General features: G+C 64.5%; 90 protein-coding genes and 1 riboswitch. Of the genes, 48 read left to right on the forward strand and 42 right to left on the reverse strand.

Features of this window, described 5'->3' with window-relative positions; translation table 11 throughout:
- The 21 genes from BLU17_RS33930 to tssA all read left to right on the forward strand — a co-directional run.
- Positions 1-685, forward strand: a 685-nt coding sequence (locus BLU17_RS33930) for an RHS repeat-associated core domain-containing protein (protein WP_245747000.1), incomplete at its 5' end; no start/stop codon positions are given.
- Positions 682-1,077: a hypothetical protein gene (locus tag BLU17_RS23875; RefSeq protein ID WP_092002279.1), complete on the forward strand. Its 396-nt coding sequence runs from the start codon at positions 682-684 to the stop codon at positions 1,075-1,077. The genes BLU17_RS33930 and BLU17_RS23875, both read left to right, overlap by 4 nt.
- A gap of 212 nt (positions 1,078-1,289) precedes the next feature.
- Entirely contained in the window at positions 1,290-1,700 is a 411-nt protein-coding gene (locus tag BLU17_RS23880) for a hypothetical protein (RefSeq protein WP_092002282.1), read from the forward strand.
- A 434-nt stretch (positions 1,701-2,134) separates the two neighbouring features.
- Positions 2,135-2,683 carry a type VI secretion system contractile sheath small subunit gene (gene tssB, locus BLU17_RS23885; protein WP_092002285.1) on the forward strand — a complete coding sequence of 183 codons (549 nt, stop codon included), beginning with the start codon at positions 2,135-2,137 and terminating at the stop codon, positions 2,681-2,683.
- Positions 2,683-4,182, forward strand: a complete 1,500-nt coding sequence (tssC, locus tag BLU17_RS23890) for a type VI secretion system contractile sheath large subunit (protein WP_092002288.1) — start codon at positions 2,683-2,685, stop codon at positions 4,180-4,182. The genes tssB and tssC overlap by 1 nt, the downstream gene beginning before the upstream one ends.
- A gap of 124 nt (positions 4,183-4,306) precedes the next feature.
- Entirely contained in the window at positions 4,307-4,789 is a 483-nt protein-coding gene (locus BLU17_RS23895) for an Hcp family type VI secretion system effector (protein WP_092002291.1), read from the forward strand.
- Positions 4,790-5,199: 410 nt separating this feature from the next.
- Positions 5,200-7,140, forward strand: a complete 1,941-nt coding sequence (locus BLU17_RS23905) for a type VI secretion system-associated FHA domain protein (RefSeq protein WP_143189328.1) — start codon at positions 5,200-5,202, stop codon at positions 7,138-7,140.
- Positions 7,140-7,718, forward strand: a complete 579-nt coding sequence (tssE, locus tag BLU17_RS23910; protein WP_245747001.1) for a type VI secretion system baseplate subunit TssE — start codon at positions 7,140-7,142, stop codon at positions 7,716-7,718. Before BLU17_RS23905 ends, tssE begins: the two co-directional genes overlap by 1 nt.
- Before the next feature lie 4 nt (positions 7,719-7,722).
- A complete protein-coding gene (gene tssF / locus BLU17_RS23915) occupies positions 7,723-9,600 on the forward strand; it encodes a type VI secretion system baseplate subunit TssF (protein ID WP_092002300.1) in 1,878 nt (625 codons plus the stop codon).
- Positions 9,597-10,688, forward strand: coding sequence for a type VI secretion system baseplate subunit TssG (gene tssG, locus BLU17_RS23920; protein ID WP_092002303.1), 1,092 nt, complete (start codon positions 9,597-9,599; stop codon positions 10,686-10,688). The genes tssF and tssG overlap by 4 nt, the downstream gene beginning before the upstream one ends.
- A gap of 3 nt (positions 10,689-10,691) precedes the next feature.
- The gene (gene tssH / locus BLU17_RS23925) at positions 10,692-13,475 is read left to right on the forward strand and encodes a type VI secretion system ATPase TssH (protein ID WP_092002306.1); all 2,784 of its coding nucleotides are present in this window, start codon (positions 10,692-10,694) and stop codon (positions 13,473-13,475) included.
- 65 nt (positions 13,476-13,540) lie between these two features.
- Entirely contained in the window at positions 13,541-15,472 is a 1,932-nt protein-coding gene (locus BLU17_RS23930; RefSeq protein WP_092002309.1) for a type VI secretion system Vgr family protein, read from the forward strand.
- Between the two features lie 124 nt (positions 15,473-15,596).
- Positions 15,597-18,173 (forward strand): DUF2169 family type VI secretion system accessory protein, encoded by a 2,577-nt coding sequence (locus BLU17_RS23935; RefSeq protein WP_176929182.1) that lies wholly within the window; start codon positions 15,597-15,599, stop codon positions 18,171-18,173.
- Entirely contained in the window at positions 18,170-19,234 is a 1,065-nt protein-coding gene (locus BLU17_RS34610; protein ID WP_092002315.1) for a pentapeptide repeat-containing protein, read from the forward strand. Before BLU17_RS23935 ends, BLU17_RS34610 begins: the two co-directional genes overlap by 4 nt.
- A 39-nt stretch (positions 19,235-19,273) precedes the next feature.
- Positions 19,274-19,882, forward strand: a complete 609-nt coding sequence (locus BLU17_RS23945; protein WP_245747003.1) for a DUF3540 domain-containing protein — start codon at positions 19,274-19,276, stop codon at positions 19,880-19,882.
- A gap of 21 nt (positions 19,883-19,903) precedes the next feature.
- Positions 19,904-20,293: a DUF4150 domain-containing protein gene (locus BLU17_RS23950; RefSeq protein ID WP_092002321.1), complete on the forward strand. Its 390-nt coding sequence runs from the start codon at positions 19,904-19,906 to the stop codon at positions 20,291-20,293.
- 75 nt (positions 20,294-20,368) lie between these two features.
- Positions 20,369-20,920, forward strand: a complete 552-nt coding sequence (gene tssJ / locus BLU17_RS23955) for a type VI secretion system lipoprotein TssJ (protein ID WP_176929183.1) — start codon at positions 20,369-20,371, stop codon at positions 20,918-20,920.
- Between the two features lie 18 nt (positions 20,921-20,938).
- Entirely contained in the window at positions 20,939-22,276 is a 1,338-nt protein-coding gene (gene tssK, locus BLU17_RS23960) for a type VI secretion system baseplate subunit TssK (protein WP_092002328.1), read from the forward strand.
- A gap of 64 nt (positions 22,277-22,340) precedes the next feature.
- The gene (gene tssL, locus BLU17_RS23965; RefSeq protein WP_092002331.1) at positions 22,341-23,609 is read left to right on the forward strand and encodes a type VI secretion system protein TssL, long form; all 1,269 of its coding nucleotides are present in this window, start codon (positions 22,341-22,343) and stop codon (positions 23,607-23,609) included.
- Positions 23,609-27,166 (forward strand): type VI secretion system membrane subunit TssM, encoded by a 3,558-nt coding sequence (gene tssM, locus BLU17_RS23970; RefSeq protein WP_176929184.1) that lies wholly within the window; start codon positions 23,609-23,611, stop codon positions 27,164-27,166. Before tssL ends, tssM begins: the two co-directional genes overlap by 1 nt.
- A gap of 11 nt (positions 27,167-27,177) precedes the next feature.
- Positions 27,178-28,194 carry a type VI secretion system protein TssA gene (gene tssA / locus BLU17_RS23975; protein WP_092002337.1) on the forward strand — a complete coding sequence of 339 codons (1,017 nt, stop codon included), beginning with the start codon at positions 27,178-27,180 and terminating at the stop codon, positions 28,192-28,194.
- Positions 28,195-28,317: 123 nt separating this feature from the next.
- Here the strand turns inward: tssA and BLU17_RS23980 are convergent, their stop codons facing one another.
- Positions 28,318-28,995: a FadR/GntR family transcriptional regulator gene (locus tag BLU17_RS23980; protein WP_092002340.1), complete on the reverse strand. Its 678-nt coding sequence runs from the start codon at positions 28,993-28,995 to the stop codon at positions 28,318-28,320.
- A 207-nt stretch (positions 28,996-29,202) separates the two neighbouring features.
- Here BLU17_RS23980 and dgoD point away from each other — a divergent pair, with 207 nt between their 5' ends.
- Together dgoD and BLU17_RS23990 are read left to right on the forward strand one after the other, a co-directional pair.
- A complete protein-coding gene (gene dgoD, locus BLU17_RS23985; protein ID WP_092002343.1) occupies positions 29,203-30,351 on the forward strand; it encodes a galactonate dehydratase in 1,149 nt (382 codons plus the stop codon).
- A gap of 262 nt (positions 30,352-30,613) precedes the next feature.
- Entirely contained in the window at positions 30,614-30,913 is a 300-nt protein-coding gene (locus tag BLU17_RS23990; RefSeq protein ID WP_092002345.1) for a hypothetical protein, read from the forward strand.
- A 34-nt stretch (positions 30,914-30,947) separates the two neighbouring features.
- On the opposite strand, the gene BLU17_RS23995 is transcribed toward BLU17_RS23990, so the two are convergent.
- Complete coding sequence (locus BLU17_RS23995; RefSeq protein WP_092002348.1) at positions 30,948-31,874, reverse strand: CopD family protein; 927 nt, start codon at positions 31,872-31,874, stop codon at positions 30,948-30,950.
- 547 nt (positions 31,875-32,421) lie between these two features.
- Between BLU17_RS23995 and BLU17_RS24000 the strand changes: the two genes are divergently transcribed.
- The 4 genes from BLU17_RS24000 to BLU17_RS24015 all read left to right on the forward strand — a co-directional run bounded on the left by BLU17_RS24000 (position 32,422) and on the right by BLU17_RS24015 (position 37,379).
- Positions 32,422-33,189, forward strand: a complete 768-nt coding sequence (locus tag BLU17_RS24000) for a c-type cytochrome (RefSeq protein WP_092002351.1) — start codon at positions 32,422-32,424, stop codon at positions 33,187-33,189.
- A gap of 22 nt (positions 33,190-33,211) precedes the next feature.
- A complete protein-coding gene (locus BLU17_RS24005; protein ID WP_092002354.1) occupies positions 33,212-34,507 on the forward strand; it encodes a cytochrome c in 1,296 nt (431 codons plus the stop codon).
- A gap of 382 nt (positions 34,508-34,889) precedes the next feature.
- Positions 34,890-35,510, forward strand: a complete 621-nt coding sequence (trhA, locus tag BLU17_RS24010) for a PAQR family membrane homeostasis protein TrhA (protein WP_092002357.1) — start codon at positions 34,890-34,892, stop codon at positions 35,508-35,510.
- A gap of 255 nt (positions 35,511-35,765) precedes the next feature.
- A complete protein-coding gene (locus tag BLU17_RS24015; protein ID WP_092002360.1) occupies positions 35,766-37,379 on the forward strand; it encodes a DEAD/DEAH box helicase in 1,614 nt (537 codons plus the stop codon).
- A gap of 101 nt (positions 37,380-37,480) precedes the next feature.
- Here the strand turns inward: BLU17_RS24015 and BLU17_RS24020 are convergent, their stop codons facing one another.
- Entirely contained in the window at positions 37,481-38,314 is an 834-nt protein-coding gene (locus BLU17_RS24020) for a ferritin-like domain-containing protein (protein ID WP_342713858.1), read from the reverse strand.
- A gap of 653 nt (positions 38,315-38,967) precedes the next feature.
- Here BLU17_RS24020 and BLU17_RS24025 point away from each other — a divergent pair.
- The gene (locus tag BLU17_RS24025; protein WP_028211787.1) at positions 38,968-39,165 is read left to right on the forward strand and encodes a hypothetical protein; all 198 of its coding nucleotides are present in this window, start codon (positions 38,968-38,970) and stop codon (positions 39,163-39,165) included.
- A 311-nt stretch (positions 39,166-39,476) separates the two neighbouring features.
- Here BLU17_RS24025 and BLU17_RS24030 read toward each other — a convergent pair whose 3' ends face one another.
- Entirely contained in the window at positions 39,477-39,854 is a 378-nt protein-coding gene (locus BLU17_RS24030) for a hypothetical protein (RefSeq protein ID WP_176929185.1), read from the reverse strand.
- A 216-nt stretch (positions 39,855-40,070) separates the two neighbouring features.
- Here BLU17_RS24030 and glpK point away from each other — a divergent pair, with 216 nt between their 5' ends.
- Positions 40,071-41,606, forward strand: coding sequence for a glycerol kinase GlpK (glpK, locus tag BLU17_RS24035; protein ID WP_092002366.1), 1,536 nt, complete (start codon positions 40,071-40,073; stop codon positions 41,604-41,606).
- A gap of 134 nt (positions 41,607-41,740) precedes the next feature.
- Complete coding sequence (locus tag BLU17_RS24040) at positions 41,741-42,427, forward strand: HAD family hydrolase (protein ID WP_092002369.1); 687 nt, start codon at positions 41,741-41,743, stop codon at positions 42,425-42,427.
- Positions 42,428-42,574: 147 nt separating this feature from the next.
- On the opposite strand, the gene ribB is transcribed toward BLU17_RS24040, so the two are convergent.
- The 4 genes from ribB to BLU17_RS24060 form a co-directional block, all read right to left on the reverse strand.
- The gene (ribB, locus tag BLU17_RS24045; RefSeq protein WP_092002372.1) at positions 42,575-43,303 is read right to left on the reverse strand and encodes a 3,4-dihydroxy-2-butanone-4-phosphate synthase; all 729 of its coding nucleotides are present in this window, start codon (positions 43,301-43,303) and stop codon (positions 42,575-42,577) included.
- Between the two features lie 164 nt (positions 43,304-43,467).
- Positions 43,468-43,642, reverse strand: a riboswitch (FMN riboswitch).
- A gap of 140 nt (positions 43,643-43,782) precedes the next feature.
- Positions 43,783-44,487 (reverse strand): helix-turn-helix domain-containing protein, encoded by a 705-nt coding sequence (locus tag BLU17_RS24050; protein WP_092002375.1) that lies wholly within the window; start codon positions 44,485-44,487, stop codon positions 43,783-43,785.
- 200 nt (positions 44,488-44,687) lie between these two features.
- A complete protein-coding gene (locus tag BLU17_RS24055) occupies positions 44,688-45,875 on the reverse strand; it encodes an MFS transporter (protein ID WP_092002378.1) in 1,188 nt (395 codons plus the stop codon).
- Between the two features lie 38 nt (positions 45,876-45,913).
- Positions 45,914-46,306, reverse strand: coding sequence for a VOC family protein (locus BLU17_RS24060; protein ID WP_092002381.1), 393 nt, complete (start codon positions 46,304-46,306; stop codon positions 45,914-45,916).
- Positions 46,307-46,431: 125 nt separating this feature from the next.
- Between BLU17_RS24060 and BLU17_RS24065 the strand changes: the two genes are divergently transcribed.
- The 12 genes from BLU17_RS24065 to BLU17_RS24120 all read left to right on the forward strand — a co-directional run bounded on the left by BLU17_RS24065 (position 46,432) and on the right by BLU17_RS24120 (position 60,274).
- Positions 46,432-47,403, forward strand: a complete 972-nt coding sequence (locus BLU17_RS24065; protein WP_092002384.1) for a LysR family transcriptional regulator — start codon at positions 46,432-46,434, stop codon at positions 47,401-47,403.
- Positions 47,404-47,666: 263 nt separating this feature from the next.
- Positions 47,667-49,052: a tRNA (N6-isopentenyl adenosine(37)-C2)-methylthiotransferase MiaB gene (gene miaB, locus BLU17_RS24070; RefSeq protein ID WP_092002387.1), complete on the forward strand. Its 1,386-nt coding sequence runs from the start codon at positions 47,667-47,669 to the stop codon at positions 49,050-49,052.
- Positions 49,053-49,086: 34 nt separating this feature from the next.
- Positions 49,087-50,208 carry a PhoH family protein gene (locus tag BLU17_RS24075; RefSeq protein ID WP_092002390.1) on the forward strand — a complete coding sequence of 374 codons (1,122 nt, stop codon included), beginning with the start codon at positions 49,087-49,089 and terminating at the stop codon, positions 50,206-50,208.
- 33 nt (positions 50,209-50,241) lie between these two features.
- Positions 50,242-50,703 carry an rRNA maturation RNase YbeY gene (ybeY, locus tag BLU17_RS24080; protein ID WP_092002393.1) on the forward strand — a complete coding sequence of 154 codons (462 nt, stop codon included), beginning with the start codon at positions 50,242-50,244 and terminating at the stop codon, positions 50,701-50,703.
- Between the two features lie 9 nt (positions 50,704-50,712).
- Positions 50,713-51,396, forward strand: coding sequence for a gamma-glutamylcyclotransferase (locus BLU17_RS24085; protein WP_092002396.1), 684 nt, complete (start codon positions 50,713-50,715; stop codon positions 51,394-51,396).
- 163 nt (positions 51,397-51,559) lie between these two features.
- Positions 51,560-52,453, forward strand: coding sequence for a CorC family transporter (locus BLU17_RS24090; protein WP_092002398.1), 894 nt, complete (start codon positions 51,560-51,562; stop codon positions 52,451-52,453).
- A 177-nt stretch (positions 52,454-52,630) separates the two neighbouring features.
- Entirely contained in the window at positions 52,631-54,349 is a 1,719-nt protein-coding gene (lnt, locus tag BLU17_RS24095) for an apolipoprotein N-acyltransferase (protein WP_092002528.1), read from the forward strand.
- 223 nt (positions 54,350-54,572) lie between these two features.
- On the forward strand, positions 54,573-55,580 hold the full coding sequence (gene glyQ / locus BLU17_RS24100) for a glycine--tRNA ligase subunit alpha (RefSeq protein ID WP_092002530.1): 1,008 nt from the start codon (positions 54,573-54,575) through the stop codon (positions 55,578-55,580).
- Positions 55,581-55,596: 16 nt separating this feature from the next.
- Positions 55,597-57,705 (forward strand): glycine--tRNA ligase subunit beta, encoded by a 2,109-nt coding sequence (glyS, locus tag BLU17_RS24105; RefSeq protein WP_092002401.1) that lies wholly within the window; start codon positions 55,597-55,599, stop codon positions 57,703-57,705.
- A gap of 27 nt (positions 57,706-57,732) precedes the next feature.
- Positions 57,733-58,296, forward strand: coding sequence for a D-glycero-beta-D-manno-heptose 1,7-bisphosphate 7-phosphatase (gene gmhB, locus BLU17_RS24110; protein WP_092002404.1), 564 nt, complete (start codon positions 57,733-57,735; stop codon positions 58,294-58,296).
- Between the two features lie 156 nt (positions 58,297-58,452).
- Entirely contained in the window at positions 58,453-59,214 is a 762-nt protein-coding gene (locus tag BLU17_RS24115) for a lysophospholipid acyltransferase family protein (RefSeq protein ID WP_092002408.1), read from the forward strand.
- Between the two features lie 166 nt (positions 59,215-59,380).
- The gene (locus tag BLU17_RS24120) at positions 59,381-60,274 is read left to right on the forward strand and encodes a M48 family metallopeptidase (protein WP_092002411.1); all 894 of its coding nucleotides are present in this window, start codon (positions 59,381-59,383) and stop codon (positions 60,272-60,274) included.
- Between the two features lie 52 nt (positions 60,275-60,326).
- Here BLU17_RS24120 and BLU17_RS24125 read toward each other — a convergent pair whose 3' ends face one another.
- From BLU17_RS24125 to gloA, 9 genes are all read right to left on the reverse strand, one after another.
- Positions 60,327-61,526 carry a polysaccharide pyruvyl transferase family protein gene (locus tag BLU17_RS24125; RefSeq protein WP_092002414.1) on the reverse strand — a complete coding sequence of 400 codons (1,200 nt, stop codon included), beginning with the start codon at positions 61,524-61,526 and terminating at the stop codon, positions 60,327-60,329.
- Complete coding sequence (locus BLU17_RS24130) at positions 61,523-62,701, reverse strand: glycosyltransferase (protein WP_092002418.1); 1,179 nt, start codon at positions 62,699-62,701, stop codon at positions 61,523-61,525. Before BLU17_RS24130 ends, BLU17_RS24125 begins: the two co-directional genes overlap by 4 nt.
- A gap of 7 nt (positions 62,702-62,708) precedes the next feature.
- Complete coding sequence (locus BLU17_RS24135) at positions 62,709-63,749, reverse strand: EpsG family protein (protein ID WP_092002421.1); 1,041 nt, start codon at positions 63,747-63,749, stop codon at positions 62,709-62,711.
- A 46-nt stretch (positions 63,750-63,795) separates the two neighbouring features.
- Positions 63,796-65,985, reverse strand: coding sequence for a glycosyltransferase (locus BLU17_RS24140; protein WP_092002424.1), 2,190 nt, complete (start codon positions 65,983-65,985; stop codon positions 63,796-63,798).
- Entirely contained in the window at positions 65,982-68,228 is a 2,247-nt protein-coding gene (locus BLU17_RS24145; protein WP_092002427.1) for a polysaccharide biosynthesis tyrosine autokinase, read from the reverse strand. The genes BLU17_RS24140 and BLU17_RS24145 overlap by 4 nt, the downstream gene beginning before the upstream one ends.
- A complete protein-coding gene (locus BLU17_RS24150) occupies positions 68,225-68,773 on the reverse strand; it encodes an arsenate reductase/protein-tyrosine-phosphatase family protein (protein ID WP_092002430.1) in 549 nt (182 codons plus the stop codon). Before BLU17_RS24150 ends, BLU17_RS24145 begins: the two co-directional genes overlap by 4 nt.
- Positions 68,774-68,940: 167 nt before the next feature.
- On the reverse strand, positions 68,941-70,158 hold the full coding sequence (locus BLU17_RS24155; RefSeq protein ID WP_245747004.1) for a polysaccharide biosynthesis/export family protein: 1,218 nt from the start codon (positions 70,156-70,158) through the stop codon (positions 68,941-68,943).
- Positions 70,159-70,186: 28 nt separating this feature from the next.
- The gene (locus BLU17_RS24160) at positions 70,187-71,596 is read right to left on the reverse strand and encodes an undecaprenyl-phosphate glucose phosphotransferase (protein WP_092002433.1); all 1,410 of its coding nucleotides are present in this window, start codon (positions 71,594-71,596) and stop codon (positions 70,187-70,189) included.
- 625 nt (positions 71,597-72,221) lie between these two features.
- Positions 72,222-72,608 (reverse strand): lactoylglutathione lyase, encoded by a 387-nt coding sequence (gene gloA, locus BLU17_RS24165; protein ID WP_092002436.1) that lies wholly within the window; start codon positions 72,606-72,608, stop codon positions 72,222-72,224.
- Positions 72,609-72,791: 183 nt separating this feature from the next.
- On the opposite strand from gloA, the gene panE reads away from it, so the two are divergent.
- Both panE and BLU17_RS24175 read left to right on the forward strand, forming a co-directional pair.
- Entirely contained in the window at positions 72,792-73,745 is a 954-nt protein-coding gene (gene panE, locus BLU17_RS24170; RefSeq protein WP_092002438.1) for a 2-dehydropantoate 2-reductase, read from the forward strand.
- Between the two features lie 104 nt (positions 73,746-73,849).
- Positions 73,850-74,812 (forward strand): DMT family transporter, encoded by a 963-nt coding sequence (locus tag BLU17_RS24175; RefSeq protein ID WP_092002441.1) that lies wholly within the window; start codon positions 73,850-73,852, stop codon positions 74,810-74,812.
- A gap of 15 nt (positions 74,813-74,827) precedes the next feature.
- On the opposite strand, the gene rsmA is transcribed toward BLU17_RS24175, so the two are convergent.
- The 4 genes from rsmA to BLU17_RS24195 all read right to left on the reverse strand — a co-directional run bounded on the left by rsmA (position 74,828) and on the right by BLU17_RS24195 (position 80,569).
- The gene (rsmA, locus tag BLU17_RS24180) at positions 74,828-75,655 is read right to left on the reverse strand and encodes a 16S rRNA (adenine(1518)-N(6)/adenine(1519)-N(6))-dimethyltransferase RsmA (RefSeq protein ID WP_092002444.1); all 828 of its coding nucleotides are present in this window, start codon (positions 75,653-75,655) and stop codon (positions 74,828-74,830) included.
- Between the two features lie 15 nt (positions 75,656-75,670).
- Positions 75,671-76,693 (reverse strand): 4-hydroxythreonine-4-phosphate dehydrogenase PdxA, encoded by a 1,023-nt coding sequence (gene pdxA / locus BLU17_RS24185; RefSeq protein ID WP_092002448.1) that lies wholly within the window; start codon positions 76,691-76,693, stop codon positions 75,671-75,673.
- Positions 76,694-76,716: 23 nt separating this feature from the next.
- Positions 76,717-78,075 carry a peptidylprolyl isomerase gene (locus tag BLU17_RS24190; RefSeq protein ID WP_483874362.1) on the reverse strand — a complete coding sequence of 453 codons (1,359 nt, stop codon included), beginning with the start codon at positions 78,073-78,075 and terminating at the stop codon, positions 76,717-76,719.
- A 109-nt stretch (positions 78,076-78,184) separates the two neighbouring features.
- On the reverse strand, positions 78,185-80,569 hold the full coding sequence (locus tag BLU17_RS24195; protein WP_092002454.1) for an LPS-assembly protein LptD: 2,385 nt from the start codon (positions 80,567-80,569) through the stop codon (positions 78,185-78,187).
- A gap of 244 nt (positions 80,570-80,813) precedes the next feature.
- On the opposite strand from BLU17_RS24195, the gene BLU17_RS24200 reads away from it, so the two are divergent.
- Together BLU17_RS24200 and murU are read left to right on the forward strand one after the other, a co-directional pair.
- Positions 80,814-81,863: an aminoglycoside phosphotransferase family protein gene (locus BLU17_RS24200; RefSeq protein ID WP_092002457.1), complete on the forward strand. Its 1,050-nt coding sequence runs from the start codon at positions 80,814-80,816 to the stop codon at positions 81,861-81,863.
- A gap of 62 nt (positions 81,864-81,925) precedes the next feature.
- Positions 81,926-82,630: an N-acetylmuramate alpha-1-phosphate uridylyltransferase MurU gene (gene murU, locus BLU17_RS24205; RefSeq protein WP_092002534.1), complete on the forward strand. Its 705-nt coding sequence runs from the start codon at positions 81,926-81,928 to the stop codon at positions 82,628-82,630.
- A gap of 28 nt (positions 82,631-82,658) precedes the next feature.
- Here the strand turns inward: murU and BLU17_RS24210 are convergent, their stop codons facing one another.
- Positions 82,659-84,542 carry an ABCB family ABC transporter ATP-binding protein/permease gene (locus BLU17_RS24210; RefSeq protein ID WP_092002460.1) on the reverse strand — a complete coding sequence of 628 codons (1,884 nt, stop codon included), beginning with the start codon at positions 84,540-84,542 and terminating at the stop codon, positions 82,659-82,661.
- A 236-nt stretch (positions 84,543-84,778) separates the two neighbouring features.
- Between BLU17_RS24210 and BLU17_RS24215 the strand changes: the two genes are divergently transcribed.
- Positions 84,779-85,174 carry an acyl-CoA thioesterase gene (locus BLU17_RS24215; RefSeq protein ID WP_092002463.1) on the forward strand — a complete coding sequence of 132 codons (396 nt, stop codon included), beginning with the start codon at positions 84,779-84,781 and terminating at the stop codon, positions 85,172-85,174.
- A gap of 16 nt (positions 85,175-85,190) precedes the next feature.
- On the opposite strand, the gene BLU17_RS24220 is transcribed toward BLU17_RS24215, so the two are convergent.
- Entirely contained in the window at positions 85,191-88,748 is a 3,558-nt protein-coding gene (locus tag BLU17_RS24220) for an EAL domain-containing protein (protein ID WP_245747006.1), read from the reverse strand.
- 261 nt (positions 88,749-89,009) lie between these two features.
- Positions 89,010-89,492: a nitrate reductase associated protein gene (locus BLU17_RS24225; RefSeq protein ID WP_092002468.1), complete on the reverse strand. Its 483-nt coding sequence runs from the start codon at positions 89,490-89,492 to the stop codon at positions 89,010-89,012.
- A 203-nt stretch (positions 89,493-89,695) separates the two neighbouring features.
- Between BLU17_RS24225 and fdhD the strand changes: the two genes are divergently transcribed.
- The gene (fdhD, locus tag BLU17_RS24230; protein WP_425434137.1) at positions 89,696-90,511 is read left to right on the forward strand and encodes a formate dehydrogenase accessory sulfurtransferase FdhD; all 816 of its coding nucleotides are present in this window, start codon (positions 89,696-89,698) and stop codon (positions 90,509-90,511) included.
- A gap of 15 nt (positions 90,512-90,526) precedes the next feature.
- On the opposite strand, the gene BLU17_RS24235 is transcribed toward fdhD, so the two are convergent.
- The 18 genes from BLU17_RS24235 to BLU17_RS24320 all read right to left on the reverse strand — a co-directional run bounded on the left by BLU17_RS24235 (position 90,527) and on the right by BLU17_RS24320 (position 113,094).
- Positions 90,527-91,297, reverse strand: a complete 771-nt coding sequence (locus tag BLU17_RS24235; protein WP_092002474.1) for an enoyl-CoA hydratase — start codon at positions 91,295-91,297, stop codon at positions 90,527-90,529.
- 99 nt (positions 91,298-91,396) lie between these two features.
- Positions 91,397-92,596: an acetyl-CoA C-acyltransferase gene (locus BLU17_RS24240; protein ID WP_092002477.1), complete on the reverse strand. Its 1,200-nt coding sequence runs from the start codon at positions 92,594-92,596 to the stop codon at positions 91,397-91,399.
- A gap of 34 nt (positions 92,597-92,630) precedes the next feature.
- Positions 92,631-95,072 (reverse strand): 3-hydroxyacyl-CoA dehydrogenase/enoyl-CoA hydratase family protein, encoded by a 2,442-nt coding sequence (locus BLU17_RS24245; protein ID WP_092002480.1) that lies wholly within the window; start codon positions 95,070-95,072, stop codon positions 92,631-92,633.
- 152 nt (positions 95,073-95,224) lie between these two features.
- The gene (locus tag BLU17_RS24250) at positions 95,225-97,012 is read right to left on the reverse strand and encodes an acyl-CoA dehydrogenase C-terminal domain-containing protein (RefSeq protein ID WP_092002482.1); all 1,788 of its coding nucleotides are present in this window, start codon (positions 97,010-97,012) and stop codon (positions 95,225-95,227) included.
- 66 nt (positions 97,013-97,078) lie between these two features.
- Entirely contained in the window at positions 97,079-97,678 is a 600-nt protein-coding gene (locus tag BLU17_RS24255; RefSeq protein WP_092002484.1) for a TetR/AcrR family transcriptional regulator, read from the reverse strand.
- A gap of 289 nt (positions 97,679-97,967) precedes the next feature.
- Positions 97,968-99,356, reverse strand: coding sequence for a cardiolipin synthase ClsB (clsB, locus tag BLU17_RS24260; protein ID WP_092002487.1), 1,389 nt, complete (start codon positions 99,354-99,356; stop codon positions 97,968-97,970).
- A gap of 7 nt (positions 99,357-99,363) precedes the next feature.
- Entirely contained in the window at positions 99,364-99,840 is a 477-nt protein-coding gene (gene nudB, locus BLU17_RS24265; protein WP_092002538.1) for a dihydroneopterin triphosphate diphosphatase, read from the reverse strand.
- 172 nt (positions 99,841-100,012) lie between these two features.
- The gene (gene aspS, locus BLU17_RS24270) at positions 100,013-101,818 is read right to left on the reverse strand and encodes an aspartate--tRNA ligase (protein WP_092002496.1); all 1,806 of its coding nucleotides are present in this window, start codon (positions 101,816-101,818) and stop codon (positions 100,013-100,015) included.
- Between the two features lie 62 nt (positions 101,819-101,880).
- Complete coding sequence (locus BLU17_RS24275; protein ID WP_092002541.1) at positions 101,881-102,522, reverse strand: DUF502 domain-containing protein; 642 nt, start codon at positions 102,520-102,522, stop codon at positions 101,881-101,883.
- A gap of 83 nt (positions 102,523-102,605) precedes the next feature.
- The gene (locus tag BLU17_RS24280; protein WP_092002499.1) at positions 102,606-102,959 is read right to left on the reverse strand and encodes an FmdB family zinc ribbon protein; all 354 of its coding nucleotides are present in this window, start codon (positions 102,957-102,959) and stop codon (positions 102,606-102,608) included.
- A 207-nt stretch (positions 102,960-103,166) separates the two neighbouring features.
- Positions 103,167-103,817 carry a methyltransferase domain-containing protein gene (locus BLU17_RS24285; RefSeq protein WP_092002502.1) on the reverse strand — a complete coding sequence of 217 codons (651 nt, stop codon included), beginning with the start codon at positions 103,815-103,817 and terminating at the stop codon, positions 103,167-103,169.
- A 19-nt stretch (positions 103,818-103,836) separates the two neighbouring features.
- Positions 103,837-105,414: a ubiquinone biosynthesis regulatory protein kinase UbiB gene (gene ubiB / locus BLU17_RS24290; RefSeq protein WP_092002505.1), complete on the reverse strand. Its 1,578-nt coding sequence runs from the start codon at positions 105,412-105,414 to the stop codon at positions 103,837-103,839.
- 18 nt (positions 105,415-105,432) lie between these two features.
- Positions 105,433-106,068, reverse strand: coding sequence for a ubiquinone biosynthesis accessory factor UbiJ (locus tag BLU17_RS24295; protein ID WP_092002544.1), 636 nt, complete (start codon positions 106,066-106,068; stop codon positions 105,433-105,435).
- Positions 106,069-106,232: 164 nt separating this feature from the next.
- Positions 106,233-107,246: a Tim44 domain-containing protein gene (locus BLU17_RS24300; RefSeq protein WP_092002508.1), complete on the reverse strand. Its 1,014-nt coding sequence runs from the start codon at positions 107,244-107,246 to the stop codon at positions 106,233-106,235.
- Positions 107,247-107,282: 36 nt separating this feature from the next.
- Positions 107,283-108,014, reverse strand: a complete 732-nt coding sequence (gene ubiE / locus BLU17_RS24305) for a bifunctional demethylmenaquinone methyltransferase/2-methoxy-6-polyprenyl-1,4-benzoquinol methylase UbiE (RefSeq protein ID WP_092002516.1) — start codon at positions 108,012-108,014, stop codon at positions 107,283-107,285.
- A gap of 88 nt (positions 108,015-108,102) precedes the next feature.
- Positions 108,103-108,525 carry a gamma-butyrobetaine hydroxylase family protein gene (locus BLU17_RS24310; RefSeq protein WP_092002518.1) on the reverse strand — a complete coding sequence of 141 codons (423 nt, stop codon included), beginning with the start codon at positions 108,523-108,525 and terminating at the stop codon, positions 108,103-108,105.
- Positions 108,526-108,565: 40 nt separating this feature from the next.
- Complete coding sequence (locus tag BLU17_RS24315; RefSeq protein ID WP_092002520.1) at positions 108,566-108,997, reverse strand: HIT family protein; 432 nt, start codon at positions 108,995-108,997, stop codon at positions 108,566-108,568.
- A 41-nt stretch (positions 108,998-109,038) separates the two neighbouring features.
- The gene (locus BLU17_RS24320; RefSeq protein WP_092002522.1) at positions 109,039-113,094 is read right to left on the reverse strand and encodes a DUF3683 domain-containing protein; all 4,056 of its coding nucleotides are present in this window, start codon (positions 113,092-113,094) and stop codon (positions 109,039-109,041) included.
- Positions 113,095-113,730 lie beyond the last annotated feature (636 nt).

Consider the following 113,730-nt stretch of genomic DNA (forward strand, 5'->3'; position numbering starts at 1 on the left):
GCAACCGTTCAGGGCGCTGGCGTACTATCATTGTGACCAGATCGGCACGCCACGCGAGTTGACGGATGCGGCGGGCGAAGTAGCGTGGAACGCGTATTACCAGGCGTGGGGCAAGGCTCACGAAGTCATCAGCGATGCGGCGAGGAAGGCCGGGATCAGGAATCCGTTGCGCTTTGCGGGCCAGTACTTCGACCGCGAGACGGGTCTGCACTACAATCGGCACAGGTACTACGATCCCAGCTCGGGACGGTTCATCAGCAAAGACCCCATCGGGCTTGCGGGTGGGATCAACGTCTATGCATACGCGCCGAACCCGGTTGAATGGGTCGATCCTTTCGGATTATCCAAAACGCCGGTAGGCGCCGGAAGAAAACAAGCGTCGTCAAAAGCGAATCAGAACGCTAAATGTCCATGCAGAGGCGAGTGGGAAATGAATCGTTTCGACAGAATATGCTCAGGCAACGTGCCGGGCGTGGGCTACGCTAAGTATGTGCGAGATCCGGGCACGGGGATGTGGTGGTCTGAAGACCAAACAGGGCATGGGAACAGTGCTTGGAAGGTATATGACAAAAATGGTGCATGGGTAGCAGACGCTGACGTCTATGGCGATTACATGAGTAAGCACAAGAGTGATACGGGTAAAAATATTGACTTTGATTCGTTGAAGTGCAAGGACTCGAAATGATTCACTCTGCTGAAGAATTTGTCGCGCTGAGGGATAGCTCTCTCAAGGACGAATATGATCGCGCTGCGACTGACGAGGCTTCTGTTTCAGTCTGGAAAGATGTTATCGATAGATTCCCGGATTATAGGAGATGGGTCGCTCATAACAAGACGGTCCCAATCGAAATCTTGAGGTTGCTTTACCAATTTGGGCCTGATGTTCGCCGCTTCATTGCTGTGAAGAGAAAACTGTCTGATGAGTTATTTGAGCTTCTATCAACGGATCTCGACGCAACTGTTCGGCAAGGTATCGCCTCAAATAAAAAGGCGCCTATTCCGATAATCATGAGGCTTATGCAAGATGAGGATGAAGATGTTTCTAGAATTGCCAAATACAACTTTGAGAGCCGATAGATGTTGAATGAAGGGCCGCGTTTGCGGCCCTTCATTCGGCGGTAATGGTCAACCGCCCGTTTTCAACGTTGATCCTTACACGCTGCCTAGGTGTAAAGCCAGCGTCTTAATCCATTGGCCCGCAAACTTCATCCACGGATAAAGCGGTGGCGTGGTGCGGCTTCGCCAGTTGCGCTGCGACTGCTGGATGGTCACGAATCGTTCCTTGACAGGTGGACGCGCCGCTCGAACGCATACCGCTCAAGACACTCGCCGCACTAACGCGCGAGCACCAAATCGGTCGGCGCTGGCTTGAGCATGTGGCCAACAACCAGAGCGTGCAGCGCAAGACACGGGGAAAGTACCGCAGCGCCATGTCAACGCTGTTCTCGGTCGCCATCGCCAATGGCATGACGGACGTGAATCCGTTCTCTTTCAAGCTCACCAGCCTGCGGTTGCGTGGCACCACAACGGAGAAAAGCAAGGGCAACAAGGAAGCACGCAGCCCTCTGCCCCCGTGCGTCATGGACTCCTTCTTCTCCGAACCACTCTATAACGGACCCGGCTTCGACCGGCGACTGCTGCCAGCGTTTCATCGTCGGACCAGCATAACTCTGGTCCGGTTTGAGCAGGAATTACCTTAACTTAAACCAACCGGCCTCCACGACGCCCGTACGGCTCATACATCCAGCGTTAGTAAGCGCTGCCAGTCGGTGAGTAGAACCATCGACAAATCTCTCAAGTAAATCCGACTATCAACGCTCCAGCCATCTGCTATGGGCGGCGCATTCCGTTCCACCAGGAAGAATCTTTTTCATCCTCTCGCTGTTTCGTCCCGCTTTCTTTGGGATTTTTTCAGACATCTCAACGGTCAGCTACCTGATACTCAAGAATGCGTCTGGATGTCAGAACATCTTTAAATATCCAAAAAGCCGCATTGAAAACAAAGAAACGCAGAAATCATTTTATCTCTAAAAATAGAACAGTTTCACGTTGAGGAGGATCAATTTCATCAATTGATTTTTGCTCAAGAATAAACAGGTCAACTTGGACCTAAAACAGTTACCCGAGATAATCAATGAGCACGAAAAGCAGGAGTGGACAGAAATTAATCTCCAGAAATCGCGCCCCGCGTGTTCAGATCGAATATGACATCGAGGTTTATGGTTCGGAAAAAAAAGTCGAGCTTCCGTTTGTTATGGGTGTCATGGCCGATCTTGCGGGAAAACCCACTGAGCCCCTGCCTGACGTGGGCGAGCGAAACTTCATGGAAATCGACGTCGACAATTTCGACGCGCGCATGAAGTCGCTCAAGCCACGTGTCGCCATGCGCGTGGAAAACACACTAACGGGCGAGGGCGAACTAAACGTCGATCTCACATTTCAAAACATGGCGGATTTCTCGCCGGCCGCCATTGCGAGAAATGTCGAGCCGCTAAAAATCCTTCTTGAGGCACGAACACAGCTTTCCAATCTGCTTTCATATATGGACGGAAAAAGCGGGGCCGAGGAGCTGGTCTCGCAGATCCTCAGCAATCCAGCACTCCTCCAGTCGCTATCGCAGTTACCTGACAAACCACCCGCGAAATTAGCTGCCGGCGAAGATGCCACGTCGGAGGATAAATAATGGATAAGCTGATTCAGCACGAAATCGCCGCGCGGGATAATGTGCTCGACGATAGCGGATTGAGTGCACTGCTGCAGAAGGAATTCCGCCCAAAATCGGATGAAGCAAGAGAAGCGGTTGAAAGCGCTGTCAAAACGCTCGCGCAGCAAGCGCTCGAAAATACCCTGACGATCTCGCCCGACTCGTATCGAACCATCCAGTTGCTGATTGGGGAAATCGACAGAAAACTGTCCCAGCAGATCAACAAGATTATTCACCACGAAGATTTCCAGAATCTGGAAGGCGCGTGGCACGGGCTACATCATCTCGTCAAGAATACCGAGACCGACGAGAAACTCAAGATCCGCTTCATGCCGGTCACCAAACGCGAACTCGCCAGAACCCTCAAACGCTACAAGGGCACCGGCTGGGATCAGAGCCCGATCTTCAAGCGCATCTACGAACAGGAATACGGCCAGTTCGGCGGTGAGCCCTTTGGCTGCATGATTGGCGACTACTACTTCGATCACAGTCCGCAGGATGTCGAAATACTCGGCGAGATGGCACGAATCGGTGCGGCTGCCCACTGTCCGTTCATTGCGGGCGCGGCGCCAGGCGTCATGCAGATGGAGTCGTGGCAGGAACTCGCGAATCCGCGCGACCTCACGAAGATCTTCCAGAACTCCGAATATGCCGCCTGGCGAAGCCTGCGCGAATCCGAAGACGCGCGTTATATCGGGCTCGCGATGCCGAGGTTCCTGTCCCGCCTGCCATACGGCGTGCGCACGAATCCCATCGACGAATTCGACTTCGAAGAAGAAACCTGCGGCGCAACGCACTCCAACTATACGTGGACAAACGCTGCCTACGCGATGGCCACCAACATCAACCGCGCTTTCAAGGAATACGGCTGGTGCACCGCAATTCGTGGCGTCGAATCGGGCGGCGTGGTAGAGGACCTTCCCTGCCATACGTTCCCGGACGATGACGGCGGCGTAGATATGAAGTGTCCCACCGAAATCGCCATCAGCGACCGGCGCGAGGCCGAACTTGCGCGTAACGGCTTCGTGCCTCTCGTCCATCGCAAGAATTCGGACCTTGCAGCGTTTGTCGGTGCACAGTCGCTGCAAAAGCCCGCCGAATTCTACGACGCCGATGCATCGGCCAATGCGCAACTTGCGGCGCGCCTGCCCTATCTGTTCGCCTGCTGCCGGTTCGCGCACTACCTGAAGTGCATCGTGCGCGACAAGATCGGCTCGTTCCGCGGGCGCGAGGACATGCAGCAGTGGCTTAACGGCTGGATCATGAACTATGTGGACGGCAATCCGGCCATCTCGTCGCAGGACACGAAGGCGCGCAAGCCGCTCGCCGCCGCTGAAGTGACGCTCGACGAACTGCCCGGCAATCCAGGCTATTACACCGCGAAGTTCTTCCTGCGTCCACACTACCAGTTAGAAGGACTGACGGTTTCGCTGAGGCTTGTCTCAAAGCTTCCGTCCGCAAAAGCAATCGAAGCGTGATCAATGAATAACGATAAGAAGTCGACAAGGAGATGGCGTACTTAAAAGTCGAACTCTGACATGGATCGCCGATGTCCAGACTCAAGGGCTCGGTTTTATTTTCTCTTACTGTGGAATATTCACGATGGCAACAAACATATTCATGAAGGTGGACGGTGCGGACGGCGAATCCAAGGACAGCGGCCATGCTGGCTGGACCGACATCACGTCATTCACGTGGGGTGCGACGCAGCCCGGCAATATGGGAGTGGGGGGCGGCGGTGGCACGGGCAAGGTTTCCTTCTCGGATCTGACCGTCAATGCCCTCATCGACAAATCGACGCCCGCGCTGCTCAAGTATTGCTCCAAGGGCTCGCATCTCTCCTCGGTCGAGATCTCCGTCTGCAAGGCAGGGGGAACGCAGATCGAATACGCCAAGATCGTACTGACCGACGTTCTGGTCACCGGCGTCAATTATGCCGGCGCGAATACCGGCGATGTCGTCGGCGTGGTCTATTCGTTCCAGGCCGCCAAGGTCAAGCAGCAATACTGGGAGCAGACGACCCAGGGCGGCAAGGGCGCGGAGATCAGCGCGGCATGGGATATCAAGCAGAACTGCGAGGCCTGATTGACCGCTGCGTTGCAGCGCAGAGGCCGATTCGGATCATTTCGTCTCCCCTTTGCGACGTTCGCTGCGCTTCACCAGGTGTGTGAAGTACTGCGGCCCGGCCAACATATCGGACAACCAACGCCTTGAACGCGGTGGTTGCCGATACTTGGCCACATTGCGGCATCGTCAGCACGCTGTCGTAATGAAAACTGCTTCCCGCAAGCCTCGCCGGGAAGAGACATGAAGACTGCAAAGACCTAGCCGAACCGACATTTTTCGACCATCCGCATGTTGCCCCGATCCAGCCAGCGTGAACAGCACGCCCGCCGTCAGCCGTTCGTCGCCGCAGTCGTCGCGCCGCCGGCCTGTGGCGAACGGCGCGATCGCTCGGCCTTACCGGGGAGTCAGTCTGTCCAGAGAAGAGCGCAATGAGTCATATCGTCGATCACGTGCCGGGATTGCGCTGCGAAATCATGAAAGGCATGTCTGCCGGCGGCGATAGGGAAGCCGGTCCTGCGCGCCATTGTGATTTTACGTTTCCGGGCGGTACGCTAGGCCGAGGCAAGGACAACGATCTCGTTCTGCCTGATGAGCGGCAGCAAATCGCAAGCCTCCAGGCCATCGTCCTCATCAATGGTTCCGGACAGTGCGAAATCAGCAACCGGGGAGGGATGCCCATCCGCCTGAACGGTGCGTCCATCGAGCGAGGTCAGCAACGTCCGATAGGTCCGGGCGATCACCTCGAAATTGGTACCTATCTGTTGCGCTTCGACGAACTGGCCAAACCTGATGCACCTCATGCCGATACCGCTGCCACAACGGATTCGGCAAGCGAAAATGAGCATAACGAAGTACCTGGAGAAATCTGGGCAGCGCTCGATGCGGAATTCTCAGCCGTTGAGGCGCAACCGGCTGCGCAGCCCGCGTCTGGCCAGCCACATCCGCTGCTTCAGGCGAATATCGCCGGCAACCGGCCCGACAACCCGTTGATACTTGGCGGCGGAGAAACTGCACTGCTTCAGGAAGACGACGATTTAAGCCTGTCCTGGCTGTTCGCCGATGACGACCCTCTCATGCAGATGCCAATCATGGCCGACATGACCCCGACGGTTCTCACCGATGTCTCCCATCGCACATCTTCGGCGACGATGTCGCGCCGCGCGCCGCTGGTGCTGGACAAGCGGGACTGCGCTGGTCATCGCGGCGGATTCGCGCTCTTCGAAGAAGCGGTCCCGCTGGAGACCGATTTCAACGATGCCGGCGATACAACCCTGTGCGTTTCGCCCGGTGCGGCGGCACCGCTTGCAAGCGCGATTGACGACTTGCTTGCCCCAAAGGGCAACGCCGCAGCCGCACAGACATCGGTCCGAGCCGAACTGCCAGCTTCGAGCATCGACAATGCGCGAGTCACTGAGCTCCCTCCCCTGTCCGGCCTCGTCGATAAGCCGCTGCACCGCCACACCGACGCAGCCATGCTCACGTTCCCCGATCCGCCGGAGCGGCGCGAGCCCACAATCGGCAGATTGTCGCGGCCGGCACCGCAAACGTTCTCCTATGCTCATGCCACGCCGGACGGGCGCCCATTACCGGATGCATCCGCAACCCACCAGACTAACGATCGGGAAACAGATACGTCTTTAGCCCCGGTACTTACCCGTGCGCTGCTTGATGGCATGGGCCTGGACCATGTGCAGGCCGCATCTGTCGGATGTGACGAGCTCCAGCGGGTCGGGCGTTTGCTCCGCATGTTTACCGACCACACAATGCGTCTGTCCACAACGGACGCAACGGCTACAGGCAACATGCCTCAGCGGAACGCGCCGGATCGCGCGTGCGCACACAACCCGTTCTACGCCTTGCCGTCCGGTGGGCATGTCCTGACGATGCTTTTCGCACAGCCTGACCCGGATCTCATGCATATCGAGACCGCCGCCGCGCAGGCACTTACCGACCTCAAGTCGGGCAGGAATGCTGCGGAGGACCGTTTACGCCCCGACGATCGCGCCAACGTCGATACGGTCCTCCACCAACTTGCTCCCGAAAAGCTGGAACGGGAACTCGCGGAATCGGGCATGCGCCTCCTGTCGCTCAGGACCGGAAAGGCTGCGCTCTGGGATCACTTCGTCTGCGCGTACCTGCGTGTCGCCGCACAGGTGGGCTCTGGGATATCTCATGAGACAGCCCCCTGCCCCCCCACGCCACCCACCCCGCAAATCACGGCGCACACGGGCAAAAACGAAGACGCGGTCGACCTTGAGGCCCTCGATGCCCTTGAGGCACGCGAGGGTGCGATTGCCCACGCGACCGGCCACGGCAGCACGAGCGTAGGCCAGGGGCCGGCCTACGGACAACACTGGGGCTACTGGTAATGAGCACGAACCCGCGTACCCTGCCGTCAGCGACCGGCACCGATCGCTCCGCCACGATGCGTTCACCGCGGGAGAGCGGCGCGATCAGCTTGCGTCACCGTGCCCAGCCATCGCTGCTGGACCGCCTCACCGACGAAGCCCCCGAACAACGCGAGGAGCCGCAAGGACAGCATCTGCTCTCGGCCGGTGCGCTGCGCAAGACGGTGTTGCGCGATCTGGGCTGGCTCTTCAACAGCGTCAACGCCAACAGCACATTTGATCTTGCGCCCTACCCGCACGTCGCACGCTCGACGCTGAACTACGGTCTCGATGCGCTCTCCGGCAAGCACCTGTCCGAAATCGACTGGAAGCACGTCGAGAAGATGCTGACGGTTGCAATCAGAAACTACGAGCCGAGAATCGCACCCGGCGATCTGGTGGTGCGCTGCTTGCCCAGAAACGATGGCCAGGACCGCCACCATGTCCTGTCCATCGAAATCAGGGGAGAACTCCGTCACAGTCCGTCTCCGTTGCCGTTCCTCTTTCGCACGGACATCGATCTGGAAAGCGGGCATTTCGACTGCGTGGACATGGGGTAACGCGTTGAACAACCAGCTGCTCGAACACTACAACCGCGAACTGGCCTACCTCCGCGAACTGGGCGCCGAGTTTGCCGCCCTTCATCCGAAAATTGCCGGACGGCTCGGTATGCGCGACATGGATGCCGCCGACCCTTACGTCGAACGGCTGCTCGAAGGCTTCGCGTTTCTTACGGCACGCATCCACCTGAAGATGGATGCGGAATTTCCGGACTTCTCGCAACGTCTGCTCGATATCCTCTACCCGAACTATCTCGCGCCGACGCCGTCGATGGCCATTGCCGAGCTGGTGCCCGACAGCCACAAGGGCGATATCAATAACGGCTATCTCGTGCCGCGCGGCACGCCGATGGAAAGCATGAGCCTGAAACGGCAAGGCATGACGTGCACCTACGTCACCGCCCACGACGTGGTGCTGCAGCCAATCGAACTCACGCATGTGGAGCTGGGCGGCCTGCCCGCGGGCCTGTCGCTCGCCGCGCTCGGGGCCGAGGCCGGTTTGTGCCAGAGCGCGCTGCGCATACGTTTTGCGGTGTCGCCCCAGGCCATGCTGCGCAACCTCCGGATGGACCGGCTCGCCCTGCATCTGAGCGGGCCCGCCATGCAGGCCCAGCAACTGCTCGAATTGCTGATGCAGCATACGGTCGGCGTGGCCGGCCAGATCCGCGGGGCCTCGCCGCAACAGATCGTGCTGCCCGCGAGCGCGTTGCGTCACGACGGCTTCACGCCCGACGAAGCCCTGCTGCCCAACGATCTGCGCGGTTTCGACGCCTACCGCCTGCTGCAGGAATACTTCGCCTTTGCCGCGCGCTTTCTGTTCTGCAGCATTCACGGTCTCGGCCCGCTGTTCGAACGGTGCCCCGAACCCGGGAGTGGACAATCTGAAACGTTCGACGTCGTGGTGCTGCTCGACCACTACGATGCGAACCTCGCCAGTCTCGTCGATGTGCGACATCTCGCGCTGCACTGCACGCCGATCATCAACCTCTATCCGAAAACAGCGGACCGCATCGCGCTCGATGAAAGGACTACCGAATATCACGTCGTCGTCGATCGCGTCAAACCGCTCGATCACGAAGTCTTTTCCGTACGGCGTCTGAGCGCGAGTTCGAACGAGCAGCGAGAAACGCAAACGTTCAGGCCGTTCTATCACACGCAGCACACGGACCACACCGATTTCGGCGCCTACTTCTCGGTGCGGCGCGAGCCGCGCCTGTCGTCGGCACACGGCAGGCGCACCACGTACGCGGGATCGGAAACGTTCGTGTCGCTCGTCGATCAGCAGCAGGCGCCCTGGCGCAGCAATCTGAAGTACATGACGGCCGATGTGCTATGCACGAACCGCGATCTGCCGCTGCTGCTGCAAGGCCGGGAAATCGACGACTTTGCTCTCGTCAGCTCGTTCCCGGTGCGGGAGACGCGGTTGCGCCGCAGCCCGACGCCGCCGCTCCCGGCCCTCTCCAGGGACCTCGTCACGTGGGGCTTGATCAGCCAGTTGCAGATCAACTATCTAGGCCTCATGGAGCGAGACCCCGTGGAAGGCGCAAGCGCGCTGAGGCAACTGCTCTCGCTCCATGCAAGCCTGAGCGAGCCTGCCGTCGCCCGGCAGATCGAAGGCATCCGCCATTGCCGCCTGCGGCCCGTCCACCGCAGGGCCGCGCACGCCGGCCCCGCCATGTTCGCACGCGGCGTCGCGATTGATCTCACTGTCGACGAACAGGCGTTCTCGGGCACCACGCCCTATCTGTTCGGTGCCGTGCTCGAACATCTGTTCTCGCGCCTCGTCACGATCAACTCATTCGTCGAAACCACCCTGCACAGCCAGCAACGGGGGGAAATCGCGTTCTGGGCGCCGCGTACCGGCGGCAAGGCCTTGCTATGAACGTGCATGGTCCGCTCCAACCCGATCAGGCGGCACTTCCCGGCGACTTCTGGCAGGCACGGGTCGAAGCGCCGTTCGCATACGATCTGTTCCAGTTACTGCGTCGCCTCGATGCCCGGAATTATCGGCACCATCTGCTCGGTCGCGCACCCAGTCCGCGCGAGGAACCGCTGCGCATCGGGCAGGAGCCGTCGCTGTCGTTCGCGCCGTCCGCCGTGGCGAAGATCGCACCGCGCGCCGGCTCGCCGCTTTACGACGTGAGCATCCGCAGCCTCGGCCTGTTCGGGCCGAACGGCCCGCTGCCGCTGCACCTGACCGAATATGTTCACGAGCGTGTCCTGCATCATCACGACCAGGCCCTGCTGAATTTCTGCAACCTGTTTCACCACCGGCTAACGCTCCTGTTTTACCGCGCCTGGGCAGATACGCAGCCTGCGGTATCGCTCGACCGCCCCGACAACCCGCGCTTCGATCGCTATCTATCGAGCCTGATCGGCCTCGGCTGCGACCTCGCGGCGCCGCGCGACAGCCTCGCGCCACACGCCCGGTATTACGTGACGGGGCATCTGACGCGGCAAATTCGCAACGTGGAAGGCCTGAAGAATATCCTGACCGGTTACTTCGGGATTCCTGTTCATATCGTGCAGAACGTGCCGGTATGGCTACCCGTCGATACCTCGCAGCAAGCCCGCCTCAAGGCCGGTCGCCGCGAAGCGCGGCTCGGTCTGTCCTCGACGCTGGGCATCGCGGTGCGCGACATCCAGCACAAGTTCCGGATCGAACTCGGCCCGATGCCGCTCGATCTCTATAACCGCTTCCTGCCCGACGGCGATCTGCTCGTGCAATTGCGCGACTGGGTCCGTCAATACGTCGGCATCGAATTCATCTGGGATCTGAGACTCATTCTCGACCGCGGCCACGCCGGTCCGACGATCGTCGGCTCGCGGCAGCGACTGGGGCTGAACACGTGGCTGCGCGCGCCGTCCTCCTCCGCGCAGCACGGCGAGCTGAACCAGTTGATATTCACGCCCGAGCCGCAGGACGCGCCTCTCACGCAACAGACAACCGCCGCCAGCCCACTTCATTGAGTCATGGTCATGATCAGCCGTTCCATTCTCTTCAGCAAACTCAACAGCTGGCTCTTGAAGTCACTGGAAAACTCGACCGCACTGTGCAAGCTGCGCGGCAATCCGCAGGTGGAGCTGGTTCACTGGCTGCATCAACTGATGCAGGGCAGCGATACCGACCTGCAGGTCATCGTGCGTCATTTCGGACTTGACGAAAAAGCGCTGCGCGAGGACATCGTCCGCGAACTGGATCGCCTGCCTCGCAGCGACAGCGCGGCCTCCGACCTCTCCCCCGAGATCGACGGAGCGGTCGAGCGTGGCTGGTTCCACGCATCGCTTAGGTCGGGCAAGGCCTGGATGAGAAGCGCCGATCTGCTGCTCGGCATTCTCAACACGACCAACCTGCGCAACCATCTGCACCGGATTTCGCCGCAGTTCGCGCACATCGAGGCGAAAGCGCTGGAAGCGCAATACGGCCTGCTGCTGGCCAGTTCAAGCGAGGGCAACGTCGCGCAAAGCGGTGGGGCGGCGCGCGGGGCCGGCACGGAAGCGAGCGGAAACGCGCCTGCCGGCGGGCCGCAAGGCAACGGCAGCCTGCAACGCTATGCCGTCGATCTGACCGAAAAGGCGAAGCTCGACGAGATCGATCCGGTGGTCGGGCGCGACGAGGAAATCCGCCAGATCGTCGATATCCTGATGCGGCGGCGGCAGAACAACCCGCTGCTCACGGGCGAGGCCGGCGTGGGCAAGACGGCCATAGTCGAAGGTCTCGCGCTGCGCATCGCGCGCGGCGACGTGCCGCCGGCGCTGCGCGACGTCCGGCTCTGGCAGCTCGACATGGGCTTGATGCAGGCAGGTGCCGGCATGAAGGGCGAATTCGAGACGCGTCTGCAGGGCGTCATCCATGAGGTTCAGTCGAGTCCGGCGCCCATTGTGCTGTTCATCGACGAAATCCACACCCTCGTCGGCGCGGGCGGCGCAGCGGGCACGGGCGACGCCGCCAATCTGATGAAGCCGGCGCTCTCGCGCGGACAGTTACGCACGATCGGCGCAACGACGTGGTCCGAATACAAGAAGTACATCGAGAAGGACCCCGCGCTCACACGCCGCTTCCAGGCCGTGCAGATCATGGAGCCCAGCGAAAAGCAGGCCATGACGATGCTTCGGCATACCGTCAGCACGCTCGAACGGCATCACCAGGTCCTGTTGCTCGACGAAGCCATCGAAGCGGCAGTGCGGCTCTCGCACCGCTACATTCCGGCGCGGCAATTGCCCGACAAGGCCGTCAGCCTGCTCGACACCGCCTGCGCCAGAGTCGCCGTCAGTCAGCACGCGGAGCCGGCGCAGGTCGAGGACTGCCGCCGGCTGATCGAAGCACTGGAGCTGGAACTCGGCATCGTGGCCCGGGAGCAGCACATCGGCATCGAACACGAGGAACGGGTACGCCAGGTGCGGCAGAAGCTCGACGACGAGCGTGCCGCGCTCGCGGCATTGCAGGTGCGTTGGGAACGGGAGCGCGACCTCGCGCGGCAGATCATCGAACTGCGCCGGCAGTTGCGCGATCGGCCCGCACCGGACGACACGGCCATGCAGGCCGCCGTTTCGCCGGACACGGCGAAACAGGCGATCCCCGAGGCCGTTCCGGCTGGCGGCAGCGATACGGCTGACGAAATCGCCCTGCCCGACATCAAGGATGACGAACCTGTCCCGGTTCCGCTCGACGCACAGCGCGCGAAGCTTGCCGTACTCCAGGCCGAACTGGGCGCCTGCCAGCTCGATGCGCCGCTGATCTTTCCCGCCGTCGATGCAAACACCGTGGCCACCGTCGTCGCCGACTGGACCGGCATCCCGCTCGGCCGCATGATGAAGGACGAAATCGACGCAGTCCTGAACCTCACGGAAACGTTGAGCCGGCGCGTGATCGGACAGACACGGGGACTCGATCTGATGGCGCGGCGCGTGCTCAGTTCCCGCGCGAAGCTCGACGATCCGGACAAGCCGGTGGGAGTCTTCCTGCTGTGCGGTCCGTCAGGCGTGGGCAAGACCGAAACGGCGTTCGCGCTGGCCGAGGCGCTCTACGGCGGCGAACAGAACGTCGTCTCGATCAACATGAGCGAGTTCCAGGAGGCCCATACCGTTTCCACGCTGAAAGGCGCGCCGCCCGGTTATGTCGGCTACGGCGAAGGAGGCGTGCTGACCGAGGCCGTGCGACGGCGTCCCTATAGCGTCGTGCTGCTCGACGAAATCGAAAAAGCGCACCCCGACGTGCACGAAATATTCTTCCAGGTCTTCGACAAGGGCTGGATGGAGGACGGCGAAGGGCGGCACATCGATTTCCGCAACACGATCATCATCCTGACCTCGAACGTCGGAGCCGAGGTTTTTTTGCAGCATTGCTCGCCGGGAGCAGCATGGCCCGACGCCGACGCGCTCACGGAGGCGTTGCGCGAACCGCTGCTCGAAGCCTTCCCTGCCGCCTTGCTGGGCCGTCTGCGGGTCGTGCCGTACTACCCGCTCAATGACGGCACGCTCGCGCAGATCGTGCGCCTGCAACTCGCCCGCATCCAGCAGCGCCTGCTGGACAACCACCAGATCCGCAGCCGCTACGACGACGCACTCGTGCAGCAGGTCGTGGCCCGCTGCAACGAGCCGGAGTCGGGTGGACGCATGGTGGACGCGATCCTCGTCAACCAGTTGCTGCCACGCATCAGCCATGCGCTGCTGACCGCCACGCAGCAAGGCCAGCGCTACCGGACGTTGTGCATAGGCATGGACGACGACACGTTCACCTGTGAATTCGAGATCTGACCCACGCATCCGGCCTTCATTTCTTCATCACCGGGATTCACTGACTTCACGGAAAACAGACTGCCATGAGCGCCCTCAACCGTATCTTCGTCGCCGATATCCCGTCATACGACGGCGACCCGCTGCTGTTCCGCTCGCTGACCGGAGAGGAAAGCCTGTCCACGCTCTACGATTTCGACGTCACGCTGCTCAGCGCGAGCCAGTCGGTCGACCTGAATGCCCTGCTCGGCAAGTCGCTCACGGTGGAGATCAACGACATTCCCGCCGCCCCGCGCTACCTCAACGGCATCGTCACGAGCATGGCGCTCTCGGGCCGCGAAGCGAGCGGCAACCGTTACTACCTCTATCGGGCAACCGTGCGCCCGGGGCTCTGGTACGCGACCCAGAACCACGACTTCCGGATTTTTCAGGAAAAGACGGTCCCCGAAATCCTCTCGAAAGTGCTCGACGGCTACCAGATCAAGGTCGAAAGCCGCCTGAGCTACACGTATCGCACATGGGGCTATTGCGTCCAGTATCAGGAAAGCGACTTCGCTTTCATCAGCCGGCTCATGGAACATGAAGGGATCTACTATTACTTCACGCACCAGCGGGGCGGCCATACGCTCGTACTGACCGATTCGCCGCAGGGGCACGACGCCCTGGCGGGTTACGAGGTCATCGATTACCGGCTCTCCGAAGGCGGTCTGGCCGAGAATGCGTCCAACATCCAGCAATGGCGTGTTTCGGACTCCATCACGCCAGGTCGTCTGAGCGCCGACGACTACGACTTCCGCAAACCGCGCGCACGGCTGCTGGAAGCACGCGAAAACCCCGCCTCCCATGCCGGCGACAAGGCGCAACGCTTCGAATGGCCCGGCGGCTACACCACCGCGAACGAAGGCAGTTTTTACACCCAGGTCCGGCAGCAGGAGCAGGAGTCGCGGCACGAACAGGCATCGGGCATGGCCACGTCTCCCGGTATCGCGCCCGGCTACCGATTTACGCTCGCCAATGCGCCGCGCGACGAAGACAACCGCGCCTATCTGATTACCGGAGCGCGCTACGTCTTTCAGGAAAGCAGCTACGCCAGCCAGAACGACGACCCGGCCAGGCACCGCATCGAATTCAGCGCCGTGCCCGCGGCGATCAACTGGCGTCCGGCGCGCGTCACGCCCAGGCCGAAAACCCACGGGCCGCAGACCGCTGAAGTCGTCGGACCGGCCGGCGAATCGATCTGGACCGACCGGTACGGGCGCGTCAAGCTCAAGTTCCGCTGGGACCGCTACGCGAGTGGCGACGATTCGAGTTCGTGCTGGGTGCGCGTATCGAGCATCTGGGCCGGCTGGAAATTCGGCGCGATCCAGGTGCCGCGCGTCGGCGAGGAGGTGGTCGTCGATTTCATCAACGGCGACCCGGACCGGCCCCTGATCATCGGGCGCGTCTACAACGAGGACAACATGCCGCCGTGGGATCTGCCCGCCGATGCGACGAAGATGGGCATCACGAGCCGCACCAAGGACGGCAATGCCGCCAAGGCAAACTTCCTGAGCCTCGATGACGCCCCCGGCCGGGAATCGTTTGCGATGCACGCCGAGCGCGACATGGGCGTGACCGTCGAGAACGACCAGGCGATCACCGTAGGGGTGAACCAGCTCGTCGCGGTAGGCGCGAACCAGGTCACGACCGTCGGAGCCAATCTGATGGAGGCCGTTGGCGGCAACGCCCTGCAGACCTACGCCGTCGATCTGACCACGATCGTCACGGGCACCTCGCTCTCGGCAGCCGATGTCTCCATCGACGCCTCCCGCAACAAGATCATTGCGGCCGGGCTACGCGCCGCGGTGGTTGGCGCGGATTTCAACGTCGCCGGCATTCGTGCCGAAATCAATCCGGTCTATCTCGGCGTCAGCTCCGCCAAGATACTTGCAGACAACACGGTGCTGGACCTCTACAGCCAGAAGATCGCGATGGGCCAACTCGCGCTGTACGCCCACGGCCTGACACTGTTCATCTGAGCACCATGTCCATTCGAATTCCTGACCTGTCACTTGCCGCCGCCGGCATACCGCCTGCCGGGACATGCCAAACGGCGCGGCACGATGCCGGCCATCGTGCCGCATCCCTGCCCGGGAGCCCGGCATGAGAGTCATCAAGCCGCTGCGCCTCGGCGTGCTGAGCCGCCCCTACCGCTGGCAGGGCGAGTACCGTCTCGGCGTATCCATTCTCGCCCTGTCGAGCATGGGCGCCCATCCGCAACTGCGTCCCGAGCCCGAACTCTGGGAGCTTGCCGGTGCGGAGCTTGCCGCGTCCGATCGCATCGTCGATCTCGCCTATTCCAAGCACTATCCGGAATTTCTGGCTACGGGCTATGCCTATACGCTCTCGCAAAAGGATGCGACCCAGTGCGAGGTGTCGGTTCAGGTCGAGGCGTTGCGCAAGACGCTGATCGTCTCCGGCGAACGTCACTGGCTCGAACCGGGCGATGCCGGAGCACAGGAGCGACGCCACTCGCCGGCGCAACCGTTCGAGCGCATCCGGCTCGACTGGAGCACCGCCTACGGCGGCCCGGCCTGCCCCGACAATCCGCATGGCATCGGCGCCCCGGCGGAAGGCAAGCCCGCCGCGCTGCTGCCCCACGTCGAAATGCCTCACGACCGGATCACGGCGCCCGATCAAACCATCGCGGCCGCGGGTTTCGGTCCGCTGGGATTGCAGTGGCCGCGTCGAATGCGGCTGGCCGGCGAATGCCATGACGCCGCCTGGCTACAGCAGCATTTTCCGGGCTTCGCCACGGATTTCGATCCGCGTTTCTTCAACATGGCCGCGGAGGGGCAGGTCTGGCTCGACCGCACCGCCATCCCGCCGGGCGCCTCGTACGCGATTCAGAACATGCACCCCGCGCATCGTCGCCTCGAAGGCCGGCTGCCCGCGTGGCAGGCGCGCTGCTTCATCAACCGGCAGTCGGGCCCGGACGAGGTATTCGAAGAAATCGCGATGCGACACACCACGGTGTGGTTCTTTCCGCATCTGGAGCAGATGATCCTCGTCTACCACGGCACCGCCGCGATCACCGAGGACGACGCCCACGACGTGCGCTCGCTGATGCCGGCGCTCGAACCAGCAGCGGCGGCACGGCCGCCGGCCCACTACCGCAAGGTCTGGCTGCAACGCGAAGACCGGCAGACGGGCGCTCTCCATGCGTTCGAGGAACACGACCTGCTGCCCGGCGACGCAATCGGTCCCTGGATCGACACGGAAAGCCCGGCCGCGCAGGCAAGCGCGCTGCAAACGCACATGGCGGGCCGCCGGCAACGCATCGAGGAAGAAAACCGCAGACATCTCGCGGGACACGGTGCAAACGTGATCGACCTGAACACCACCGCCGACGACGCCCTCCCGATCGAGCCCGTCCGCCTCGCCGATCTCCCCGCCTACGCGAAGACGCTTGAAGCACGGGCGGCACAGGCGAAGCACGACGCCGAAACGCAATTGCGAGACCGCGGCCACGACCCGGAATGCTTCGCCGCCACGGCGGCGCGCGCCAGTGGCCCCGAGAACCTGCACCGGATGCGCGAGCAGTTGCGGCATCAAGCCGGGGCACACCCGGATCAGGTCACGCCCGAGCAACTGGAAGCATCAGAACAAGCCTTGCACGACATGTATCTCCATGCGCTGGAAAGCCAGGCAATCCCGCCGCGCCTCGACGCGGAAACCATGAACGGACTGCGCCGCGAGATCGAGGCGCGCCTCGCCGGCGAGCGCAACTTCGACGGCATGGACCTGACGGGCGCCGACCTGAGCGGGCTCGACCTGCGCCGCGCGAGCTTTCGCCGCACGCTGTTCGAGAACGCCAACCTGCGGAACTGCCGGTTCGACGGTTCCGATCTGCGCGAAGCCGTGCTCGCGCGAACGGAGCTTGTCGACGCCTCGTTGCGCGACACGCGGCTCGATCAGGCCACCCTGTTCCGCAGCGACTGCTCGCGGGCCGACTTCAGCCGCGCGACGCTCATCGGCACGCGGCTTGGGGAAGCCTTGCTCGACAACAGCCGCTTCGCCGGCAGCCGGCTCGAAAACCTGACGCTCAACAAGACATTTCTGCTGCAGTGCGACTTCAGCCACGCGAAGCTCGGCCAGCTCGTGTTCGACGAAACGCTGCTCCGGCGCTGCACGTTCAACGAAAGCTGGCTGCACAAGACCCTGTTCAATCATTGCGTGCTCGACAAGATCGACTTCACGTCCGCGCAGATCAGCCGTTGCAGCTGGGTTCAATGCCGGATCGGCGCGGACTTTGCGCAAAGCCGGATTCAACTCTCGGCGTTCACGTCGAATACCGTCTTCGAGGGCGCGAGCTTCGGGAACGCCGATCTGCACAAGTGCAACTTCCGCGCCTCGACGCTGGACGGTTGCTCGTTTGCCCGCGCCCGGCTCGATGGCTGCGACTTCTCCGAGGCTTCGCTGCGGGAAGCCGATCTCTCCGTCGCCAACGCCAGCCAGAGCAACTTCACGCGCAGCGATCTGAGCGCGGCTTCGCTACAGCACGCAAAGCTGATCGGCGCGACGCTGAAGCAGGCAAAACTCAACGCCAGCGATTTTCGCGGCGCCAATCTCTTTCGCGCCGACATCGCCCAGACGGAAACAGACGACGCAACCTGCTGGGAAGGCGCCTATACGACGCAGATGAAGACGGTGCCGACGCTGCGGAGGATGGCTTCATGATCGACGTCCATACGCTCAAGCAGAAAATCGAGTCCGGCGAGCCGCTCGAAAACCTCGACCTTTCCGGCCTCGACTTCGATGGCATTGATCTCTCGGGTGCGCTGTTCCTGAAATGCACGATCGTCGATGTCCGGTTCGGCACCGGCCACCTGAGCGAGGTCATTTTTCACGAATGCAGGATACAACGCGCGACGTTGACCGGAACGCAGATCAGGCAGGTCCAGTTCAATCATTGCGATTTGCAGGATTGCCGGTTTTCCTCGTCCGCTCAACGTGATTGCAGCTTCAGCCAGTGCGAACTCGGCAACTGCGAATTTCGGGCATGTAGCCTGAATTCGGTCCATTTTTTCGATTGCCTCTTCAAAGGCAGTTCGTTCGCAGATTGCGAAATCGACCGGGGCGTGCTCGCGACCTCCACACTCGACGATTTCCGTCTTTCCAACTGCGCCGTTGCGCTGACATCCCTGTTCAAGCTCGACCTGCGCAACAGCACCATTACGGCGTGCCGTTTCGAAAAAACGGTGTTTCAACAATGCGACCTGCGTGGATGGCACTACACGGGGCAACGTCTCGTCCACTGCCAGTTCACCGAGTCGAAACTCGACGAAGCCGATCTCTCCGGCTGCACGCTGATCCAGAGCCACTTTCGCGACGCCTCGATGCGCGGCGTCCGGCTGGTCTCGGTTCAGGCCACATTGGCGCAGTTCGTCGGCGCGGATCTGAGCGATGCGGATTGCCGCCACGGCACCTTCGACCAGACCGTCTGGAACGACGCCCGCGTCGAGCGCGCCGCGTTCGGCGGCAGCCGTTTCCGGTACAGCACGTTGCAAAACATCACGGCGCATGGGGCCGATTTCCGCGACGCCGATCTTGCCTGCTGCGATTTTTCCCGCGCCCGGCTCGACGGCGCAGACTTTCGCGACGCCCGTTTTGCGCGTACCTGCTTTCACCGCGCCACGCTCGACGACGCCTCGTGGAGCAGCAAGGATGGTCTCATCGAAGCCGACACCGAGCTGTACGCGGCAGAAAGCTGGAGCGAGCCGTACCACCCCGTAGCCTGAGGCGACATCATGCATTCAGTCCATCCTTCGTTTATTCCCTTGACCCGGACGCCCTTCCAGCAGGACGGAAGGCTCATCAACCGCCTGCCGGACGGCAGCTTCATGGTGGAAAGCCGCGGGCAGCGCTGGCATTGCCGCAGGGCGGCCAGTTGCCTGCTCGACCCGCAATGCGACGACACCGTGCTGATCGCCGGCAACGACGACGGCCAGGTCTGGCTGCTCGCGGTGCTGGAGCGGGTGCGGCCCGATGCCATCGCCGAAGTGACCTTGCCCGACGGGCTGCGCATCTCGACACCGCGCGGCTCGCTGCATCTGGCCAGCCGCGACCAGGTCCATATCGGCTCGAAGGACTTTTCACTAGAGGCCGAAGACGCGCAGTGCCGGTTGCGCAAGCTGGATTTCGACGCCGCGGAAGTTTCGTCGTGGATCGGTATCGGCCGCTGGATAGGCTGCCGCAGCGAATCGCTCTGGGACAGCGTGACCCAGATCAGCCGGCACCTGTTCCGCCACGTTCGCCAGACCGAACACGTGCGGGCCGCGCAGATGGACTACCAGGCCGAAGGCCTGCTGCGCCTCCATGCGCGCAACACGATTGCGACGTCCGATGCGATCACCAAGATCGATTCCGAACAGATTCACGTGGGATAAGCACCGAAGGATTGACGCACCATGTTTGCCAATTGCCAGCTAGCCGGACTCGATCTGGGCTTTCCCGACGTGTGCATGACGCCGCCGCTCCCTGTGCCCGTCGCCTATGCGAACCTGTCCTTCGGTTGCATGGCGATTCCCAATGCGCCGCACATCCTGTTTGCCGGCACGCCGGCTCACAACACCGCGACGCTCACGCCCATCAGCTTCGGCGACGAGGCGGGCGCCTACGGCGGCGTCGTGTCCGGCACCATCATGGGTTCCTCGCTCAACATCACGGGCGCACTCACGGTCCTGACGGGCGCCTTTCCCACCACGCGCTTCGGCAGCCTCACCCGGCAAAACGTGTCCAACGTCATCGGCTTGCGGGCCTTGCCGAGCCAGTTGACCGTCATCCTGCTCGCGCCCTGAGCGCGCCGCCGCGCAACCGATCGGGCGGCCACGCCCGTTGTGAAATTCGTCAGCATGAGTACTCCAAAACGTGTCGTGAGCCGATTGATCCGCTTTCTGCTGGTGCTGGCCATTCTGCCGTTGTCCGGCGGATGCCGGATGATCGGCCAGAAACCACCCGCGCCGCCCCCGCTCCAGGTCTTCGACGTCAGCCTCTCCATGGAGAAGGACGGCAATCTCAGCGCAGGCGGAGTCGCCCTTCCGCTGAAGATCACGATGTACAAGCTGAAAAACACCGTCGCATTCACCAGCGCCAATTTCTTCGAATTGCAAGGCAATGGAGCGCTCGCCTCGAACGGCGAATTCATCAGCGAGGAACCGTTCTTTCTTCGCCCGCAGCAGAAGCCCGTTTCGATCCGGATTGAAAAGACCGGCGACCTGCGGTTCGTCGGATTCGTTGCCGAGTATCAGCAACTCAACGGCCGGATCTGGCGGCAAATCGTCCCGCTCACCGATGCGCCGCCCGTCAGACGATCGTTTTTCAGCTGGCTCTTCAAGCCGCCCCCCAACACGCAAACCACCGATATCGAAGTGCTCGCCACCCGGAACGGTCTGGTATCGGTTATCAAGGCCGCAAAGAATAATTGACATCGCAGGGATCACGCCATGCAGCAGACGCACAAAGTAGTCTGGATGGAGGGAATGTTCCTTCGTCCCCATCATTTTCAGCAAAGCGAACGCCATCTGGAGAGCCAGATCGTATGCTGGGGTCAATCGCAAAACAGCCACTACTGGGGCTTCGTCGACAAGGACATCGACCAGGAAGCGCTGCGTCGCGGCAGCGTCGTGCTCAACGCGGCGAGCGGCATCTTCCCCGACGGCACCTATTTCTCTTTCCGCAACGCGAACGATGCCCCTGCGCCGCTCGCCATCGAAGCCGGATGCGCCGACGTCCGTGTGGTCCTGGCCATTCCCGCCCGCGTTCCGGGACGCGAACAGATCGCGTTCGAGGAATCGCCCGATTCGCTGGCCCGCTTTCTCGCCGTCGACGCCGAAGTGGCCGATCTCAATGCCGTTGCCGTCGGCGACGCCGACGTGAAAAGCGGCCGGCTGCGCATGAGGCTCATGCGCGAGAGCGAGCTGACGGCGGACTGGACCGCGCTGAACCTGATCCACATCGTCGAGCGCCGCAAGGACAACTCGCTCCTCGTCGACGGCAGCCATATTCCGCCGATGCTGAACTGCCATGCCGATGCGCGTCTGGCCGGCTTCATCGCCGACGTCCTGGGGCTGCTGCAGCAGCGCAGCCAGTTGCTCGCGCAGCGCCTTGCCGAGGCAGGGCGAGCCGGCGTGTCCGAGGTGGTCGAATTCCTCATGCTGCAACTCGTCAACCGCTACTACGGTCTGACGCATCATGCCCACCATGAAGCCCGGTTTCATCCGGAGCGGCTGTTCACCGAATGGCTCAAGCTCGTTGCGGAACTCGTGACTTTCTCGCCCGCTCGCGCGATCGGCGACGACATCCCGCGTTACAACCACGACGATCTCGCCGCCGCATTCGAACCGCTGATGCTGCAGTTGCGCCAGCATCTATCGATGATCATCGAGGAAAACGCCGTGCAGATCGCCCTGACGCAGCGATCGCACGGCCTGTACGTCGCATCCGTCGCCGACCCCGATATGCTGACCGGCTTCGGCTTCGTGCTGGCGGTCAGTGCGAAAGTGCCTGCCGAAACGGTCCGCAGCCAGTTCCCGGCGCGCATGAAGATCGCTCCGGTCAACCGCATCCGCGATCTTGTCCAGTTGCAGTTGCCCGGCATCGGCCTCAAAAGTATGCCGGCTGCACCGCGCGAAATCCCCTGGCACGCGGGATACACCTACTTCGAACTCGAAAAAACCGGTGACCTGTGGGCCCAGATGGAAAAAGCCAAAGTCTTTGCCTTGCACGTGGCGGGCGAATTTCCCGATCTGAAGATGGAATTCTGGGCCGTCAGGGCCGCTTGACGGAATTTCCGGTTTCAGCCGGCCATTCTCCGTTGCATCCTCTTTACATTCAGACATGGCATCGATGAATAACCACGGGCAACATGCGGCCACGTTTCCCTACGAGCGACCCGACGCGCGCAGAGCGAACCACGCTGGGCACGCCGGCGCGGAGTTTCCGCACAATCCGCTGCTGGCAGTGGCCAATCCGCTGCTCAACACGATTTCCCGCATACGGCACCTGCCCGGCAACGTCGACAGCGGACAGTTGCGGCAGCAACTGATCGACACGATCCGGCGCTTCGAAATACACGGCCAGAGAGCGCAGATCCCGCGCAATATGCTGATCGCGGCGCGCTACTGCCTCTGCACCGTGCTCGACGAAACCGCCTCGCTGACCGCATGGGGGCATCGCAGCGTCTGGTCGCGCAGCGGCCTGCTCGTGACCTTCCACAACGAAACGGAGGGTGGGGAGAAGTTCTTCCAGATTCTCGCCAGAATCTCGCGCAGTCCGCATGAATATCTGCACCTGCTCGAGTTGATGAACTACTGCCTCCTGCTGGGTTTCGAAGGCCGCTACCGGATCATGGACAATGGTCTCTCCCAGCTCGAAACACTCAAGCAGCGCCTGCTCCAGCTGATCCGCTCCGTTCGCGGCGCCCATGCGGCTCCGCTCTCGCCGCAGGCCGCCGACCACGCAGTACCGCCCCGCAGATGGCGCCCGATGCTGCCGCTCTGGATGTTCGGCCTCGCGCTTGCGCTCGTGGCGGGCCTCTACTTCACCGTGCTCGACTGGCAACTCGGCACCGTCCGCCGGCCGCTGGCGGACGCCATCAAGGCCATGCGGCTTCCCGGCCTGGATCTCGGGCCGGCGCCGGCCGGTCACACGCTGCGCGAACTGCTGCGGCCGGACATCACCGCCGGCAATCTGGACGTGCGCGAGAACGGTCCGCAATCCACGGTCGTCATCCACAGCGATGCGCTGTTCGGCTCCGGCTCGGCCGATCTGCACGCGGCGTTCCACGCGCTGATACAGCGTGTGGCCGACGCCCTGAATCTCGTACCCGGCGACGTCGTCGTGCGCGGCTTCACCGACAGCGATCGCATCACGAACGGCCGTTATGCCTCGAACGCCGCGCTGTCCATGGCTCGCGCCGAGGCCGTCAAGACTTTGCTGCAGGAAACCCTGGAACGCAAGGACCGGGTCAGCGCAGCGGGCCGCGGCGCCGCCGAGCCGATCGCGCCGAACAACACCACCGCAAACAAGGCGCTGAACCGCCGCGTCGAGATCACCCTGCTGCCCTCTCCTCGCTCCTACGCGCCGGCACGCAATATGTCATGGAATCCGAAATAATGCCTCGTTTCCTCTCCGTGATTCTCGCAAGCCGCATCGCCTGGGGGCTGGCCTTTGCCTCGATGCTCGCCGGCATGGTCTGGCTGTTCGGTGCAATGCTTACGCTACATGGCACCCATCCGCTTGCGGATACGCGTGCGCGCCTGCTGCTGATCGGAGCCATCTACGCGGTCTGGGCGCTTGTCTTTCTCTGCGTCAAGGCATGGTGCTTCTGGCGTGCCCGCACGACGGCCGCCGCCGCGGACGGCGAGGTTCCGCAACCGGATCGCAAGCTGAAGAAGCGTTTCGAGGAAGCCACGAGGCTGCTGCGCCGCGCCCACGCGGGCGTGGCGCCGTGGTACGCGCCGCGCGGATGGTGGCTGCGCCTGAGTCGGGACTATCTGTACCGTCGCCCCTGGTATCTTGTCGTCGGTGCGCCGGGCGCGGGCAAGACCACGCTGCTGGCCCGCTCGGGGCTGCATTTCCCGTTTGCCGATCTGTTCGGGAAAACGGCGCGGCACAAGGTCGGCGCCACGCACGGCTGCGACTGGTGGCTCACCGACGCAGCCGTGCTCCTCGACACGGCCGGATTCCCTGCGGCTGGAAACGACGCGCAGGACGACACGACCGAAAACTGGTCCGTGTTGCTGAACCTGTTGCGCAAGTACCGTCCGCGGCAGCCAATTGACGGCGTGCTCCTTGCCGTCGACATGGACGATCTGCTCGACGCCTCAGCCGAGGCACGGCACGAGCAGGCGCGTCTCCTGCACAAACGCCTGCAAGAACTGCACAGACATCTGCGCGTACGGTTTCCGGTCTACGTCGTGGTGACGAAATCGGACCGGCTCGCCGGCTTTCTGCCTTACTTCGCCGGACTCGATGAAGATCACCGGCAACAGATCTGGGGCTTCACGTTTCCGTACGAGGCCACGCAGGCCGCCGGGTTCGACCTCACGGCCGGCGTCGAGAAACAGCATGACATGCTGCTGCGACGCCTGGAGGCCGGCCTGGCCGAAACGATGATCGCGATACGCGACGTCGAAGCACGCGCGCGCGCCTATCTGCTGCCCCAGCAGTTCGCGCGGCTGAAGAGCCTGCTGCCCGGCTATCTCGATACGGTGTTCTCGTTCTCGAGTTTTGAAATCCGGCTCGTACCGCGCGGCGTCTACTTCACGAGTGCCGCTGCGGATGGCGGCGACGCCGGCACGACCGCCAGCGAAGCGGCTCTCCCGCGGCACGCCGCACCCGATCCGCTCGGGAACCACCGGGAAGAGAAAAAGGACGCATCCGGCACGTACTTCATCCGCGACCTGCTGGAGAAGGTCGTCTTCCCGGAAGCGGGACTCGCCGAAAGCAACCGCTGGTGGGAATACCGAAATTCGATACTGCACTGGGCCGGCTATGCGCTGCTCGGTGCCCTGCTCGTGCTGACCGGCACGGTCTGGTATGCGAGCTACCGCAACAACCATGCGTATCTCGACGAAGTCGCGCGCAAGCTGCCGGCCGTCGAAGCGCAAGGCAACGAACTCGATCCGTTGCATCAACAGGATCTGTTCAGGCTCCTGCCCTACCTCGATGCGTTACGGCATCTCTCCCAAAGCCCGCAGTTCGCGACCGATAGTCCCCCGCTGCGCTACGGCTTCGGCCTTGACCAGGGCAAACCACTCGAAGCCGCGGCCGGCGGTCTTTACCAGCGCGCGCTCGATACGTTGCTGCTGCCGCTTGCCGCGGCGCAAATCCGCGACATCCTCGCCAACGACAGCCGGACCGATCCGGTATTCAGCCACGAAGCGCTGAAGGCCTATCGCATGATGCTCGATCCGGGCCATTACGATGCCGGGTTCCTGCGAGCGTGGCTGATGTCGAACCTGCGGCAGCAGCACGCAGCCGACGTCACGCAGGCCCAGTGGGACAGCCTCGACGCGCATCTCGAGCAGTTGTTCGGCCAGAGGACTTTCAGTTCGCCGTTTGCACGGGACACGCGACTGGAAGAGCAAACCCTCGCCTACCTCGGAACCGTACCGGCGTCCCGGCGCCTCTATCGCCGTCTCAGACAGAAACTGCTCGGCGCCAACGAGCGCCGCTCCGTCAGCCTGATCGACCTCGCGGGAGCGCAGGCCGAACTCGTGTTCAGGCGGTCCGACGGCAAATCGCTGGTGGACAGCATTCCGGGGCTGTACACGCGCGACGGCTACTGGCAAACCTTCGACAAGCAACTGGCCGGTCTCGCCGGCGAAATGAGCGAAGAAGATGCGTGGGTGCTCGGCACGACCGGACGGCAAACGAACCCGGACGACATGATCAAGGCCGTGCGCCAGCTCTACATGCAGGACTTCATGCGCTACTGGGACGGTCTGCTCGACAGCGTCGCACTGAACGACGTTTCGAGTCTCAGCCAGCGCATCGAGATCGCGCGGTTGCTGTCGGGACCGGATTCGCTGCTGCGGCGTCTCGTCGTCAATGCGGCGAGGAATCTTCAGTTGACCCGGGATAAGGGCAACAACGCAGCCCCCAAAGGCGCCGTCGATGGCGCCCAGACACCTTCGAACACGCTGGAATCGCAATTTTCCAGCGCGGATGCCGGCCCGGACGACGCGTCGAGCGCGCCCGAACAGGTCGTGGTCAACCACTATCGCCCCCTGATCGACCTCGCCCAAAGCAGCGGCGCCCCCGGAGGCGGCATCGAACTCGACAAGGTGCTCAAGCAGATCAACGACCTCTACAACTATCTGCTGACAGTGCAAAGCGCGGCCAGCAGCGGCATGAACGCGCCGGCAAGCGACGTCGTCGCGAGACTGCAGTCCGAATTCGACCGCCTGCCGTTCAGGCAGATGCTGCATTCGCTGGCGGTCGGCGCGGGCAACGACGTGCAGTCGAGCGAAATAGTGAACGTGAGAAAACACGCCGATGCCGACGTCATGGCTTTTTGCCGACGCGCAATTGCCGGACGCTACCCGCTCGTACGCAACGCCTCGCAGGACATCGCCGCCGAGGACTTCGGCCGCATGTTCGCGCCCGGCAGCGGCCTCATGGACAGTTTTTTCCAGCAGAACCTGACGGGCAAGGTCGATACCTCCGGCACGGCCTGGCGTTTCAATCGGGGCATCGGCGCCGACGCGCCATCGGGCGGCGAAAACGTGCTGCGGCCGTTCCAGCAGGCGCAGAACATTCGCGATACGTTTTTTGGGCGCGACGGCCAGCAAACGCCGTCTTTCCGCGTGACGCTGCGGCCTGCGGGCATGGACAGCGACATCCAGAGCATGTCGCTCGACGTGAACGGGCAGACGATGCAGTACAGCCATGGACCGCTCGTGGCACAGGTCGTCAACTGGCCCGGCACGAAAGACAACCAGCGCGTCGATCTGCAACTGAATCTGTTCAGCGGCGGCAGCGCGAGCCTGTCCGCTTCCGGCGACTGGGCGCTTCATCATCTGTTCGACAACGCAACGATCACGGCCGGCAGGAACGCGCGCTCGCACCTCGCCACGTTCAATATCGAAGGCCACCGGGTCACGCTGGAAGTCATACCGAACAGCATTCGCGATCCCTTCCTGCCCCCTCCTTTCACCTGCTCCTGAGTCCGTCTCGCATGGCCACGTCCCTTGAAGACCTCCTGCCTCCCATCAGCGCCGACCAGCCCTGCGGCGTCAATCTCGAATACGATGCCGATTTTCACGCGCTCGAACAGGCCGCGACCGGCAAACCGGAACAGCAGTACGGCGGCATCATCATCGCCGCCGAGGCGCCGGACTGGCTGCTCGTCGAGCGGCTCGCCTCGGCGCTGCTCACGCGCACCAAGGATCTGCGGGTGATGATCCATCTATGCCTTGCGTGGACTCATCTGAGGGACTTGCGCGGGTATCTCGACGGTTTGAATCTGCTCGAACAGACACTCACGCAATACGGTTCGCAGGTGTTCCCGCAGTTCGATATCGAAGGCGAGCCCGATCCGTATCTGCGGATCAATGCGCTTGCGGCACTCGGCGATCAGGCCGTGGTCGGCGAAGCAGTCCAGACCGCGATCATCGTCAGGACCACCGGCGGAGAAATTTCGCTGCGCGACGCGTGTGCCCTGCTCGACCGGAGCAGAAGCGAATGCCCGGGTTTTCCGGGAGGGCGGGCCCAACTGGTCGACGAGCTTTCGAAAACGGACCAGCCGGCCTGCCAGACGATTCGCGCACTCGCCAGCGGCATCGCCCGCCTGCGGGACAGCATCGTGCGAATGCTCGGCGAGGAGGGGTTGCCCGAGATGGGCCATCTGCTCAAATGCATGACGGCGCTTGCCGAAGTCGGCGCGCGCGTTGACGCGAAAAATGCCTCTGGCGAGTTCGATGCGGGGCCGTCCGGTCAGGCGCAAACATCTGGTTCAGCCGGTACGCCCGCGTTGCAGGATGGGCGAATTCGCTGTCGCGAAGAAGCGCTCGCAGCATTGAGACGGGTACAGGAATACTTCCGCGAGCACGAACCCGGCCATCCCGCGCCGTTGATGCTCGAACGCGTGCAGCGGGTTATCGCCATGAATTTCCTGGAAATCCTGGAGGATCTTGCGCCGGACTGCCTGGGCCCAGTCAGGAATATTCTGGGGACTTCAGATCCCATTGCGTGACGGCACTCGCACCGTGCCGGCATCGGCTCCTTATCCGGCGTCGCTCGCCGATACCCCCCAAATACGGGAAGCCGCGATTACGCAGCGTTTCCCGCCTTGTTGCGCCAGCAACGACCGCACCTTTCAGCCTTCGATACGCTCGCGCGTCACGCGCAACAACGCCGCCATCGCGCGGCTCGCGGCGCTCGCGTCACGACGCGCGATGGCTTCGTATACGGCCGTGTGGTCGGGCAGCGCTGCATTGAATACCTCGGCGCGCTTCGCGTTCACGCGCAACTGTCCTTCGAGCGTGCGCTCGATCAGCGTGCCGAGCGGCACCAGCAGTTCATTGCGGCAGGCGCCCAGTACGGCGAGATGAAAACGCAGGTCCGCACGCACCCATTCGTCGACGTTTCGCGCCGCTGCCATCGCCCCATGCGCGCCGGCAAGCGACGCTAGCGAATCGGCATCGTGCGCGCTCGCCGCCAGCCCCGCCGCGAACGGCTCGATCATCTCGCGCATTTCCTGGAGCTTGAGCGCGAAAGCGAGCGGCGGCGCGACGCGCGCGTACCAGTCGAGCACATCGGCATCGAGCAGGTTCCAGGCGTCGCGCGCGCGCACCCGCGTGCCCACGCGCGGGCGCGACTCCACGAGCCCCTTCGAGGTGAGCGTCCGCAGCGCCTCGCGCAGCACCGTGCGGCTCACGTCGAAGGTTTCCATCAATTCGGCCTCGCGCGGCAGCACCGACGCGGGCGGATAGTCGCCGCGCAAGATCGCGCTGCCCAGTTCGTAAGCCACCGTGCCGTGCAGGTCGCGTTGAATCGCCGTTCTCCTTCAGTTGTCGGGAATGCGTCCGGGCCCAGATACTGGGAACTCGCCATGAATAATACTATTAATAGCACTTAAAGGCGATTTTTGCAGTAGCATGTGCGCTTGAAGACGTGCTGTTCGCGCACCGTCCTGCCGTTCCGCTTCGCATGGATGGGACCCCGCGCTAAAGCGCCAAATCCCGTCGACAGGAGACTCCGCATGAAAATCACCAGGCTCGAAACCTTCGTCGTCCCGCCGCGCTGGCTCTTTCTGAAGATCGAAACCGACGAGGGCATCATCGGCTGGGGCGAACCGGTCGTCGAAGGCCGCGCGCATACGGTCGCCGCCGCCGTCGATGAACTCGCCGACTACCTGATCGGCAAGGACCCGCTGCTCATCGAAGACCACTGGCAGGTCATGTACCGCGCGGGCTTCTACCGCGGCGGCCCGATTTCGATGAGCGCCATTGCCGGCGTCGACCAGGCGCTCTGGGACATTAAAGGCAAGCATCACGGCGTGCCCGTTCATGCGCTGCTGGGCGGCCAGGTGCGCGACAGGATCAAGGTCTATTCGTGGATCGGCGGTGACCGCCCGAGCGACGTCGCCAACAACGCGCGCGCCGTGGTCGAGCGCGGCTTCAAGGCCGTGAAAATGAACGGCTCGGAAGAACTGCAGATCATCGACACCTTCGACAAGGTCCAGGGCGTCATCAACAACGTCGCGGCGGTGCGCGAGGCCGTGGGGCCGAACGTCGGCATCGGCGTGGATTTCCATGGCCGCGTGCACAAGCCGATGGCCAAGGTGCTCGCCAAAGAGCTCGATCCGTTCAAGCTGATGTTCATCGAGGAGCCGGTGCTCTCCGAGAACGTCGAAGCGCTGCGCGACATCGTCAACCAGACGAGCACGCCGATCGCGCTGGGCGAGCGGCTCTACTCGCGCTGGGACTTCAAGCACATTCTCGCGGGCGGCTACGTGGACATCATCCAGCCCGACGCCTCGCACGCCGGCGGCATCACCGAATGCCGCAAGATCGCCGCGATGGCCGAAGCCTACGACGTCGCGCTCGCGCTGCACTGCCCGCTCGGGCCGATCGCGCTCGCAACGTGTCTGCAAATCGACGCGGTGAGCTACAACGCGTTCATCCAGGAGCAAAGCCTCGGCATCCATTACAACAAGGGCAACGACTTGCTCGACTACATCAGGAATCCCGACGTTTTCAGGTACGAGGACGGCTTCGTCTCGATTCCGCAGGGCCCGGGCCTCGGCATCGACGTGAACGAAGAGAAGGTGCGCGAGATGGCGAAGACGGGCCACCGCTGGCGCAATCCGGTGTGGCGTCACGAGGACGGCAGCGTCGCCGAATGGTGATGCGGGCTTGAACGCCCGAGCGCGCGGCGGGCGTCACATGAAGCCGCGCATTTCAGCGGCGTAACGTTTCGCCCCTGGATGCGCGCTTCACGGCGCCCGGTGCGGACGGCTTATGTCGTTTGCGCACACAGTCAACTCATGCATAGCCGCGCCGATCAAGGCGCGCCCGCCGCCGAGCGCGTAATGCGGCCGCCAGCGTCGCCCACTGGCCTGCTACTTGCTGGGTCCCCTGCAAACCATCGATTGCCTTGCAAGGGACTCCATGGACGCGTCGCTTCCCGAGTATCTCGTCCGCGAACAGGCCGCTGTGGGCGCGCTCGTCGCGTTCGGCTTCCTGCGCGTGCTCGCCGCCGCCATCGCCTTCGCGCGCGGGTGGCGCATTGCCCTCGTGGAGTACGCCGGAATCGGCGCCGCGGCGCTGTGGTGCGCGCCGCAACTGGCTATGCTGATCCAGGACGCCGCGTCGGCGGCGGCGCTCGCGGAACTCGAAGGCAAGGTCGTGGGCAGCGCGATCGCCCTCTTCTTCTCGCCGATCCTCAGCCACCTGCTCGGCTACGAGTGAGCGCCTGCACGCAGCGGGCGCCATCGACGATGTTTCAGCCCTGCAACACGTAACCCGGCACGCTGTGCGCGAGCGCCGCCGCGGCCACCAGCACGCCGATCATCACGATCGCTTCGAGATGGATCACATGAGCGAAGCGGCGCGCCGCCGCCGTGGAGGCCGCGCGCCGCAGCTCGGGCATCGCCACGAGCCGGTTGAAGCCGCCGAGCGCAAGCGCCAGCGCGACGAGCACGGCCTTCAGCAACAGCACGCGGCCCCAGTTGCTGCCCACGATGGCGTCGAGGGAGCCGCCGCTGCCGCGCACGGCGTCGAACACGCCCGTCGCGATCACGAAGCCTACCGCGAATAGCGCCACGTTCGAGACCTGGCCCGCCGTGCGGATCAGCACGCCGCGCGCGGTCGATGCGCCGAGCGCCGGCAGCACGGCGAGCCCCCCGGCCATCACGATGCCGCTCCACGCGCTGGTGCTCAGCAAATGCAACGTATGGAGGCCGAGCGCGGCCGAGGCGAAGCCCGAGTCGGCTGCATGGCCGAGGCCCGCGCGTCCCGCCGCGACGGCGACGAGCGCGAGCCACAGCACGCCGTCGCGCGCCACGCTCGACGCCGCGAACGCGCAGCCGAGCAGTACGAACGCGCCCGCGAATGCGACAGACCATGCGTGGCCCACGTGCGTTTGCGAAAGCACCGTGCCCACCACGCCGAACGCGCCGGGCAACGGCTCGCCGCTGATCGACGCGCTTTCGTAAAGCATCCACATGAACAGCGCGACGACGAGCACGAGCGCCGACGCACGCAGCGAGCGTTGCGCGCGCAGCCATGCGAGGCGCGCCGGCGCGACGGCCGTGCGGCCGTCCTTGTCGAGCCACGCGCCATAGAACGCCGAGCCGAGCGCGAATGCGTACGCAACGTTGACGATGGCCGCCATGGCGACCTGCCCGATCCAGAGCCAGTCAGCTTTCATCGGACCTCGCCCTCCCCCGGACGGCGGTTTGCGCGAACGTCACGCGAAGAACAAAGGCGGCCTTGCAGCAACGCCAGGCAAATTGCAATTGGAATCATCGAGACGGGTGGCAAGGAAACAACATGAAAACGGCAGCGGGACGCACGCGCGTCCCGCAAGGGTGCCTGCTTCGATAGGCGCCGCGCCATTCGGTTCAACGCGTACTCACTGCAAGCCCGCCGGAACACGCGCGAAGTGAACGCCGCCCGCCTCATGCGCGCGGCATCAAGCTCCCCGCGAGTGTGGCGCGGGTGCGGGACAACCCCGTGTCACCGTTTGGCGAACAGGTGCAGAATCATAACCGGCAACGCTGCGGCGATCGGACACAAACGTGATGTGAAGGCGCATCGAGGGTATCGCCGGCGCGCACGGCGCATGTGGCAAATGGTCACTGTCAGTGCCGGATGATAGAATCTGCTGCGTCGCCGCAGCGCGCACGGTCGTCTGCTTTCATCGCGCGCAGCCTGCAAGCCGGGCCGTTCGAAGCCTGGTCAGGTCCACGATAAAGATGGAGTTACGCGTGTCCCCAAGACGTATCTTCCGACCGCTCATTCCGCTCGTCGCACCTCTGGGAGCAGCACTTTTGCTCGGAGCGACCGGCGTTCTCGGCGCTGCACATGCCCAGACAGCGGCATCGGCCCCGCAGCCCAAAGCCCCCGACACCATAGCAGCACGCGTGCAGGGTTGCACCGCGTGCCACGGCGCGCACGGCCAGGGCACCGACAACGACTACTTCCCGCGTCTCGCCGGCAAACCGGCCGAGTACCTGTTCAACCAGCTAATGAACTTCCGCGAGGGTCGCCGCAAGTACCCTCCGATGAATTATCTGGTCACCTATCTCTCCGACGACTACCTGCACGAGATCGCCACGTTCTTCTCGCAGCAGCGGCCGCCCTACCCGCCGCCCGCGAAGCCTTCGGTCGGCGGCGACACGCTCGCGCGCGGCCAGCAAATCGTCCTGCACGGCGATCCGGCCAAACAGGTGCCCGCCTGCGCGGCCTGCCACGGCGCGAAGCTCACCGGCATGGAGCCTGCGATTCCGGGCCTCGTCGGTTTGCATTCGGACTACATCAGCGCGCAGATCGGCGCCTGGCGCTCGGGCTCGCGGCATGCGAAGGCGCCCGACTGCATGCACGAGGTCGCCACGCGCCTCACCGACGAAGACGTGAACGCGGTCGCGGCCTGGCTCTCCACGCAGAGCGCGCCGCAGAACCCCGTGCCGGCGCCGGCTGGCTCGTTGAAGACGCCGCTTGCATGCGGCAGCGAACCGCAATAAGGCGCCGGGGGAGACAGCCAATATGAACCGCAAGTCCCTGTTCGCACTTTCCGCCGTCGTCGTGGCCGCCGCCGCGGCTCTCGTGCCGGTGCTCTGGTCGGGCACCGACTATCTGCACAACGGCGCCGCGCAAGCCGCGACGCCCGCCGACCAGGCCGATCTCATCAAGAAAGGCGAGTATCTCGCCCGCGCCGGCGACTGCATCGCGTGCCACACCGTGCGCGGCGGCCAGATGTTCGCGGGCGGCCTGCCGATGGCCACGCCCTTCGGCACGCTCTACACGCCCAACATCACGCCCGACGACCAGTACGGCATCGGCAAGTGGAGCGCCGACGACTTCTATCGCGCCATGCACACGGGCCGCTCGAAGGACGGCAGCCTGCTCTATCCGGCGTTCCCGTTCGCGAGCTACACGAAGGTCACGCGCGCCGACTCCGACGCGATCTACGCCTACCTGCGCTCGGTCCCGCCCGTGAACGTGCCCAGCCGTCCGCACGAGCTCAAGTTCCCGTTCAACAACCGGAACCTGCTGATCGGCTGGCGCACGCTGTTCTTCCGCGAAGGCGACTACAAGGCCGACCCGACCAAGTCGGTCGAATGGAACCGCGGCGCGTATCTCGTGGAAGGCCTTGGCCACTGCGGCATGTGCCACACGTCGATCAACGCCGTGGGCGGCCCGGTCAACTCGGCGGCCTTCGCGGGCGGCCTGATCCCGCTGCAGAACTGGTACGCGCCCTCGCTCACGGGCAGCGAAGGCGGCCTTGGCGACTGGGACATCCGGGACATCGCGAGCCTGCTGAAGACCGGCGTTTCCGAGCGCGGCGCCGTGTTCGGTCCGATGGCGGACGTCATCCACAACAGTCTGCAATATCTCTCGGACGACGATATTCACGCGATGGCCTCGTACCTGAAGACCATTCCGCAGAAGAAGGAAGCGCCCGAGACGATGCAGATGGAAACGTCGGAAGCGTTCGGTGGCGAACTCTTGCAACAAGGTCAGAAGATCTACCATGACCAGTGTGCGAAGTGTCACGCGGACAACGGTCTCGGCATGCCGCCGAACTTCCCGCCCCTTGCGAACAACCAGTCGATCCAGATGCATTCGGCCGTGAACCCGATCCGCATGGTGCTCAACGGCGGCTATCCGCCGAGCACCGGGGGCAACCCGCGCCCGTACGGCATGCCGCCGTTCGCGCAGTCGCTCTCGAACCAGGAGGTCGCGGCGGTCGTCACGTTCATCCGTATGTCCTGGGGCAACAAGGGCACGCCGGTTTCGCCGCAGCAGGTTGCGGATCTGCGCTCGTCGCCGCTCGACTGACGCTCGTTTTGTCGACCAGAGTTGGCGCTTTAGCGCTTACTCTGGTCCCATGCAGGGCTGTCGACCAGAGTTGGCGCTTTAGCGCTTGCTCTGGTCCCATGCAGAGCTGCCGGCCGCCGTTAGGGCTTTAGCCCGTGCGACGGTTCCATGCAGGCCGTTACTGCTATAGTGGCGTCTGCCTGACCAGGGCGCAGTCCGCAGGGAACGCGGGCTGCGCCCTTCGCCATTTGGCGACGGCCCGCGCGATGAAGGCGGTTCCGTGGCCCGTCGGCATGGTTTTGAACGCTGAGATTGAGCACTGTGGTTGAGCACTGCGCCACGCCGGCGGGAACGATGTTCCGCCAGCGCGCGCTGCGGGCAAGAAGAACAAGGAGTGGTCGTCATGCACGCCGGTGAGCGTCTGAACAGCATTACTCACCTCGTGGGCGCGATGTTGTCGGTAGCGGGGCTGGTTTCGCTCGTGACGCTCGCGGCGCTGGATCACGACGCGTACAAGGTCGTGAGCTTCGCCGTTTACGGCGCGATGTTGTGTGCGTTGTACACAATCTCGACGCTGTATCACGGCGTGCGGGGTGTCCGTCTGAAGGCCGTGCTGCAGAAGTGCGACCATGCGGCGATCTATCTGCTGATCGCGGGAAGCTATACTCCGTTCACACTCGTGACGCTGCGCGGACCTTGGGGCTGGTCGCTCTTCGGCGTGAGCTGGGGGCTCGCGGCCCTGGGCATCGCGCAGGAACTCACGCTCGGGCGGCGCACGAGGGCGCTCTCGATGGTGCTCTACGTGGTGATGGGCTGGCTCGCGGTGGTTGCGGTTCGCCCGCTCGTCGACGCCTTGCCGCCGGGCGGAACGGCGTGGCTGCTGGCCGGCGGCGTCATTTACAGCGCCGGCATTTATTTTTTCGTCAATGACGAACGCATCCGGCACGGACATGGAATCTGGCATCTGTTCGTGCTCGCCGGGAGCGTTTGTCAATTCGTGAGCGTCGCGCGCTATGTCGCGTGACGCGTCAATGCGAAGCCATCGCACGGTCGCCGCAGTGTTCGCGGCCACGCGATGCAACTTAACGCCAGACGACGTGTCTTGATAGACCGTCCGTTCCATGAAGAAGACGCGGCGTGCGCACTGGCGCGCCGTCCGAACAACGCGAAGAAGCGGCAACGCCTGGCGCATGCGCCCCCGGCAACACCGCTTTGGCGGCGCAACGCGCCCTCCGGCCCGCGCAGCAAAGCCCGCGCTACTGCAATACAACAGGTCTTTATGTCTTTCGATTCTCTCGGCTTGTCCGAACCGCTGGTCCGCGCTGTCAACGAACTCGGCTACACCACGCCCACGCCCATCCAGGCGCAGGCGATTCCCGCCGTGCTCGGCGGCGGCGACCTGCTCGCCGGCGCGCAAACCGGCACCGGCAAAACCGCCGGCTTCACGCTGCCGATCCTGCAGCGCCTGTCGGACATGCCGCCGGCCGCAGGCGGCAAGCGCGTGGTGCGCGCGCTGATCCTCACGCCCACGCGCGAGCTTGCGGCACAGGTCGAGGAAAGCGTGCGCGCCTATGGCAAGTATTTGAAGCTCAAGTCCACCGTGATGTTCGGCGGCGTGGGCATCAATCCGCAAATCGACGCGCTCAGGCGCGGCGTGGATATCGTGGTCGCGACGCCGGGACGCCTGCTCGACCACATGCAGCAGAAGACCATCGACCTCTCGCAGCTCGAAATTCTCGTGCTCGATGAAGCCGACCGGATGCTCGACATGGGCTTCATCCACGACATCAAGCGCGTGCTCGCGAAGCTGCCGCCGCAACGCCAGAACCTGCTCTTCTCGGCCACCTTCGCCGACGAGATCAAGGCGCTCGCCGACAGCTTGCTCGACTCGCCGGCGCTCATCGAAGTCGCGCGCCGCAACACCACCGCGGAAACGGTTGCGCAGAAGATCTATCCCGTCGATCGCGACCGCAAGCGCGATCTGCTCACGCATCTCATCCGCCAGCACAACTGGTTCCAGGTGCTCGTGTTCACGCGCACGAAGCACGGCGCCAACCGCCTCGCCGAACAGCTCACGAAGGACGGCATCAGCGCGCTCGCGATTCACGGCAACAAGAGCCAGTCCGCACGCACGCGCGCCTTGAGCGAGTTCAAGGACGGCACGCTGCAGGTTCTGGTCGCCACCGACATCGCCGCGCGCGGCATCGATATCGACCAGCTGCCGCACGTCGTCAACTACGATCTGCCGAACGTGCCCGAGGACTACGTTCACCGCATCGGCCGCACGGGCCGCGCGGGCGCGACGGGCGAGGCGGTCTCGCTCGTGTGCGTGGACGAGCATCAACTGCTCAAGGACATCGAGAAGCTGATCAGGCGCGCGGTGCCGCGAGAGGTCATACCGGGCTTCGAGCCCGACCCGAACGCGAAGCCCGAACCCATCCAGCGCCGCAGCCAGCCGCAAGGCCGCTCACCGCGCCAGGGGCAAGGCCAGGGCCGCGGCACATCGAACAATGGCGCCAACGGCGGGCGCCCCGCGCAAACGCAGGCGCGGGACTCCCGCGAATCGCATGAATCGCGCGGCGGCAATCGCGAAGGCAACCGCGCACACGCAGCCAATGGCAGTGGCAACGGCGGCGGTGGCAACGGCGGGCAGCGCCCGGCCAAACCCGCGTCGAACGGCCTGCGCACCGCCAAGCCTGTGAAGCAAGGCGCGAATCACGGCGCTCAGGGCGGACGCGGCGAGCACACGCGCCGCGAAAGCCAGCGCGGCGTCTCGCACGAAAGCGCACTGGGCCGCCCGCAACGCAAATCGCAAGCGAACCCCGGCGCGCTGCTCGGCGGCCGCCCCAGCGGCAATTCACGCCGCGACGGCAACGGCCAGCGCGATCGCTAACCTCTGCGTAGCGCCGGCCCGCGCGCGTCAGTAAACGACAAAGCCCGCCTTGCAGCGGGCTTTGTCGTTTTCGTATGAAGGCTTTCGCGTGTGCCGAAGCGTTAGCGGAAGAACACATGTTGCGTGATCTTCGCGAGCGGATAATGCACGCCCGGCTGGATCTTCGCGGGTAGATCGAGCGGCTTGAGCAGCATCTTCACGCACATGTCGGCGGAAAGATTGTGGCGCACCAGCCTGTTCACGCGCGCGGTGAGTTCACGGTTATAGGCCTCGTCACGCACGCGGTCGGGGTAGCGACCCGCGAACACATGGCGCAACGCGATTTCGGAATCCTCGTTCTTGATCTCCATCACGCGGCGCATGAGCGCACCCAATACGGCGAAGCGCCCGTGCCCTTCTATCTGGTTGTACTTCTTGAAATAGCGGAAAAAATGCTTGTAGTGACGCACTTCGTCGCTGCGGATGTTGTCGGTGATTTCCTTGAGCACGGGCTCGTTCGAGCACTCGCCGATGGCGCGGTAGAGCGTCGCGGTGCCCGTCTCGACCACGCAGCGCGCGACCATTTCGAGCGCGCGCGTTCTTTCGAACTCCTCGAACGAACAGGTTTTCGAATACTCGTCGATGAAGTTCCGAAAGGCCGTGTCCCAATCGAACTCGGGCCAAACGTATTGAATGTAGGTCTTTAGCGCACGGCCGTGCTGAAGCTCCTCGGGCTCCCATTCGCGGGTAAGCCACCCGGAAACCTCGGGGTCGCCGTTGAAGAACACGCTCAGGTTGCTGGTGTAGAGGTCGGAGCCGCTTTCGATGAACGAAGAGGCGCACAGGAGCAGCATCAAGTCTTCGTTGGCGGCGGCGCGCTGACGGTCGATACGTGTGAGATCGATGTCTTCGATGCGCCAGGGCATTACATGGCGAGGCTCGTTTTCGTTACGCATTGTGTCGTACTCCCGAAGCGGTATCTACGCTCACCACGCGCGGCGCATGACCGGAGCCCCCCGAGGCCCGCCATGCCACATGCCTTACGCGCGGTGAAAGTTACCAGCCATCCCGTATGCATCTTAGCTGTTGTTTCGCGTAGCTGCAGTCATGAAGCACAGACCGGGCCCGTTCCCCACAGTTCCTGGAATAGATGTCTTCTTGCGATGCATCATGCGCAGCGGCACTGTGCCTGGCTGTTCTTCGCTTGCTGCATGCAAGCCGTGACTGCATCCGAACCGCAAATAGGATACCCATCGCCCGCCATGCGCGCTGGGTCGGCTGGGCTGTGCCGCAACGCCGCACGAACTTCAAGTGAAATCACGAATCTTCACGGCTCGCACAACCGCCGCGTACCGGCACGAATGTCAAACGGAATATTTTCGGGATGTGGTTTGTACAACGCAGCGGCGTTGACTACACTCCAGTTCCCCGAGGCAGATCCCGGGCTGGATGCCGTTTTGGCCGCGCACAGGCGCGATCGGGCGGCCGGTCCTTCCCGACAGTCGGTCTGCACGGTCGCAGGCTTTCGCTCACACCACCGCATTCCTGTCGCCGGGCCGCCCTGCGGGCCGCAACCGGCGACCTCTGATGCGGCAACACGGAGAGAACGATGCTGAGTCCGCATGAATTCGCCACCCTGCTGCTAGTCAAGGACGCCCCCAACCAGCTCGACATGGAACGAGAAGAACTGGACGCCCTGCTCGAACGACAGCTCGTCCAACTGGAGCGCCTCGCCTCCGGCCTCCAGCAATGGCGACTAACCGAAATCGGCGACTCCGCGTTGCGCGCCATCAAACGGTGTTCGTAGTCTGAGCCGGCTGGCCGGGTGCCCGCCCAGCCACAGGCTCCATTGCCCCTTTTCGATTTGGGCGGACGCGAGGAAATCGTCCGCCAGCCCGCATAGACGGGCACGTCCCCGATGCAGGCGCACGGCAGTAGACGTACGCGCCTGCAGTGCATGGTCACGCGGACCCGCGCGCTTCATGCCCGCGTGACCATTTTTTTGTGCGTTCACGCTCCGCTCATGCGCGGCGACTGTCCGCTTGCGCCAAAGGTGCGCGTGCGACCTCATGCGCACGGGTACGCGCACGCCCAGCCGCGCAAGCAGCCGCCTGGCGCCTAGCCGGCCCGCAGCGTGGGGTCGACCGATGCGCGCCAGCTCAGCGCCTGTGCACGCTGTTCATTGAGGAAGTTCACCCATTGGTCGCGCGCCCCCCGCTCGCCGCTCTTGCCGAGCGTGGCGTACTGCTGCGCAAGCGCGGCCTGGAAGCCGCAAAACCGGTCCTGAGGGAGCCTGCCGCGCCGATTGGCGACCCAGGCGTCGAAAATAGCCGAGTAGACGCCCGGCGCATACGCACCGAAATCCACCGGCTGGCCGCCGCACATCTGCTGCAAGGCGGCGAGCGACGGCGCGCGCCCGCCGCCTTCGGGCCCCGCCGGCGCGCCCACACACCCCGCGAGCAGCACCGCTGCACCGATCATCGCCATTCCACGCATGATTGCCTCGTTATCGTTTTCGACTGGTTAGAACCAAAGCATTTCCACGCGGCTATTGTCGCACCGAGCCGCACGCCCGACACCCTGGCCGTTCGGCCGAGGCGACCGCAGAGCGCTCTCCGGCTATGCTGGGTTCGCTGTTTCGTTCGCCGCGGTGTGTCGTAGTGCGCCGGCCGCCGCGCGCGCCGCCGGGCCACCACTCAAGGAGACTGCGCGATGCCTCATTCACTCGCCGGCTCGTACGTCCTCGCACTCGATCAGGGCACGACGAGTTCGCGCGCCCTGCTGCTCGACCGCCGCGGCGAGATCGTCGCGCTCGCGCAAAAGGAGTTCGCGCAGCTTTATCCGCGCCCCGGCTGGGTCGAGCACGACCCGAGCGATATCTGGTCGAGCCAGGCGGGCGTCGCGGCGGAGGCGCTCACGCGTGCGGGCGTCGGGGCGGCGGCGATCGAGGCCATCGGCATCACGAACCAGCGCGAAACGACCATCGTGTGGGACCGCGCAACAGGTCGGCCCGTGTACAACGCCATCGTATGGCAGGACCGCCGCACGGCAGGCTATTGCGACGAATTGAAGGCACGCGGCCTCGAGCCGATGGTACGCGCGAGAACGGGCCTGCCGATCGACGCTTACTTCTCGGCTACGAAAATCCGCTGGATTCTCGATCACGTCGAGGGTGCGCGCGAAAAGGCACGTGCGGGACGGCTCGCGTTCGGCACGGTGGATAGCTGGCTGCTATGGCACCTCACGCGCGGCGCGCTGCATGCCACCGACGTCACCAACGCCGCGCGCACGATGCTCTTCGACATCCACGCGCTGCGCTGGGACGAAGAGCTGCTCGCACTCTTCGAGATTCCGCGCAGCATGCTGCCCGAGGTGCGCTCGTCGTCGGAGGTCTATGCGCGCACGGCGGCGTCGCTATTTGCATCTGAAATCCCGCTCGCCGGCGTGGCCGGCGACCAGCATGCGGCGCTGTTCGGACAAATGTGCATGCGGCCCGGCATGGTGAAAAACACCTACGGCACCGGCTGTTTCCTCGTGATGAACACGGGCGCGCAACCCATCGAGTCGAGCCACAATCTCGTCACGACCATCGCCTGGCAAGCGGGCGGACAAACGCAGTACGCGCTCGAAGGCAGCATTTTCATCGCGGGCGCGGTGGTGCAGTGGTTGCGCGACGGGCTCGGCGTCATTCGCAGCGCCGCGGAAATCGAAACGCTCGCGGCACGCGTGGCGCACAGCGACGGCGTGTACCTCGTGCCCGCCTTTGCGGGGCTGGGCGCGCCGCACTGGAACGCGCACGCGCGCGGCTCGCTCTTCGGCGTCACGCGCGGCACGACCGCCGCGCACATCGCCCGGGCGGCGCTCGACTCGATCGCGTATCAATCGTTCGACGTACTCGCCGCCATGGAGGCCGATTCCGGCATGCGCGTAAACGAATTGCGCGTGGATGGCGGTGCATGCGCGAACAATCTGCTCATGCAGTTCCAGGCCGATTTGCTGGGCGTGAACGTCCTGCGGCCACGCTCGAGTGAAAGCACGGCGCTGGGCGCAGGGTATCTGGCGGGGCTTGCGGTGGGATTCTGGCGAGATGTGGACGAATTGCAGCAGCAGTGGATGCTCGAGCGCCGCTTCTCGCCCTCGCTGCCGCGCGCCGATGCCGCAAGGTGCCTAGCCGGCTGGCAGCGCGCGATCGGCGCGGCGAAGGCATGGGCCGACGCTGGCGACCTGAACGCTGCGAGCGATGGCTAAGCAGCGCGAGCGGCATGCCCGGCGTGAGAGAAGCAAAAGCACGTATCATTAGGGGTTTCCACCTTCCCGCCAGTCTGGCTCAGACGCACGCGCAGGCCCTCGATCCGCACGTCGCCTGACCTCTCGTTTCACGCATGATCGACCATCTCATCTGCGACTGTGACGGCGTGCTCGTCGACAGCGAAGTCATTGCCGACCGCGTTCTCTTCGAAACGCTGAGCAGCACTTTTCCCGGCATCGATTTCCATGCCGCCGTGAATGCGGCGTTCGGGCAGCAAACCTCCCGCTTTCTCGCCGACGTCGCCACCCGCTTCGACCTTACGATGCCGGGGGATTTTCTCGAGACGATCGAGCATCGCTGCGAAGCCGCCATCGCCGAGTCGGTGAGCCCGATCAACGGCGTACGCGACGCGTTGCGTCGGGTTTCGCTGCCGGCCGCCGTCGTCTCGAACAGCCGTCTTTCGCGCGTGCACGCTTCGGTGCGGCGAGCGGGACTCGACGCGATCTTCGGCGAGCGCATCTTCAGCGCGGAACAGGTCGCTCGGCCCAAGCCTTATCCGGACGTGTATCTGCACGCCGCGCGGCAACTCGGTGTGGCGCCGGCGCGCTGCCTCGTCGTCGAGGACAGCATTGCGGGCTTGAACGCCGCACGGGCGGCGGGCATGAAAACGATCGCGTTCGTCGGCGCGAGCCACATTCCTTCAGGCTATGCCGACGTGCTGCGCGAGATGGGCATGACGCGCATCATGGCGCACATGGAAGAGCTGCCGGCGCTCGTCGAGGCCGGTGTGCGCGGCGAATTCGGCGACGTGCAATCGTAAGGCGAGGCGGCGCGACAAGCGCTGCGCGGGCACACGGACCGCAAGGCCCCCGCGCCATAGTGGTGCGCAAACCGCTCGGCAAACGCGACGCGGCGCTTTGGGGCGCCGCGTCGATCGTCAGCCTCGGAAGTGCCGCTTCAGGGCACCTCAAGCCGGCTCGGCGCAACGCTCGCGCGCGGCGGCGAGCGACTCGCGAAACGCCACCAGCTCGGCGATCGTGAGCATCGGCAGGTTGTGCAGCTTCGCGAAGTCGTCGACCTGCTTGCCGCGCGCCATCGTGCCGTCCGGGTTCATCAGCTCGCACAGCACGCCAGCAGGCGTCAGGCCCGCGAGCACCGCGAGATCGACGGTGCCTTCGGTGTGGCCGCGGCGCGCCAGCACGCCGCCCTTCTGTGCGCGCAGCGGAAACACGTGGCCGGGACGCACGATATCGGCTGGCCTGGCGTTCGGGGCGATCGCGGCACGGATCGTCGTCACGCGATCGGCGGCCGAAACGCCCGTGCTCACGCCATCGCGCGCCTCGATCGACACCGTGAACGCAGTGCGATTGCGGCTTTCGTTGTGCGCCACCATCGGGGGCAGTTCGAGCGAGCGCACTTTTTCGTCCGGCAGGCACAGGCATACGATGCCGCTGCACTCGCGGATGAAGAGCGCCATCGTTTCGGTCGTGAGGCGCTCGGCGGCGACGATGAGGTCGGCTTCGTCCTCGCGGTCATGATCGTCCTGCAGCACGACCGGGCGGCCTTCGCGCATGGCCTGCAGCGCGGCGGCGATGCGCGGGGGCACCGGTTCGGTATCGAGGAACGGAAGATCGGCGGCGGCGTCGAGCGGCTCGACGGAAGACGAAGCGAAAGTGGAACTGGCAGTAAAGGACATGTGAAACGCTCCTCGCGAGAGTTAGCGAAAAACGTTTCAGGGCATTGCAAACAGACAGGAATCCCCGGCACGCGTCGTTGAGCCAACGTGCCGGGCACCCCGGAAATCGGGGACGCCGGCATATCGGCCAAAGCGCCGCGGCGGATGGGCAAACATGACCATCTGCACATCTTCTTTCATCCGGACTGTAACCGTCGGCTCTGGCTTCGCACCAGATCTGCTGACCCTGCGCACGACATACATGAGACTCGCGCAAGCGCTCGCGGGCTCGCCGGCCTTGCCTTGCGGCGCGGCCGGCATACCGCCGGTGGGGAATTTCACCCCGCCCTGAAGACGCACTGATTACCGGATCAACCGGCGGGCAAAGGATACAACAGGCCGCACGATCGTGCAGCGCAAAAAAGCGCGGCCGGACAATTTCTTCGGAGCGCGGCTTATGCAATGCGGCATAGCCAGAACGGCAGGACGAACGCTCTCACTCATGCCGGCTGCGCCGCCACTGCTTCGTCCGTCCCGGCCGATACCGCTGTTCCGGCTGCGGCGGGCACGTCCCAGCGTGGCGGCGTCTCGGCGTTGAGCGTGACGCGGAACACACGTGCTTCGGTGTCGCCGGGATTGCGCAGGCTGTGCGGCTGGTCGGCGTCGAACACGATCGCGTCGCCGGTCGCGAGCAACTGGCGTCGGTCGTGCACGCTCACTTCGAGCGTGCCTTCGCTCACCACGAGGTTCACCGTCGTGCCTGGCGGGCGGCGCACGCCGACTTCGGTATGCAGGGGCGCGATGCGCAGCTCGTGGAATTCGGCGGCAGCGGGCTGCCCGTCCGGATAAAGCGCGCGCGCCGAATATCGGCCATCGGCGGAAACGAGGCGCGGCGCGCGCTCGGCGGGCAGATGCTCGAAGCCATTCACGGCATGCCGCCGCAGGAACGCCGAGACCGAAACCTTCAAAGCCGCCGCGACCTTGCACAGCACCTTGATCGACGGCACGCTGCGCGCCGACTCCACCTGCGCGAGCATCGCGCGCGAGACGCCCGAAGCGCGTGCGAGCGCATCGAGCGAAAGCTGGCGCTCGGCGCGCAGCCGCGCGAGATTCACGCCCACGAGGTATTCGAGCGTGTCGTAAGTTCCTTCGTTGTGCGCAGCATCGGGCTGCGCGTCGCGCACGAGCGCGAGGGGTGAACGCATGGCTGTCTCCGGGCGCGCCGCGCGAAAAGCGGCGCAAGAGCATGAATGGAGGCAAGACTAGCATCGCGACCTGGCGCGCCCAACGAAGTTATCTTCACACTGTTATCAGCATTGCAGAGCGCGATTACGGGATTGCTTTCGCGCCCTGCGTATAAGGCCCATCCGTTCCATAAGACGGCCGAATCAGACGGCCGCATCGCTCACGCATCCTGGCGCGCCGTCATGCTCGCGCCACGCAGCGGTGCGCCGCGTGCGTCGAGCCGCGCCGCCGCCCACGTGAGCAAGAGCGCCGCCAGCGAAACCGCCGCGGCCACCCACGGCAGCGAATCGAGCGCCACGCCGTGCGCGATGGCGAGGCCGCCCATCCACGCCCCCATCGCGTTGCCGACGTTGAACGCGCCGATGTTCAGCGTCGAGGCGAGATTCGGCGCCGCCGCGGCCTTCGCGACCACGCGCATCTGCAGCGGCGGCACCGTCGCGAACGCGGCGATGCCCCAGACGAACACCGTGACCGCAGCCGGCCAGATCGCGTGGCTCGTCTTCGTGAAGATGGCCATGACGACGGCGAGCATCACGAGAATGCCCATGAGCGACGGCATCAGCGCGCGGTCCGCGAGTTTGCCGCCCAGCGTGTTGCCGAGCGTGAGCCCGACGCCGAAGAGCACGAGCATCAGCGTCACGCCGCGCGGCGTGAAGCCGCTCACCTGCTCGAGAATCGGCGCGATGTAGGTGAACACGACGAACACGCCGCCAAAACCGAGCACCGTCATGCCGAGCGCGAGCCAAACGCGCGGGTCGCGCAGCACACGCAGCTCGTGGCCCAGGCCCGCGGGACCGCTATCGTGGTGATTGGGCACCAGCGCCGTCACGCCGACGAGCGAAATCACGCCAAGGCCGCTCACGATCCAGAACGCGACGCGCCAGCCGAACTGCTGGCCGACAGCCGTGCCGAACGGCACGCCCAGCACGGTGGCGAGCGTGAGGCCGGTGAACATCAGCGCGATCGCGCTCGCCCGCTTTTCCTGCGGCACGAGCGAAGCGGCCACCACGGCGCCGATGCCGAAGAACGACCCATGCGCGAACGAGGCCACGACGCGCGCCACCATCAGGAGCGAATAGTTCGACGCCACGGCGCACATCACGTTGCCGACGATGAACACGCCCATCAGCAATTGCAGCGCGAACTTGCGCGGCATGCGGCTCGTGAGCGCCGCGAGCAGCGGCGCGCCGGCTGCGACGCCGAGCGCATAGCCGGTCACGAGCAGGCCGGCGGCGGGAATCGTCACGTTCAGGTCGCGCGCGACGTCGGGCAGCAGGCCCATGATGAGGAACTCGGTGGTGCCGATGGCGAAGGCGCTGATGGCCAGCGCGAGCAAGGGGACAGGCATCGAAATCTCCGAAAAAGCAGCCTTGGATCCGAACGCTTTCAGGCCGCCGCGCCAACGGGCATCGACGTTATGAATTCGACGACGACGCCGGGCGCGAGCGCGACGAAGAGCTGCAACTCCGCGCTCGCGGGCACTTCGGCGCGCTGACAGGGCACGCGGTACGCGGAGAGCCGCTGAACGAGCGCGCGCCACTCGTCGCCTGACGCCACGCGAAACGCCACGTGATCGATGCGCGGCGCGACGAGCGCCGCCGTTTGCGCGGGCGCGGTCGCATCGACCAGATGAACGACCGGACGACCGTTCGCGTAAAGCCAGTGGCCGTCCACGCGAAACGGCGGACGCGGGCCGTCTTCGAGGCCGACGACGTCGCAAAAGAAGCGGCACGTGCCTTCGAGATCGGGCGTGACGAGGGTGACGTGGTCGAGTTGCATGGCAGTGGCGGTACGCCTTGGCGCGACGGTTGTCCTGAAAACACGTGCATTGTCCAGCCTACGCATGAATTTGATAATTAGCGTAGCATTTGAATCATTTTCAATAATTTTCTAAAAATCACGCGATGGACAACCTCGGCGACGTGCGCCTTTTCGTGGAAGCGGCGCGCCTCGGCAGCCTCTCCGCGGCGGGCCGCAAGCTCGGCCTCACGCCCGCGGCGGCCAGCGCGCGGCTCGCGCGGCTGGAGGCTGAACTGCACGCGCGCCTCTTCGACCGCACCACCCGCCAGTTGCGCCTAACCGACGAAGGCCGTCTCTATCTCACGTGCAGCGAGCACGCGCTGCGCTCGCTCGACGACGCCAAGGCGGCCTTGCAGGAGGGCCAGAACGCGGTACGCGGCAAGGTGCGCATTTCGGCCACGTCGGATTTCGGCCGCAATCTGCTGATGACGTGGCTCGACGAATTCCGCGACCTCTACCCGGACGTGCGTTTCGCGCTGATGCTAACCGACTCGCTCTCGAACCTCGTGCTCGAAGACATCGACCTCGCCATCCGCTTCGGCACGCCGCCGGACAGCTCGCTCGTGGCGCGCTGGCTCGCGCCGAACCGCCGCGTGCTGTGCGCCTCCCCCGCGTACCTCGAGCGCCACGGCGAGCCGCGCGAGCCGAACGATCTGGCCCGCTTCGACTGCATCGTGATCGGTTCGGCGGCGGGGCCCGTGAACGAATGGCGCTTCACGCGCGGCGACGCCGCGCAGACGTACACCGTGCCGCTCGACGGCGCGCTCGAATCCACGGACGGCGAAGTGGCGCGCCAGTGGGCGCTGTGCGGCTACGGCCTCGCGGTGAAGTCGATGTGGGACGTCGCCGACGACTTGCGCGCGGGGCGGCTCAAGATCGTGATGCCCGAGTGGCGCTACCCGGACGCACCGCTGCACGCGCTCTACCACCGCAACCGCTTTCTCGCGCCCCGCGTGCGGGCGCTGCTCGATTTCCTGACCGGGCGCTTCGCGCAGACTTCCGGCGAACTGGAGGCGCTGGTGCCCCGCACGGACCCCGCCGAAGCGATGCAAAGCCGCAGACGCAAACGGCTATAATGCTGGATTGCGCGCAAAGCGATCCGCCGCCGCGTCGATATCCGCCAAATATCGGCAAAAACCCGGCAAAAACAAGCCGATGAGCCCGCGAGCCGGTGAAAAAAACCGGCGGGGAAAATCCGGCGCACGGGCAAAAAAGCGGGCAAAGGCGGAGCGGCCTCGACGCACCCCGTCCGGCCCCCAAAACACCGTAGTCCTGACATGCATACCGTGCATCAAGCGGACGACGCCCCCAGGTCAACCACTGCGAACGGCGAAACCCGATGACCAAGAAAGTTTATGTAAAGACCTTTGGCTGCCAGATGAACGAGTACGACTCCGACAAGATGGTCGACGTACTCGGCGCAGCCGGTGGCCTCGTGAAGACCGACACGCCCGAAGACGCGGACGTCATCCTCTTCAACACCTGCTCTGTGCGCGAAAAGGCGCAGGAGAAGGTCTTCTCCGATCTCGGCCGCGTGCGCGAGCTGAAGGAAGCGAACCCGAACCTGCTGATCGGCGTGGGCGGCTGCGTGGCGAGCCAGGAAGGCGCGGCGATCGTGGCGCGCGCGCCTTACGTGGACCTCGTGTTCGGTCCGCAAACGCTGCACCGCCTGCCGCAGATGATCGACGCGCGCCGCGCCTCCGGCCGCGCGCAGGTCGACATCACGTTCCCCGAAATCGAGAAGTTCGACCATCTGCCGCCCGCGCGCGTGGAAGGCCCGAGCGCATTCGTCTCGATCATGGAAGGCTGCTCGAAGTACTGCAGCTACTGCGTCGTACCCTACACGCGCGGCGAAGAAGTCTCGCGACCGCTCGACGACGTGCTCACCGAAATCGCCGGCCTCGCCGACCAGGGCGTGCGTGAAGTCACGCTGCTCGGCCAGAACGTCAACGCTTATCGGGGCAAATTCGGCGGCGCCTTGACGGCCGGCACGCACGACGTCGCAGACTTCGCCACGCTCATCGAGTACGTCGCCGAGATTCCGGGCATCGAGCGCATTCGCTACACGACCTCGCACCCGAAGGAATTCACGCAGCGCCTGATCGATGCCTACGCGAAAGTGCCCAAGCTCGTGAGCCATCTGCATCTGCCGGTGCAGCACGGCTCGGACCGCGTGCTCATGGCGATGAAGCGCGGCTACACCGTGCTCGAATACAAGTCGATCATCCGCAAGCTGCGCGCGATCCGCCCGGACCTGTCGCTCTCCACGGACTTCATCGTCGGCTTCCCCGGCGAGACCGAGGAGGATTTCCAGAAGATGATGGCGCTCGTCGACGAAATGGGCTACGACACGAGCTTTTCGTTCATCTACAGCCCGCGCCCCGGCACGCCCGCGGCGAACCTCTCCGACGACACGCCGCGCGAGGTGAAGCTCAGGCGCCTGCAGCACCTGCAGGCCACGATCGAAGAGAACGTGCAGCGCATCAGCCAGTCGATGGTCGGCCGGGTCGAGCGCATTCTCGTGGAAGGCCCTTCGCGCAAGGATCCGGGCGAGCTCTCGGGCCGCACCGGGAACAACCGCGTCGTGAACTTTCCGGCGCCGCTCGCCTCGCATGCGCGCCTGCTCGGCCAGATGATCGACGTGAAGATCAATCACGCGTATCCGCACTCGCTGCGCGGCGAACTCGTGCTCGCGCACGAAGACGCTTCGGCGCTCGCGCACTAAGCGCCAAACCGGAATTCAGGAGTTCAGAGACACCTTGAAGCCCAATCAGCAGCATCTGGAATTCACCGCGCCGCGCGACGACAATGCGCGGCTCGCCAACCTCTGCGGCCCGCTCGACGAAAACCTGCGGCAGATCGAACAGGCGCTCGACGTGACGCTCGCGCGGCGCGGCCATCGCATCAGCATTCGCGGGCGCGGCGCCAGGCTCGCGCTCGCGGCGCTCGAAAACTTCTACAACCAGGCGCGCGATCCGCTCTCGGTCGACGACATCCAGCTCGCGCTCGTCGAGGCGCGGCATCCCGGCAATCCGGCGAACGATCCACGCGGCAATGGCAACGGCGGGGTGCGCGGCAACGCCAATGGCGGGAACAACGGCGGCAACGACGCCGCGGAAATCGACCCGCGCTTCCGCGGCGACCCCGATCATCCGTTCGACGAACCCGCGCGCGAGGGCTTCGAAGCCGAGGAACCAGGCCCGAAGCTCTACACGCGCCGCGCCGACCTGCGCGGCCGCACGCCCGCGCAGCGCGAGTATCTCAAGCAGATCATTTCGCACGACGTGACGTTCGGCATCGGGCCGGCGGGCACCGGCAAGACCTATCTGGCCGTGGCCTGCGCCGTGGACGCGCTCGAGCGCGACCAGGTCAAGCGCATCGTGCTTACGCGTCCGGCCGTGGAAGCGGGCGAGCGGCTCGGCTTCCTGCCCGGCGATCTCGCGCAGAAGGTCGATCCGTATCTGCGTCCGCTTTATGACGCGCTCTACGATCTGCTCGGCTTCGACAAGACCGCGAAGATGTTCGAGCGCCAGATGATCGAGATCGCGCCGCTCGCCTACATGCGCGGGCGCACGCTCAACCACGCGTTCATCATCCTCGACGAGGCGCAGAACACCACACCCGAGCAGATGAAGATGTTTCTCACGCGGATCGGCTTCGGCTCGAAGGCGGTCGTGACGGGCGACACCACGCAGGTGGATCTGCCGCGCGGCCACAAGAGCGGGCTCATCGAAGCGCAGCAGGTGCTCGCCAACGTGCGCGGCATCGCGCTCACGCGCTTCACGAGCGCGGACGTCGTGCGCCATCCGCTCGTCGCGCGGATCGTCGAGGCGTATGACGCGCACTCGAAAAAGGACGAAGGCGTTGGCGACGCCCGCTGACGCGCGATCGCGTCTGACAAGCAATCACGCAACATGGCCCGCGCACCCAAACTCAAACTGACCATGCAGTTCCCCGCCGCGAAGGCGTTCCCCGAGCACAAGGCCGCGCTGCCGCGCGCCACCGTGGCGACATGGCTCAGAGCCGCGCTGTTCGCCGACGCCGAGCTGACCGTGCGCTTCGTCGACGCCGAAGAGGGCCGCACGCTCAACCGCACGTATCGCGGCAAGGACTACGCGACCAACGTGCTCACCTTCGCTTACGCGGAAAGCGAGGACGATCCGGTCACGGGCGACCTGATCCTGTGCTGCTCCGTGGTGGAGAAGGAAGCCGCCGAGCAGGGCAAGCCGCTCGCCGCACACTACGCGCACCTGCTCGTGCACGGTGCGCTGCATGCGCAGGGTTACGATCACGAAAACGAGGCCGAAGCCGAGGAAATGGAAGGCATCGAGACCGAAGTGCTTAACTCGCTAGGCTTTCCCGATCCGTACAGGTAGCCCGCCGCCATGAACGACAAGCGCACGCCCGACTTCGCCGAACCCTGCGCGCCGCCCGGGGAAAGCGACGCGCGCGTGCCCTGTCCCGGTTATCCGCCGGCGCTGGGCGAGTCGCGTCTGCTCAGCGAAGACGAACTGCGCGTCTCGCTCGCGTGCACGCTCAAGGACTGGGACGGCGCAAGCGACCTCTGGCTCTTCGGCTATGGCTCGCTGATCTGGAACCCTGGGCTCCCCACCATCGAGAACGTCCGTTCGCGCGTGCATGGCTATCATCGCGGGCTGTATCTGTGGTCGCGCGTGAACCGCGGCACGCCGGAGCACCCCGGCCTCGTGCTCGCGCTCGACCGTGGCGGTTCATGCGCGGGAGTCGCGTTCCGGCTTGCCGCCGAGGGCGTGATGCCGCATCTCGAAGCGCTCTGGCACCGCGAGATGCCGATGGGCTCGTACCGCCCCGCGTGGCTGCCATGCGTGCTCGCCGACGGCCGGCGCGTCGCGGCGCTCGCCTTCGTCATGCGGCGCGACGTGGCGTCCTATACCGGCAAGCTTTCCGAGGCGACCGTGCGCACCGTGTTCGGCTGCGCATCCGGCCGCTACGGCACGACGCTCGATTACGTGCGGCGCACCGTGGACGCGCTGCGAGAGAGCGGCATGCGCGACCGCGCACTGGAGCGGCTGCTCGCACGCTGCGCGTGACATCGGCGCACCGGCATGCGGTTTTTTCGTCCACCGCGCGGCCGGCGCCCATCTGTGCCAGGATTGACTACGTCCGCGCGACACAGTCGCGTCGCAGCCATGTTGTATCCTTAACCCTCCGCAACAGCGCGCCCTGCCCCCAAGCGGCCAAGGGCGCACCACCATGAACGACTCTTATCCCAGTCGACGACAGACCGACAAACCGCAGGAAAAGCGCTCCCTGCTCGAGCGGCTGACCGACTTCATCTCGCCCGAGCCCGATTCGCGCAGCGAACTTCTCGAAATCCTTCAGGACGCGCACGCGCGTAATCTGATCGACGCCGACTCGCTTTCGATGATCGAAGGCGTGTTCCAGGTATCCGAGCTCTGCGCTCGCGACATCATGGTTCCACGCGCCCAGATGGACGCGATCAACATCGCCGAAAATCCTGACGAATTCATTCCGTTCGTGCTCGAGAAGGCGCACTCGCGCTACCCCGTGTACGACGGCAACCGCGACAACGTCATCGGCGTGCTGCTCGCGAAAGACCTGCTGCGCTACTACGCCGAAGAGGAATTCGACGTGCGCGGCATGCTGCGCCCGGCCGTGTTCATTCCCGAATCCAAGCGCCTGAACGTGCTGCTGCGCGACTTTCGCCAGAACCGCAATCACATCGCCATCGTCGTCGACGAATACGGCGGCGTGGCGGGCCTCATCACGATCGAGGACGTGCTCGAGCAGATCGTCGGCGACATCGAGGACGAGTACGACTTCGACGAGGAAAGCGGCAACATCATCGCCTCGCCCGACGGGCGCTTCCGCGTGCGCGCGCTCACCGAAATCGAGCAGTTCAACGAGGTGTTCGGCACCCATTACTCCGACGAGGAGGTCGACACGATCGGCGGCTTCGTCACGCATCACTTCGGGCACGTGCCGCATCGCGGGGAGAAGGTGCGCATCGACGACCTGATCTTCGAGGTATTGCGCGCGGACGCCCGCCAGGCCCACATGCTGCTCGTGCGGCGCGACCCGATGGCCGGCCAGCGCGAAGCCGCACTGCAGCCGCCGGGCACCTGACGCACAAGCCGCCCCGGCGCGAACGCCAGCCTTCGGGCTGGCGTTTTGCCTGGCCGCCGCGATGCCGCGATCCGGCCCCCCAGCCCCGTCCCGATGGCGACGCACGAAAATGCTATCGTTGCGCTCGTCGCGCAATCCGCGCTTTCGGCATCAAAGCCGCACTTCACCGCACCCCGTATGGCCGAACCGATCGACACCCGCACGCGCGCCGAAGCGCGTGCGCCCAAAACCACCGGGACCGCCGTCAGCGCCAGCGCCGCCGCGAACGGCGCGGAGCGCCGCGCGCTGCCCGTCTGGCACTACCTCGCCGCGGCCGGGCTGGGCGCGCTCAACACGCTTTCGTTCGCTCCCACGCCGCACGGTGGCTGGCTCGCCATCGCGATCTTCGCGCTCTTCTACTTCTGGCTCACGTGCACGACGGGATGGAAAAGCGCACTCTTCACGGGCTGGGCGTTCGGCTTCGGCAATTTCGTGAGCGGCGTGTGGTGGCTCTATGTGAGCATGCACTTCTACGGCGGCATGCCCGCGGTGCTCGCGGGCGCGGCGCTCGTGCTGTTTTCGCTCTATCTCGGCATGTACCCCGCGCTCGCCGCGCTCGTCTGGTCGTTCTGCGCGGGGCACGCGAAGAACGGACGCAGCGGTGACTTGCCCTTCTCGCCCACGTGGCACGGCGCCTTCGCGTTCGCAAGCGCGTGGGCGCTCGGCGAATGGGCGCGCGGCTACGTGTTCACCGGCTTTCCCTGGCTCTCGAGCGGCTACGCGCAAGTGGGCGGACCGCTCGCCGGCTTCGCGCCGGTCGTGGGCGTCTACGGCGTAGGCTGGGTGCTCGCGCTGGTCGCGGCGCTCATCGTGCAAGCGTGCCTGCGGGCGCGGGACCTGAAGCGTCGGCGTGGCGCCCAGGCGAGCGCCGCGGTCGCGACGCCGGCGCTCATCGCCGTTGCCGTGATCGCCGCCGGGCTGCTGCTCTCGCTCGTCTCATGGACGCAACCCTCCGGCACGCCGCTCACCGTGCGGCTGCTGCAAGGCAACATCAAGCAGGAGATGAAGTTCTCCGAGTCGGGCATGATCGACGCGCTCGCCGAATTCCAGAAGCTCATCACCGAAAAACCCGCCGATCTCGTCGTCACGCCCGAAACGGCGGTGCCGGTGCTCGTGCAGGAAATCCCCGAGAAGTTCGGCCGCGACATCCGCGCGTTCGCCGACGGTACCGGCACCGCCATCCTGTTCGGCGCCGTGGGCGGCACGATCACGCCCGACGGGCGCGTCATCGACTACACCAACAGCCTCTTCGGCATCACCCCGGGCCAGAACGGGCTCTATCGCTACGACAAGCACCACCTCGTACCTTTCGGCGAATTCGTGCCATGGGGCTTTCGCTGGTTCGTCAATCTGATGAACATCCCGCTCGGCGACTTCGCGCGCGGCGCGCCCGTGCAGCCGCCGTTCCTCGTCCACAACCAGCCCGTGGCCGTCGACATCTGCTACGAGGACATCTTCGGCGAGGAAATCGCCCGCACCGTGCGCGAGAATCCGGTCTCGCCCGGCGTGCTCATCAATTCTACGAACCTCGCATGGTTCGGCGACACCATCGCGCTCGACCAGCATCTGCAGATCGCGCGGATGCGCTCGCTCGAAACCGGCCGGCCTATGCTGCGCGCCACCAACACGGGCGCGACGGCCGCCATCGACGCCCGCGGCCGCGTGATCGCGCGCCTGCCCACGTTTACGGCCGGCTCGCTCGACGTAAAGGTGGAGGGCACGAGCGGGTTCACGCCATACGTGACGAGCGGCAACAACACGGTGATCGCCGTTTCGCTCCTGTCGCTGGCGTTCGGCTTTGCGTTCGGCCCGGCGTTCAAGGGCAGGACGGAACGCCGGCAGGCAAGCACGAAATAAGGCGCGCGCAACGACCTGCCCGAGCCGCGCCTGGGCGCCCGAACCCCGCCCAGGTCTCAAGGCCCCGGCAATCCGGTAAAATTCAACGTTTTAGCACCAGGCCGCCTCCCGGCCCGGGGCCACGCAAGGGCGCATGGCGGCCGTGCCGCAGCGCCCGCGCGCGAGCGCCTGGCGGGGCCGCCGCATTCCGCCCCCGAAAGCCCGAAAGACACTGCAGGCACACATGCTCACGTTTCAGCAAATCATCCTGACGCTCCAGTCTTACTGGGACAAGCAGGGCTGCGCGCTGCTCCAGCCGATCGACATGGAAGTCGGCGCCGGCACCTCGCACGTCCACACCTTCCTGCGCGCGATCGGCCCCGAGCCGTGGCGCGCGGCCTACGTGCAGCCCTCGCGCCGCCCGAAGGACGGCCGCTACGGCGAGAATCCGAACCGCCTCCAGCACTACTACCAGTACCAGGTGGTGCTCAAGCCCGCGCCGGAAAACATCCTCGACCTGTATCTCGGCTCGCTCGAAGCGCTCGGCTTCGACCTGAAGCAGAACGACGTGCGCTTCGTGGAAGACGACTGGGAAAACCCCACGCTCGGCGCCTGGGGCCTCGGCTGGGAAGTGTGGCTGAACGGCATGGAAGTCACGCAGTTCACCTACTTCCAGCAGGTGGGCGGCCTCGACTGCAAGCCGGTGCTCGGCGAGATCACCTATGGTCTCGAACGGCTCGCGATGTATCTGCAGAAGGTCGAGAACGTCTACGACCTCGTCTGGACCGAGTGGGAAGAGCAAGGCCCGAACGGCCCGGAAATGCGCCGCCTCACCTACGGCGACGTCTATCACCAGAACGAAGTCGAGCAATCGACGTACAACTTCGAGTACGCGAACGTCGACCTGCTGTTCACGTTCTTCAACGCCTACGAGAGCGAAGCGAAGCGCATGATGGAGCACCAGCTCGCGCTGCCCGCCTACGAACTCGTGCTCAAGGCCGCCCACACGTTCAACCTGCTCGACGCGCGCGGCGCGATTTCCGTGACGGAGCGCGCGGCCTACATCGGCCGCATTCGCGCGCTCTCGCGCAGCGTCGCGCAGGCGTACTACGAATCGCGCGAGAAGCTCGGCTTCCCGATGCTCGGCAACCCCGTGCATGGCGTGCCCGGCCTCACCACCGACGCACAGGACGCCGCGATGCCCGCCTGGGCGCCGCCGCTGAAGGTCGAACGCAAGTTCGCCGAGGAATGACCGGATCCCAAGAACAATGACTCAAGCTCATCACGCCACCCTCCTCGTCGAACTGCTGACCGAGGAACTGCCGCCGAAGGCCCTCGCGCGCCTCGGCGACGCTTTCGCCGAAGGCATCGCGCAGCGCCTCGCCGCGCGCGACCTGATCGAAGGCGATCTGTCGTTCGAACGTTACGCCACGCCGCGCCGCCTCGCGGTGACGATCAGGAACGTGCGCAGCGTCGCGCCCGAAAAACAGGTGCGCGAAAAGGTGCTGCCCGTCTCCGTCGCGCTCGACGCCAACGGCCAGCCCACCGCGCCGCTCGCGAAGAAGCTCGCGGCGCTCGGCTTTCCCGACTTCCCCGTGAGCGACCTCGAACGCGCGAGCGACGGCAAGAACGAAGCGTTCTTCCTGCGCTACGCGGCGCCGGGCGCGACGCTCGCCGACGGCCTGCAGGCCGTGCTCGACGAAGCGCTCACGAAGCTGCCGATCCCGAAGGTCATGACCTATCAGCGTCCGGACGGCAGCAACGTGCAGTTCGTGCGTCCCGTGCATCGCCTGACGGTGCTGCACGGCGACCAGGTCGTGCCCGTCACGGCATTCGGCATCGACGCCGACGACACCACGCGCGGCCACCGCTTCCTCTCCGAAGGCCTGATCGCCATCACGCACGCCGACGACTACGCGCACACGCTACAGCACAAGGGTTTCGTGATCGCGAACTACGCCGAGCGGCGCGAATCGATCCGCTCGCAACTCATCGAACAGGCGGGCAGCGACAAGGTCGTGATGCCCGAAGCGCTGCTCGACGAGGTGAATTCGCTCGTCGAATGGCCGGTCGTGTACGCGTGCAAATTCGAGGAGGAATTCCTGCAGGTGCCGCAGGAATGCCTGATCCTCACGATGCAGACGAACCAGAAGTATTTCGCGCTCACCGACGACCAGGGCCGCCTGCGCTCGCGCTTCCTGATCGTCTCGAACATCGCGACCGATACGCCGGTCGAGATCGTCGAGGGCAACGAGCGCGTCGTGCGCCCGCGTCTGGCCGACGCCAAGTTCTTCTTCGAGCAGGACAAGAAGAAGCCGCTGGCCGACCGCGTGCCGCTGCTCGCCAACGTGGTCTATCACAACAAGCTCGGCTCGCAGCTGCAGCGCGTGGAGCGCCTCGAAGCGCTCGCGGGCGAGATCGCGCGGCTGGGCGGCGCCGGTGCTGACGCCGAACAACTCGCGAAACGCGGCGCGCGCCTCGCGAAGGCGGACCTGCTGACCGACATGGTCGGCGAGTTCCCCGAGCTGCAAGGCACGATGGGCACCTACTACGCGCGCCACGACGGCGAGCCCGAAGAGGTGGCGATCGCGTGCTCCGAGCACTACCAGCCGCGCTTTTCCGGCGACGCGCTGCCCGCCACCGCGACTGGCACGATCGTCGCGCTCGCGGACAAACTCGAAACGCTCGTCGGCATCTGGGGCATCGGCCTCGCGCCGACCGGCGAGAAAGACCCGTTCGCGCTGCGCCGCCACGCGCTCGGCGTGCTGCGCATTCTCGTCGAGAAGCAGTTGCCGCTCGACCTCGTCGAGCTGCTGCGCGCCACGTACGCGCAATTCGCGAACGTGCCGGCCGTGGCCGATCCGACCGCCGCGATCTACGAGTTCTGCATGGACCGCCTGCGCGGCCTGCTGCGCGAACGCGGCTACGCGGCCGCCGAGATCGACGCGGTGCTCGCGCTGAACCCCACGCGTCTCGACGACATCGTCGCTCGCCTCGACGCCGTGCGCGAATTCGCGGCGCTCGTGGAGGCGGCCTCGCTCGCGGCCGCGAACAAGCGCATCTCGAACATCCTCAAGAAGTCCGAGGGCGCGCAAGACGCGGGCGTGCAGATCGCGCTCTTCGTCGAGGCCGCCGAGAAGGCGCTCTATGCGCAGCTCGAACAGGTCGCGCCGCGCGTGGAAACGCAACTCGCCGCGCGCGAGTACACGGGCGCGCTCACGGCGCTCGCGGCGCTGCGCGAAACTGTCGACACGTTCTTCAACGACGTCATGGTCAATGCCGAAGACCCGGCGCTGCGCGCGAACCGCCTCGCGCTCCTGAAGGCGCTGCACCGCCAGATGAACAGCGTCGCGGACATCTCGCGGCTCGCGGCGTGATGCCGGCCTTCCACTGAGCGCGACGCCATGCCGACCAGTTCCAGCAGAAAACTCGTGATCCTCGACCGCGACGGCGTAATCAACCTTGACTCCGACGCGTTCATCAAGTCGCCCGACGAGTGGGTCGCGATCCCCGGCAGCCTCGAAGCGATCGCCCGCCTGAACCAGGCGGGCTACCGCGTCGCGGTGGCGTCGAACCAGTCGGGCATCGGCCGGGGCCTGTTCGACATGGCCACGCTCAACGCCATGCATGCGAAGATGCACCGCCAGGCCGCGGCCGTGGGCGGACGCATCGACGCGGTGTTCTTCTGCCCGCACACGGCGCAGGATCATTGCGACTGCCGCAAGCCGAAGCCCGGTATGCTCAAGATGATCGCGGAGCGCTTCGAGATCGACCCGGCCGACACGCCGGTTGTCGGCGACTCGCTGCGCGACCTGCAGGCAGGCGCGACGCTCGGCTTTCCCACGCACCTCGTGCGCACGGGCAAAGGAGAAAAAACGCTCGCTGCGGGCGGCCTGCCCGAAGGCACGAAGATCCACGACGATCTGCGCGGCTTCGCGCTCGACTTTCTCGCAAACGATCCTGCGTGAACACGCGGGCCATGGACGTCGATTCACGTCGACTCGCAGACGAAACTGCACGCCCCGTCGACCTTCACTGGCCGGCAATGACGTTAACCCGGCGGCACGGCGCCGCGCCGGACGAGATCCGGCCCGCGCCGCGCGCGCCTCAGACCGGCTCGACCGATGCGCTTTATCCGCTCCCTGCTGCTGTTCATCTACCTCATCGCCTACACGATGCCGTACGCAACGGCCTGCTTTATCGCGTTCCCGTTCATGAACGCGGCGCGGCGCTACTGGATGGCCGTGGGCTGGTGCCGCTCGACGCTCTTCGTCGTGCGCCATCTCAATGGCATTCGCTACCGCGTGCAAGGCATGGAGAACCTGCCGAACGGTCCGGCCGTGCTGCTCTCGAAACACCAGTCCGCATGGGAGACGCTGGCGTTTCCCGCGCTCATGCCGCGGCCGCTGTGCTACGTCTTCAAGCGCGAACTGCTGTTCGTGCCGTTCTTCGGCTGGGCGCTGGGCATGCTGAAGATGGTTCACATCAACCGCAAGGAAGGCAAGAACGCGTTCGCCTCGGTAACGCGCCAGGGCAAGCAGCGCATGGCCGAAGGCGCGTGGGTAATCATGTTCCCCGAAGGCACGCGCATACCGGTCGGCAAACAGGGCAAGTACAAGACCGGTGGCCCACGCTTCGCCATCGAGACGGGCGCGCCCGTAGTGCCGATCGCGCACAATGCCGGCCACGTCTGGCCCCGAAACTCGTTCATCAAATATCCGGGTATAGTCACGGTGTCGATCGGCAAGCCGATCGAGACGACCGGACTCACGCCCGACGAAGTGAACACGCGCGTGGAAAAGTGGATCGAAGCGGAAATGCGGCGCATCGATCCTGAAGCGTATCGCGAGACAGATGCTGCGGCGGCGAAAGCGGCGCGCATTTGACGCTCGAGGACTGCTGCCTCGGGCCGTGCGGAAGATTGCCGCGCATCTGCGCGCGCTGCTTGCGGGACTTGCGGGCGTTACCGCGCCACCAGACGAGGTCCGCGGACGGTCCACGAACCAGCGCACGCGCCCTCGCCGCGCACGCCCATCCGCACCAGACCTGACGATGCAGAAGTCCCCCACGCCGCGCCCGAACGCGGCACTCGACAACCGGCAACTCGACTTGCCGCTCTTTGCCGAACCGGCACCCGTCGGGGCGCCAGATGCAGCCTCGCCTTTTCTCGAACCGCCGCCATCTCCGTCGCCGGGAAAACCCGGCAAGGCGCCGCTTGCGCCGGACGGTACGCGGCTGCGTACTGTCGCGCTTGGCGCGCGCACGCTGCATTACCAGCTCAAGCGATCGTCGCGCAAATCGATCGGGTTTGCGATTGACGGGTCGGGGCTCAGCATCACCGCACCGCGATGGGTCACGTTGGCGGATATCGAAACGGCTATCGCTGAAAAGCAGCGGTGGATCTTCGCGAAACTCGCCGAGTGGCAGACGCGCACGGAGCAGCGCGCGCTGCCGCGCGTGAACTGGGGCGATGGGGCGCAACTGCCTTTTCTTGGCAAACCGGTTACTGTGAAACTCGGAGCGGCTTCGCTCGCATTCGACGAGGAAACTCGCGTGCTCGTGTTGCCGCTCCCGCCGCACGCGGACGCGCAGCAGATCAAGGACCGCGTGACCGGGTGGCTTCAGGCAGAGGCAAAGCGCATTTTTGGCGAGCGGCTCGACGTGTATGCGGCGAAGCTTGGCGTTGCCTTTCGGTCTTACGCGCTTTCTTCGGCGGCTACGCGCTGGGGAAGCTGTTCAAGCGAAGGCCGGATTCGCTTGAACTGGCGGTTGATTCATTTTCCGCTCTCCGTGGTGGATTACGTCGTCGCGCATGAACTGGCTCACCTGCGCGAGATGAACCATAGCCCTCGGTTCTGGGAAACGGTGGAGTCGATTTTTCCGGAGTTTCGCGAGGCGCGGAAGGCGCTTAAGCAGCATCCGCCGGAGATGGTGCCGGGGATGTGAACGTCGCGCCGAATCCGCTGAGTTACGTGCAGGGTCACGCGGCGTTCGAAAGCTATGCAGGACCGGCTCGCTCGCCGGCATTCGGTCGATCATTCTTCATCTCTTCGAGAAAGCGCCCGAATGCCTCCATGTGATCGGCCGCACGCGCGAATTGACGACTCTCGCATTTCGCCGCCAACATTTTCTTCACGGTCGCCACGCAGTCGGCCGCCGCCGGCAGTGGATCCCTCGGCCCCGGCAAGGCGCAATCGTTCAGGAACTCGACACACTTGCGCTGATAGCAAAACAGAAGAGCCGGAACGTCATAGACGTAGCTCGTAATCGCTCCGTGTAGCTTCGACGTCACCACGCAGGAAGCGTTTGCGAGCCGATCAACTACCTCCGCAATCGACCCCGCGTACCGGTAGCGACACACACGCACATGCTTCGGCTCGAAGAGCCTCGCGATATCTCCGGTTGCCGCCACGCTCTCTTCGTCGAGCGAGAGGAACATCACCTCGTCCGCCAGGCGCGACCGGTCAACCTCGTCCAATATTTCCAGTACTGTATCGGTGTAATCGTCCAGATGGATTGATACCACCAAGGTGCGCATTCGCGCGCGACCCCAAACAGGGGTATAAAGAGCTGGCAAGCAAAACGCGAGATCGCCCAGATTGGCCGGACGCCGACCGACCAACGCACTCACCGCTTTGACCGACGACTCATCGCGAACTGCAATACAGGACAACTGCTCGATGACGCCAGCAAACGCGCGTTGTCGTTCATCCGAGCTGAACGGCCCGACTGATACGCCTAGCGCTCCAAGGGGCCGCCGCAACCATGTACCGATGCGGGTAGTGAATCGCGCAAAGCCGATCGATGCATTTGCGCCAAACAACGTTCCGCCTCCAAAGACCACGGCGTCTGCGCAGGCGATCGCCGCAACATACGTCAGGCATCGTGCGAGCGCGCCGCCTGCTCCGCGTGCCCGCCAAAATCGCTGAACGAACGGAAGGCGGAAAGCACGTCCGAGTTCCCGTTTCGAAGAAGCGCCTACGACTTGCGCGACGAGATCTTCTCTCGACGTGCAAATCGCCTGGAGGATAAATCCAAACAAGTCATCGCCGAAATTGTTTCGGCCGTAAAATCCGAAAAAGGCAATCTTGAAGATTCCCCTCTTGCGCCTTTTGCCGATCGATTCCTCGCGGCGCCCTGGTTGGGCGGAAGCCCCCAGCGTCATGGCGACCGCGCTTTTCTTCTCGACATCCGTCATTCCATCACTCCGCCACGATTCAATTTCCCGAACGCCATCGATCTCGTCTTTGGAACACCTGCGGTTAGCAGACTGCGGTAAATGTGCACGTAAGAACGAAACAGACGCTCGCTGCCGAATCGTGCAAGCGCTTTTTCCCGCGCCGCCGCTCCCATACGCGCCCGCAACGGAGGATCGCCCGCGAGTTGCCTGACATACATTGCCAATTCGTCATCGTTGCTGGCCAGAAATCCGGTCACACCATGCTGGATCACGTCCCGATTCCCGACGACGCGACTGCCGATCGCCGGCAATCCCAACGCTTGCGCTTCTATCAATGCGATCGGCATTCCCTCCCACAGCGAGGGAAGAACAAACAGATCGCATTCGGCCAGACGCTGGCGCAAATCCGACGTGGTTACCCATCCCGTTAATTCGACAACGCTCCGATCGACCCATGCATTCACCGAATCGGCATCGCCATCGCCAAACCAGACAAATTTCGGCGGCGGGCCGACGCGCTTGTCCCCGCTGATCGATCGTGCGAGCTTCGAAAACCGCCAAGGCGCCTTTTGATATGCCACCCGGCCCGATGTGCATATCGTTGTCGTGCGGCCTTCAACACCCATTTTGCGAGTTGTCAGTGCGGTCGTATCGATAGCGTTCTCCACCAGACCTATTCGCTGCGCGTGGCCCAGCAGGCGGCTGGCATATTGGCGCTCGCTTCTCGAACAGGCCACGATGTTTCCGCCCATCGCGTGAAGCAGACGTTCGATAATCAGATAGAACCTGGCTTTCCTTTTCGATATATCCTGCTTGAGAAACGAAAATCCATGCGGTGAATAGATTGTCCGGCCGGCCATGCCCAGCGATCGCGCGACAACTCTCCCGAGCGCGGCAGCCTTGGACGAATGCAAGTGAATAATATCCGGTCGCGTTTTCCATATTTCATGAAATAGCGCAATTGTCGAAGCAACGTCATGAACTCCAATGTCGGTCTTCATACCGACCACACGTCGACGAATCCGCTTGTCGAGAGTCTTGTCAAGTTCTGCTTCCGACGGGGTATCCGCTCGTATGGAATGAACGATCGTTACATGGTCGCCCGCGCTGACCTGCCGGTTTGCGAGTAGAGCGATGCAATGAAGAACCCCGCCCCCGAGAGCCTCGGTCACGTGCATAATGTTTTGCCGCATAAACCTCTTACTCCATTTGTTCCAGCGCAGGGGCAACCCGATAGGGTAAAAACGGCGACTCTGTTCGTCCGGTCTCGCCCGACATGTTGTGTGCGCGTCCCGCCAGGGCAATCAACCCAATTAGAAAAAGCCAGCCCAGGAGTCGCGCACTGACTCGACCGTGCCGCGGCGCAAATTGCCGCCACATGACCGAGACCATAAGCACGAAAAGTAGCAACTGGAAACGCATTCCCGCGTACGTGATTTGGGTCAGCAGATAAAAGAGCGCGCAAAGGATTCCGAAGACCCACCAACCTGCGGTCGGGATGTTAAAGTCGCGACGATTTAAAACCATGACAGCCAGTAACAAACCCTGCAATATGAGGAAAAGCAGACCGGACGAGGCATTCGGCGCTGACATCTCACCGTATAGATTTGCTTTCTCACCGAGGTACGCCGGAAGCAGAAATGACGCAACGGTTGCCAAAAAAAATAAGCCAATAATGACCAGTTTTTTTCCAGGTCGCGTTGCCGCCAAAAAAATCAGGAACAACAGAATGGAAGAAAAATGCGTACCGGTGGCGATCAACGCAAATACTGCGTAACGAACAGGACGCTGCTCCGGCGGCACGCGCGTGGCGATGAGAAAGATCGACGCCGCGAGTCCAAATCTCATAACGTTCATCGTCAGTTCGTAAAACATCGCGGGGACGAGCACCAGGCCACCGAACCACGCGCCATAGCGATCCTTCGAGATTGCCCACAGGAGCAGCAGGCACGTCGTCAGCGATATGCCATTTACGACAAACCGGGGGTCTGGATATATCGTCCACAGGAGCAACGCATAGCCATTGAAGAACGGTTCGCCGCCGTAGCTGCCGCCTTCGCCAAGCGCTCTGAACGCGTCGTAGTAAGCGGCGGTATCCGTCCCGCAATGGCCTCGTAGCACCACCAACGCGACCATCGGAATCGACGCGATCGCAATGACGACCGAATTGGTCCCGCCATAGCTGATGCAGAGCGCCACTCCGAGATAGAAAACTAGCAGAGGGAAAAGGTAATAAGCCATATAGCGTCATGCCTGATGCAGGCGCACCTCATAATCGGCATTTCTTCTATGCAAATTTTCTTGCGAGGATGCATCGTCGCAAGTACTTCGCGGCGCTCAGCACTGAAAAACACATCCATTCCGCTCTACTGATCGCACCGATTTTCCAGAAATGACGATAATTGTCCTGCTCACCCTTTTGGATCTTCCAGAGTTGGGCGCTCAATCCGGTTGCGGCGCCGAACTGCGCCTTATACACATAGGAGAGCGGCGTCGAAAACAAATATCCTGCCCCTCGATCAACGAGGCACACGCCGAGGAGCATGAAATAGTCTTCCGCGTGACGCTTGCTTTCATCAAAACGCGCCGCGCAATCCGCGCGCATGACAATGCTTGACGGTGTAAAGCGGTTCGAAAAGAGCACGCGCCAACGGGGCACGACCTTGGGCTCGCCCACGGCCGGAAGCGGCTGCACGGAGACGTCGGTTGACTCGTCTATCTGGACCACGGGGTGTCCGGTAATCGCCACACCGGGATGGCGGCTCATCCAGCCATACTGGATTTCGAGCTTCTCCGGATGCCACGTATCATCCGAATCCAGAAATGCAATATAAGGTTGCGACGCGTGCTCCCAGCCCACATTGCGAGCGCGCCCAGGACCACTGTTCCGATCCAGATCTACGACGCGTATCCAGCCTGCCTCATAGCGATCGGCCAGGCTTCGCAGTCTGATAGGCGTCGCATCCGTACTGCAATCGTTGACCAGAATCACCTCCCTCGGAGCGAGCGTCTGGCCCGCAAGCGATTCCACTGCCCGCTCGATCGTCCGACTGCAGTTGAAGCACGGAATGATCACGCTCACCTGTGCCGAAGCGTCGCGATCTTTCGCCTCCGAGCCGATGGCCGTATCGAAAGACGGAAGGCTGTCGCGCGTGTCGTTCTCACCCATCCGGCATGGCTGCTTCGCTGCGCTCTTGACGGCCACTCGCAGCAAGTAGCGCCGCGCGCTGAGAATCGACAAGGCGGCCCAAACCGTCTCACCGACAATCGCTGAAAATGCCGCGCCCCACAGGCCCCATGTCGGAATGAACGTAAAGCCCGCAGCGGTACTCGCCACTATTGCGGCCATTGCGCAATAGTTGCGTATTCGGAGCAGGTTTGACGTTGTCATGATCGACGATGTACTCGTCGTGAGGAATCGAAGCGGTACGCATATAGTCATGAGGATAACTACGGGAACAGCAGTCAGATATTTCTCCCCGAATATCAGTGGAACCGCGAACGGCACCACCAACGCAGTGATTCCGGCAACGAGAATCCCCGAAGCGATCATCCAATAGTTGCCTCTGCGCCATGCTTTCAGCAGGCGCTCGTCGCCCAGCGCCGCCCATCGGTGAAACCGTGGCATGAGTAGCTTCTGAAACAGCACGCTCGGCCCAAGGTAGAGCCCGGACAAAATTGTCGTCGCCACGCTATAAGCAGCAATGTCGCGCGCGGTTCCTAGATGCGTGAGCACGATAATCCCGCTTTGCCCATATGCGTAAAAGAGCAGACTGGCAAGGCCAAACGGCATGGCACCTCGCCCTACGTCGACCATTGTCGGCTCCCCTGTCTGCCGCTGTGCGGCATAGGCGGCAGGTCTATCCCCGTGCCCAGCGATATTTGCTTTGCCGTTCCGGAGAGAAGCGATCGATAACCACGCGCCGATGGTGACGATTGCGGCGACTACATCGAATCCGAAAGCGATAGACTCGCTTCCCAAACCTAGGGCACTGCACATCAACAGAAGTGCAATTCGGCCTCCGCTCTGAAGAATCTGCCAAATTGCCACATACCCAAAACGTTCCTCGATCTGAAACCTCGCCGCAGCCATCTCTATGGCACTTTGCGCAGGCAGGACTGGCAGCAGCATGACGATGCTGGTTCGCACTTCGGCGCTTTGCGTACACGCCCATAAGCTCGCGATGACGACACACACCAGAGAACTGCAAAGCACAAACCGCACGGACGCGTTCATCCACCTGAATGCGGTCCATCCTTCGGATCCAAATATCTTGAGCCAATATGCAGGGATACCAAACCCAACGGCGGGAGCGATGAGTGTAATTACCGCCATTGCGGACGAAAAATTGCCGAAATCGGTTGGCGTCAGGCTTCTCGCAAGTGCGACTTGTACCGCAAACGCACATACCGCCGATACGAGCGCGCTGGCCGTCAATAGCGACAGACTCCACGTGTCGCGGGCTCGCGTGCTCATTGACTTCCGCCCGCAACGCTCTGTTCCGCGCGGCCGTATTTATAGGTGCCGTATCTGATGCCGTAGCGGAAATGCCCTGCTCTCGGATCGATGCCGTTCAGGATCACACCGTTCACTTCGACTTCGACCATGCCGAGGCGCCGCTCGCATTCCTCCAGTTCGGCGATTCTTGTCGTGCCTGCGCGAGCGACCAGGAATACGTTTCCCTTAGCCAGAGGCGCAAGAGTCTCTGCATCTGAAACCGGCAAGACGGGCGCCGTATCGAGAATTACGACATCGTAGATCTCTGCCAGTGTCTTGAATAATCCAGCAACGCCTGGATCTGTAAGGAGATCGCCGGCGTTTTTCTTCGGGCTTCCCGCGCTAAGGAATTCCAGATTCGATTGGCCAATCCTCCTCACCGATTGCTCGATGCTCGCGATACCAGCAATGACATCGCTGAGCCCCGTTCCGCCGAGGCTCCCGAATGAGTCGCTCAGAGCCGAGCGCCTCAAGTCGCAATCAACCAGCAAAACGCGCTTACCGGAGCTCGCGATCAACGCCGCGACATTTGACGATATGAACGATTTTCCGATCGACGGCGAAGGACCTGTGAACATGACGATGTTGTTCGATGCATCCACCATCGAAAACTGGAGCCCGGTCCGGAAGCTTCTCAGACTCTCGATTGCTGGATCGGCAGGGTCGGCGAACGCCAGGAGTCTCGTGCGCCTGGCAGTCCGGAACCGGCGCAGTACTCCTGAACGATAAGCCCGACTCAATGGAACGACGGAGGCCACCTTCAGGTCGGTTTCTCGCTGAATTTCGCGTGAATCCGAAATTCCACCATACAGCTTATCCCTGATCCATGCGGCGCAGATCGCAGTGAACGCCGCGAATATCAGGACAGCTAGCGCAAGGATCATGCGCCGAAAACGCATGGGGCGATCAGGCGCCACGGCGCCATCGAGTATTCGGACGTTAGCCATGCGTCCGGCGCGCAGCAGTTGCAATTGCTCTATGTTGTTCAGAAGGCCGACATAAAGATCGCTGTTGACCTTGACGTCTCGAGCGGTCTGCGCGATCTTTCTTTCGGTATCAGGCAACTGACTGATTCGCTGCGCCAAAGCCGCCGACTCGCCGCGCAACACCGAAATCTCTCGATCCAATGCCACGATGGTCGGGTGGCCCGACGCGTACAGTTGCGCGGCAGCCGCACGCTTTTGCTCGAGCTGCACCAGTGCGGTTTCAGCATCCGCGGACCGCTGGAGAGCGCTTGCCGCTTCCGCATCGACGTTAACCGACCCCAATGTACGCCGTGCCTCCGCGTAGGCACGCTCAGACGCGTCCAGCTTTTCCCGCAGCGCGGGGACCTGGCCCAGGAGAAACTTGAGCGAGCGCTCCGCATCTTCGGTCTTGCGCGCTTCGTCCTGCTTGACGTATCGGCTGGCAATGTCATTCAGGATCGCCGCGATCAATGAAGCGTCGGTGCCGCGCAGACGGACACGGAGAACGTTTGAATCCTTGCCCTGCTGACTTATCGAAATATCGCGCTGAAGTCGATTGATGGTCTCCAGCCGAGATTCGCGGCTGATTTCGAATCGCGCTCCAGCGTGCGCCGTAATGGAGGCAACATTCAGCGTGACGGGTCCGGCTTCGGTAAGGAATGTCTCATCGCGGCCGGTCTGGCCGATGGCTGCACCGTCCATGCCTGGCCCAGTAAGCCGGTATTTCCCCTGTGCAATGAGAGTCAGGTTGAATTTTGCTCCCTCAAGTTCGTCAGGCACGTCGAAGCGGGCGACGTCAATTCGCTCCTGGCCCCACGTGAACCCCCCGAGACCAAACAAGCCTGGTTTCGAGAGCCCTTTAACGTTGCGCGCAATCGCATTCCCAACGATCGGAAATCGTGCCGGCGAGGCATCAATGAACAGCCGAAGACTGTCGACGGCTGCCGAAATGACCGATCGCGACTGGATCACCTGCGTTTCGGTATCCATCGACGACTTCACGTTGAACATCGCCGCGATATCCTGCCCAAGCAACGACGACGCCGTCGTGCTGGCATCACTCTCGTCGACTTGCGTGAGGATGTCGGCTTCGTACACTGGATCCGATAGCAATACCGCAGCCAGGCCTAACACAACTACGATTCCGAATATCCAAAGCATCATGCTCCGGTAGATGATGAATACATCCAGCAGTACAGCGAGCTTGAATTCCTGGTTTTCCGAATCGCTTGAATGCGAGAGAATTGGTGTGTTCACTTCCCGATCCTGTTTTCTACAGACGAGGAATGATCCACCTCCTCCCCTATATATTTAGACCATCGAATTATTGATTCCTTCAACAGATCTCGACAGACGCGAAATTTCTCAAATCCGCAATTAACCGGATCATCAATATCGACATCAAAAAAATGCCCGATGCGAAATACTTTTCCGCGAGCGTGCGGAAATAGCCGGTGCAGATCGGCCACCTGTTCGCGACTCATCGTTAAGATGAGGTCGGCTTCGCCAACCAGCTCGCGCGAGATGCGCGTGGCCTTGTGCCCACTGATATCGATGCCTAGCTCCTTAATCGCCGCCACCGAGAACGGCGCCGCCAATCGACCCGGTTCTGCGTCGAAGCCTGCAGACGAGACAGAGATAGCCGGAAAAGACTGCTTGAATAACGCTTCCGCCATGGGGCTTCGGCACACGTTAGCGTGACAAAGAATGATTACATTGGAAAACATTGGAGCTTCTTCCCGATTTTTTCCGGTTACGGGCGCCTTGCGCCGCGTGTCTTTCCCGAACGTCAAACGTTCCATATCACGGCACCTGCAATGGCAATCTCGTATTCATCGCTGGAGAAGATCACCCGGATTCCGCACCGCGCGCCAGGCAGAACCGTGGATCGAACAACAGGGCATCTCGCCAATGCGACCAGGATCGCGCTCACCGCGGATGCCGGTTCACCGGCTCAAAACGCGCCGGGTCATTTCGCCACCAGTCCTGCTGTCAGCCCCGCATTGATCGCGGGAATCAGCAGCGTCAACACACGATTGAAGCGAACGAGGCCGTTACCATCCACATAGACGACGTCCTTGGGTTGCAAGTCGAATTCTTTCGCGACAAGCATGGCTACCGGCGAACGCCCGTCGAGATGGAAGACCTCTGGCTTACTGCTCAAGGTCCCACGAATCACGAACATTTGCGCAGCATCGGCCGTTGACGAATTCACGCTGCCCGCCTGCGCGATGGCGTCTGCCAGCGTGATGCGGCCGGTGCGACGCGGAATGGCAGAGACTGGCTTGTTGACCTCGCCCATCACGTACACGTCGTTTTCGTCGCGCGCCGTGACGCGCAACACGTCGCCAGGACGGAGATAAAGGCGCGACGGGCTGACACCACGTGCCAGCATTTGCGTCAGATCGATGTGCAGCGTCGTTTCTTTACGGATAACCACGAGATCGCTCTGGTCGGCTGTATCGGCGAACCCGCCCGCGCGCGAAATGGCTTCATATAGCGACATCGGCACGTCGTTTACTGCGACGACACCGGGATTGCGCACTTCGCCGTCAACATAAACCTCATGCGCGCGGTACGACGCCATGCGCACGGTCACCTGCGGTTTGACGAAGTATTTTGCTAGTGCGGACGCCAGACGGAGCCTCACCTCTTCGATACGAAGCCCCGCCACATGCATTGTGCCGGCGTAGGGAAAGCTCAGATTGCCCGACTGATCCACGACGAAGCCCGAGAATGGGTCGCCGGGGCGCGTTGACGCCTGCGACTGCGTTCCACCCATGGCCGCTGCAATCTCCGGATGATCCCAGACGACGATCTGCAGCACGTCGCCAACTCCGATGGTATAAGCCTGCGGCACGGTGGAAAGCAGATCCAGCTGAGCTCGCTGGTCCTTGGCGCGGTCTTCCTGCATGCGCCGCACAAGTGCAATGTTCAGCTCCGTGACGGGCAATTCAGGCGTGGATTCGGTCGCGTCGACCACGTGCGTCGCCGTGGGCGCGCCCGCCACTTCCGTAGATGCGGCGGTGGCCGCCGGCGCGCGAGGAGAAGTGGACATGCGCATACCCGGCGCGACGACGCACGCGCCCAACATCGAACACAGCACGGTAGCCGCACTCCATCCGGAAATCCGAAGCGCGCCAGCGTGTAGCGTGCGCCATGTCTTCTGAGAAAACGAGCTTTTCATTCGTTTCACCACTTCCACATTTCCACGATCAGTAAGCGTTACGATGAACAAGCCCTTTGAAGATCGTGGCGATGACAATTCGGACGTCTAGCCAGAAGGACCAGTTTCTGAGGTAATAAAGATCGTGTGCGACACGCCCCTGCATCTTCTCGATGCGATCGGTCTCGCCACGAAAGCCATTGATCTGCGCCCAACCCGTAATGCCCGGCTTGATACGATATCGATGGATGTATCCGTCCACGATGTCCCGATAAAGCTCGTCGTGCTCAATGGCGTGAGGACGCGGCCCGACAATGGACATTTCCCCACGTAAGACATTGAGGAATTGCGGTAGCTCGTCGAGGCTCGTGCGACGCAGGAACGCGCCAACCCGCGTGATGCGCGGGTCATTACGCGTAGCCTGTTTCAGCACCCCTTCTGCCTCGACGTGCACACGCATACTGCGAAATTTGTAGATGTTGAAGATCTTCCCGTTCGCACCCTTGCGGCGCTGTATGAACAGCACAGGGCCCGGCGACGAGTACTTCACGGCCACGGCGATTGCGAGAAAAACAGGTGCGAGAAACAGCACGACACACAGTGCGAACACGCGGTCGAACAATTCCTTACCGATCAGCCAATGCGACGAAACCGGAGACGCCACCAGATTGATAGCGGACGTCCCGTCCAGATTCGCCATACTCGCATTGAAGACCGTAAGACCGCTCACATCCGGGATGAAACGGATATTGATCAGGTCGCTGCGAAACAGCCTAAGGAAAGGGATGATCGTCTGCCCCTCCGAAAGAGGCACGGCAAGCCACAGTTCTTCGATACGGGTATTGCGGATGTATGCCGCAAACGCTTCGCGGTCGCGGAAGGTCGGCAAGCCCGGAGGATTGGCATGAGCTTGCGGATCGGTGTCGAACACAGCAGTCACGCGATACATGGAATCTCGCGTTGTGCTTACCTTGCGAATGAGCTGCTGGCAATGCCCCGAGTTGCCGACAACTGCAACCGTGCGTATTCGGGTACCTTGCCCCATCAGCCTCAGACAGACTCCATGCGCAACGACGCGAGGGAGCACAACGCCGGTCGCCGAAACGAACGCCCATGTCTCGAGCCACTCAATGGAAGGGCGATACGCGTGATGCAGCGCCATGACGCAGAAGCACGAGGCGCACAGCGCAAACAGCCACGCAAGCATGGGAACGCAGACGCAGCGCCAGAAAACGCGCTGGCGCGAAATGCAGTACATTCCGCACGCGGGGAAGAGCATGAGCGAGACCAGAATGGAAATCGACACCAGGGCGCTGTCGCACCCCGACCAATCGGAAATACGGAGCGAACCGGTAGTGAGGACTGCGCCTGCGGCAATCACAGCGGCGTCTGAGAAACGCGCCAGCGTGCCACCATTCCAGATGTGCACTGAAGTATCGGTATGAGCAGTCGAAAGCATAGACTCTTCTTCGCCATGGCTGCGATCGCAGTAGATCGATGCAGACACACCTTTGAGAACGTGATGGCGCGAACAGGACTCGTTGAGGCGAATCCCGGAACAACCTGCAACCGGTCGACGTACTGGCGTACGCAGCGTTCTTTCACTCTTTCGCAAACCGGTTTCTACTTGATGGGCTGAAAAACGGAGTCTCGCTTAAGGTCGCCCTTGCGTATATAGGAAGATTCTTAAATGATAAGAATCCAAACGGGGGAGATTGTTAAATGGCCCGTATCCGCACGGTGCCAGGCCGATGGCACACAATCCAAAGTCAAATCACGGGACGATTCAAGCAAAGCGACGGCCGGCAGAAATTCTTCTTGAAATATTCGGTTCAGCTCATCGAACCAGGAATACGGAATTTCGTCGTGAGCAGCAGAATTAGCGCATGAACCATGCGGAATCGAACTCGCCGAAAGCGACGGAATTCATGTCTCGAATGAGACCAAAAGGCTTTATATATTTTAATTTTTATAAAATGCCCAATAACTACCTTTCAAGTTCCGGACATTCGGTAATTCGACTTAAGGACAAGTGAATTTAAAAAGGCGACATCATCGCATCCGACATCGCCCCGAGAAGCAGATTACTTCTTCCGCTGAATAAACTCGATCTTGTAGCCATCCGGATCGGTCACGAAGGCGATCACGGTCGTACCGTGCTTCATCGGCCCGGCCTCGCGCACCACCGTCCCGCCCTGCTCCTTGATCTTCGCGCAGGCAGCGTAGGCATCCTCCACCTCCACCGCGAGGTGTCCAAAGCCGGTGCCAAGGTCGTAGCTGGCGGTGTCCCAGTTGTGCGTCAGCTCGATCACCGTGCCGTCGCGCTCGTCCGAATATCCGACGAAAGCCAGCGTGAACTTGCCTTCGGGGTAGTCTTCGCGGCGCAGCAGTTTCATGCCGAGCAGTTCGGTGTAGAACTTGATCGAGCGATCGAGGTCGCCGACCCGGATCATCGTGTGCAGCAAGCGCATCGTGTACTCCGTTTTGCCGTCGTCAAAAACCGGACTGTACCAAAAACCCGCCGCCCCTGCCGGCGTCGGCAAGATGCGCCGATTTGTTCTAGCATGGACGCGATCCCGAATTTGCTGCCGCTCGCGGCGCGGCAAATTCGCTGACTGACTGCAAGCGACAAGCGTCATAAACGAGGAGTGGATATGCGGATTCTGGTTGTCGGCGCCGGTGCAACTGGCGGCTACTTCGGCGGGCGGCTCGCCGCCGCGGGGCGTGACGTGACGTTTCTCGTGCGCGAGGCGCGCGCGGCGCAGTTGCGCGACGCCGGTCTCGTGATCCGCAGTCCGGCCGGCGATCTCACGCTGCGCGACGTCAAGACCGTCACGCGCGAGACGCTCGAGGTCCCAGGCGAGAAGCCGTTCGATCTCGTCCTGCTGAGCTGCAAGGCCTACGATCTCGACAACGCCATCGATTCGTTCGCGGCTGCCGTGGGGCCGAACACGTCGATCCTGCCGCTGCTGAACGGCATGCGCCACCTCGAAGTCCTGCAGGCGCGTTTCGGCACGCAGGCCGTGCTGGGCGGTGTCTGTCTGATCGCTTCCACGCTCAACGAGAAACGCGAGATCGTGCATCTGAACGATGTGCAGGCCATTACGTTCGGCGAACTGGGCGGCGGCGTCTCGCCGCGCGTGCAGGCGGTCGCGGACCAGCTCGGCAACGCCGGCTTCCACGCGAAGGCGAGCGAGCACATCCTCCAGGAGATGTGGGAAAAGTGGGTGTTCCTCGCGGCGCTCGCCGGCAGCACCTGTCTTTTCCGCGCGCCGATTGGCGTGATCCTCGCCACGCCCGACGGCGCGGCGATCATCGAGCGCCTCTTCGCCGAATGCCGCGCGATCGCTGCCGCACATGGCCATGCCGTGCGCGACAGCTTCCTCGAACGTTCGCGCGCGATGCTGTTCGCAACGGGCTCGTCGCTCACGGCCTCCATGTTGCGCGATGTGCTGAACGGGGCGCGCATCGAAGCCGACCACGTGCTCGGCGATCTGATCGAGCGAGGCGGGGCGGCGCAGCAGGACGCGTCGAACGAGCTTTCGGTGCTGCGCGTCGTCTATAGCCAGCTCAAGGCCTACGAGGCACAGCGCAACCAGGCGGCCTGAGCGCGGCGCATGCGCCTTCCCCTTGCGGCGTAGGGGCTTCGTCGGCCCGTCGTAAGCTTTTTTGCTATCGTAACGCTCCGCCATTTCTCGCCGAGCGTTCTTCGATGAGCACTGCCGCTTTGCCCGCGCGCCGCGCGCCCGACAGCCAGGCTGTCCTCCTCATGATCGCCCTCTGCGCGATCTGGGGTTTCCAGCAGGTCGCGATCAAGAGTGCGAACGCGTCGGTGCCGCCCGTCTTCCAGGCGGGCTTGCGCTCCGCCATTGCCGCATTGCTCGTGTGGGGCTGGGCGCGCGCCCGGGGCACGCCGCTCTTTCGGGCCGACGGCACGCTCGCCGCGGGCTTGCTCGCGGGCGGCCTGTTCGCCGCGGAGTTCGTCTGCATCTTCATCGGACTCGCGATGACGAGCGCCTCGCGCATGGCCGTGTTTCTCTATACCGCGCCGTGCTTCATGGCGCTCGGGCTGCACTGGTTCACGCCCGGCGAGCGCATGCGCCGTGCGCAGTGGATCGGCGTGACGGTGGCGTTTCTCGGCATGGCGCTGGCCTTCGCAGATGGTTTCGCGCACAACGGATCGTCGAGCGGCAGGCATGCGATGCTCGTCGGCCTGGCGGGCGACGCGCTCGGCGTGCTCGCCGGCGCGATGTGGGCGGCGACCACGGTGGTCGTGCGCTCCACCCCGCTTGCGCGCGTGAGTGCGAGCAAGGCGCTCTTTTATCAGCTTACGGTTTCGGCGGTCGTACTGCTCGCGCTCGCGGCGGCGCTCGGCCAGGCGGAAGTGCGCGCGGTCACACCGCTCGCGGTGATGAGCCTCGGCTATCAGGCCGTGGTGGTGGCGTTCGTCAGCTATCTGACATGGTTCTGGCTGCTTACGCGCTATATGGCGTCGCGCCTGTCCGTCTTTTCGTTTCTCACGCCGCTCTTCGGCGTGACGTTCGGCGTGCTGTTGCTCGGGGAGACGTTCAGCAGCCGCTTTCTCGCGGCCGCCCTGCTCGTGCTTGCGGGCATCGCGCTCGTGAACGTGCCTGCGAAAGGGCCCGCGAAGGAGCCCATGAAGCGGCGCGCCTGACGCCGCTCGCGTGCCTCAAGCGCCGCCCGCGCCGGCAAGCGCCTGCGCGAGCCGAACGTACTCCTCCACCGGCACTTCCTCGGCGCGGCGCGCCAGATCGAAGCCGAGCGCGTCGAAGTCGAGGCGCTCGCGATAATCGGCGAGCGTGTTGCGCAGCATCTTGCGACGCTGCGAGAAGGCGGCCGTCACGAGATCGCCGAGCACGGCTTCGTCGACCTTCGGCAGTTCGTGCGGCGCGTAGGGAATCATGCGCACGATCGCCGAATCCACCTTGGGCGGCGGCTGGAACGATTCGGGCGGCACGTCGATCAGCTTGTCGATCACGTAGCGATACTGAAGCATCACCGTGAGGCGGCCGAACGCCTTGCTGCCCGGCTCCGCCACCATGCGCTCGACCACTTCGTTCTGCAGCATGAAGTGCTGGTCGATCACGCGGTCGGCGAACGCCGTGAGATGAAACAGCAGCGGACTCGAAATGTTGTACGGCAAGTTGCCGACGATGCGCAGCGAGGGCTTTTCCCCCGGCGCCGCGAGCGAGCCGAAGTCGAACGCGAGCGCGTCGCCGGCGTGAAGTTCGAGCAGCGGGCCGAACTTCTTCGTGAGGCGCGCGATCAGGTCGCGGTCGAGCTCGACCGCGTGCAGCGGCGATTCGGGGGTGGCGAGGCGTTCGATGAGCGGCTCGGTGAGCGCGCCGAGCCCCGGCCCGATCTCGACCATGCGCTCGCCGCGTTGCGGGCGAATGACGTCGACGATCGAGTCGATCACACCGGTGTCGACGAGGAAGTTCTGGCCGAAGCGCTTGCGCGCGAAGTGGCCCTGGTGCTGTCTGCTGCTATTGGACATCTTTTCTGGATTCAATCAGTTGATGCGCCGGTGGCGCGCCATCGAAACGGCGGTGTCGATTGCGGCGATCAGACTGCCCGCGTCGGCGCGGCCGGTGCCGGCGAGGTCGAGTGCGGTGCCATGGTCGACCGAGGTGCGCACGATCGGCAGGCCGAGCGTCACGTTGATGCCCTCGCCGAACGTCGCGTATTTCAGGACCGGCAGGCCCTGGTCGTGGAACATCGCCAGCACGCAGTCGGCGTCCTTGAGGTAGCGCGGCTGGAACAGCGTGTCGGCAGGATAGGGGCCGCGCGCGTCGATGCCTTGCGCGGCGGCAGCGGCCAGCGCCGGCGAGATCACGTCGATTTCCTCGCGGCCCAGGTAGCCGTTCTCGCCCGCATGCGGGTTCAGGCCGGTCACCAGGATGCGCGGCAGCGGCACGCCGAAATGGCGGCGCAGGTCATGGTCGATGATGCGCAGCGTTTGTACGAGACCGTCTACGCTGAGCGCCGCCGGCACGTCCTTGAGCGGCAGGTGCGTCGTGGCGAGCGCGACGCGCAGCGGCCGTGCGCCGGTGCCCGCCAGCATCATGACCACGCGCGGCGTGTTCGTGCGTTCCGCGAGGTATTCGGTGTGGCCGGTGAAAGGCACGCCCGCGTCGTTGATGGTGCTCTTTTGCAGCGGTGCCGTGACGATCGCGTCGAATTCGCCGGCAACGGCGCCGTCGATCGCGCGGTCGAGCAGCGCGAGCACGTAGCGGCCGTTCGCGGCATCGAGCTTGCCCGGCTTGACGGGTGCGGCGAGCGCGACATGCTCGACCTGCACGGGCTGGCTGGCCAGCACGGCGGCCCAGTCGACGTTCACGGCCTTCGCGCGGGATTCGAGCAGCGCGCTGTCGCCGAGCACGACGAACTGCGCATCGCGCCAGTGCGCCGAGGCGCCAGCCAGTGCGGCGGCGGTCAACTCGGGGCCGACGCCCGCCGGCTCGCCGGTGGTGATGGCAATGCGGATTGGCCCCGCCCTCCGCGGAGCCGGCGACGACGATGCGGAGGCGTTCATGGCTCGAATCCTTTCTAAAGCGGTCAGTTGTGCGGCGGCGTCATGCCCGCGATCTTGTAGTCGACATAGGCGCTGTCACGCAGTTGGCGCAGCCAGTCGGCGTAAGCCTGCTCGGCCTTGCGCTGGCCAATGGCCTGGCGCGCGAGGTCCATCTGCTGGGCGACCGAGCCTTCGGCGTCGCGGCGGCCCAGCACCTGGATCAGGTGGTAGCCGTATTCGGTGCGTACCGGCTCGCTGAGCTGGCCGTCCTGCAGCGTGTTCATGGCGCGCTCGAACTCGGGCACCGTTTCACCCGGGCTGATCCAGCCGAGGTCGCCGCCCTGCGATGCAGAGCCGTCCTGCGAATAGGTGCGTGCGAACTTGGCGAAGTCGGCGCCCGCCGCGATTTCCTGGCGAATTTCGAGCAGCTTCTGGCGTGCCTGGGGCTCGGACATGCCGTCGCCCACGCGCAGCAGGATGTGGCGCACGTGCGTTTGCACGAGCTTGGGCGCGTCGGCGGCCGTGCCCTGGCCCTGGCGGCGCTCGACGAGACGCACGATCTCGAAGCCGTCGTTCGTGCGGATGACCGTGGGGTTCACCTCGCCCGGACGCAGCGTGGACGCGGCGGTCACGAATTCGGGCGGCAGCTTCGACGGCGGCTGGAAGCCCATGTCGCCGCCCTTGCCCGCGTCGCTCGCCTGCGAGCTGGACTTCGCGAGGCTCTCGAACTTGCTGCCCGACTGCGCCTCCTTGAGCAACGCGTTGGCTTTCGCCTGGGCGGCTTCGATGTCGGTTTCGGAGGCGTTCAGCGGCGCCTTGATGAAGATGTGCTGGAAGTGCAGGTCGCTCGCCTGACCGGCGTTCGGCCCGCGCTGGCTCGCAATGTAGTTCGCGACTTCGGCGTCGGAAACCGTGATCTTGCTGTCCACTTCCTTCTCGCGCAGCTTCGAGAGCGTGAGTTCGGTGCGCGCGTCGTTCATGAACGTGGCCCAGGGCACGCCTGCCGCCTCGATACGCGCGCGGTAGGTGGCGAGGTCCATGCCATTCGCCTGGGCGAGGCGCTCGAGCGTGCGCTGCACGGCGGTGTCGTCGACGGTGATGCCGTCTTCCTTCGCCTTCTGGAGCTGAATGCGCTCCAGCACCATCTGGTTGAGCACCTGCGCCCGCAACTGGTCCGCGGGCGGAACCGGTGCGTTTTGCTGCTGCAGACGACGCGAAATGAGCTCGACGCGGCCGTCGAGTTCGCGCTGCGTGATCACGCCGTCATTGACGACTGCGGCGATCGTGTCGATCGTCTGCCCATTGTCGGCCGGGAGACCCTGAGCTTGCGCCGGCGCGGCCGGCAACACGCCTGCGACGGCGAAGAGACTCGCAGCGTACGCTGCCAGGCGAAGCTTTTTCATGATTCCCACAGAAACTCCAATGTTGGCGGGCACGCTTCGCCCGTCTCTATGCAAACCGACACCGCGTTGCCCCGGGCGCCTTCGCGAGAAAAGCGCGCCGGGTCACGCGTTATTGATAATCAGTGAAGCGCGACGGCGGCGGCGCCTGCCCCGGCAACTGCGTGTAGCCCTGCACGCTCGCCCTGAACGCCGCCACCAGCCCGTTGTCGACGTTGGACAGTCCCTTGAGCGTGAGCTGCGCGAGAAAGCGCGTTGACGAAGTCGGGTTGCCCGAGGTGTTCGCGCCGTTCGCATAACGCTGCAGCCCGACGCCGAGCACCCAGCAGTCGGCGTCGTACTGCATGCCGACCAGGCCGTCGACGATCCGATGACCGTTCAGATCGTAATTGAAGCGGCCCACGGCGAACACCCGGTGCGAGAACGGCCATTGAGCCGAGATCAGGACCTGGTTGATCGGCTGGTCGTCGAGCGTGGTGTTCGCTCGCGTATAGCGGTAGGCCACGTTCAGCACGCGGCTCGGCCCCGGGCTGTACCCGAAACCGATGCTCGCCTTGGTGAGCGCGTTATTGTCGGCATTATATTGGAACGCCGTTTCCGAAGCGAAACCGCCCCCGATTTTCAGCGATGCGCCCGCGATCAGGTCCGAATGGGTCGCCTGCTGCGTGGTCTCGCCCGGCGCGAGCGTGACGCGCTGGTCCTGGAAGTAGTACTGCTGCGCCAGCACGAAGCGCGCGCGCTCGTCGCCCGAGGCCGGGTCGATGAAGCGCGTGGTGATCGCGGCCGTGATGCGGTTCGCGTCGGCAATGCGGTCGTTGCCGACGAAGGTGTTCGGCGTGAAGATTTCCGCGAGGCCGAAGTCCGAATCCGCCGTATCGAAAAGGGGCGCGAACTGCTGGTTGCGGTACGGCGTGTACACGTAGTACAGGCGCGGCTCCAGCGTCTGGATGTAGTCCTTGCCGAACAGGTGCACCGAGCGGTCGAACACGAGCCCCGTGTCGAAGCTGAAGGTCGGCACCGATTCGGTGAAGCTCTTCGGCGTGCCGGCGGGCGAGCCGAAGTTGTTCGGGTCGGAACCGATGTTGCTCAGGTTGTACGACGCGAAGTGCCACTGCACCTTCGGCGTGACGAAGTAACCCGGCCCCATCAGCGAGTACGACAGGTACGGATTGAAGACGACGCGGTCGCCTTCGGTCGCGTTGTCTTCCGTAATGCGGAAGCGCGAGTAGTCGGCTTCCATGCCGTAGTCGAAGCCGCCGATGTTGTACTTCGCGTACTTCACGTTCAACTGCGGCTCGCGGCCGTACGGCGGCGTGGACGGCTCGAGCGTCTGCCAGTGCTGCCAGCGGCCCAGCACGGACCACGGCCCGTTGTTGTACGTGAGGCCGGCTTCCTGCTGATACAGCATCTGCGTGCCGTTCAGGAACTGGTTGGCCGGCGACTGCAGGTCTTCCGGATAGGTATTGTCCGAGACCTTGTTGTAGTAGACGTAGCCGCCGAACCCGTTGCCGAAGTTCTGGTTGTGCTGGATGAACAGCGCGTAGCGGTTCGTCTTCGTGATCGCGTCGTCCGGCAGGAACGTCCCGGTGATCGATCCCGAGTAATTGGTCGAGAGATACCGGTAGTTGCCCTGCAGGAACACGCCCCGCTTCGAGATGATCTGGGGCGTGAACGTGAAGTCGCGGTTCGGCGCGATGTTGAAGTAGTACGGCAGCGAGACTTCGTAGCCGTTCGTCGAGCTGATCGAGAACGTCGGCGGCAAGAGTCCGCTGCGCCGGTCGCCCGAAAGCGGGAACGACAGCCACGGGCTCGCGAAGATCGGCACGTTCTGGAAGAACAGGACGGCGTTGTGCGCGACGCCTTCGTCGCTGCCGGTGTCGAAATCGAACTCGCTGCCCTTGATGTACCAGGCCGGATTGGTCGAGCACTGGCACGCGGTGTAGGTGCCGTTCGTGAGCACCGAGCGCTCGTTGTCCAGCAAGTCGGCGCGCGCCGCGCTGCCCGAGCCGCCCGTGATCGAAAAGTGGTATTTGGGCGCGGGCATGAAGCCTTCGTTCGCCTCGACCTTCAGATGCGCCTCGGGGCCCGCGAAGGTCGTGCCGCCCTGCGAAACCACGACATTGCCGTATGCATTGGCCATGTCGGTGTCCTGGTCGTAGTGCAGGGCCTCGCCCTTCACCACGTTCGAACCCTGGCGCAGCTCCGCCGCGCCTCTCACCGCAAGGTCGGTATCCGCCGTGCCGGTGGTCGAGTCGCCGAGGACGAAGGTCGCCGGATGCTGGCCCGACGCGCTTGGGTGATCCTCGAGTTGCGGCGCGAGCCGCAGGCTCCAGGCGCCGTCGAGCGGCTGGGGCTGCGCGGCCGCGCCCGAAAGCTGGGCGTGCGCGAGCACGGGCACCAGACCCGGTACGGCCATGAGTGCCGCGATGAGCCGCCGCTTGCCCGGCACGCCGTCGTCACTGTTGGAGATCGTCTGGAAAAACTGTCTGGGCGGCATGTATGGTTTTGGCGAATCGGCCCGGCCGCCTGCCCTCTCCTGATGGTGGCCCGCCTGCGCACCCGCCTCCGATAAACCGTGTCGAGGCCGGGCTGCACACAATTAATTACAATTCACCGCGCGATGGACCGGCGATGAATGCGGCGAGTGAACCGTCATGCGGGCTTTGGCGCGAGTCGCGTCAAAAAAGTCGTGGGGTATTATATGGCAAGACGTTGATCCACTGATTTTGCCTCTGGCTTTCATGACCTTTTCCGCCGCGCATTCCCCCGCCGACAGCCGCCGCGACCTGCTTGCCGCCTGGCTCGGCAGTCACGCCCGACACTACGCCCTCGACCTCGCAACGCTCGCTCCGGCCTCCGCCGACGCGAGCTTTCGTCGCTATTTCCGTCTGGCGAGCACCGGCGCCCATGGCGCGACGCTGATCGCCGTCGACGCCCCGCCGCCCGAAAAATGCCGCGAATTCGCCGAGGTCGCGCAGCGGCTCGCAGCGGCCGGCGTGCACGTGCCGCGCGTGCTCGAAGTCGATTTCGACGCGGGCTTCATGCTCGTGACCGACCTCGGCACCGCGCCGTATCTGAAGGCGCTGCAGGAAGCCGGCCCCGGCCAGCGCTCGCGCGACCTGATGCGCGACGCGCTCGACGCCCTGATCCGCTGGCAGTTGAGCTCGCGCGAAGGCGTCCTGCCGGACTTCGACGAAGCCTTCATGCGCCGCGAGATGGAATTGATGCCCGAGTGGTATCTGGAGCGGCATCTGGGGCGCAAGGTCGACGAAGCCACGCGCGGCGTGCTCGACCGCACCTTCGCGCTGCTCGTGTCGAGCGCGCGCGCGCAGCCGCAAACCTTCATGCTGCGCGACTTCATGCCCCGCAACCTGATGATCGCGACGCCCAATCCCGGCGTGCTCGACTTCCAGGACGCCGTGTACGGGCCGATCACCTACGACGTCGTCTCGCTGCTGCGCGACGCGTTCCTGAGCTGGGACGAAACGTTCGAGCTCGACTGCTTCGCGTACTACTGGGAGCGTGCGAAGAAGGCCGGCCTGCCCGTCGACGCGGATTTCGGCGAGTTCTACCGCCAGCTCGAATGGATGGGCCTGCAGCGCCACATCAAGGTGCTGGGCCTCTTCTGCCGCATCAACTATCGCGACGGCAAGCCGCATTACATGGACGACCTGCCGCGCTTTCTCGGCTACGCGAGCAAGGTCGCGCGCCGCTACCGTCCGCTCGCGCCGTTCGCGCGCCTCCTCGACGACCTGCAGGGCAGCGCCGTCGAAGTCGGCTACACCTTCTGAAGCGGGCCGCCATGACCCAGTCGAACAACGCGCCGGCGACGGCACGCTTCGGGCGCACGGCGATGATCTTCGCCGCCGGGCGCGGCGAGCGCATGCGCCCGCTCACCGACACCTGCCCGAAGCCGCTCCTCGCCGTGGGCGGCAAGCCGCTCATCGTGTGGCAGATCGAGCGCCTCGCCGCGGCGGGCTACGCGCACATCGTCATCAACCACGCATGGCTTGGCGCGCAGATCGAAGCCGCGCTCGGCGACGGCGCGCGCTTTGGCGTGACGCTGCGCTATTCGCGCGAGATCGACGCGCTCGAAACAGCCGGCGGCATTGCAAAGGCGCTGCCGCTCATCGAGCCGGACGGCGCGTCCGAGGTGTTCCTCGCGGTAAGCGGCGACGTCTACAGCGCCTACGATTTCGCGCGGCTGCGCGCGCGCGCCGAGGCGCTCGCAGCGCGGACCGAACCTGGCATGCACCTCGTGATGGTGCCGAATCCGCCGTTCCATCCGAAAGGCGACTTCACGCTGAACGAGGACGGCGCGCTCGCGCTCGAAGGCGCACCGCGCTACACCTTCGGCAATATCGGCCTTTACGACACGCGCATGTTCCGCGATCTCGCGCCCGGCACGAAACGCGCGCTCACGCCGTATTACCGCGAAGCGATCGCGCAGGGGCGCGCGAGCGGCGAGCTATATGAAGGCGTGTGGGAAAACGTCGGCACGCCCGCCCAACTCGACGCGCTCGACGCCGCGCTGCGCGCTCGCGCCCGGCACAGCTAATCGCGCCGCACGCCGAAGCCGGCGTCCTTCAGTGCCCGCCCGCCGCGGGCATCTCCACCTGCGGCGCCTCGCTCGCCTTCTGCTGCTGAAGCGCCCACATCTGCGCATAGTGGCCGCCCGCGCCGAGCAGCCCGGCGTGCGTGCCGCGCTCGACGATACGCCCGTGATCCATCACGATGATCTGCTGCGCGTGCACCACGGTCGAAAGCCGGTGTGCGATCACGAGCGTCGTGCGCTCGCGCGCGATCTGGTCGAGCTCGTGCTGAATGGCGCGCTCCGAGCGCGAGTCGAGCGCCGACGTCGCCTCGTCGAAGAGCAGGATCGGCGGGTTCTTCAGCAGCGTGCGCGCGATAGCCACGCGCTGCTTTTCACCGCCCGAGAGTTTGAGACCGCGCTCGCCCACGGTTGTGTCATACCCCTTGGGCAGGCTCTCGATGAACGCATGGATATGCGCTGCGCGCGCCGCCGCGATCACCTCTTCGCGGCTCGCCGTCGGCCGGCCATAGGCGATGTTGTAGTAGATCGAGTCGTTGAACAGCACCGTGTCCTGCGGCACGATGCCGATCGAGGCACGCAGCGAATCCTGCGTGACGTCGCGGATGTCCTGGCCATCGATGGTGATCGCCCCACCGGTCGCGCGATCGAGATCGTAGAAACGGAACATCAACCGCGCGAGCGTGGACTTGCCCGAGCCGCTGTGCCCCACCACGGCCGTGGTCGTGCCCGCCGCGATCGTGAAGCTCAGGTCGTGCAGGATCTGGCGTGACGGCTCGTAAGCGAAGTTCACGTGCGAGAAGCGCACCTCCGCGCCGCGCACTGCGAGCGGCTGCGCGCCGGGCGCATCGGCGACTTCGCGCTCGACGGTGAGCAGCGTGAACATGCGGTCCATGTCGGTGAGGCTTTGCTTCAGTTCCCGATACACCACGCCGAGAAAATTGAGCGGAATGTAGAGCTGCAGCATGAACGTGTTGATGAGCACGAGGTCGCCAAGCGTGAGCCGCCCCGCCATCACGCCCTGCGTCGCGCGCCAGAGAATGAACACGAGCCCCGTGCCGATGATCGCCTGCTGACCGAAGTTGAGCGCGGAAAGCGAATGCTGCGACTTGATCGCGGCCTGCCGGTAGCGACGCAGGTTCTCGTCGTAGCGCTTCGTCTCCCATTCTTCGTTGCCGAAGTACTTCACGGTCTCGTAGTTGATGAGCGAATCGATCGCGCGCGCGTTGGCGCGCGAGTCGAGCTCGTTCATCGTGCGCCGGAAATGCGTGCGCCACTCGGTCACCTTCACCGTGAACACGATGTAGGCGACGAGCGCGATGAGCGTGACGATCGCGTAGTAAGCCTCGTACTTCACCACGAAGAAGCCGAGCACGAGCCCCACTTCGACGAGCGTCGGCAGGATGCTGTAGAGCGAGTACGAAATGAGCTGCGTGATGCCGCGCGTGCCGCGCTCGATGTCGCGCGACATGCCGCCCGTCTGGCGCTCGAGATGAAAGCGCAGCGAGAGCGCATGCAGATGGCGGAAGACCTTGAGCGCGAGTTGGCGCACGGCGCTTTCCGTCACCTTCGAGAACAGGATTTCGCGCAGCTCGGTGAAGAGCGACGTGGAAAGGCGCACGACGGCGTAGGCGACCACGAGCAAGCCGATGCCGCCCGCCAGCACGATCCCGGGCGCGTGCTCCGCGCGTCCGAGCGCGGTGAGATGGCGTACCGAGGCGAGGCCGTCGACGATGTGCTTCATCACGATCGGCACGCCGAGGTTGGCGACCTTCGCGCCGATCAGGCAGGTGAGCGCGAACGCCACGCGCCATTTGTAGGCGGTGAGGTAAGGCAGCAGCGAAACGATCGTCTGCCAGTCGTTGCGCGGCCCGGTGGCGGCCGGCGCGGGTTCGTTGGAAGCGGGAAAGCGGCGCATGGGCGAGAAACGTGCGCGAGGCGGCGAGCGAAGATCGGTGCGAAACCGGAGCCTGGCGCGGCGCATGCGGCACGACGGGTCATGTGGGGGTGATCGGCGACGGGTTTCGCGTCAGGCGCTTTCCCGTACAATTCCTGATCGCTGTATTGTCGCAGAAGGCGGCATGCGCCGCTGAGTCCTCTCGTCCCCCGGCGCTGCGCGCTTCTGGCCGTTCGATCCCTTTTCATGGAAGCCCGATGACCGACTCCTTCCCGCTCCCCGCCAAAGCGCCCGCCCTGCGCGTCGTGCCGCAACCCTCGGACGCCAACGTCCACGGCGACGTCTTCGGCGGCTGGATCATGGCGCAGGTCGACATTGCCGGCTCGATTCCGGCGAGCCGACGCGCCAATGGCCGCGTCGCGACCGTCGCGGTGAATTCGTTCGTGTTCAAGCAACCGGTGTTCGTGGGCGACCTGCTGAGCTTTTACGCCGAGATCATCAGGACGGGCACGACCTCGGTGACCGTCGAAGTCGAGGTGTACGCCCAGCGCATGCGCCTGCAGGAAGAAGTCGTCAAGGTAACCGAAGCAACGCTCACCTATGTCGCGACCGGCACCGACCGCCGCCCGCGCCCGCTGCCGCAAATCGGATAAGGCGCACGCGACCGGCTCACACCATCGAGGCCACCCCGGGCGCTTCTTCGTATGAAGCGCTCGCGCGCAGGAGCGCCGCCGCCTCGTCGCCCGGCAGCGGCGGCGCGAAGAAGTAGCCTTGCAGTTCGTCGCATGCGCGCTCGCGCAGGAAGCCGAACTGCGCGGACGTCTCCACCCCTTCCGCGATCACCTGCAACTGCAATTCGTGGGCAAGCGCGATGATGGCCGCAGTGATCGTTTCGTCGTCGCTGCTCGTGCCGATGTCGGCCACGAACGAGCGGTCGATCTTGAGCCGGTCCACGGGCAGCCGCTTCAGATAGCTCAGGCTCGAATAGCCGGTGCCGAAGTCGTCGATGGCGATGCCGATGCCGAGCGCGTGCAGCTCGTTGAGCATCGACACCGCTTCTTCGGCGTTGCGCATGAGCGTGCTCTCGGTGAGTTCGATTTCGAGCCAGCACGCGTCGAGGCCGGTTTCCTGCAGCACGTCCTTCACGAGCTGCGCGATGTCGCGCTGGTGAAACGTCTTCGCCGAGAAGTTCACGGAAACGCGCACGGGCGGCAGCCCCGCTAGCTGCCACTCGCGATTTTGCCGGCACGCCTCGCGCAGCACCCAGTCGGAGAGCGGGCCGATCAGGCCGCTTTCCTCGGCCACGGGGATGAACTGCGAGGGCGAGACGAGTCCCGCCTCGGGATCGCGCCAGCGCACAAGCGCCTCCATGCCGATGATGCGCCCGCCCTCGATCTCCACCTGCGGCTGGTAGTGCAGCAGGAACTCGCTGTCGCGCAGCGCGCGGCGCAGGCGCCGTTCGAGGTTCAGGCGCGCGCCCACGTTCGCGTTCATCTCGGGCTGGAAGAACTGGAATGTGTTGCGGCCCATGTCCTTCGCGCGATACATCGCGACGTCGGCCTTCTTGAGCAGCGTCTCCGCGTCGTTGCCGTCTTGCGGGTATACGCTCGCGCCCATGCTGCACCCCACGTAGAGCTCCGTGCCGTCGATCCACACCGGCTCCGAAATCATGGCGCGCGCCCGCTCCATCCAGCCGATCAGCGACTTCTCGTCGATCGTGTCGGTGAGCACGATCACGAATTCGTCGCCGCCGTGGCGCGCGACCGTGTCGGTCGTGCGCGTGCAGCGCGACAGCCGCTCGGCCACCACGCCCAGCAGCCGGTCGCCCACGCTGTGGCCGAGGCTGTCGTTGACGTTCTTGAAGCCGTCGAGGTCGATGAACACCACGGCCACGCCGGTTTCGTGCCGCTGCGCCGCGACGAGCGCATGTTGCAGCCGGTCGCGCAGCAGGTTGCGGTTGGGCAGCAGCGTGAGGCTGTCGTAGTTCGCCTGGTATTCGAGCTGCTCCTGGTAGCGGATCAGCTCGGTCACGTCGTTGATGATGCCGATGTGATGCGTGATGCGCCCGTCGAAATCGGGCACGGGCGCGATCAGCAACTGGTTCCAGAAGAGCTCGCCGTCCTTGCGATAGTTGCGCAGCACGGCACTCACCTCGCGGTTGACGAGCAGTGCCTTGCGGATCGCGACGAGGCCGTCCTGGTCACGGTCGTCGCGCTGGAGCAGACGGCAGTCCTGGCCGATCACCTCGGCCGGATCGAAGCCCGTGATGCGCCGGAACGCCGGATTCGCGTACTCGATCAGGTTGCTGCCGCCCGGCCCCGGCGCGGTGATGAGAATGGCGTTGACGCACGCGTCGAGCGCGCGGCTTTGCAGGCGCAGCGCGAGGTCGGCGCGCTTGCTTTCGGTCGTGTCCGAATACGAACCGAGCACGCCGATCACGCAGCCGTCGCCGTCGAGTAGCGGCAGCTTGCTCGTCATCATGGTGCGGTGCAGGCCGTCGACCGTCAGATCCTGTTCCACGTTGATGCGCGGCAGGCCCGAGTCGATCACTTCGCGGTCCTGTTCGCGCATGGCGCCGGCATAGGCGCGCCAGGGCAGATCGTCGTCGGTTTTGCCGATGATCTGCTCGGGGTACGAAAGGCCCGCGTCGCGCGCGAACGTCATGTTGCAGCCGAGGTAGCGCGACTGCGCGTCCTTCCAGAAGATGCGCTGCGGAATGTGGTCGATCACCGACTCGAGCATCTGGTTCGAGCGCTGCGCTTCCGCCTCGGCCTTGATCTGGTCGGTCACGTCGTCGGCGAGCACGAACACGGCGGCGCGCCCGAGGAAGGTGAGCGAGTGATGCGAAATGTCCGCGCTGATGATCGAGCCGTCGCGGCGGCGGTGATGCCAGATGCCGGCCATCGTGCGCACGTTCTGCGTGCGCGTGTCCGAGCGCGAGAGATGCTGCTCGAGCCGCGCGACGTCCTCGCCCGGGCGGATCTCGCGGATCGTCATGGCGAGGAACTCTTCCTCGCTGTAGCCGTACTGCTGGATCGCCGCGGTATTCACGGCGAGAAAGCGCAGCGTCTCGCGGTCGAACACGTACATGGGCACCGGATGCGCGTCGAAAAGCCCCTGGAAGCGCTCGCTGCGCAAACGCATGCCGCTCACCGCGCGCAGCTTTTCGCGGGCGGCGCTTTCGCGCGCGCCGAACGTGTAGATGAGGAGCGTGCCGCCCGCGAGCACCGTCACGATCAGGAGCATCAACGCGCGGCCCCCCGAGCGCGCCGAGTCGGCGAGCGCGGCGGCAAGCGCGAGGTCCTCCGTGCGTTGCAGCGCCGCGAGGCGCGCGGCGAGCCGGTCCACGCGCGTGTCGATGCGGATGTATTCGCCCGCGAGCCAGGCCGCGGTCTCGGGCGACTGCGCCGCGCCCACGGGGACGGGCGCCACCGCGATGGGCCGCGAAGCGGGGACAGGCGGCACGGCGATTGCCGTCGCGACTTGCAGCGCGGCGCCTTGCGCGGACGATTCCGGCGCGACGACGCTCGCCGCCGATGCCGATGCCGATGCCGATGCAGATGCAGATGCAGATGCCGGGCGCGACGGCATGATGGCGCCGGTCACCACATGTCCGGCCATATGGACTTCCACCGCGCTTCCCGGCTGAACCGACGCCACAACGGCCGCGTGGCGCGCGAGTACCGGCCGGACCGCCGGTTTCGCCTCGGGGGCATGCGCCGCGTTCGCCGGCGACGCCGCGTCGGACTCGACGGACTCGACGGACTCGTCGGACTCGTCGGACTGCGGCGCAGCGGGCGCCTCGCCGGCCTGCGCACGCTCGTCGGCGATGCGTTGCCGGGCGCTGGCAAGCGTCGCGTCGATCTCGTGCCCAATGGCTGCGGCCTCCACGGCGGTTGCATCGAAACTGGCTGCCAGGTCGGCATTGCCGGCCAGCTCCGCGCGCAGCGCCCGGGCGGTTTCGTCGAGCGTGGCGGCACGCGCCTCGCGCGCGGCGGCCGACTCGGGCTGCCCCTGCGCGGCGAGACGGCCGAGCGCGCTCACACCGCTGCCGAGCGCTTCGCGATAGCGGTCGAGATCTTGACGGATCCGCGCGGCCTGGCCGGCGCGCCGATCGATCTCGCGCTGACCGTCGATCTGCGTCCACGCGACAAATGCGTTCGCCCCAACGGCCGCCACGACGACAGCCAGATTGATCAGTTGGCGCTTCGAAAGAAGAAGGTTCATGAATGCCGAGCGTCGTTCGCGCCCGCGCCGTGAGCGCAGGATGTGGGGTCACGACTGACTGCGCGCGACCAGTCGGCGCCTGACGCGCCAACCCGGAATAACGGCACGCCCGTGCTCGTCTTGAGGGACGAGTGCCCAGAAAGTGGCTGAAAAAAAAGCACGACGGCACCCCACGCCCTAGAGGCGCGGCCTATGCCCAAGAGGATGAGGCGGGGATGGGGCGGGGATTGGCCGGAATGGGCCGGGATCAGCGAGCCGGCATCAGCGCGGCACCGCCAGCCCGAACTCGCGCATGGCGGGCGCGAAATCGTGATTGCCCTCGGGCTTGCGCGCGAGCTTGGCAAGCACGTAACGCTGGAACGGATCGAGCTGCGCCCAGGCTTCGAGGCCGGGAGGCTGCAGGTTGGCAAGCTCGGACTGGTGCGCGATGCCGCCCGGCACCGCGTTCACGTTGCGCCAGGCGGGCGCTTCGTCGGGCGCGAACCATTCGGGCTCGACGTTTGCATGCGTGCGCATCATCTCGAAGAGCGCGTGATCGAAATTGGGCTCGATCTGCGTGTCGTCATCCACGGGAAAACACGCCAGCAGCCGGCGGTCCTCGTAGGGCAGCAGTTGCCATTGCGCGAGAGAAATACGCAGACCAAAACGGTCCAGGTTGAAGCGCACGCACATCGGGATATAGGTGAGGTTCTCCGACGAGTCGACCTCGAACCGGAAAAGGAGCGGAGCTTCGTTCAATGCCATGGCGGTATCCTCGCGAAGCGGGCGTGAGCGCAGGCGGCCCGCTTGAGGTATTTTAGAACCTTCCGCGCGCGGCGCGGCTCCGCCGTCCCCCGGCGGCGCTGCGGTGCCCCGCCGCACAAGGCAACGGAGCTTTACGCTTGAACACCCGCTCGAACACCTCAACCCGGCCGCACACCGCGACGACGAATTCCGCCACGAATCCGCTGCAAACCGAAGAACAACCGGGCGCCATTGAATTGCGCGTGCACCGGCACCGCGACGGCGAGGTGCAAACGCGCGACGACCACGTCGGCCAGGAATGGCCCGTCGCGCTCGTCTTCAACGGCATCTCGCACGCGGTCATGATGTGCACGCCGCGCGACCTCGAAGCGTTCGCCGTCGGCTTTGCGATCTCGGAAGGCATCGTCGGGCGCAACGCCGATATCCAGGATATCGAGGTCTACTGGCACGAAGAGGCGGATCTGCCGCATGCCGAAGTGCACCTCACGGTGGTGCAGCAGGCGTTCGTCGAACTCAAGGAAAAGCGCCGCGCGCTCGCTGGACGCAGCGGTTGCGGCGTGTGCGGCATCGAGAGCATCGACTTGCTCGATCTCGAACCCGAACGGGTGCCCGACACGGGCTTCGTCGCGCGCCTTGCGCCCGGGGCCATCGCGCGCGCCGCGCGCGAACTGCCGCAGCACCAGGCGCTCACCCAGCTCACGGGCGGCCTGCACGCGGCCGCGTGGTGCGACGAAAGCGGCGCGATCCTGCGCGCCTTCGAGGACGTGGGCCGCCACAACGCGCTCGACAAGCTCATAGGCCAGCTCGTGATCGCGCGCGCCGACACGCAGCAGGGCTTCGTCTTCCTCTCCAGCCGCGCAAGCTACGAACTCGTGCGCAAGGCCGCGCGCGTGGGTATTCCGATGGTCGCGACGATCTCGGCGCCCTCCTCGCTCGCCATCGCCATCGCGAAGCGCGCCGGACTGCGGCTCGTGAGCTTTTGCCGCGAGTCCGGGTACGTCGATTACGAAACGGCCTGAATCGCCGCCTGCGGCCTAGTCGAACTGCCGGAAATCCGGCTTGCGCTTTTCGAGGAAAGCCGTGAACGCCTCGCGCGCTTCAGGCGCGAGCAGCATCTTGCCGAAGTGCACCGACTCATCGCTGATGCGCGTCTTGACTTCGTGAGCGCTCGCGCGCTTCATGAGCGACTTCGTCACGCGCAGTGACGAGGCGGGCAGCGCCACGAGCTTCGCCAGTTGCCCGGCAACGAACGCGTCGAGCTCGGCGGCGGGCAGCACGCGGTTCACGAAGCCGAGACGATGGGCCTCCGCGGCGTCGAAGGTCTCGCCGAGCAGCAGCTTTTCCGCCGCGCCCTGATAGCCCGCAATGCGCGGCAGCAGCAGCGACGAAGCCGCCTCGGGGCACAGGCCCAGTTGCGCGAACGGCACGGCGAAGCGCGCGTCGTCGGCGGCATAGACGATGTCGCAATGCAGCAGCAGCGTCGTGCCCACGCCGATCGCCGGCCCCTTCACCGCCGCGACGAGCGGCTTCTCGAAGCTCGAGATGGCGTCGAGAAAGCGCATCACGGGCGAATCGCCGCTCGTGGGCGGCGTCTTCAGGAAGTCTTCGATGTCGTTGCCCGCCGTGAAAATTTCGGCGTGCCCGCGCAACAGCACGGCACGCACGGACGCGTCCTCGTGCGCTGCGGCGAGCGCGCCGACCATCGCCTCGTACATCGCGGGCGTGAGCGCGTTCTTGCGCGCGGGGCGGTCGATGGTGATCGTCAGCACGCCGTTGTCGCGCGCGACGAGGATCTCGTTGCTCATTGGCTTGTCTCCTCAGATCCAATCCGATACGAAAAACGGTCCGCAAACCGCGAGGTCTGCGAACCGTGCCGATAACGCCTGTGCGCCAGCCGAGGCCGCTTACAGCCGCTCGATGATGCCCGCCGCGCCCATGCCGGTGCCGACGCACATCGTCACCATGCCGTACCGGTAGTTGCGGCGGCGCAGGCCGTGCACGACCGTCGAGGCGCGGATCGCGCCCGTTGCGCCGAGCGGGTGGCCCAGCGCGATCGCGCCGCCGAGCGGGTTGATCTTCGACGGATCGAGGCCCAAGTCCTGGATCACCGCCAGCGACTGCGCGGCGAACGCCTCGTTCAGCTCGATCCAGTCGAGGTCGTCCTGCTTGAGGCCGGCGGCCTTGAGCGCCGCCGGGATCGCTTCCTTCGGCCCGATGCCCATGATCTCCGGCGGCACGCCGCGCACCGCGAAACTCACGAAACGCGCGAGCGGCGTCAGGTTGAACTGCTTGAGCACCTTCTCGGAGACCACGATCAGCGCGCCCGCGCCGTCCGAAGTCTGCGAGCTGTTGCCGGCCGTCACCGAGCCCTTGCTGGCGAACACGGGGCGCAGCTTCGCGAGACCTTCGAGCGTGGTATCCGCGCGCGGGCCTTCGTCGAGTTCGATCGTGCGCTCCTTCACCGTCACTTCGCCCGAGGCGAGATCGGGGAAACGCTCGACGAGCGTGTACGGCGCGATCTCGTCCCTGAACTCGCCCGCCTGCTGCGCGGCGAGCGCGCGGCGATGCGATTCGACCGAGAACGCGTCCTGCGCCTCGCGGCTCACCTTCCAGCGCTCCGCGACCTTCTCGGCGGTCAGGCCCATGCCGTAGGCAATGCCGACGTCTTCACCGCGATCGAAGATGTGCGGCGAGAGCGACGGCTTGTTGCCCATCATCGGCACCATGCTCATCGACTCGCAGCCGCCCGCGATCATCGCGTCGGATTCGCCCACGCGGATGCGGTCGGCGGCCATGGCGAGCGCCGTGAGGCCCGACGCGCAGAAGCGGTTGACCGTCACGCCGCCCACGCTTTGCGGCAGCCCCGCCAGCAGCGCGCCGATGCGCGCCACGTTCAGGCCCTGCTCGGCCTCGGGAATCGCGCAGCCGACGATGGCGTCTTCGATCACGCTGGTATCGAGGCCGGGCACCTGCGCCACGGCCGACCGGATCGCGTGCACGAGCAGCTCGTCCGGTCGGGTGTTCCTGAACACGCCGCGCGGCGCCTTGCCGATGGGCGTGCGGCTCGCGGCGACGATGTAGGCGTCCTGCAACTGTTTGCTCATCTCTTGCTCCCGTATCTGGTGTGCGTCGGGCCGCTCAATTGCGCACCGGCTTGCCGGTTTGCAACATGCCCATGATGCGTTCCTGCGTCTTCTGCGTGCCGAGCAGATCGACGAAGGCGCGGCGTTCGAGCTTGAGCAGCCATGCCTCGTCGACCGTGCTGCCCGCCTCGACGTCGCCGCCGCACACGGCTTCCGCGATGCGGCTCGCAATCAGGAAGTCGTGATCGCTGATGAAACGGCCGTCGCGCAGGTTGACGAGCGACGCCTTGATGGTCGAGATCGCCGAGCGGCCCGCCACCGGAATCTGCGTCGCCCGCAGCGGCGGACGGTAGCCCGCCGCGGCGAGCGCACGCGCTTCCTGCTTCGCGGTGTCGAGCAGTTCGAACACGTTAAAGACGATCGTGTCCGAGGGCTTCAGATAGCCCATCGCGCGCGCCTCGTGCGCCGAGCCCGAAACCCTGGCCGTCGCGGCGTTTTCGAACGACTTCTGCAGGAAGCGCAGGAGATCGCCCGGCGCCGCGCCGATCGCCTGGGCGCCTTCGGCCGCGCGAATCGCCGCTTCCTTCAGGCCGCCGCCGGCCGGCACGAGGCCCACCCCCACTTCCACGAGACCCACGTAGCTCTCGACGTGCGCCACCCGCTTCGCGCTATGCAGCATGATTTCGCAGCCGCCGCCGAGCGCGATGCCCGACACTGCCGCGACCACCGGCACGTTCGCGTACTTCACGCGCAGCATCGTGTCCTGGAACTTCTTCACGAACGGCTCGATGCCCTTCGCGCCGCCCATCATGAACGCGGGCATCGCCTCTTCGAGGTTCGCGCCGGCCGAGAACGGGCCGCCCGGCGTGCCGAGCCTGAGCGACGTCGGCTGCCAGATCACGACGCCCTTGTAGCCCGCCTCCGCGATCTCGATGGCCTTCACGAGCGAATCGAGCACGCCCGGCCCCATCGTGTTCATCTTGCTCTTGTACGAAACGATGACGACGTCGTCCTCGCCCGCGCGGTCGTCGGTCCAGGCGCGCAGGTGCTCGTTCTCGAACAGCGTCTTGCCGAAGGTCTTCGGATCGCGCGCGTTCGTTTCGCCGAACAGCGCCGCGCGAAACACCTGGCGCTCGTACACCGGCAGATTCGAGCGCGGCGCGAAGCGCGCTCCGGCGGGCGACCACGAGCCTTCCCCGCCGTGCACGCCGCCGTTCTCCGCAACCGGGCCTTCGAACACCCACGCGGGCAACGGCGCGTTCGAAAGCGCCTTGCCGGCGTCGATGTCTTCCTTCACCCATTCGGCGACCTGCTTCCAGCCGGCGGCCTGCCAGCCTTCGAACGGGCCTTCGTTCCAGCCGAAGCCCCAGCGGATCGCGAGATCGACGTCGCGCGCGTTGTCGGCGATCGACTGCAGATGCACGCCGATGTAATGGAACACGTCGCGGAAAATCGACCACAGGAACTGCGCCTGCGGGTGCTGCGTTTCGCGCAGCAGCTTCAGGCGCTCCGCAGGCGCACGCTTGAGGATGCGGCCCACGAGTTCGTCGGCCTTGCCGCCGCCGTCGACGTACTCGCCCGTGTTCGCGTCGAGCACCTTGATCGCCCGGCCTTCCTTGCGATAGAAGCCCGCGCCCGTCTTCTGGCCGAGCGCGCCCTTCGCCACGAGGCCCGCGAGCACGGCGGGCGTCTCGTAGACCGGGAAGAACGGATCGTCCTTCAGGTTGTCCTGCATCGTCTTGATGACGTGCGCCATCGTGTCGAGGCCCACGACGTCGGCGGTGCGGAACGTCGCCGACTTCGCGCGGCCGAGGCGCGCGCCCGTCAGGTCGTCGACTTCGTCGAAGCGCAGACCGAACCGCTTCGCCTCGGCGATCACCGCGAGGATCGAGAACACGCCCACGCGGTTCGCGATGAAGTTCGGCGTGTCCTTCGCGCGCACGACGCCCTTGCCCACCACGCTCGTGAGGAACGTTTCGAGCTGGTCGAGGATGTCGGGCTTCGTGTGCGCGGTCGGGATCAGCTCCACGAGGTGCATGTAGCGCGGCGGGTTGAAGAAGTGCACGCCGCAGAAGCGCGCCTTCAACGCGTCGTCGAAGCCTTGCGAGAGTTCGGTGATCGACAGGCCCGAGGTGTTGCTCGCGAAGATCGCGTTCGGGCCGAGGTGCGGCGCGACCTTCTTGTAGAGGTCGTGCTTCCAGTCCATGCGCTCGGCGATCGCCTCGATCACCACGTCGCATTCGGCGAGCTTCGCGATGTCGTCTTCGTAGTTCGCCGGCGTGATGTATTGCGCGTCGTCCTTCACGCCGAACGGCGCGGGCGAGAGCTTCTTCAGGTTCTCGACCGCCTTCAGCGCGATGGCGTTCTTCGGGCCTTCCTTCGCGGGCAGATCGAACAGCAGCACGGGCACGCGCGCGTTGATGAGATGCGCCGCGATCTGCGCGCCCATCACGCCGGCGCCGAGCACGGCCACCTTGCGAATAATGAGATTGCTCACGTTGTTCCTCCAGCGGATATGCAATGTCGAGCGGATTGGGGAGTGTGGGCGGCGCACACCGGCGTGTTGCCGGTTTGGCGCGCCGCCTTCGGGCATTCGATGAACCGGCGCGGCGCGCGCATCAAGCACCTGAAGGCGCGCCGCGTGGACGCCTAGAACAGCGCTTCGTCGACTTCCATCAGCGTCTTCGAGCCCGCGCGCGCCTGGCGGATCGAGGTCGCCGTTTCGGGCAGCAGCTTCGCGAAATAGAAACGCGCCGTGGCCAGCTTCGACTTGTAGAACGGATCGCCCGACGCTTCCTTGTCGAGCGCGATGCGCGCCATGCGCGCCCAGAAGTACGCGAACACGAGATGGCCGGCCGTGCGCAGGTACGGCACCGCGGCCGCGCCGACTTCGTCGGGGTTCTGCATGGCCTTCATGCCGATTTCCATCGTGAGCTTCTGCACCTTGTCGCCGATGTCGGCGAGCGGGTTCACGAACTCCTGCATCTCCGGCTTGACGCCTTCGCTCTCGACGAATTCCGTCACGAGCTTGCCGAACTTCTTGAGCTTCGCGCCCATGTCGCCGAGCACCTTGCGGCCCAGCAGGTCGAGCGACTGGATCGTGTTCGTGCCTTCGTAGATCTGGTTGATGCGTGCGTCGCGCACGTACTGCTCCATGCCCCACTCGGAGATGAAGCCGTGGCCGCCGAACACCTGCATACCGAGGTTGGTGCTCTCGAATGCGTTGTCGGTGAGGAACGCCTTGATGATCGGCGTGAGCAGCGCCACGAGATCGGCGGCTTCCTTGCGCGCGCTTTCGTCGACGTGCGACAGCTCCTTGTCGATCTGCAGCGCGGCCCAGTAGGTGAACGCGCGGGCGCCTTCGGCCCAGGCCTTCTGCGTGAGCAGCATCCGGCGCACGTCGGGGTGGACGATGATCGGGTCGGCGGGCTTGTCCGGCGCCTTCGGGCCGGTCAGCGAGCGCATCTGCAGACGCTCCTTCGCATACGCAAGCGCGTTCTGGTACGCGACTTCGGTGAGGCCGAGGCCCTGCATCCCGACGCCCAGGCGCGCGGCGTTCATCATCACGAACATGGCGTTCAAGCCCTTGTTCGGTTCGCCGACGAGCCAGCCCTGCGCGCCGTCGAGATTCATCACGCAGGTCGCGTTGCCGTGAATGCCCATCTTGTGCTCGATCGACCCGCACTTGATGCCGTTGCGCTCGCCCGCTTCGCCCGCCGCCGTGGGGATGAACTTCGGCACGACGAAGAGCGAGATGCCCCGCGTGCCCGGCGGCGCGTCCGGCAGGCGCGCGAGCACGAGATGGACGATGTTGGCCGACATGTCGTGCTCGCCGCTCGAGATGAAGATCTTCGTGCCGGTGATCGCGTACGAGCCGTCCGCGTTCGGCTCGGCCTTCGTGCGCAGGATGCCGAGGTCCGTGCCGCAGTGCGGCTCGGTCAGGCACATGGTGCCCGTCCACACGCCTTCGACGAGCTTCGGCAGATAGGTCTTCTGGAGTTCGGGCGTGCCGTGCGCATGCAGGCACTCGTAGGCGCCGTGCGAAAGACCGGGGTACATGGTCCACGCCTGGTTCGCCGAATTCAGCATTTCGTAGAGCGCGTTGTTCACGAACGCGGGCAGGCCCTGGCCGCCGTATTCGGGATCGCAGCCGAGCGCGGGCCAGCCCGCCTCGACGTATTGCCGGTACGCTTCCTTGAAGCCGGCCGGCGTGGTGACCACGCCGTCGCCGGCGTACGTGCAGCCCTCGCGGTCGCCGACCTGATTCAGCGGAAACAGCACCTCAGAGCAGAACTTGCCGGCTTCCTCGAGCACCTGGTTGATGGTGTCGGCGTCGAGGTCGGCGTGCTTCGGCATCTGCTTCACTTCGCCTTCCACGTTCAGCAGTTCGTGCAGCACGAACTGCATGTCGCGCAGCGGCGCGGTGTACTGTCCCATGTCTTCTCTCCAAAATTTGAGCTTCGGCTCCCTCGCGCGCCGCCGCGTGGGTCGTGCGGCCGGGCGCTACCGGGTCTCGCTCTGATACGAAACGATCAGCTTCTCGAACGCGGCCCACGTATGGTCGACAGCGTCCGGCAGATGCAGGAAGCGGCCGTCATGATGCAGACCGAGCGTAATGCTATAGAGCTCGAAGAGCATGAGCGCAGGATCGGTGTCCTTGCGCAGATGCCCTTCCTCGATTGCCTGCGAAATGGCCCTCAGGAGCGCCGCACGCCACATCGACACGCTTGCCACCAGCGTTTCGCGCACCTGGCTGTCCGCGCGGTCGTCGTACTCGACCGCGCCGCTGATGTAGATGCAGCCGGTCATGACTTCGTGAATGCGCTTCTCGATCCATCGCGAGAGCATCGCACGCAGACGCGGCAAACCCCGCGGCTCTCGCAAGCTCGGAAAGAAGACTTCTTCCTCGAATCGACGGTGGTACTCGCGCACCACCTCGACCTGCAGGTCTTCCCGAGACCCGAAGTGGGCGAAAACGCCACTCTTGCTCATCTGCATGCGCTCGGCGAGCAGACCGATGGTCAGTCCTTCCAGTCCATCGCGTCCCGCGAGGTCGAGTGCCGCATCCAGAATGGCGGCTCGTGTCTGTTCGCCTTTTCGCATAGCTTTTTTTACCGTAACGATGTGGCCGCGATGTCGCCGTCAACTACCAGTCAACTGCTCGCATCAGGGCCTGAATTAAATCGAACGGCCGTACTATTGTTGAGGACAGCCGTCCGCGAAACAAGGACTTTATTAGAAACCGATTTCTAACCGATCCTCTAATTTTCGGGCTTCGGGCACCGCGCGCAAGCCGACATTCTCTCGATTGCACGCTCGGTGATTCGTATGGCAGGCGCTCGCGCGCGCCTCGTCTCCGTGTCTTTTCGTTCGAGTGGCTTCATTCGAATGGCTAGTCGTAGCCACCCACGGTAATGAGCTTCATGACCGCGCGATAAAACGCCCATGCGAACCAGTTCCCTGCGCGCACGTGCCACGGCCGCGCGTCGTGGCGCGCGCGGTCGATCTGCACCGACTCGCCGAACGCCGCGAGAATCGCGTCGCGAAGCTGCTGGATCTGCCGATGCTGCACGAGCAGCACGTTCGCTTCGTTGTTGAGCACGAGGCTGAGCGCGTCGAGGTTCGAGGAGCCCACGGTCGCCCAGCGCGAATCGACGACGGCCACCTTGCCGTGGAGCATCGTCTTTTCGTATTCCGCAATCTGCACGCCGGCGCTGAGCAACTGGTCGTAAAGGAAAGGCACGCCGTAGTCGAGCACCTTGAATTCCTTTCGTCCGACCAGAAGCCTGACCGCGACGCCGCGCTGTGCGGCGCAAACGAGCGCGCGGCGCAGACGCCGTCCCGGCATGAAGTAGGGATTGGCGAGCAGCACTTCCTTGCGCGCCTCGGCGATGGCGTCGAGGTAGGCCTTTTCGATGGCGCGCCGGTTCACCACGTTGTCTCGCGCGACGAAGGCAACGCAGGGCACGTGCGCCGTGCGCGGGTCGCGCACGCTCGCGCGCAGGCGCTCGCGCAAACGTACGAAGAAACGCGCCGCTCGCGAGGAACGCACGGCGGGTTCGAGCGCGCGCAGTGCGTCGTCGATGATCTGCGTGGGGCGGCCCACCGTATGACCGGTAGGATGCGGCGACATGAATCCCGCGCTCGCGGGCACGCCCGGCGAGAGCGGCGCAGGCAGCGGCGGCCGGTAGCCGAGCCGGATGCGCCGCCACTGCTGCTCGATCGCGAGGCGCACGTCCACGACCACGGGGCCATGCAGCTCGACGGCAAAATCCCAGCGCGGATACGGCAGCTTGCGGCCGTCCTGCTCGATATCGTCGATCACGTTGATGCCGCCGCAATACGCGAACTGGTCGTCGATCACGGCGAGCTTGCGGTGCGTGCGCGAAAAGCCGAAGCGGCCAAAGATGTGAGGGTTGTAGACACGATGCTCGACGCCCGCCCCCGGCCAGGTTTCGAAGAGCGCGATGCGCGGCGAGCCGATGCCGTCGGTGATGACGCGCACGCGCACGCCGCGGCCCACCGCTCGCAGGAGCGCATCGGAGAGCGCGCGGCCGATCTCGTCGTCGCAGAAAATGTAGGTTTCGAGCGCGACGTCGCGCGTGGCGGCGTCGATGCGCGCGATCATCGCGGTGAAGAGTTCGGCGCCCGAGCCGAACAAGCGTATGTCGTTGCCGCTCGTGAAGCGGTAGCGCGAGCGATAGCGGCGGCCCAGCAGCGCCTCGCGCAGCCTCACGATACGCTGCGATTCGATGCCGGGGGCGGAACTCGTCTCGCTCATCTTCCCCTCACCCGCGGGCGCTGCGCAGCCGCTCGGGCAACTGCAGGATCGCCTCGCGATTCGACCACGAGAAACATTTCGCTGCAGCTTCCTCGTAAGGCAGCCACAAATGAGCCGTATGCTCGCGCGGCGCGAGCGTGACGGCCGTGCCCTGGGGCACCTCCAGGCTGAACCAGTGCTCGGTGTTGCGCGTGACGCCCGGCGCGTAGCGATGGCGCCAGACAGGATAGATTTCGTACTCGATCTCGTGACGCCAGTCGAGCAGCGCCGCTTCGGGCACGCCGCCCTCGCCGACGATAATGCCGGTTTCTTCGCCCACCTCGCGCATGGCGGTCGCGACGAACGGCTCGTCGGGCCGATCTTTGGAGCCCGTGACCGACTGCCAGAAGCCAGGCCGGTCTGTGCGTTCGATGATCAGGACGTCCAGTTGCGGCGTGTGGATGACGACAAGTACGGATTCCGGAATCTTCGGCGGCTTCTGCATGGCGATGGAGCGGATTGGGAACGCGCGCTGCGCGCTGACAGCGCGCCTGAAGTAATTTAACGCAAAAAGCAAAAAAGGCGCACGAGCGCCTTTTTGCTGTTGCGGTACCCAAGCCCGCGGTGGGCGCCGGGCGGGTCGCCCGGCAACTTGCTGGCGCTTGACCCGCGCCGGCTTACTGCGCCGCCTTCTGCTCGGGCTGACGCAGACGGATGTGCAGTTCGCGCAGCTGACGCTCGTCCACCGGGCTCGGCGCCTGCGTGAGCAGACACTGGGCGCGCTGCGTCTTCGGGAACGCGATCACGTCGCGGATCGAATCGGCGCCGGCCATCATCGTGACGATGCGGTCCAGACCGAACGCGATGCCGCCGTGCGGCGGCGCGCCGTACTGCAGCGCGTCGAGCAGGAAGCCGAACTTCGCGCGCGCTTCGTCCGGACCGATCTTCAGGGCGCGGAACACCTTGCTCTGCACGTCTTCCTGATAGATACGCACCGAGCCGCCGCCGATTTCCCAGCCGTTCAGCACCATGTCGTAAGCCTTGGCGAGGCAGCGGCCCGGATCCGTTTCGAGGTATTCCAGGTGTTCGTCCTTCGGGCTCGTGAACGGGTGGTGCGCGGCCACGTAGCGGCTTTCTTCCTCGTCGTACTCGAACATCGGAAAGTCGATGACCCACAGCGGCTTCCAGCCCTTCTCGACGAGGCCGTTGGCACGGCCGAACTCCGAGTGGCCGATCTTCAGGCGCAGCGCGCCGAGGCTGTCGTTCACGACCTTCGCGCGGTCGGCCGCGAAGAAGATGATGTCGCCGTCCTGCGCGCCCGTGCGCTCGACGATCGCGGCAATGGCGGCGTCATGCAGGTTCTTGACGATCGGGCTTTGCAGACCGTCGCGGCCCTTCGCGACTTCGTTGACCTTGATCCACGCGAGACCCTTCGCGCCGTAAATGCGCACGAATTCCGTGTAGCCGTCGATGTCGCCGCGCGAAAGCTCGCCGCCCTTCGGCACGCGCAGCGCCGCGACGCGGCCGTCCTTCGTGTTGGCCGGCGCGCTGAACACCTTGAAGTCGACGTCCCGCACCGCGTCGGTCAGCTCGGTGAATTCGAGCTTCACGCGCAGGTCCGGCTTGTCCGAGCCGAAGCGGCTCATTGCTTCCGAGTACTGCATCACCGGGAACTTCGCGTCGAGCTCGACACCGATCGTTTCCTTGAACACGTGACGCGCCATGTCCTCGAACAGGTCGCGGATTTCCTGCTCGCCGAGGAACGACGTTTCGCAGTCGATCTGCGTGAATTCGGGCTGGCGATCGGCGCGCAGGTCCTCGTCGCGGAAGCACTTGACGATCTGGTAGTAGCGATCGAAGTTCGCCACCATCAGCAGCTGCTTGAAGAGCTGCGGCGACTGCGGCAGCGCGAAGAACTGGCCCGCGTTCACGCGCGACGGCACGAGGTAGTCGCGCGCGCCTTCCGGCGTGCTCTTCGTGAGCATCGGCGTTTCGATGTCGATGAAGCCGAGCGCGTCGAGATACTTGCGCACGGCCATCGTCACACGGTAGCGCAGGCGCAGGTTGTGCTGCATCTGCGGGCGGCGCAGGTCGAGCACGCGATGCGTGAGGCGCGTGGTTTCCGAGAGGTTGTCGTCGTCGAGCTGGAACGGCGGCGTGACCGACGCGTTGAGCACCACGAGCTCGTGGCACAGCACCTCGATCTTGCCGCTCGTGAGGTTGGCGTTGACCGTGCCTTCCGGACGATTGCGAACGACGCCCTTCACCTGGACGCAGAATTCGTTGCGCACGCCTTCGGCGACCTTGAACATCTCCGCGCGATCGGGGTCGCAGACCACCTGGACGAGGCCCTCGCGGTCGCGCAGGTCGATGAAGATGACGCCGCCATGGTCACGGCGGCGATGCACCCAACCGCACAGCGAAACAGTTTGGCCCAGCAGCTGTTCGGTCACCAGACCGCAGTATTCAGATCTCATCGACATGATGTTCGTCTTTCGTTATGCATGAATGAACGGCAGCGTCGCGCGACGCGCGTCGTCCGGTATTAAAGCGGGGGATCGATGGGGCGGCGAGGAGAGGCGGCCGGCGCGACCACGCCCATCGAAACAATATACTTGAGCGCAGCGTCGACGGTCATGTCCAGCTCGACCACCTCGCTCTTCGGCACCATCAGGAAGAAGCCCGACGTGGGATTCGGCGTAGTCGGCACGTACACGCTCACGTGATCTTCCTGCAGGTGGTTGACCACGTCGCCGCCCGGAATGCCGGTGAGAAACGCGATCGTCCACGAACCCTTGCGCGGATACTCGATCAGGAGCGCCTTGCGAAATGCGTTGCCGTTGCTCGAAAGCAGTGTATCGGAAACCTGCTGGATACTCCCGTACAGGGGTCCGATGATCGGAATGCGTCGCACCAGCGCGTTCCACCACTCCACCAGTTTCTGGCCGATGAAGTTGTGCGTGAGCAGGCCCACCACGAAGATGAACGCGAGCGTGAGCACCGCGCCGAGGCCCGGCAGGCGCACGCCGAACACACGCTCCGGCCGCCACGATTCGGGCAGCCAAAGCAGCGTCTGATCCATCGTGCCGATGACGAGATTGAGCACCCACAGCGTGATAGCCAGCGGCACCAGCACCAGCAGGCCGGTCAGGAATACCGATTTGAACGTCGCTTTCTTGATCGTCATGTACACCGCCATGCGGGGCCGCGCACGGCGCGGCTTCTGCGCGGCGCGATTTCCCGTCTTCCGGGCCATCGCGCCGCAGGTTGTCAGGTCGAGGCCGCCGGGCTGGGCGTGCTCGCTGCGGGCGCTGCTGCGCCCGAACCGCTCGCCGCGCTCTCGCCCGCCGGCTTGGTGCCTTCCGACGACGACGCACCCTCGCCAGCGGCGTCCTTCGCACTCGTGGCCGCGCCGCTCGTGCCGCCGCCGTTTCCGCCGTTACCGCCCCGGAAATCGGTGACGTACCAGCCCGAGCCCTTTAGCTGGAAGCCGGCTGCCGTGACCTGTTTGCGAAAGGCGTCCGCGCCGCAGTTCGGGCACTGCGTCAGGGGCGCATCGCTGATCTTTTGCAGCACGTCCTTGTCGAAGCCGCACGACTCGCAGCGATAAGCGTAGATCGGCATGATCTCTATCCTGATGAAAATCTGATAATTGCTTGCAAAGCCTTGAATTATAGCCGCAAACCAGGATCGCCCCTGGCATTTACCGGGGCTGGGTGCCCTGCGGGGAGAGTCGGAGGGGTCGCGGCCGCCTTCATGCAGATAAGGGCGGCTGGCTTGCGGATCAAGGGCGCGCATGCGGCGCGCGTCCGCGCGCCCGCTGAATGCGCCTCAGGCGCGCACTGGCGCAGCGTCGTTGCGACGCCACACGAGCCAACGCTCGCGCCCCGCGAACACCGGCAGCGAATCGGCGACGGGCTCGTCATCCACAAGCGTGAAGAACGGGGTGAGCAATGCGTCGAGTTCGTCGCGCGCGATCGCGAACGGTGGCCCCTTGGGCGTCTCGCCGATAAAGAAGTAACCCGCCAGCAACGCACCGGGCGCGAGCAGCTCGGCCATGCGAGCGGCGTAGCTGGCGCGCTGCGCTTTGGGCAGCGCGCACAGAAAGGCGCGCTCGAACACCCACCCGGGAGCGAACGGCGGCGTATAGGCATAGAAGTCCGCCTCCTCGACCACGCCCGCGTACTGGCCCAGCGCCGCGCGCGCGCTCGCGACCGCGGCAGGGGCGAAGTCGATGGCGCGCACCGTGCGCCCGTGCCCGGCGAGCCAGCGCGCCTCCCAGGCGTTGCCGCAGCCAGGAATCAGCACTGCTGCGTCGGGGTGCGCGGCGGCGAAGGCCTCGAACGCGCGCTGCACGCCCGCCTGGTCCCACGGCGTGAAGCCGCGTTCGAAACGCTCGTCCCAGAACGAGGGCGACGCCGGGTCGCGGGTTTCGAACTCGGGCGCTTCGCCGGGTTGCTGCGGGAGGGTCGGTTCGCTCATCGTCTCATTCCTTGTCTTGTCAGCCGCCATAGGCGAACGCGAGCCACATGCGCGCGGCCACCATGCCCACGCCAACGGCCACGCCGAACACCAGCAAACCCTGCAGCAGGCGGTTGGTGCGCCGTTGCTCGGCAAGCATCTGGCGGATCGTCTCGTCGTTGGCGTGACCGCTCGGCTCCTGGTGGTGCAGCAGCGCCTGATGCACGAGGCGCGGCAATTGCGGCAGCGTCTTGCTCCACTGCGGCGCCTCGATCTTGAAGCGCTCGTACCAGCCGCGCAAGCCGATCTGCTCCGTCATCCAGCGCTCGAGATACGGTTTCGCCGTTTTCCAGAGATCGAGCTCGGGATCGAGCGAGCGCCCGAGGCCCTCGACGTTGAGCATGGTCTTTTGCAGCAGCACGAGTTGCGGCTGGATCTCCACGTTGAAGCGGCGCGAGGTCTGGAAGAGGCGCAACAGCACCTGGCCGAGCGAGATGTCCTTCAGCGCGCGGTCGAAATACGGCTCGCACACGGCGCGGATGGCGCTCTCCAGTTCCTCGACGCGCGTATTGGGCGGCACCCACCCCGACTCGATGTGCAGCGTCGCCACGCGGTGATAGTCGCGCTTGAAGAACGCGAGGAAGTTCTGCGCGAGGTAGTTCTTGTCGAAGTCCGACAACGCGCCGACGATGCCGAAATCGAGCGCGATATAGCGGCCGAAATGCGCGGGATCGAGGCTCACCTGAATGTTGCCCGGATGCATGTCGGCGTGAAAGAAGCCGTCGCGGAACACCTGCGTGAAGAAGATCTCGACGCCCTCGCGCGCGAGCTTCGGAATGTCGACGCCCGCCGCGCGCAGCTTGTCCACCTGGCTGATGGGCACGCCGACCATGCGCTCCATCACGAGCACATTGGGCGTGCTGAACTCCCAGTACATCTCGGGCACGAGCAGCAGATCGAGGCCCGCGAAATTGCGGCGCAGCTGGCTGCCGTTGGCGGCCTCGCGCATGAGGTCGAGTTCGTCATGCAGGTATTTGTCGAACTCCGCGACCACCTCGCGCGGCTTCAGGCGCTTGCCGTCGGCCCACAGGCGCTCGGCCCATACGGCGAGATCGCGCAGCAGCGCGAGGTCGGAATCGATCACCGGACGCATGTTCGGGCGCAGCACCTTCACGGCCACCGGCTTGCCCGCGTGCTGGCCCGACTTCACCTTGGCGAAGTGCACCTGCGCGATCGAGGCGCTCGCCACCGGCACGCGCTCGAACTCGTCGAACAGCGCTTCGACAGGCGCGCCCAGCGACTTTTCGATCAGGCCGATCGCCACGTTCGAATCGAACGGCGGCACCTGGTCCTGGAGCTTCGCGAGTTCGTTGGCGATGTCTGAAGGCAGCAGGTCGCGGCGCGTAGACAGCACCTGGCCGAATTTCACGAAGATCGGGCCGAGGCTCTCCAGCGCGAGACGCAGACGCAAGCCGGGCGGATCGTCGAAACGGCGGCCGATCGTGGTGATGCGCAGAAGCAGCCGCACACGCCGGTCGTTGATCCGGCTCAGCATCATCTCGTCCAGCCCGAAGCGGATGACGGTGAAGAAAATCTTGAGGAAACGCAGAAGACGCATGTCTGGAAGGCCTGTTGACTAGCGCGAGCCGCGCGGCGCAGCGCTTTGGCTCGCGCCCCTGGCCTGTGATTTTTGTTCGAGTCGCTCGATGCGCTTTTCCGTGCGCGCCAGCGTATCGCGTGCGCGCGACAGCGCCTCGTTGAAGCCGTCGAGCTCGGCGCGCCGCACGAGCTGCGGGTTTTCGTCGAGCAGATATTCCGTGACCGAGCCGAGCACGTTACGCCCTGCGCGTAGCGCCTGCTCGCCGGCCGCGCGCGCAAACGACGCGATGCGCGAAGCGGGCGCGTCGCCGATGAGCTTGGCCAGGTCCTCTTCGGGTTCCCAGCGCAAGTGCTCGGCGAGCTTGCCGATGATCTGCGCAAACTCGGCGTCGCCCTCGATCTTCACGTGCTTCATCACGGCCGCCTGGCCGCCCTGCACGAACGAAGACAGTGCGCCCACAGGCAAAGAAAGCGTGACGTCGACGTCGCCCGCATCGTGGTCCTCGACGGCGCCCAGATAGCCGTCCGGCTGCACGAGGAGCGTGAGAACGACGGGCGGGCACGAAAGCCGCGCCGTCTTGCCGGCATACGGAGCGAGGCGGTCGCGAGCCCACGTTTCGCGGGCAAGCAGGTGATTGACGGCGGCAGCGAAGGGCTTGGCGGCGAGAGTCATCGGCATGGAATAAGAAAACCCGCACGGGCACAGGCCCGGGCGGGTTCCTATTGTAACGTTCGAGCCGGAGGATCGCGCCGCCACCCGACCCGGCGCGGCGGCTCACGTCACGCGGACCGCGTGATCTGAATCAAATCACGAAGCGGCCGGCTTCAAGCGCGAACTCAGTGTGAATCGACTTGCTGGATACCCGCGAGCAGCCAGCCTTCGCCCGACGTGCGCGACTTCGAAAGATTCCAGACCTCGACGAACGGTGCGGCCGGCTCGCCCATGCCTTCGCGGATCAGGCCGGAGAAGCGCACGCTCGCGAGATATTCGCTGCCGCGATCTTCCACGCCGAGCAGGTCCGCGTTGAGCTGTACGACGTCGGTCTGGTTGGGCTGCGAGCCGCGGCCCGCAAGATCGACCCGGATCTCGGCAAACATCTCGGGTGTCGTGAACTCGCGGATATCGTCCATGTTGCCCGCGTCCCACGCGGCCTGGAGGCGCACGAAATAGACCTTCGCGTTGCGCAGGAACGCTTCGGTGTCGAAGCCAGCCGGGATGGACGGCGGCGTTTCGATGTTCGGCGTACTGAGGGGGTTGGCTTCGGGCGCGAGGTACTGCCCCGTCGGCGGCGCCGAGTAGCGCGGCTCCTGCGGCTGATACCCGCCCGACGACTGGTTCAGGCCGCTGGACGAGGAATAACCGCCGCCCGCCTGGTACGCGGGTTCCGCCGCACGGCGGCGGCTCATGACCTTGCGGATCAGCCAGACGGCAACGATGGCGATCAGCGCGATCACGATCATGTTGGCCATCATGCCGGCGAACGCTTCGCCGAGACCGAAGTGCGAGAGCAGCGCCGCGATGCCGAGGCCGGCCGCGAGGCCTGCGATCGGCCCGAGCCAGCGGTTGCGGGCCGGTGCGGGCGTGGGTGCCGGCGTGCCGGGCGCGCGCTGGGCGCCGGCTTGCTGCGCGGGATTCGCAGGGCCTGGTTGCGCGGGCGGCGGCGTGGTGCTGCGCTGGGAGGCAATCGACGACTGCTTGCCGAAGCTACGGCCGCCCCCCATGCGGCGTGCCTCCGCGTCGAACGACGCCAGGCTGCCAGCCACCATCACGCCGACGAGGGCCAATACACCAATCTGTCTGGCCCACAATTTTGAAAGCTTTTGGAAAGCACGGGTTCGGGGCACAGACATGATGAAAATTCCTTTAAAGACAGTAGGTTGGGAACACTAATACTTTGTGCCGACGTGTAAGGCTACCACGCCAGCTGACAAATTGTAATATTTGACGGCATCGAGGCCGACTTGTTCCATCATCGTCTTGAGCGTTTCCTGGTCCGGATGCATGCGGATCGACTCCGCGAGATAGCGATAGCTGTCGGCGTCCTGAGCGAAGCGCTGGCCCAGCCACGGCAGCACCTTGAACGAATAGACGTCGTAGGCCTTCTTGAGCGGCTCCCAGACCTTCGAAAATTCGAGCACGAGCAGGCGCCCGCCCGGCTTGAGCACGCGGCGCATCTCGGCCAGCGCGGCGTCCTTGTGCGTCATGTTGCGCAGGCCGAATGCCACGGTCACCACGTCGAAGTAGTTGTCCGGAAAGGGAATTTTTTCGGCGTCGCAGAGCAGCGCGGGCGTGATGACGCCGTGGTCGATGAGGCGGTCGCGGCCCACGCGCAGCATCGACTCGTTGATGTCGGTGTGCCAGACCTCGCCGCCCGGACCGGCCTTCTTCGCAAACGCCATCGAAAGATCCCCGGTGCCGCCCGCGATGTCGAGCACCTTCGCGCCCGGCCGCACGTTCGCCTGCGCGATCGTGAACGTCTTCCATGCGCGGTGCAGCCCAGCCGACATCAGATCGTTCATCAGGTCGTAGTTCGAGGCAACCGAGTGGAACACGCCGGCCACCTTCTTCGCCTTGTCCTGTTCGTCGACTGTCTGATAGCCGAAGTGGGTTTTGCTCATCGCGCTCGTCCTTTCGCGGAAGGGTGTTCTGTTGGGGTGTGGACCGCTCTGTCAGCGAAGCGGCGGGGCAGGATCGTAACAGGAAGCGTCAGTGGCAGTGGCCGTGCGCGGCACCGCCGGGTGCCTGCGCCGCCATCGGCGTGTCGCGCTCGACGCCCGCCGCCTTCAGTTTGGCGAAATATTCGGCCCAGAGCTCGTCCTGGCGCGTGGCGAGCTCGTAGAGCTGGTCCCACGAATAGATGCCGGTGTTGTGCCCGTCCGAGAACGTGGGCTGCAGCGCGTAGTTGCCGACGCCTTCGAGCGCCGTGATCGTCACCTCGCGCTTGCCGGTCTGCAGCGTTTCCTGGCCGGGCCCGTGACCGCGCACCTCCGCCGACGGTGAATACACACGCATCAGTTCGAACGGAACGCGATAGCTTTCGCCGTTCGCATACTGGAGTTCGAGCACGCGCGAAAGGGCGTGCACCACGACGCCGGTCGGCACCGGCGTATCGGATTTCAGTCCACTCATGATCGTCCCTGCTGTTGGGCGGCCGCCGCCGCTTGCATGCTCAGGCCTGCGCCTCACCCATTTCCTGGCGCACCGCGTCGCGCAGCAGCGTGGCCTGCGCGCGGCGCTGGCCCAGCATCGCCTCTGACACCGTGCGCTGGCGCGGTGACCATACGGACATCGGGAAATGCGCGTCGTTAGTGAAGCGCGGGATCACGTGCCAGTGCACGTGCGGCACCTGATTGCCGAGACTCGCGAGATTCACCTTCGACGGCTGCATGACGCGGCGCAGCGCGCGTTCGACGGCGTACACCGCGCGCATCAGATGATCCCGGTCGGCCGCGCCGAGATCCGAGAACTCGGCGACGTGCGCATTCCAGATGACCCGGCAAAAGCCGGGATAGTCAGCCTCGGCGGTCGCGAGCACGATGCGCATGCGCTCGTCTTGCCACAGCACATCGCCGCCTTCCTCACTGCAGAATACGCATGCCATCGTCGTCCCCGAACCCGTTCACGGAAAATTGAGCGCTGCCATTAGACCAGCACGCGCTCGATTCCGCCATTGTTCGCGTTCTGAACGTAGTCCGCCATCCAGTTTTCGCCAAGCATGTGCCGGGCGATTTCCACCACGATGTAGTCGGCTTCGATGTTGGCGTCCTCGTTGTACCGCGACAGACCCTGGAGGCACGACGGGCAGCTCGTCAGAATCTTGACGTCCTGCGTCGTGCCCTGCCCGCCCGCTTCCTGCTGCGTGGCCGGCTGCACGCCGTTGGCGCCGCTGACGCCGGTCGCGGCGATCGGGATTCCGCGCAGCTTCGCCGCGCCCTTGCGGATTTCCTCTTCCTTGCGAAAGCGCACCTGCGTCGAAATGTCCGGGCGCGTGACGGCCAGCGTGCCCGATTCGCCGCAGCAGCGATCGTTCTTCTCGATCTTGTAGCCGTCTTTTTCCGAGCCCATCAGCTCGTTCACGAGCTTGATGGAGTCGATCGTCTTGATCGGCGTGTGGCACGGGTCGTGATACATGTAGCGCGTGCCCGTCACGCCGTCGAGCTTGATGCCCTTCTCCAGCAGGAATTCGTGGATGTCGATGATGCGGCAGCCCGGGAAGATCTTCTCGAATTCATAGCCCGCGAGCTGGTCGTAGCAGGTGCCGCACGACACGACCACGGTCTTGATGTCGAGGTAGTTCAGCGTGTTCGCCACGCGGTGGAACAGCACGCGGTTGTCGGTGACGATCTTTTCGGCCTTGTCGAACTGGCCCGAGCCGCGCTGCGGATAGCCGCAGCACAGGTAGCCCGGCGGCAGCACCGTCTGCACGCCCGCTTCCCAGAGCATGGCCTGGGTGGCGAGGCCGACCTGCGAAAAGAGGCGCTCCGAGCCGCAGCCGGGGAAGTAGAACACCGCTTCCGAATCGACGCTCGTCGTCTTCGGGTTGCGGATGATCGGCACGATCTTGTTGTCCTCGATGTCGAGCAGCGCGCGCGCTGTCTTCTTCGGCAGGTTGCCCGGCATCTTCTTGTTGACGAAGTGGATCACCTGCTCGACCACGGGCGGCTTGCCCGTCGTGGCGGGCGGATGCGCCGTCTGCTTCTTCACGACCTTCCTGAGCAGGTCGTTGCCGAGGCGCTGCGCCTTGTAGCCCACGCCCATCATCGCCGTGCGCGCGAGGTTGATGGTCTGCGGGTTCGTCGCGTTGAGGAAGAACATGCCGGCCGCGTTGCCCGCGTTGAACTTCTTCTTGCCCATCTTGCGCAGCAGGTTGCGCATGTTCATCGTCACGTCGCCGAAGTCGATCTTGACCGGACACGGCGTCACGCACTTGTGGCAGACCGTGCAGTGATCGGCCACGTCGTTGAACTCGTCCCAGTGCTTGATCGACACGCCGCGGCGCGTCTGCTCTTCGTAGAGGAACGCCTCGACCAGCAGCGAGGTCGCGAGGATCTTGTTGCGCGGGCTGTAGAGCAGGTTCGCGCGCGGCACGTGCGTCGCGCACACGGGCTTGCACTTGCCGCAGCGCAGGCAGTCCTTCACCGATTCGGCGATCGCGCCGATGTCGGACTGCTGCATGATGAGCGATTCGTAGCCCATCAGGCCGAACGACGGCGTGTAGGCGTTGCGCAGGTCGGCGCCGTCGAGCAGCTTGCCCGCGTTGAAGCGCCCTTCCGGATCGACGCGCTGCTTGTACGCGCGGAACTCGGCGATCTCCTCGTCGGTGAGGAATTCGAGCTTCGTGATGCCGATGCCGTGCTCGCCCGAGATCACGCCGTCGAGCGAGCGCGCGAGCTTCATGATGCGCGCGACCGCCGCGTGGGCGTCCTGCAGCATCTCGTAGTTGTCGGAGTTGACCGGGATGTTCGTGTGGACGTTGCCGTCGCCCGCGTGCATGTGCAGCGCCACGAACACGCGCCCGCGCAGCACCTTCTTGTGGATCGCCTGGGCTTCGTCGAGGATCGGCTTGAACGCGCCGCCGTTGAAGATCTGGCGCAGTTCCGCGCGGATCTCCTGCTTCCACGACACGCGCACCGTGCGATCCTGGGTCACGTGGAACACGTTGACGCCCGGTTGCGTATCGGCGCGGTCGGCGAACTTCTCGGCCAGCGCCTCATAGCCAAGCTGAACGAGTGAGTGCTGCGCCTCGCGCAACGGCATGTCGAGCTTTTCGCCGACGAACGTCCAGCGCTCGCGCACGCGCTTGAGCAGATCGAGCGCCTGCTGCACGCGGTCTTCGAGCAGTTCCGCAGACGGAATTTCGTTGGCGTCGTCGCTCTTGCCGAGCGGCAGCTTCCCTTCCTTGAAGAACGCTTCGAGCGCGTCGACCAGTTGCAGCTTGTTCTTGATCGACAGCTCGATGTTGATGCGCTCGATGCCGTCCGTGTACTCGCCCATGCGGTTGAGCGGGATCACGACGTCTTCGTTGATCTTGAACGCGTTGGTGTGCTTCGCGATGGCGGCCGTGCGGCTGCGGTCGAGCCAAAAACGCTTGCGCGCCTCGGCCGAGACCGCGACGAAGCCTTCGCCGCTCTTGCCGTTGGCCATGCGGACGACTTCCGAGGTGGCGGCGGCCACGGCATCGGCGTCGTCGCCGACGATGTCGCCGATCAGCACCATCTTCGGGAACGCGTTGCGCTTGCTCTTGGTCGCATAGCCGACCGCCCGCAGATAGCGCTCGTCGAGATGTTCGAGGCCCGCGAGAATCGCGCCGCCCTGCTTCGACGTCTCGAACAGATAGTCCTTGATTTCGACGATGCTCGGAATCGCCTCGCGCGCCTGGCCGAAGAATTCGAGGCAGACGGTGCGCGTGTGCGCGGGCATCTTGTACAGCACCCAGCGCGCCGACGTGATGAGCCCGTCGCAGCCTTCCTTCTGCACGCCCGGCAGGCCGGCGAGAAACTTGTCGGTGACGTCCTTGCCGAGTCCTTCCTTGCGAAAGCGCCTGCCCTCGATGTCGAGCGACTCGGTGCGCAGCAGCTTTTCGCCCGGCGCGTACTCGCCGTCGAACCAGTTCAGTTCGAAGCGCGCGACCGGAACGTCGTGGATCTTGCCCATGTTGTGGTCGAGGCGCGTGACTTCGAGCCAGTTGCCCTGCGGATCGACCATGCGCCACCAGGCGAGGTTGTCGAGCGCCGTGCCCCACAGCACTGCCTTCTTGCCGCCCGCGTTCATCGCGACGTTGCCGCCGATGCACGACGCGTCGAGCGAAGTCGGATCGACCGCGAACACGAAGCCCGCGGCGTCGGCGGCCTCGGTCACGCGGCGCGTGACCACGCCCGCCCCCGAAAAGATCGTCGCCACCTTGCGGTCCACGCCCGGCAGGTCGGTCATTTCCACGGGACCGAGCTGCTCCAGCTTTTCGGTGTTGATGACGGCCGAGAACGGCGTGAGCGGCACCGCGCCGCCCGTATAGCCCGTGCCGCCCCCGCGCGGAATCACGGTGAGGCCGAGTTCGAAACACGCCTTGATGAGGCCCGCGATTTCGGCTTCGGTGTCGGGCGTCAAGACGACGAACGGATATTCCACGCGCCAATCGGTCGCGTCGGTCACGTGCGAGACGCGCGCGATTCCGTCGAAGCGGATGTTGTCCCTCGCCGTGCGCTTGCCGAGCACCTTCGTCGCGCGGCGGCGCAGATCGGCCATTTTCTCGAATTCGCCCGCGAAGGCGTCGATCGCGCGGCGCGCGGCGGCGATCAGCGTTTCCACGCGCGCGGCGCGGTTCACGCCTTCCTCGTCGGCATGCTCGACCAGGTCGGCGCGGCGGCGCTTCTCGATTTCGGCGATGCGGTGGTTCAGCGCTTCGATCAGCAGTGCGCGGCGCCTGGGATTGTCGAGCAGATCGTCCTGCAGATACGGATTGCGGCGCACGACCCAGATGTCGCCCAGCACTTCGTAGAGCATGCGCGCCGAGCGGCCGGTGCGGCGCTCGGCGCGCAGTTCGGCGAGCGCGTTCCACGCCGCTTCGCCAAGCAGGCGGATAACGATTTCACGGTCCGAAAAGGACGTGTAGTTGTAGGGAATCTCGCGCAGGCGCGGTTCGATGTCGGCGGCCACGGCGGCGGCGGCGCCGTGAGGATCGAAAACTTGAGGTGCGTTCATGGTTGGACGACTCTTTGAGCCAGCCCCGCGCACGGCTCACGGCCGGTGCGACAGGGGCTGACGGGGCGCGTGGGGCGCTATTCTGAAATCGTGTCCGCCTGGGGCAGGCTGCGGACGAAAGGGGTGGGGAGGCACATGGCGGCAACGCTCACGCCGATGGTTCCCCGGCGCTCGGACTTAGCGACACGATCGTGCGTGGCGGACGTGCCGCTGCGCCGCGGGGCGGGTCTCGCGCCGTGCGGGCATCAAATGGGCTGTCCGAGGTTGCCAGTGCATCTTCCGATCCTTGTTTCAAAACCGGATTTTAACGCATGATCCGCACCCGCGCTGACGCCGCGTGGGAATGCTGTCAGACACGGAAGATTCATCCGCGCCGACCGGCGGCGGGCATGCCAGAGCGGCCCGCCGGCCCTTCCCGGGTGGTCCGGGCCGGCCGCCAGAGCGGGAGCCGTTGGCGCTATCATCTACGTTTTCCTTTCCCGTCCCGCGCCCGGCGCGTCCTCGCATGGCCTCCCACGACGATTACCTGAAGAAAATCCTCACCGCCCGCGTCTACGACGTGGCCCGCGAGACCGAGCTCGAGCGCGCGCCGAACCTCTCGGCGCGCCTGCGCAACCCCGTCTTCCTCAAGCGCGA

Origin of the sequence: Paraburkholderia lycopersici, assembly GCF_900096975.1 — a bacterium.
In the GTDB taxonomy this organism is placed as follows: Bacteria; Pseudomonadota; Gammaproteobacteria; order Burkholderiales; family Burkholderiaceae; genus Paraburkholderia; species Paraburkholderia lycopersici.

Bases quoted from the DNA above. Each gene is read 5' to 3' on its own strand.
- BLU17_RS24140 (WP_092002424.1), bottom strand. From the start codon at position 65,985: ATGAGCACGCGAGCCCGCGACACGTGGAGTCTGTCGCTATTGACGGCC.
- BLU17_RS24125 (WP_092002414.1), bottom strand. From the start codon at position 61,526: ATGACGGATGTCGAGAAGAAAAGCGCGGTCGCCATGACGCTGGGGGCT.
- BLU17_RS23950 (WP_092002321.1), top strand. From the start codon at position 19,904: ATGTTTGCCAATTGCCAGCTAGCCGGACTCGATCTGGGCTTTCCCGAC.
- aspS (WP_092002496.1), bottom strand. From the start codon at position 101,818: ATGTCGATGAGATCTGAATACTGCGGTCTGGTGACCGAACAGCTGCTG.
- BLU17_RS24250 (WP_092002482.1), bottom strand. From the start codon at position 97,012: ATGGGACAGTACACCGCGCCGCTGCGCGACATGCAGTTCGTGCTGCAC.
- tssA (WP_092002337.1), top strand. From the start codon at position 27,178: ATGGCCACGTCCCTTGAAGACCTCCTGCCTCCCATCAGCGCCGACCAG.
- BLU17_RS24000 (WP_092002351.1), top strand. From the start codon at position 32,422: ATGGAGTTACGCGTGTCCCCAAGACGTATCTTCCGACCGCTCATTCCG.
- tssB (WP_092002285.1), top strand. From the start codon at position 2,135: ATGAGCACGAAAAGCAGGAGTGGACAGAAATTAATCTCCAGAAATCGC.
- BLU17_RS24090 (WP_092002398.1), top strand. From the start codon at position 51,560: ATGAACGACTCTTATCCCAGTCGACGACAGACCGACAAACCGCAGGAA.
- BLU17_RS24310 (WP_092002518.1), bottom strand. From the start codon at position 108,525: ATGAGTGGACTGAAATCCGATACGCCGGTGCCGACCGGCGTCGTGGTG.
- tssK (WP_092002328.1), top strand. From the start codon at position 20,939: ATGCAGCAGACGCACAAAGTAGTCTGGATGGAGGGAATGTTCCTTCGT.
- tssC (WP_092002288.1), top strand. From the start codon at position 2,683: ATGGATAAGCTGATTCAGCACGAAATCGCCGCGCGGGATAATGTGCTC.
- BLU17_RS24195 (WP_092002454.1), bottom strand. From the start codon at position 80,569: ATGCCGCCCAGACAGTTTTTCCAGACGATCTCCAACAGTGACGACGGC.
- BLU17_RS24150 (WP_092002430.1), bottom strand. From the start codon at position 68,773: ATGGAACGTTTGACGTTCGGGAAAGACACGCGGCGCAAGGCGCCCGTA.
- lnt (WP_092002528.1), top strand. From the start codon at position 52,631: ATGGCCGAACCGATCGACACCCGCACGCGCGCCGAAGCGCGTGCGCCC.
- BLU17_RS24215 (WP_092002463.1), top strand. From the start codon at position 84,779: ATGACCGACTCCTTCCCGCTCCCCGCCAAAGCGCCCGCCCTGCGCGTC.
- murU (WP_092002534.1), top strand. From the start codon at position 81,926: ATGATCTTCGCCGCCGGGCGCGGCGAGCGCATGCGCCCGCTCACCGAC.
- BLU17_RS23905 (WP_143189328.1), top strand. From the start codon at position 5,200: ATGAGTCATATCGTCGATCACGTGCCGGGATTGCGCTGCGAAATCATG.
- BLU17_RS23930 (WP_092002309.1), top strand. From the start codon at position 13,541: ATGAGCGCCCTCAACCGTATCTTCGTCGCCGATATCCCGTCATACGAC.
- dgoD (WP_092002343.1), top strand. From the start codon at position 29,203: ATGAAAATCACCAGGCTCGAAACCTTCGTCGTCCCGCCGCGCTGGCTC.
- gloA (WP_092002436.1), bottom strand. From the start codon at position 72,608: ATGCGCTTGCTGCACACGATGATCCGGGTCGGCGACCTCGATCGCTCG.
- BLU17_RS24025 (WP_028211787.1), top strand. From the start codon at position 38,968: ATGCTGAGTCCGCATGAATTCGCCACCCTGCTGCTAGTCAAGGACGCC.
- tssM (WP_176929184.1), top strand. From the start codon at position 23,609: ATGCCTCGTTTCCTCTCCGTGATTCTCGCAAGCCGCATCGCCTGGGGG.
- BLU17_RS24225 (WP_092002468.1), bottom strand. From the start codon at position 89,492: ATGGCATTGAACGAAGCTCCGCTCCTTTTCCGGTTCGAGGTCGACTCG.
- BLU17_RS24120 (WP_092002411.1), top strand. From the start codon at position 59,381: ATGCAGAAGTCCCCCACGCCGCGCCCGAACGCGGCACTCGACAACCGG.
- BLU17_RS24055 (WP_092002378.1), bottom strand. From the start codon at position 45,875: ATGCCTGTCCCCTTGCTCGCGCTGGCCATCAGCGCCTTCGCCATCGGC.
- BLU17_RS23875 (WP_092002279.1), top strand. From the start codon at position 682: ATGATTCACTCTGCTGAAGAATTTGTCGCGCTGAGGGATAGCTCTCTC.
- BLU17_RS24175 (WP_092002441.1), top strand. From the start codon at position 73,850: ATGAGCACTGCCGCTTTGCCCGCGCGCCGCGCGCCCGACAGCCAGGCT.
- BLU17_RS24030 (WP_176929185.1), bottom strand. From the start codon at position 39,854: ATGCGTGGAATGGCGATGATCGGTGCAGCGGTGCTGCTCGCGGGGTGT.
- BLU17_RS24235 (WP_092002474.1), bottom strand. From the start codon at position 91,297: ATGAGCAACGAGATCCTCGTCGCGCGCGACAACGGCGTGCTGACGATC.
- BLU17_RS24200 (WP_092002457.1), top strand. From the start codon at position 80,814: ATGACCTTTTCCGCCGCGCATTCCCCCGCCGACAGCCGCCGCGACCTG.
- BLU17_RS23990 (WP_092002345.1), top strand. From the start codon at position 30,614: ATGGACGCGTCGCTTCCCGAGTATCTCGTCCGCGAACAGGCCGCTGTG.
- BLU17_RS24130 (WP_092002418.1), bottom strand. From the start codon at position 62,701: ATGCGGCAAAACATTATGCACGTGACCGAGGCTCTCGGGGGCGGGGTT.
- tssE (WP_245747001.1), top strand. From the start codon at position 7,140: ATGAGCACGAACCCGCGTACCCTGCCGTCAGCGACCGGCACCGATCGC.
- BLU17_RS24040 (WP_092002369.1), top strand. From the start codon at position 41,741: ATGATCGACCATCTCATCTGCGACTGTGACGGCGTGCTCGTCGACAGC.
- BLU17_RS24155 (WP_245747004.1), bottom strand. From the start codon at position 70,158: ATGAAAAGCTCGTTTTCTCAGAAGACATGGCGCACGCTACACGCTGGC.
- gmhB (WP_092002404.1), top strand. From the start codon at position 57,733: ATGCCGACCAGTTCCAGCAGAAAACTCGTGATCCTCGACCGCGACGGC.
- ubiE (WP_092002516.1), bottom strand. From the start codon at position 108,014: ATGAGCAAAACCCACTTCGGCTATCAGACAGTCGACGAACAGGACAAG.
- BLU17_RS24255 (WP_092002484.1), bottom strand. From the start codon at position 97,678: ATGCGAAAAGGCGAACAGACACGAGCCGCCATTCTGGATGCGGCACTC.
- nudB (WP_092002538.1), bottom strand. From the start codon at position 99,840: ATGCAGAAGCCGCCGAAGATTCCGGAATCCGTACTTGTCGTCATCCAC.
- pdxA (WP_092002448.1), bottom strand. From the start codon at position 76,693: ATGAACGCCTCCGCATCGTCGTCGCCGGCTCCGCGGAGGGCGGGGCCA.
- BLU17_RS24315 (WP_092002520.1), bottom strand. From the start codon at position 108,997: ATGGCATGCGTATTCTGCAGTGAGGAAGGCGGCGATGTGCTGTGGCAA.
- BLU17_RS24300 (WP_092002508.1), bottom strand. From the start codon at position 107,246: ATGTCTGTGCCCCGAACCCGTGCTTTCCAAAAGCTTTCAAAATTGTGG.
- BLU17_RS24240 (WP_092002477.1), bottom strand. From the start codon at position 92,596: ATGAGCAAACAGTTGCAGGACGCCTACATCGTCGCCGCGAGCCGCACG.
- BLU17_RS24020 (WP_342713858.1), bottom strand. From the start codon at position 38,314: ATGCGTAACGAAAACGAGCCTCGCCATGTAATGCCCTGGCGCATCGAA.
- rsmA (WP_092002444.1), bottom strand. From the start codon at position 75,655: ATGTCCAATAGCAGCAGACAGCACCAGGGCCACTTCGCGCGCAAGCGC.
- BLU17_RS24220 (WP_245747006.1), bottom strand. From the start codon at position 88,748: ATGAACCTTCTTCTTTCGAAGCGCCAACTGATCAATCTGGCTGTCGTC.
- BLU17_RS23935 (WP_176929182.1), top strand. From the start codon at position 15,597: ATGAGAGTCATCAAGCCGCTGCGCCTCGGCGTGCTGAGCCGCCCCTAC.
- BLU17_RS23895 (WP_092002291.1), top strand. From the start codon at position 4,307: ATGGCAACAAACATATTCATGAAGGTGGACGGTGCGGACGGCGAATCC.
- clsB (WP_092002487.1), bottom strand. From the start codon at position 99,356: ATGAGCGAGACGAGTTCCGCCCCCGGCATCGAATCGCAGCGTATCGTG.
- ribB (WP_092002372.1), bottom strand. From the start codon at position 43,303: ATGTCCTTTACTGCCAGTTCCACTTTCGCTTCGTCTTCCGTCGAGCCG.
- tssL (WP_092002331.1), top strand. From the start codon at position 22,341: ATGAATAACCACGGGCAACATGCGGCCACGTTTCCCTACGAGCGACCC.
- BLU17_RS24085 (WP_092002396.1), top strand. From the start codon at position 50,713: ATGAACGACAAGCGCACGCCCGACTTCGCCGAACCCTGCGCGCCGCCC.
- glpK (WP_092002366.1), top strand. From the start codon at position 40,071: ATGCCTCATTCACTCGCCGGCTCGTACGTCCTCGCACTCGATCAGGGC.
- BLU17_RS24295 (WP_092002544.1), bottom strand. From the start codon at position 106,068: ATGACTCTCGCCGCCAAGCCCTTCGCTGCCGCCGTCAATCACCTGCTT.
- BLU17_RS24015 (WP_092002360.1), top strand. From the start codon at position 35,766: ATGTCTTTCGATTCTCTCGGCTTGTCCGAACCGCTGGTCCGCGCTGTC.
- ybeY (WP_092002393.1), top strand. From the start codon at position 50,242: ATGGCCCGCGCACCCAAACTCAAACTGACCATGCAGTTCCCCGCCGCG.
- BLU17_RS24285 (WP_092002502.1), bottom strand. From the start codon at position 103,817: ATGAGCGAACCGACCCTCCCGCAGCAACCCGGCGAAGCGCCCGAGTTC.
- BLU17_RS24275 (WP_092002541.1), bottom strand. From the start codon at position 102,522: ATGACGATCAAGAAAGCGACGTTCAAATCGGTATTCCTGACCGGCCTG.
- BLU17_RS24320 (WP_092002522.1), bottom strand. From the start codon at position 113,094: ATGAACGCACCTCAAGTTTTCGATCCTCACGGCGCCGCCGCCGCCGTG.
- BLU17_RS24065 (WP_092002384.1), top strand. From the start codon at position 46,432: ATGGACAACCTCGGCGACGTGCGCCTTTTCGTGGAAGCGGCGCGCCTC.
- tssG (WP_092002303.1), top strand. From the start codon at position 9,597: ATGAACGTGCATGGTCCGCTCCAACCCGATCAGGCGGCACTTCCCGGC.
- miaB (WP_092002387.1), top strand. From the start codon at position 47,667: ATGACCAAGAAAGTTTATGTAAAGACCTTTGGCTGCCAGATGAACGAG.
- glyQ (WP_092002530.1), top strand. From the start codon at position 54,573: ATGCTCACGTTTCAGCAAATCATCCTGACGCTCCAGTCTTACTGGGAC.
- BLU17_RS24115 (WP_092002408.1), top strand. From the start codon at position 58,453: ATGCGCTTTATCCGCTCCCTGCTGCTGTTCATCTACCTCATCGCCTAC.
- BLU17_RS24005 (WP_092002354.1), top strand. From the start codon at position 33,212: ATGAACCGCAAGTCCCTGTTCGCACTTTCCGCCGTCGTCGTGGCCGCC.
- BLU17_RS24060 (WP_092002381.1), bottom strand. From the start codon at position 46,306: ATGCAACTCGACCACGTCACCCTCGTCACGCCCGATCTCGAAGGCACG.
- BLU17_RS24210 (WP_092002460.1), bottom strand. From the start codon at position 84,542: ATGCGCCGCTTTCCCGCTTCCAACGAACCCGCGCCGGCCGCCACCGGG.
- BLU17_RS24050 (WP_092002375.1), bottom strand. From the start codon at position 44,487: ATGCGTTCACCCCTCGCGCTCGTGCGCGACGCGCAGCCCGATGCTGCG.
- glyS (WP_092002401.1), top strand. From the start codon at position 55,597: ATGACTCAAGCTCATCACGCCACCCTCCTCGTCGAACTGCTGACCGAG.
- BLU17_RS34610 (WP_092002315.1), top strand. From the start codon at position 18,170: ATGATCGACGTCCATACGCTCAAGCAGAAAATCGAGTCCGGCGAGCCG.
- tssH (WP_092002306.1), top strand. From the start codon at position 10,692: ATGGTCATGATCAGCCGTTCCATTCTCTTCAGCAAACTCAACAGCTGG.
- trhA (WP_092002357.1), top strand. From the start codon at position 34,890: ATGCACGCCGGTGAGCGTCTGAACAGCATTACTCACCTCGTGGGCGCG.
- BLU17_RS24160 (WP_092002433.1), bottom strand. From the start codon at position 71,596: ATGCTTTCGACTGCTCATACCGATACTTCAGTGCACATCTGGAATGGT.
- BLU17_RS24280 (WP_092002499.1), bottom strand. From the start codon at position 102,959: ATGCCGATCTACGCTTATCGCTGCGAGTCGTGCGGCTTCGACAAGGAC.
- BLU17_RS23995 (WP_092002348.1), bottom strand. From the start codon at position 31,874: ATGAAAGCTGACTGGCTCTGGATCGGGCAGGTCGCCATGGCGGCCATC.
- ubiB (WP_092002505.1), bottom strand. From the start codon at position 105,414: ATGCGTCTTCTGCGTTTCCTCAAGATTTTCTTCACCGTCATCCGCTTC.
- BLU17_RS24135 (WP_092002421.1), bottom strand. From the start codon at position 63,749: ATGGCTTATTACCTTTTCCCTCTGCTAGTTTTCTATCTCGGAGTGGCG.
- panE (WP_092002438.1), top strand. From the start codon at position 72,792: ATGCGGATTCTGGTTGTCGGCGCCGGTGCAACTGGCGGCTACTTCGGC.
- BLU17_RS24190 (WP_483874362.1), bottom strand. From the start codon at position 78,075: ATGAAAAAGCTTCGCCTGGCAGCGTACGCTGCGAGTCTCTTCGCCGTC.